Source organism: Streptococcus sp. CL9.43 (assembly GCF_049737935.1).
GTDB classification, from domain to species: Bacteria; Bacillota; Bacilli; order Lactobacillales; family Streptococcaceae; genus Streptococcus; species Streptococcus infantis_I.
This window is the reverse complement of record NZ_JBKOTS010000005.1, coordinates 1-111,772: the sequence shown is the minus strand read 5'-3', so window position 1 is coordinate 111,772 and position 111,772 is coordinate 1. Positions and strand designations below refer to the sequence as shown.

Annotated in this window: 104 protein-coding genes, 4 tRNA genes, 2 pseudogenes and 2 other annotated features; of the genes and pseudogenes, 19 read left to right on the top strand and 91 right to left on the bottom strand. The window is 41.5% G+C overall.

The genetic code is table 11. The features are described from left to right. The 3 genes from ACLNCS_RS08150 to ACLNCS_RS08140 form a co-directional block, all read right to left on the bottom strand. Nucleotides 1-228, bottom strand: a 228-nt coding sequence (locus ACLNCS_RS08150) for an ATP-binding cassette domain-containing protein (RefSeq protein WP_424846540.1), incomplete at its 3' end; no start/stop codon positions are given. A 326-nt stretch (nucleotides 229-554) separates the two neighbouring features. Next, the gene (locus ACLNCS_RS08145; RefSeq protein ID WP_424848212.1) at nucleotides 555-1,529 is read right to left on the bottom strand and encodes a sensor histidine kinase; all 975 of its coding nucleotides are present in this window, start codon (nucleotides 1,527-1,529) and stop codon (nucleotides 555-557) included. Beyond that, nucleotides 1,522-2,199 carry a response regulator transcription factor gene (locus ACLNCS_RS08140; RefSeq protein WP_424848210.1) on the bottom strand — a complete coding sequence of 226 codons (678 nt, stop codon included), beginning with the start codon at nucleotides 2,197-2,199 and terminating at the stop codon, nucleotides 1,522-1,524. The genes ACLNCS_RS08145 and ACLNCS_RS08140 overlap by 8 nt, the downstream gene beginning before the upstream one ends. A 95-nt stretch (nucleotides 2,200-2,294) precedes the next feature. Between ACLNCS_RS08140 and ACLNCS_RS08135 the strand changes: the two genes are divergently transcribed. Both ACLNCS_RS08135 and ACLNCS_RS08130 read left to right on the top strand, forming a co-directional pair. Further along, nucleotides 2,295-3,371: a DUF2974 domain-containing protein gene (locus ACLNCS_RS08135; protein WP_424848214.1), complete on the top strand. Its 1,077-nt coding sequence runs from the start codon at nucleotides 2,295-2,297 to the stop codon at nucleotides 3,369-3,371. 110 nt (nucleotides 3,372-3,481) lie between these two features. Next, nucleotides 3,482-4,111, top strand: a complete 630-nt coding sequence (locus tag ACLNCS_RS08130) for an MBL fold metallo-hydrolase (protein WP_424848208.1) — start codon at nucleotides 3,482-3,484, stop codon at nucleotides 4,109-4,111. A 105-nt stretch (nucleotides 4,112-4,216) separates the two neighbouring features. On the opposite strand, the gene ACLNCS_RS08125 is transcribed toward ACLNCS_RS08130, so the two are convergent. Beyond that, nucleotides 4,217-4,981, bottom strand: coding sequence for a hypothetical protein (locus ACLNCS_RS08125; RefSeq protein ID WP_424848205.1), 765 nt, complete (start codon nucleotides 4,979-4,981; stop codon nucleotides 4,217-4,219). Between the two features lie 87 nt (nucleotides 4,982-5,068). Further along, a complete protein-coding gene (locus tag ACLNCS_RS08120; protein WP_006148891.1) occupies nucleotides 5,069-6,961 on the bottom strand; it encodes a M13 family metallopeptidase in 1,893 nt (630 codons plus the stop codon). A 180-nt stretch (nucleotides 6,962-7,141) separates the two neighbouring features. Here ACLNCS_RS08120 and ACLNCS_RS08115 point away from each other — a divergent pair, with 180 nt between their 5' ends. The 5 genes from ACLNCS_RS08115 to ACLNCS_RS08095 all read left to right on the top strand — a co-directional run bounded on the left by ACLNCS_RS08115 (nucleotide 7,142) and on the right by ACLNCS_RS08095 (nucleotide 11,172). Beyond that, complete coding sequence (locus ACLNCS_RS08115) at nucleotides 7,142-7,864, top strand: metal ABC transporter ATP-binding protein (protein WP_006152594.1); 723 nt, start codon at nucleotides 7,142-7,144, stop codon at nucleotides 7,862-7,864. Beyond that, on the top strand, nucleotides 7,861-8,709 hold the full coding sequence (locus ACLNCS_RS08110; RefSeq protein ID WP_004251242.1) for a metal ABC transporter permease: 849 nt from the start codon (nucleotides 7,861-7,863) through the stop codon (nucleotides 8,707-8,709). The genes ACLNCS_RS08115 and ACLNCS_RS08110 overlap by 4 nt, the downstream gene beginning before the upstream one ends. A gap of 26 nt (nucleotides 8,710-8,735) precedes the next feature. Beyond that, nucleotides 8,736-9,668 (top strand): metal ABC transporter substrate-binding protein, encoded by a 933-nt coding sequence (locus tag ACLNCS_RS08105; protein WP_036754875.1) that lies wholly within the window; start codon nucleotides 8,736-8,738, stop codon nucleotides 9,666-9,668. 120 nt (nucleotides 9,669-9,788) lie between these two features. After that, the gene (gene tpx / locus ACLNCS_RS08100) at nucleotides 9,789-10,283 is read left to right on the top strand and encodes a thiol peroxidase (protein ID WP_049495462.1); all 495 of its coding nucleotides are present in this window, start codon (nucleotides 9,789-9,791) and stop codon (nucleotides 10,281-10,283) included. Nucleotides 10,284-10,521: 238 nt separating this feature from the next. Beyond that, nucleotides 10,522-11,172 carry a metal-dependent transcriptional regulator gene (locus tag ACLNCS_RS08095; RefSeq protein WP_070677619.1) on the top strand — a complete coding sequence of 217 codons (651 nt, stop codon included), beginning with the start codon at nucleotides 10,522-10,524 and terminating at the stop codon, nucleotides 11,170-11,172. Between the two features lie 40 nt (nucleotides 11,173-11,212). On the opposite strand, the gene dtd is transcribed toward ACLNCS_RS08095, so the two are convergent. The 15 genes from dtd to ACLNCS_RS08020 all read right to left on the bottom strand — a co-directional run bounded on the left by dtd (nucleotide 11,213) and on the right by ACLNCS_RS08020 (nucleotide 31,057). Further along, a complete protein-coding gene (dtd, locus tag ACLNCS_RS08090; protein ID WP_424848201.1) occupies nucleotides 11,213-11,656 on the bottom strand; it encodes a D-aminoacyl-tRNA deacylase in 444 nt (147 codons plus the stop codon). 30 nt (nucleotides 11,657-11,686) lie between these two features. Then, nucleotides 11,687-13,903, bottom strand: a complete 2,217-nt coding sequence (locus tag ACLNCS_RS08085) for a RelA/SpoT family protein (protein WP_004251252.1) — start codon at nucleotides 13,901-13,903, stop codon at nucleotides 11,687-11,689. A gap of 145 nt (nucleotides 13,904-14,048) precedes the next feature. Beyond that, complete coding sequence (locus ACLNCS_RS08080) at nucleotides 14,049-15,179, bottom strand: ABC transporter ATP-binding protein (protein WP_004251267.1); 1,131 nt, start codon at nucleotides 15,177-15,179, stop codon at nucleotides 14,049-14,051. A gap of 112 nt (nucleotides 15,180-15,291) precedes the next feature. Next, nucleotides 15,292-16,161, bottom strand: a complete 870-nt coding sequence (locus tag ACLNCS_RS08075) for a helix-turn-helix domain-containing protein (RefSeq protein WP_424848198.1) — start codon at nucleotides 16,159-16,161, stop codon at nucleotides 15,292-15,294. 3 nt (nucleotides 16,162-16,164) lie between these two features. After that, nucleotides 16,165-16,551, bottom strand: coding sequence for a Mini-ribonuclease 3 (locus ACLNCS_RS08070; protein WP_424848196.1), 387 nt, complete (start codon nucleotides 16,549-16,551; stop codon nucleotides 16,165-16,167). Then, complete coding sequence (gene cysS / locus ACLNCS_RS08065; protein ID WP_424848194.1) at nucleotides 16,544-17,887, bottom strand: cysteine--tRNA ligase; 1,344 nt, start codon at nucleotides 17,885-17,887, stop codon at nucleotides 16,544-16,546. Before cysS ends, ACLNCS_RS08070 begins: the two co-directional genes overlap by 8 nt. A 43-nt stretch (nucleotides 17,888-17,930) precedes the next feature. Continuing rightward, on the bottom strand, nucleotides 17,931-18,692 hold the full coding sequence (locus tag ACLNCS_RS08060) for a nucleoside phosphorylase (protein ID WP_424848192.1): 762 nt from the start codon (nucleotides 18,690-18,692) through the stop codon (nucleotides 17,931-17,933). Between the two features lie 34 nt (nucleotides 18,693-18,726). Next, complete coding sequence (cysE, locus tag ACLNCS_RS08055; protein WP_424848190.1) at nucleotides 18,727-19,344, bottom strand: serine O-acetyltransferase; 618 nt, start codon at nucleotides 19,342-19,344, stop codon at nucleotides 18,727-18,729. Nucleotides 19,345-19,358: 14 nt separating this feature from the next. Beyond that, nucleotides 19,359-21,581: a polyribonucleotide nucleotidyltransferase gene (pnp, locus tag ACLNCS_RS08050; RefSeq protein WP_424848188.1), complete on the bottom strand. Its 2,223-nt coding sequence runs from the start codon at nucleotides 21,579-21,581 to the stop codon at nucleotides 19,359-19,361. Nucleotides 21,582-21,920: 339 nt separating this feature from the next. Next, a complete protein-coding gene (gene metF / locus ACLNCS_RS08045) occupies nucleotides 21,921-22,781 on the bottom strand; it encodes a methylenetetrahydrofolate reductase [NAD(P)H] (RefSeq protein ID WP_320693958.1) in 861 nt (286 codons plus the stop codon). Nucleotides 22,782-22,843: 62 nt separating this feature from the next. Then, complete coding sequence (gene metE / locus ACLNCS_RS08040; protein ID WP_424848186.1) at nucleotides 22,844-25,093, bottom strand: 5-methyltetrahydropteroyltriglutamate--homocysteine S-methyltransferase; 2,250 nt, start codon at nucleotides 25,091-25,093, stop codon at nucleotides 22,844-22,846. Between the two features lie 243 nt (nucleotides 25,094-25,336). Continuing rightward, nucleotides 25,337-25,699, bottom strand: coding sequence for a TIGR02328 family protein (locus tag ACLNCS_RS08035; protein ID WP_424848184.1), 363 nt, complete (start codon nucleotides 25,697-25,699; stop codon nucleotides 25,337-25,339). Then, nucleotides 25,683-26,087, bottom strand: coding sequence for a YbgA family protein (locus ACLNCS_RS08030; protein ID WP_424848182.1), 405 nt, complete (start codon nucleotides 26,085-26,087; stop codon nucleotides 25,683-25,685). The genes ACLNCS_RS08035 and ACLNCS_RS08030 overlap by 17 nt, the downstream gene beginning before the upstream one ends. A gap of 210 nt (nucleotides 26,088-26,297) precedes the next feature. Next, the gene (locus ACLNCS_RS08025; RefSeq protein WP_424848180.1) at nucleotides 26,298-28,166 is read right to left on the bottom strand and encodes a P-loop NTPase fold protein; all 1,869 of its coding nucleotides are present in this window, start codon (nucleotides 28,164-28,166) and stop codon (nucleotides 26,298-26,300) included. A 245-nt stretch (nucleotides 28,167-28,411) separates the two neighbouring features. Continuing rightward, on the bottom strand, nucleotides 28,412-31,057 hold the full coding sequence (locus ACLNCS_RS08020; protein ID WP_424848178.1) for a DEAD/DEAH box helicase family protein: 2,646 nt from the start codon (nucleotides 31,055-31,057) through the stop codon (nucleotides 28,412-28,414). A 136-nt stretch (nucleotides 31,058-31,193) separates the two neighbouring features. Between ACLNCS_RS08020 and ACLNCS_RS08015 the strand changes: the two genes are divergently transcribed. Next, nucleotides 31,194-31,814 carry a TVP38/TMEM64 family protein gene (locus tag ACLNCS_RS08015; RefSeq protein WP_247912950.1) on the top strand — a complete coding sequence of 207 codons (621 nt, stop codon included), beginning with the start codon at nucleotides 31,194-31,196 and terminating at the stop codon, nucleotides 31,812-31,814. A gap of 41 nt (nucleotides 31,815-31,855) precedes the next feature. On the opposite strand, the gene ACLNCS_RS08010 is transcribed toward ACLNCS_RS08015, so the two are convergent. From ACLNCS_RS08010 to ACLNCS_RS07960, 11 genes are all read right to left on the bottom strand, one after another. Continuing rightward, nucleotides 31,856-33,010 (bottom strand): MFS transporter, encoded by a 1,155-nt coding sequence (locus tag ACLNCS_RS08010; RefSeq protein ID WP_424848176.1) that lies wholly within the window; start codon nucleotides 33,008-33,010, stop codon nucleotides 31,856-31,858. Between the two features lie 179 nt (nucleotides 33,011-33,189). After that, complete coding sequence (gene ftsX / locus ACLNCS_RS08005; RefSeq protein WP_414266057.1) at nucleotides 33,190-34,116, bottom strand: permease-like cell division protein FtsX; 927 nt, start codon at nucleotides 34,114-34,116, stop codon at nucleotides 33,190-33,192. Next, nucleotides 34,109-34,801: a cell division ATP-binding protein FtsE gene (gene ftsE, locus ACLNCS_RS08000; RefSeq protein ID WP_004251332.1), complete on the bottom strand. Its 693-nt coding sequence runs from the start codon at nucleotides 34,799-34,801 to the stop codon at nucleotides 34,109-34,111. The genes ftsX and ftsE overlap by 8 nt, the downstream gene beginning before the upstream one ends. Before the next feature lie 15 nt (nucleotides 34,802-34,816). After that, a protein-coding gene (gene prfB / locus ACLNCS_RS07995; protein ID WP_100249482.1) for a peptide chain release factor 2 occupies nucleotides 34,817-35,912 on the bottom strand; the annotation gives its coding sequence in 2 pieces (ribosomal slippage) (nucleotides 34,817-35,839 and nucleotides 35,841-35,912; 1,095 coding nt in all). Nucleotides 35,913-36,091: 179 nt separating this feature from the next. Next, nucleotides 36,092-37,351, bottom strand: coding sequence for a TRZ/ATZ family protein (locus ACLNCS_RS07990; protein WP_424848173.1), 1,260 nt, complete (start codon nucleotides 37,349-37,351; stop codon nucleotides 36,092-36,094). Between the two features lie 177 nt (nucleotides 37,352-37,528). After that, the gene (gene msrB, locus ACLNCS_RS07985) at nucleotides 37,529-38,467 is read right to left on the bottom strand and encodes a peptide-methionine (R)-S-oxide reductase MsrB (protein ID WP_074324829.1); all 939 of its coding nucleotides are present in this window, start codon (nucleotides 38,465-38,467) and stop codon (nucleotides 37,529-37,531) included. A gap of 124 nt (nucleotides 38,468-38,591) precedes the next feature. Beyond that, a complete protein-coding gene (thrB, locus tag ACLNCS_RS07980; RefSeq protein WP_074324828.1) occupies nucleotides 38,592-39,461 on the bottom strand; it encodes a homoserine kinase in 870 nt (289 codons plus the stop codon). A gap of 1 nt (nucleotide 39,462) precedes the next feature. Next, on the bottom strand, nucleotides 39,463-40,749 hold the full coding sequence (locus ACLNCS_RS07975; RefSeq protein ID WP_074324827.1) for a homoserine dehydrogenase: 1,287 nt from the start codon (nucleotides 40,747-40,749) through the stop codon (nucleotides 39,463-39,465). A gap of 286 nt (nucleotides 40,750-41,035) precedes the next feature. Then, on the bottom strand, nucleotides 41,036-41,758 hold the full coding sequence (yaaA, locus tag ACLNCS_RS07970) for a peroxide stress protein YaaA (RefSeq protein ID WP_074324826.1): 723 nt from the start codon (nucleotides 41,756-41,758) through the stop codon (nucleotides 41,036-41,038). Nucleotides 41,759-41,803: 45 nt separating this feature from the next. Next, entirely contained in the window at nucleotides 41,804-42,214 is a 411-nt protein-coding gene (locus ACLNCS_RS07965) for a peptide deformylase (protein ID WP_074324825.1), read from the bottom strand. Between the two features lie 110 nt (nucleotides 42,215-42,324). Continuing rightward, a complete protein-coding gene (locus ACLNCS_RS07960; protein WP_424848169.1) occupies nucleotides 42,325-45,009 on the bottom strand; it encodes a cation-translocating P-type ATPase in 2,685 nt (894 codons plus the stop codon). 270 nt (nucleotides 45,010-45,279) lie between these two features. On the opposite strand from ACLNCS_RS07960, the gene ACLNCS_RS07955 reads away from it, so the two are divergent. Then, complete coding sequence (locus ACLNCS_RS07955; RefSeq protein ID WP_036759221.1) at nucleotides 45,280-46,470, top strand: cation diffusion facilitator family transporter; 1,191 nt, start codon at nucleotides 45,280-45,282, stop codon at nucleotides 46,468-46,470. Nucleotides 46,471-46,512: 42 nt separating this feature from the next. Here the strand turns inward: ACLNCS_RS07955 and scrK are convergent, their stop codons facing one another. Continuing rightward, a complete protein-coding gene (gene scrK / locus ACLNCS_RS07950; RefSeq protein ID WP_006148929.1) occupies nucleotides 46,513-47,400 on the bottom strand; it encodes a fructokinase ScrK in 888 nt (295 codons plus the stop codon). A gap of 259 nt (nucleotides 47,401-47,659) precedes the next feature. Beyond that, a complete protein-coding gene (locus tag ACLNCS_RS07945) occupies nucleotides 47,660-49,555 on the bottom strand; it encodes a sucrose-specific PTS transporter subunit IIBC (RefSeq protein ID WP_424848166.1) in 1,896 nt (631 codons plus the stop codon). A gap of 364 nt (nucleotides 49,556-49,919) precedes the next feature. Here ACLNCS_RS07945 and ACLNCS_RS07940 point away from each other — a divergent pair, with 364 nt between their 5' ends. Both ACLNCS_RS07940 and ACLNCS_RS07935 read left to right on the top strand, forming a co-directional pair. Next, nucleotides 49,920-51,374, top strand: coding sequence for a sucrose-6-phosphate hydrolase (locus tag ACLNCS_RS07940; protein WP_424848164.1), 1,455 nt, complete (start codon nucleotides 49,920-49,922; stop codon nucleotides 51,372-51,374). After that, nucleotides 51,355-52,320, top strand: a complete 966-nt coding sequence (locus ACLNCS_RS07935) for a LacI family DNA-binding transcriptional regulator (RefSeq protein ID WP_004251363.1) — start codon at nucleotides 51,355-51,357, stop codon at nucleotides 52,318-52,320. The genes ACLNCS_RS07940 and ACLNCS_RS07935 overlap by 20 nt, the downstream gene beginning before the upstream one ends. 35 nt (nucleotides 52,321-52,355) lie before the next feature. Here ACLNCS_RS07935 and ACLNCS_RS07930 read toward each other — a convergent pair whose 3' ends face one another. The 22 genes from ACLNCS_RS07930 to ACLNCS_RS07825 form a co-directional block, all read right to left on the bottom strand. Continuing rightward, nucleotides 52,356-53,630: a hydroxymethylglutaryl-CoA reductase, degradative gene (locus ACLNCS_RS07930; protein ID WP_424848162.1), complete on the bottom strand. Its 1,275-nt coding sequence runs from the start codon at nucleotides 53,628-53,630 to the stop codon at nucleotides 52,356-52,358. Beyond that, nucleotides 53,630-54,802 (bottom strand): hydroxymethylglutaryl-CoA synthase, encoded by a 1,173-nt coding sequence (locus ACLNCS_RS07925; RefSeq protein ID WP_424848160.1) that lies wholly within the window; start codon nucleotides 54,800-54,802, stop codon nucleotides 53,630-53,632. Before ACLNCS_RS07925 ends, ACLNCS_RS07930 begins: the two co-directional genes overlap by 1 nt. A gap of 173 nt (nucleotides 54,803-54,975) precedes the next feature. After that, on the bottom strand, nucleotides 54,976-55,425 hold the full coding sequence (locus ACLNCS_RS07920; RefSeq protein WP_074324818.1) for a threonine/serine exporter family protein: 450 nt from the start codon (nucleotides 55,423-55,425) through the stop codon (nucleotides 54,976-54,978). A gap of 1 nt (nucleotide 55,426) precedes the next feature. Next, entirely contained in the window at nucleotides 55,427-56,185 is a 759-nt protein-coding gene (locus ACLNCS_RS07915) for a threonine/serine exporter family protein (RefSeq protein ID WP_424848158.1), read from the bottom strand. A gap of 86 nt (nucleotides 56,186-56,271) precedes the next feature. Beyond that, entirely contained in the window at nucleotides 56,272-58,137 is a 1,866-nt protein-coding gene (pknB, locus tag ACLNCS_RS07910; RefSeq protein WP_424848156.1) for a Stk1 family PASTA domain-containing Ser/Thr kinase, read from the bottom strand. Beyond that, nucleotides 58,134-58,871, bottom strand: a complete 738-nt coding sequence (locus ACLNCS_RS07905) for a Stp1/IreP family PP2C-type Ser/Thr phosphatase (protein WP_036759242.1) — start codon at nucleotides 58,869-58,871, stop codon at nucleotides 58,134-58,136. The genes pknB and ACLNCS_RS07905 overlap by 4 nt, the downstream gene beginning before the upstream one ends. Before the next feature lie 15 nt (nucleotides 58,872-58,886). Further along, nucleotides 58,887-60,200: a 16S rRNA (cytosine(967)-C(5))-methyltransferase RsmB gene (rsmB, locus tag ACLNCS_RS07900; protein WP_424848154.1), complete on the bottom strand. Its 1,314-nt coding sequence runs from the start codon at nucleotides 60,198-60,200 to the stop codon at nucleotides 58,887-58,889. Then, nucleotides 60,193-61,128: a methionyl-tRNA formyltransferase gene (fmt, locus tag ACLNCS_RS07895; protein WP_074324814.1), complete on the bottom strand. Its 936-nt coding sequence runs from the start codon at nucleotides 61,126-61,128 to the stop codon at nucleotides 60,193-60,195. The genes rsmB and fmt overlap by 8 nt, the downstream gene beginning before the upstream one ends. A gap of 11 nt (nucleotides 61,129-61,139) precedes the next feature. Then, the gene (locus ACLNCS_RS07890; RefSeq protein ID WP_424848151.1) at nucleotides 61,140-63,536 is read right to left on the bottom strand and encodes a primosomal protein N'; all 2,397 of its coding nucleotides are present in this window, start codon (nucleotides 63,534-63,536) and stop codon (nucleotides 61,140-61,142) included. Nucleotides 63,537-63,620: 84 nt separating this feature from the next. Continuing rightward, on the bottom strand, nucleotides 63,621-63,935 hold the full coding sequence (gene rpoZ / locus ACLNCS_RS07885; RefSeq protein WP_004251389.1) for a DNA-directed RNA polymerase subunit omega: 315 nt from the start codon (nucleotides 63,933-63,935) through the stop codon (nucleotides 63,621-63,623). A 24-nt stretch (nucleotides 63,936-63,959) separates the two neighbouring features. After that, nucleotides 63,960-64,586: a guanylate kinase gene (gene gmk / locus ACLNCS_RS07880; RefSeq protein ID WP_000775049.1), complete on the bottom strand. Its 627-nt coding sequence runs from the start codon at nucleotides 64,584-64,586 to the stop codon at nucleotides 63,960-63,962. Between the two features lie 136 nt (nucleotides 64,587-64,722). Next, on the bottom strand, nucleotides 64,723-66,336 hold the full coding sequence (locus ACLNCS_RS07875) for a ribonuclease Y (RefSeq protein ID WP_424848149.1): 1,614 nt from the start codon (nucleotides 66,334-66,336) through the stop codon (nucleotides 64,723-64,725). A gap of 217 nt (nucleotides 66,337-66,553) precedes the next feature. Next, nucleotides 66,554-67,651 carry a nucleotidyltransferase gene (locus ACLNCS_RS07870; protein ID WP_424848147.1) on the bottom strand — a complete coding sequence of 366 codons (1,098 nt, stop codon included), beginning with the start codon at nucleotides 67,649-67,651 and terminating at the stop codon, nucleotides 66,554-66,556. A gap of 9 nt (nucleotides 67,652-67,660) precedes the next feature. Then, on the bottom strand, nucleotides 67,661-68,401 hold the full coding sequence (locus tag ACLNCS_RS07865) for a class I SAM-dependent DNA methyltransferase (RefSeq protein WP_424848145.1): 741 nt from the start codon (nucleotides 68,399-68,401) through the stop codon (nucleotides 67,661-67,663). 207 nt (nucleotides 68,402-68,608) lie between these two features. Then, nucleotides 68,609-68,962 (bottom strand): ribosome silencing factor, encoded by a 354-nt coding sequence (gene rsfS, locus ACLNCS_RS07860; RefSeq protein WP_424848143.1) that lies wholly within the window; start codon nucleotides 68,960-68,962, stop codon nucleotides 68,609-68,611. Beyond that, on the bottom strand, nucleotides 68,963-69,556 hold the full coding sequence (gene yqeK, locus ACLNCS_RS07855) for a bis(5'-nucleosyl)-tetraphosphatase (symmetrical) YqeK (protein WP_424848141.1): 594 nt from the start codon (nucleotides 69,554-69,556) through the stop codon (nucleotides 68,963-68,965). Next, a complete protein-coding gene (locus tag ACLNCS_RS07850; protein ID WP_424848139.1) occupies nucleotides 69,556-70,185 on the bottom strand; it encodes a nicotinate-nucleotide adenylyltransferase in 630 nt (209 codons plus the stop codon). The genes yqeK and ACLNCS_RS07850 overlap by 1 nt, the downstream gene beginning before the upstream one ends. A gap of 52 nt (nucleotides 70,186-70,237) precedes the next feature. Continuing rightward, a complete protein-coding gene (gene yhbY / locus ACLNCS_RS07845; protein ID WP_000060171.1) occupies nucleotides 70,238-70,549 on the bottom strand; it encodes a ribosome assembly RNA-binding protein YhbY in 312 nt (103 codons plus the stop codon). A gap of 213 nt (nucleotides 70,550-70,762) precedes the next feature. Next, nucleotides 70,763-71,869, bottom strand: a complete 1,107-nt coding sequence (gene yqeH, locus ACLNCS_RS07840; protein ID WP_424848135.1) for a ribosome biogenesis GTPase YqeH — start codon at nucleotides 71,867-71,869, stop codon at nucleotides 70,763-70,765. 2 nt (nucleotides 71,870-71,871) lie between these two features. After that, the gene (locus tag ACLNCS_RS07835) at nucleotides 71,872-72,399 is read right to left on the bottom strand and encodes a YqeG family HAD IIIA-type phosphatase (protein ID WP_075568011.1); all 528 of its coding nucleotides are present in this window, start codon (nucleotides 72,397-72,399) and stop codon (nucleotides 71,872-71,874) included. Between the two features lie 16 nt (nucleotides 72,400-72,415). Then, nucleotides 72,416-73,321: a magnesium transporter CorA family protein gene (locus ACLNCS_RS07830; RefSeq protein WP_004251417.1), complete on the bottom strand. Its 906-nt coding sequence runs from the start codon at nucleotides 73,319-73,321 to the stop codon at nucleotides 72,416-72,418. A 51-nt stretch (nucleotides 73,322-73,372) separates the two neighbouring features. Then, complete coding sequence (locus ACLNCS_RS07825; protein WP_225750073.1) at nucleotides 73,373-73,939, bottom strand: mechanosensitive ion channel family protein; 567 nt, start codon at nucleotides 73,937-73,939, stop codon at nucleotides 73,373-73,375. A 229-nt stretch (nucleotides 73,940-74,168) separates the two neighbouring features. Here ACLNCS_RS07825 and ACLNCS_RS07820 point away from each other — a divergent pair, with 229 nt between their 5' ends. Further along, nucleotides 74,169-75,137 carry an aromatic acid exporter family protein gene (locus ACLNCS_RS07820; RefSeq protein ID WP_225750072.1) on the top strand — a complete coding sequence of 323 codons (969 nt, stop codon included), beginning with the start codon at nucleotides 74,169-74,171 and terminating at the stop codon, nucleotides 75,135-75,137. A gap of 53 nt (nucleotides 75,138-75,190) precedes the next feature. Here the strand turns inward: ACLNCS_RS07820 and ACLNCS_RS07815 are convergent, their stop codons facing one another. Together ACLNCS_RS07815 and typA are read right to left on the bottom strand one after the other, a co-directional pair. Continuing rightward, nucleotides 75,191-75,445 (bottom strand): DUF3165 family protein, encoded by a 255-nt coding sequence (locus ACLNCS_RS07815; RefSeq protein WP_004251425.1) that lies wholly within the window; start codon nucleotides 75,443-75,445, stop codon nucleotides 75,191-75,193. 19 nt (nucleotides 75,446-75,464) lie between these two features. Next, nucleotides 75,465-77,306: a translational GTPase TypA gene (typA, locus tag ACLNCS_RS07810; protein ID WP_006148957.1), complete on the bottom strand. Its 1,842-nt coding sequence runs from the start codon at nucleotides 77,304-77,306 to the stop codon at nucleotides 75,465-75,467. A gap of 161 nt (nucleotides 77,307-77,467) precedes the next feature. Between typA and ACLNCS_RS07805 the strand changes: the two genes are divergently transcribed. Continuing rightward, on the top strand, nucleotides 77,468-78,193 hold the full coding sequence (locus ACLNCS_RS07805) for a pseudouridine synthase (RefSeq protein ID WP_424848131.1): 726 nt from the start codon (nucleotides 77,468-77,470) through the stop codon (nucleotides 78,191-78,193). A gap of 220 nt (nucleotides 78,194-78,413) precedes the next feature. Beyond that, nucleotides 78,414-79,247, top strand: a pseudogene (locus tag ACLNCS_RS07800) (transposase); the annotation flags it as partial. 132 nt (nucleotides 79,248-79,379) lie between these two features. Here the strand turns inward: ACLNCS_RS07800 and ACLNCS_RS07795 are convergent. The 8 genes and pseudogenes from ACLNCS_RS07795 to ACLNCS_RS07760 form a co-directional block, all read right to left on the bottom strand. Next, a complete protein-coding gene (locus ACLNCS_RS07795) occupies nucleotides 79,380-79,649 on the bottom strand; it encodes a hypothetical protein (protein ID WP_424848129.1) in 270 nt (89 codons plus the stop codon). A gap of 98 nt (nucleotides 79,650-79,747) precedes the next feature. Further along, nucleotides 79,748-79,843 (bottom strand): annotated as a pseudogene (locus tag ACLNCS_RS07790) (DUF4190 domain-containing protein); the annotation flags it as partial. A gap of 88 nt (nucleotides 79,844-79,931) precedes the next feature. Then, the gene (locus ACLNCS_RS07785) at nucleotides 79,932-80,312 is read right to left on the bottom strand and encodes a rhodanese-like domain-containing protein (protein WP_004251440.1); all 381 of its coding nucleotides are present in this window, start codon (nucleotides 80,310-80,312) and stop codon (nucleotides 79,932-79,934) included. Between the two features lie 5 nt (nucleotides 80,313-80,317). After that, a complete protein-coding gene (locus ACLNCS_RS07780) occupies nucleotides 80,318-80,533 on the bottom strand; it encodes a YqgQ family protein (protein ID WP_142995341.1) in 216 nt (71 codons plus the stop codon). 61 nt (nucleotides 80,534-80,594) lie between these two features. After that, nucleotides 80,595-81,062, bottom strand: coding sequence for an ECF transporter S component (locus tag ACLNCS_RS07775; RefSeq protein WP_195183890.1), 468 nt, complete (start codon nucleotides 81,060-81,062; stop codon nucleotides 80,595-80,597). After that, nucleotides 81,040-81,813, bottom strand: coding sequence for a bifunctional hydroxymethylpyrimidine kinase/phosphomethylpyrimidine kinase (locus tag ACLNCS_RS07770; protein WP_424848126.1), 774 nt, complete (start codon nucleotides 81,811-81,813; stop codon nucleotides 81,040-81,042). The genes ACLNCS_RS07775 and ACLNCS_RS07770 overlap by 23 nt, the downstream gene beginning before the upstream one ends. Further along, the gene (gene truA / locus ACLNCS_RS07765; RefSeq protein ID WP_424848124.1) at nucleotides 81,803-82,552 is read right to left on the bottom strand and encodes a tRNA pseudouridine(38-40) synthase TruA; all 750 of its coding nucleotides are present in this window, start codon (nucleotides 82,550-82,552) and stop codon (nucleotides 81,803-81,805) included. Before truA ends, ACLNCS_RS07770 begins: the two co-directional genes overlap by 11 nt. An 85-nt stretch (nucleotides 82,553-82,637) precedes the next feature. Beyond that, on the bottom strand, nucleotides 82,638-83,093 hold the full coding sequence (locus ACLNCS_RS07760; protein WP_424848120.1) for a GNAT family N-acetyltransferase: 456 nt from the start codon (nucleotides 83,091-83,093) through the stop codon (nucleotides 82,638-82,640). Nucleotides 83,094-83,163: 70 nt separating this feature from the next. Here ACLNCS_RS07760 and ACLNCS_RS07755 point away from each other — a divergent pair, with 70 nt between their 5' ends. After that, nucleotides 83,164-83,826, top strand: a complete 663-nt coding sequence (locus ACLNCS_RS07755; protein ID WP_424848118.1) for a prepilin peptidase — start codon at nucleotides 83,164-83,166, stop codon at nucleotides 83,824-83,826. Here ACLNCS_RS07755 and trpA read toward each other — a convergent pair. The 12 genes from trpA to ACLNCS_RS07695 all read right to left on the bottom strand — a co-directional run bounded on the left by trpA (nucleotide 83,795) and on the right by ACLNCS_RS07695 (nucleotide 97,527). Further along, entirely contained in the window at nucleotides 83,795-84,577 is a 783-nt protein-coding gene (gene trpA, locus ACLNCS_RS07750; protein ID WP_424848116.1) for a tryptophan synthase subunit alpha, read from the bottom strand. The genes ACLNCS_RS07755 and trpA overlap by 32 nt on opposite strands. Further along, on the bottom strand, nucleotides 84,570-85,793 hold the full coding sequence (gene trpB / locus ACLNCS_RS07745; RefSeq protein WP_424848114.1) for a tryptophan synthase subunit beta: 1,224 nt from the start codon (nucleotides 85,791-85,793) through the stop codon (nucleotides 84,570-84,572). The genes trpA and trpB (ACLNCS_RS07745) overlap by 8 nt, the downstream gene beginning before the upstream one ends. Beyond that, nucleotides 85,771-86,370 carry a phosphoribosylanthranilate isomerase gene (locus ACLNCS_RS07740; protein ID WP_424848112.1) on the bottom strand — a complete coding sequence of 200 codons (600 nt, stop codon included), beginning with the start codon at nucleotides 86,368-86,370 and terminating at the stop codon, nucleotides 85,771-85,773. Before ACLNCS_RS07740 ends, trpB (ACLNCS_RS07745) begins: the two co-directional genes overlap by 23 nt. Beyond that, nucleotides 86,357-87,124: an indole-3-glycerol phosphate synthase TrpC gene (gene trpC / locus ACLNCS_RS07735; protein ID WP_424848110.1), complete on the bottom strand. Its 768-nt coding sequence runs from the start codon at nucleotides 87,122-87,124 to the stop codon at nucleotides 86,357-86,359. The genes ACLNCS_RS07740 and trpC overlap by 14 nt, the downstream gene beginning before the upstream one ends. Next, nucleotides 87,121-88,125, bottom strand: a complete 1,005-nt coding sequence (gene trpD / locus ACLNCS_RS07730) for an anthranilate phosphoribosyltransferase (protein ID WP_424848108.1) — start codon at nucleotides 88,123-88,125, stop codon at nucleotides 87,121-87,123. Before trpD ends, trpC begins: the two co-directional genes overlap by 4 nt. A 10-nt stretch (nucleotides 88,126-88,135) precedes the next feature. After that, entirely contained in the window at nucleotides 88,136-88,702 is a 567-nt protein-coding gene (locus ACLNCS_RS07725; RefSeq protein WP_424848106.1) for an aminodeoxychorismate/anthranilate synthase component II, read from the bottom strand. Then, nucleotides 88,699-90,060 carry an anthranilate synthase component I gene (trpE, locus tag ACLNCS_RS07720; protein WP_424848104.1) on the bottom strand — a complete coding sequence of 454 codons (1,362 nt, stop codon included), beginning with the start codon at nucleotides 90,058-90,060 and terminating at the stop codon, nucleotides 88,699-88,701. Before trpE ends, ACLNCS_RS07725 begins: the two co-directional genes overlap by 4 nt. Nucleotides 90,061-90,131: 71 nt before the next feature. Then, nucleotides 90,132-90,357, bottom strand: a binding site (T-box leader). Continuing rightward, a complete protein-coding gene (gene trpB / locus ACLNCS_RS07715) occupies nucleotides 90,354-91,532 on the bottom strand; it encodes a tryptophan synthase subunit beta (protein ID WP_424848103.1) in 1,179 nt (392 codons plus the stop codon). It overlaps the preceding feature by 4 nt. 160 nt (nucleotides 91,533-91,692) lie before the next feature. After that, nucleotides 91,693-91,924: a binding site (T-box leader), on the bottom strand. 60 nt (nucleotides 91,925-91,984) lie between these two features. Beyond that, a complete protein-coding gene (locus ACLNCS_RS07710) occupies nucleotides 91,985-93,211 on the bottom strand; it encodes a DegT/DnrJ/EryC1/StrS family aminotransferase (protein WP_424848101.1) in 1,227 nt (408 codons plus the stop codon). Between the two features lie 39 nt (nucleotides 93,212-93,250). Then, nucleotides 93,251-93,943 (bottom strand): sugar transferase, encoded by a 693-nt coding sequence (locus tag ACLNCS_RS07705; protein WP_004251491.1) that lies wholly within the window; start codon nucleotides 93,941-93,943, stop codon nucleotides 93,251-93,253. Nucleotides 93,944-94,049: 106 nt separating this feature from the next. After that, nucleotides 94,050-95,792: an ABC transporter ATP-binding protein gene (locus tag ACLNCS_RS07700; protein ID WP_424848098.1), complete on the bottom strand. Its 1,743-nt coding sequence runs from the start codon at nucleotides 95,790-95,792 to the stop codon at nucleotides 94,050-94,052. Further along, nucleotides 95,782-97,527, bottom strand: a complete 1,746-nt coding sequence (locus ACLNCS_RS07695) for an ABC transporter ATP-binding protein (protein WP_424848096.1) — start codon at nucleotides 97,525-97,527, stop codon at nucleotides 95,782-95,784. The genes ACLNCS_RS07700 and ACLNCS_RS07695 overlap by 11 nt, the downstream gene beginning before the upstream one ends. Nucleotides 97,528-97,789: 262 nt before the next feature. Here ACLNCS_RS07695 and ACLNCS_RS07690 point away from each other — a divergent pair, with 262 nt between their 5' ends. Both ACLNCS_RS07690 and ACLNCS_RS07685 read left to right on the top strand, forming a co-directional pair. Further along, nucleotides 97,790-98,617, top strand: a complete 828-nt coding sequence (locus ACLNCS_RS07690; protein WP_424848094.1) for an exodeoxyribonuclease III — start codon at nucleotides 97,790-97,792, stop codon at nucleotides 98,615-98,617. A 10-nt stretch (nucleotides 98,618-98,627) separates the two neighbouring features. After that, nucleotides 98,628-99,014: a bleomycin resistance protein gene (locus ACLNCS_RS07685; protein ID WP_424848092.1), complete on the top strand. Its 387-nt coding sequence runs from the start codon at nucleotides 98,628-98,630 to the stop codon at nucleotides 99,012-99,014. Nucleotides 99,015-99,076: 62 nt separating this feature from the next. On the opposite strand, the gene ACLNCS_RS07680 is transcribed toward ACLNCS_RS07685, so the two are convergent. The 4 genes from ACLNCS_RS07680 to ACLNCS_RS07665 all read right to left on the bottom strand — a co-directional run bounded on the left by ACLNCS_RS07680 (nucleotide 99,077) and on the right by ACLNCS_RS07665 (nucleotide 102,881). Further along, entirely contained in the window at nucleotides 99,077-99,481 is a 405-nt protein-coding gene (locus ACLNCS_RS07680; RefSeq protein ID WP_004251500.1) for a PaaI family thioesterase, read from the bottom strand. 69 nt (nucleotides 99,482-99,550) lie between these two features. Beyond that, nucleotides 99,551-101,032, bottom strand: a complete 1,482-nt coding sequence (locus tag ACLNCS_RS07675; protein WP_414266013.1) for a UDP-glucose--hexose-1-phosphate uridylyltransferase — start codon at nucleotides 101,030-101,032, stop codon at nucleotides 99,551-99,553. Then, on the bottom strand, nucleotides 101,032-101,691 hold the full coding sequence (locus ACLNCS_RS07670; RefSeq protein ID WP_424848089.1) for an HAD family hydrolase: 660 nt from the start codon (nucleotides 101,689-101,691) through the stop codon (nucleotides 101,032-101,034). Before ACLNCS_RS07670 ends, ACLNCS_RS07675 begins: the two co-directional genes overlap by 1 nt. 11 nt (nucleotides 101,692-101,702) lie before the next feature. Beyond that, on the bottom strand, nucleotides 101,703-102,881 hold the full coding sequence (locus tag ACLNCS_RS07665) for a galactokinase (protein ID WP_424848087.1): 1,179 nt from the start codon (nucleotides 102,879-102,881) through the stop codon (nucleotides 101,703-101,705). A 168-nt stretch (nucleotides 102,882-103,049) separates the two neighbouring features. On the opposite strand from ACLNCS_RS07665, the gene ACLNCS_RS07660 reads away from it, so the two are divergent. Continuing rightward, the gene (locus tag ACLNCS_RS07660; RefSeq protein WP_424848085.1) at nucleotides 103,050-104,051 is read left to right on the top strand and encodes a LacI family DNA-binding transcriptional regulator; all 1,002 of its coding nucleotides are present in this window, start codon (nucleotides 103,050-103,052) and stop codon (nucleotides 104,049-104,051) included. A gap of 221 nt (nucleotides 104,052-104,272) precedes the next feature. On the opposite strand, the gene ACLNCS_RS07655 is transcribed toward ACLNCS_RS07660, so the two are convergent. From ACLNCS_RS07655 to ACLNCS_RS07645, 3 genes are all read right to left on the bottom strand, one after another. Further along, a complete protein-coding gene (locus ACLNCS_RS07655; RefSeq protein ID WP_424848083.1) occupies nucleotides 104,273-105,310 on the bottom strand; it encodes a zinc-binding dehydrogenase in 1,038 nt (345 codons plus the stop codon). After that, entirely contained in the window at nucleotides 105,311-105,664 is a 354-nt protein-coding gene (nmlR, locus tag ACLNCS_RS07650; RefSeq protein ID WP_424848081.1) for a stress response transcriptional regulator NmlR, read from the bottom strand. It lies immediately after the preceding gene. A 223-nt stretch (nucleotides 105,665-105,887) separates the two neighbouring features. Then, the gene (locus ACLNCS_RS07645; protein WP_424848079.1) at nucleotides 105,888-106,778 is read right to left on the bottom strand and encodes a cation diffusion facilitator family transporter; all 891 of its coding nucleotides are present in this window, start codon (nucleotides 106,776-106,778) and stop codon (nucleotides 105,888-105,890) included. Between the two features lie 132 nt (nucleotides 106,779-106,910). On the opposite strand from ACLNCS_RS07645, the gene ACLNCS_RS07640 reads away from it, so the two are divergent. Next, nucleotides 106,911-107,456 carry a TetR/AcrR family transcriptional regulator gene (locus ACLNCS_RS07640; RefSeq protein ID WP_424848077.1) on the top strand — a complete coding sequence of 182 codons (546 nt, stop codon included), beginning with the start codon at nucleotides 106,911-106,913 and terminating at the stop codon, nucleotides 107,454-107,456. A 246-nt stretch (nucleotides 107,457-107,702) separates the two neighbouring features. Here the strand turns inward: ACLNCS_RS07640 and ACLNCS_RS07635 are convergent, their stop codons facing one another. From ACLNCS_RS07635 to ACLNCS_RS07605, 7 genes are all read right to left on the bottom strand, one after another. Next, a complete protein-coding gene (locus tag ACLNCS_RS07635; RefSeq protein ID WP_424848074.1) occupies nucleotides 107,703-109,223 on the bottom strand; it encodes an ABC transporter permease/substrate-binding protein in 1,521 nt (506 codons plus the stop codon). Next, nucleotides 109,216-109,944: an ATP-binding cassette domain-containing protein gene (locus ACLNCS_RS07630; RefSeq protein ID WP_424848072.1), complete on the bottom strand. Its 729-nt coding sequence runs from the start codon at nucleotides 109,942-109,944 to the stop codon at nucleotides 109,216-109,218. The genes ACLNCS_RS07635 and ACLNCS_RS07630 overlap by 8 nt, the downstream gene beginning before the upstream one ends. 170 nt (nucleotides 109,945-110,114) lie before the next feature. Further along, complete coding sequence (locus ACLNCS_RS07625; protein WP_424848070.1) at nucleotides 110,115-111,266, bottom strand: DUF4767 domain-containing protein; 1,152 nt, start codon at nucleotides 111,264-111,266, stop codon at nucleotides 110,115-110,117. Nucleotides 111,267-111,395: 129 nt separating this feature from the next. Then, a tRNA-Ser gene (locus ACLNCS_RS07620) sits at nucleotides 111,396-111,483 on the bottom strand. Between the two features lie 6 nt (nucleotides 111,484-111,489). Beyond that, nucleotides 111,490-111,563: transfer RNA gene (locus ACLNCS_RS07615), tRNA-Ile, on the bottom strand. Nucleotides 111,564-111,595: 32 nt separating this feature from the next. After that, a tRNA-Gly gene (locus tag ACLNCS_RS07610) sits at nucleotides 111,596-111,666 on the bottom strand. 19 nt (nucleotides 111,667-111,685) lie between these two features. Further along, nucleotides 111,686-111,758 (bottom strand) — tRNA-Phe (locus tag ACLNCS_RS07605). Between the last annotated feature and the right edge of the window lie 14 nt (nucleotides 111,759-111,772).

Here is a 111,772-nt window from a genome sequence, read left to right as displayed (position 1 = left end):
TATGGTAGCTGTATCAGTTCCGTTTAGGAAGACCTGCCCACGCGTTGGCTTGTCAAGCATAGCAAGAATATTGAGTAGAGTAGATTTACCAGACCCAGACTCACCCATGATAGCGACGTAGTCGCCTTTTTCAACGGTAAAGTGAATATCTTTCAGGGCTTCTACTTGGTTGCCTTGAAAGCGAGTTTTATAAATCTTTTGAACGTGTTTTACATCTAATAGTGTCATTTTAACTTCTCCTTTTTAATATCCCATTAATTGAAACTGAGCTTGCATCATTTCGATGCCGATTTGAACTCGCTCGATATCCTTTGAACTCGGCTTACTTGTTTGTTTCTTTTGTAAAATTGTTTTCATGGTTTCTCTCCTTTTTCTTTATGCTCTAAGTTTACTCCAAAAAAAGAGGGCTTGCCATAACATAACCTTACAAAAGAGGCCTTTAATCTTACATTTTTGTAAGATTACATTTTTATCTAATTGGAGCCTTTTTTCTCACCATATCAAGGTCTAAAGAAGAGCTTGAAAGGTTTCTTCCAAGCTCTTCACAATTCTTTTCATTCAATCAGTAAATTCACTTCAGAGAACTTAATCCTCACAGTTGTTCCTTGCCCAAGTTCGGATTCTATTTGAATCTGATGTCCTAATTCTTGGCTGATTTTCTGGGTTAGATAGAGCCCAAGTCCAGATGACTGCTGGGTCATTCGACCATTATATCCTGAAAATCCACGTTCAAAGACTCGCAACCGATCACTGTTTTTGATACCAATACCAGTATCTTTGATGCAAAGGTCTGAACCATCCATGTAGATTTCAATTCCACCTTCATTAGTATACTTGAGGCTATTTGAAAGGATTTGTTCAATGACTACCAACAGCCATTTTTTATCCGTCACAATGCTTCTATCCAAGTCATGCAGATCGACACTTAGACCTTTCTGGATAAAGAAAATGGCATATTTGCGAATGACTTCCTTGACCAGATCTTCTATATTTTCTTTCTTCAACACCAAATCATCATGGAAGCTTTCTAAGCGTAGATATTGGAGTACGAGATTGGTATATGAATCAATCTTAAAAATTTCCTGCTCCAACTGTTGTTTCAGTTGGCGATCTGCCACCTCGCTTACAAGGAGTTTACTAGCTGCAATTGGTGTTTTTATCTGATGAACCCAGAGTGTATAGTAGTCCACCAAATCATTATAGCGGTTTTCAGCATCTGATTTCTTTTGATAGAGTTCAGATTCGCTTTTCTCTAATTTTTCAGTTAGAAGGACTTCCATTGGTGACTTAGCTTTTCTTTCCCCATAGAGCAATTCCTTACGATAACGTTGCAATTCTATCAAGAAATCAAATACCAAAAACAAAAGTGTCAAAAATGTAGATAGAAAGAAGAAATAGTTAAAGTATGGCCCTTGCTTATCAAACAAGATTTCAAAGAGAAAAAGCAAACCTGTAAGCGATAGAATAAAAGCAAAAAAACGGCTACGCGAACGGATATAAGCTAGAAAAAAACTTTTAATATCAAGCATGTTTCAATCCATACCCTATCCCTTTCTTGGTTTCGATAAAACCAATCAAACCTTCTTCCTCCAGTTTCTTGCGCAAGCGAGCGACATTAACAGATAAGGTATTGTCATCGATAAAAAAGTCACTGTTCCAGAGTTCCCGCATCAAATCATCACGCGCTACGATATTTCCTGCATGCTCAAATAAAACCCGCAAAATCTGAAATTCATTCTTGGTTAGGCTGATAGCTTTTCCATTGACATGCACATCCATAGACTTGGTATTGAGGATAACTCCTGCATACTCCAAGAGACTCTCATCCCGCCCAAACTCATAAGAGCGTCGCAATAATCCCTGTACCTTGGCTAAAAGGACCTGCTGATCAAATGGCTTGGTCACAAAATCATCAGCCCCCATATTGATGGCCATCACGATATCCATAGCCTGGTCTCTAGAAGACAGAAACATAATGGGAACTTTTGAAATCTTACGGATTTCCTGGCACCAATGATAACCATTAAACAAGGGAAGACCAATATCCATAAGAACCAGATGAGGCTCAGACTGAGCAAATAGCGTGAGAACTTCCATAAAGTCTTCTACCATAACTACTTCAAAACCCCATTCGGAGAGCATTTTCCCAACTTGTTGACGGATTACTGGATCATCTTCTACTAGTAAAATCTTATGCATCTGCTCCTCCTTTTTCTATATTATAGCAAAATTCTCCTGACTACTAGCGAAATTGATGTAAATCTGATATGATAAAAGTTAAGAAAGGAATTCTCATAGCCAATATTTTTGACTACCTAACTGATGTTCAATACGATTCTTTTTACGATATTCCCTTGAATGAACTAGATATACTTGCTTTTACAGAGCTGACCTATCTTCCTTTTGATAACTTATTGGACCAGCCTGCCAATCGATTAAGCGATGTCGCAACCCGTGTTCCTCGAGAAAGCACCATGTTGACCAATAAAGAACGTCTCCAGCTCCTAGATCAGCTTGCCCAACACAAACGTTTTAGAAATTGTAAACTCTCAAACTTTATTAACGAGATTGATGTGGAACTTCAAAAGCAATTTGCTGCTATGACCTATCGCCTTAACTTAGATACTTATCTGATTGTCTTTCGTGGCACAGACGACAGTATTATTGGCTGGAAGGAAGATTTCCATATGACCTATATGAAGGAAATCCCGGCCCAAAAGCATGCTCTTGAGTATTTGGAAGATTTCTTTACCCAACATCCAAAACAGAAAGTGATTGTTGCTGGACATTCCAAAGGCGGGAATCTAGCCGTCTTTGCTGCTAGTCAAATCCAGCCTGAATTGCAAGAAAAAATATCTGCAGTTTATACCTACGATGCTCCTGGTTTGCAGGCTCATCTGACTGAGACCACTGGTTATCAAGATGTCATTCCAAAAATTCACCGTTTCGTCCCACAAGGTTCTGTCATTGGCATGATGCTGGAAGTTCCTGATACTCCTACAGTCGTCAAATCTACGGCTCTCGGTGGCATCGCTCAACACAATACTTTCAGCTGGCTAACTGAAGGACACCACTTTGTCCAACTAGAGGCAATCAGTAGCGAAAGTTTACAAATTAAAGACACTCTTAAAGAATGGGTGGATAGTGTTCCCGATGAGGAATTAGAGCTCTACTTTGATCTCTTCTTTGGAACCATCCTAGAGTCTGGAATTAGCTCCATTAATGAATTATCTTCTAAAAATGCCATCGAGCACATTCGTCAACTAGTTTCACAGGCACAAACTCTAGAGCCCGAGCAAGTTGAAATCTTAAAAAATCTGACACAACTCCTACTGGATGCCCGTTTCCAAGCCTGGAAAAATCATTTTTAATGTACTAAAAAGTCCCTTCTTTTATGAAGGGACTTTCTTGTTGATCGATTCCTTATTTTGTCCTTCTGTGTTATACTAGAAATTGTAAATTCTTTGAAAGAGGAAATCCTATGAAAATCCATAAAACCGTGAACCCTGTTGCCTATGAAAACACTTATTATCTCGAAGGAGACAAACACCTGATCGTGGTTGATCCTGGTAGCAACTGGGATGCTATTCACAAGACTATCGAGACCATCAACAAACCAGTCTGTGCGATTCTTCTGACCCACACTCACTACGACCATATTATGAGTCTTGACTTGGTCAGAGATACTTATGGAAATCCTCCAGTCTATGTGGCAGAAAGTGAAGCTTCTTGGCTCTATACTCCTGTTGACAACCTTTCAGGTCTCCCTCGACATGACGATATGGCAGATGTCATCTGCAAACCAGCTGAACACACATTTGTCTTTTATGAAGAATACCAGATTGAAGAATTCCGCTTTACAGTCTTACCAACGCCAGGCCACTCTATCGGTGGAGTTTCATTGGTTTTTCCAGATGGACACTTGGTCTTAACGGGAGATGCCCTTTTCCGAGAAACCATTGGTCGGACAGACTTGCCAACTGGTAGTATGGAACAACTTCTTCATAGTGTTCAAACCCAGCTCTTTACCCTTCCAAACTACGATGTCTATCCAGGACATGGTCCGGCTACGACCATCGCTCACGAAAAAACCTTCAATCCATTTTTCTAAAACATAAAAACCAAGGACAAACATCCTTGGTTTTTTGTGTAGCTTCAATTTTTACATCATTACTTGCTCAGAAGAATCAACATTGACTAGAAAAATAATTCAAAACTAATTAGCTGGATTCAATTCTTTCCAGTCAATGTTAGACAAATCAAGCTTTTCAGAAGAAATATCTAAAACTTGCTCTGCTTTTTCATTACCACCGATTTGAATAGTTGCTTCTTTAATCTTCTGCACTCCATTTTTATCAAACGAATATAGAGCCAGGTTCATTTCTGGACGAGTTGACTGCCAGTCTGCGTAAGAGACTAGACCATTTTCGTAAATAACAAAGCCTGAGCGAAAACCACCTGCAGAAGCTACATAAGCTGTGTGAAGTAAGTTTGGTTTTTGATTTTCCAAATAATAAATGGCTGAAACGAATTTTTCATCCCCAATAAGCAACTCATCTTGCCCATCTTTATTCAAATCAAGAAGGGCATATTTAAAGTCTGGTGCATTTTGATAATCCATACGAGAGAAAATCATGCCATATTCTTCTGAAGCAATCTTGTGTTGTTTATTTTCCTCGTATAAATCTTCTCTATTACCTTGTTTTAAAAGCTCTGTATAGTGATTATAACGTTCAATCACTTCTTTATACAAATCTGGTCCCGTTTCCTTCTTATTTTCAGCAGTTGATTGTGACACTTTGGTTGACGAGTCGCTTGTATTTTCAGTCTTTGCTTCTGTTGATGTACTAGACTTATCGTCTTTGGAAACAGATGATAGTGGAGATGAAGGTTCTGTATTGCTATTATTTTTATTGAGACCACAAGATGCCAAAACTGAAATCGAAAAAATAGCTGAAAGCATCATTAAAAATTTCTTCATATTAACCTCGATAGCATTGCATTTTCAGATGTATAAACTTCAAAAATGAATCATTCACGCCAAGTTATACTTGGTTAAGAAATCATTTTACCAAATAATCACGCGGTCTTCTGGTGAACGCCACATTCCGTCGCCTTCTTTGACATCATAGGTTGTAAAGAAGTCATCAAAGTTTGGCACTTGGACATTGACGCGGAGTTTTGCTGGCGCGTGTACGTCAACGCTGGCCATTAGTTTCATCAACTCTGGACGACCTTTCATACGCCAGATACGAGCAAAGTTATGGAAGAACTCTTCAGCTGAGAAGTCTGGTTCTCTCTTAGCTGCTTCAAGGGCAGCAGCGATTCCTCCAAGGTCGGCAACGTTTTCGGATACAGTTAATTTCCCATTGATTTTTGCACCATAAGATTCTTGACCATCAAACTGGTCGATAACCTTCTGTGTTTTTTCTTTAAAGGCTGCATAATCGCTCTCTGTCCACCAATCCTTGAGACTTCCATTTTCATCAAAGGAAGCTCCATTAGTATCAAAGGCGTGAGAAATTTCATGGGCAATAACCGCACCGATACCACCATAGTTGGCAGAAGATGACTGATGCAAGTCATAGAATGGTGCCTGTAAGATAGCAGCTGGGAAGACAATCAAGTTCTTTTGTGGATTGTAGTAGGCATTGACCATATGAGCAGGCATTCCCCACTCCTTGTAGTCAACCGGCTGATTCCACTTGCTCCAACTGTGCTTGATTTCTACACGCGCAAAGGCTAGGGCATTCTCAAAGAGGCTAGCAGATTCATCCACTACCTTATCCTTATAGCGAGCTGGCAGTTCTTCTGGATAACCGATATAAGGCTTGATGACATTGAGTTTGACGATGGCTTTTTCTCGAGTTTCAGGAGTCAGCCAGTCATTTTTAGCCAAACGTTCCTTATAAACGTCAATCATGGTCGCCACTTTTTTCTCTACGTCCGCCTTAGCTTCTGGAGAGAATTTTTCGTGGGCATACCAAAGGCCGAGGGCTTGTTTGAATGGTCCTTGAGCTAAATGGTAAGCTGCCTTGCGTTTGTCTTGAGCTTCTGGAACTCCTGAAAGAGCTCGGCCGTAGGCACCTGACAAGATACGAATCTCATCTGTCAAATAACTAGTTGAAAGATTGACCACACTCAAGATCAAGCTTGCCTTGAGTAAAGGCCAAGCTTCTTCACTATAGAATTGCTCTGCTGCTTGCCAGAAACGTTCTTCATCTACAATGACCTTATCAGGAACTTGACCAAGAATCGCTTGGAAAAAGTCATCCAATGGAAGGGCAGGCGCAAACTTTTTGAAATCTTCATAAGAATACGGATGGTAAAGTTTGGCGTATTCTGAACTCTCTTCGTTTGAAAGGACGACAGCTGCGATGCGACGATCCAATTCCAATCGTTTCTCTAGCAGATCTTCGATTTCTTCATCTGAGAAGTTATAGGCTTTGAGGAGATTAGAAGTACTTTCTTTCCAAAGGTTCAATAATTCCTCACGCTGAGGATGGTCTTCCGCATAGTAGGTTGTATCAGGCAAGATAGTTCCTGGAGCACTAGCCCAGAGAACATTGGTTCTAGCATCCATAAAGTCTGGTGATACTCCAAATGGAAGGAAGTTTGGTTTACCAGCTAATTCAAATGCTGCTAGTTTACTTGCGAAATCTGCAAAACTTTCTAAATTCTGGTATTCCTTCAATAAAGGAAGAACTGGCTCAATTCCATCAGCTTCTCGCTTATCGAAATCTCTGACCATACTATGGTACTTGACAAAATTTGCTAAGATGGCATCTTCTGGCACATCTTCTCCTGCCAACCACTTGTCTGTCGTCGTTAGCATCAACTCTTCAATTTCTTCGTCAAGGTCGATAAAACCACCTGTTCTCGATTTATCTGCTGGAATAACAGCAGTCTTTTCCCACTCACCATTTATGGCATCATAAAAATCATCTTGATAACGTGTCATCTTGTTCTCGCTTTCCTATTTTCACTTATTCTTAGCTTAGCAAAAATCCCTAGGGAATGCAATTAAAAATGCCGTCTCCTCCTATTTGATTTCATCATTAATATTTTAAATTTTTACCAAAATTAACTTGACTTAAAAATAAAATTAAGGTATATTAAAAATTAGGAGGAATACAATTGTATGATACGTATCGAAAACCTCAGTGTCTCCTACAAAGAAACGTTGGCACTTAAGGATATTTCACTAGTGCTCCAAGGACCAACGATTACCGGAATTATTGGTCCAAACGGCGCCGGGAAATCAACATTATTAAAAGGTATGCTGGGCATTATCCCACATGAAGGACATGCTTTTATCGAAGATAAAGAAATGAAAAAATCTCTTAAGAAAGTTGCCTATGTCGAGCAAAAAATTCATATCGACTACAACTTCCCTATCAAGGTAAAAGAATGTGTCTCTCTGGGACTCTATCCATCCATTCCACTCTTTCACACTTTAAAAGCAAACCACTGGCAAAAGGTGGCTGAAGCACTAGAAATTGTTGGACTTTCTGACTACGCAGATCGTCAGATTAGTCAACTCTCTGGTGGCCAATTCCAGCGTGTCTTGATTGCCCGTTGTCTAGTTCAAGATGCTGATTATATTCTCTTAGACGAGCCCTTTGTGGGGATTGACTCTGTCAGTGAAGAGATCATCATGAACACGCTGAGAGAACTTAAAAAAGCTGGCAAGACTGTCCTTATCGTTCACCATGACCTCGGCAAGGTTGCCCATTATTTTGACCAGGTACTCCTTCTCAACAAGGAGCTAATTGCCTTTGGTCCAACAAAGGAGACCTTCACCCAAGCCAATCTCAAACAAGCTTATGGTGACCGACTCTTTTTCAATGGAGGTGACCTATGATTGCAGAATTTATAGATGGATTGCAGAACTTCCACTTTCTCCAAAATGCCTTGATTACAGCTGTTGTGATTGGTATTGTTGCTGGAGCGGTCGGATGCTTTATCATTCTCCGTGGTATGTCCCTTATGGGAGATGCTATCTCGCACGCTGTCTTACCTGGTGTAGCTCTTTCTTTTATTTTAGGAATTGACTTCTTTATTGGTGCTATCATCTTTGGACTGCTTGCCTCTGTCATCATCACCTACATCAAGGGGAACTCTATTATCAAGAGTGACACTGCCATTGGGATTACCTTTTCATCTTTATTGGCTCTGGGCATTATCTTGATTAGTGTGGCTAAAAGCTCGACTGACCTCTTCCATATTCTCTTTGGGAATATCTTAGCTGTGCAAGACATAGACATGTATATTACCATCGGTATGGGAGCTCTCATTCTATTGATTATCGGGATTTTCTTCAAGCAACTCTTGATTACATCCTTTGATGAACTCCTAGCCAAAGCTATGGGCATGCCAGTTAATTTCTACCACTATCTACTCATGATACTCTTGACTTTGGTGTCAGTGACTGCTATGCAAAGTGTCGGAACCATCCTTATCGTAGCCATGCTGATTACTCCAGCCGCGACAGCTTATCTTTACGCCAATAGTCTAAAGACCATGATTTTTCTTTCATCAGGCTTGGGAGCTCTAGCTTCTGTCTTGGGACTTTTTATCGGTTATAGCTTTAACCTGGCTGCAGGTTCAAGTATCGTGCTGACATCTGCAAGTTTCTTTCTCATCAGTTTCTTTATCGCACCAAAACAACGTTATCTGAAGCTGAAAAATAAAAAAATCAAACAATAATGAGGGAGCCCCTCTGGAGGAATATAATGAAAAAATTAGGTACATTGCTTGTTCTTTTTCTTGCTATCATTGGATTAGCTGCCTGTGCTAGCGGAAAAAAAGACACAGCATCTACAAACCAAAAACTAAAGGTTGTAGCAACTAACTCTATCATCGCTGATATTACTAAAAATATCGCAGGAGACAAGATTGATCTTCATAGTATCGTGCCTGTAGGACAAGATCCACACGAGTACGAGCCACTACCAGAAGACGTCAAGAAAACTTCGCAAGCCGACTTAATCTTTTACAACGGTATCAACCTTGAAACAGGTGGAAATGCCTGGTTTACAAAATTAGTTGAGAATGCTAAGAAAACTGAAAACAAAGACTACTTTGCAGTTAGTGAAGGCGTTGATGTCATCTACCTAGAAGGGGAAAATGAAAAAGGGAAAGAAGACCCACACGCTTGGCTCAATCTTGAAAATGGGATCATCTATGCTCAAAATATTGCTAAGCAACTCATCGCCAAAGACCCTAGCAACAAGGAATTCTACGAAAAGAATCTCAAAGAATACACTGAAAAACTAGACAAGCTTGACAAGGAAGCCAAAGAGAAATTTAACGCTATTGATGCGGACAAGAAACTCATCGTAACCAGCGAAGGATGCTTCAAATACTTCTCTAAAGCTTACGGTGTCCCAAGTGCTTACATCTGGGAAATCAATACTGAAGAAGAAGGAACACCTGACCAAATCAAGACTTTGGTTGAAAAACTTCGCCAAATGAAAGTTCCATCACTATTTGTTGAATCCAGTGTCGATGATCGTCCAATGAAGACTGTTTCACAAGACACAAACATCCCAATCTATGCTCAAATCTTTACGGACTCAATCGCTGAAGAAGGTAAAGAAGGCGACAGCTACTACAACATGATGAAATACAACCTTGAAAAGATTGCTGAAGGATTGGCAAAATAAACATTTAAAAAACGTCATTCTCCTTGTATTGGCGTTTTTTGTCTAATCAATTTTCGGTCAAACTATTGGAAAAGTCTGAACGTTTAATGTAAAATGAAAGAAAAAAGATTGGAGTAGCTTATGACTACATTCCTCGGAAACCCTGTTACGTTTACAGGAAAACAACTACAAGTAGGAGACAAAGCACTTGATTTCTCTCTCACAACGACTGACCTCTCTAAAAAAACACTGGCTGACTTTGAAGGCAAGAAAAAGATTTTGAGTGTCATCCCTTCTATCGATACAGGCATCTGCTCGCTACAGACTCGTCGCTTTAACCAAGAATTGGCTAGCTTAGACAACACTGTTGTCCTAACGGTATCTATGGACCTCCCCTTCGCTCAAAAACGTTGGTGTGGTGCTGAAGGAATTGAGAATGCCATCATGCTTTCAGACTACTTCGACCACTCCTTTGGACGCGATTACGCCCTCTTAATCAATGAATGGCATCTGCTTGCACGCGCAGTTTTTGTTCTCGATGCCGATAATACCATCCGCTACGTCGAATACGTAGACAATATCAACAGCGAGCCAGACTTTGAAGCCGCTATTGCAGCTGCAAAAGAACTCAACTAAGTCCAGCTCTTGTAGCAATAGAGAGTGGGACAGAAATCGGTAATTCGTTAGAATTCGATTTCGTCGTCCCACCTCCGCACAGTTGAGTAGGGCTGTAAAAGCTGATGAAATCAGCGTAGTAGAGTCCACTCAACCACTGCGTTTTGCTCGACAATCCAAAGACAATTGAGAGGCTAAGACTTTTGTCCCAGCCTCTTTTTTGGTATACTAGATGGAGATAATAAACAAGGAAATGCGAATGACACCAAATAAAGAAGACTACTTAAAATGTATTTATGAGATTGGCATGGATGTTCCTAAGATTACCAATAAGGAAATTGCTGCTCGGATGCAGGTATCTCCTCCAGCTGTAACTGAAATGATTAAGCGCATGCAGTCTGAAAATCTCATCTTAAAAGATAAGAAAAAAGGATACTTGCTAACAAATATTGGGCTAACACTTGTATCAGAACTTTATCGTAAACATCGTCTGATTGAGGTTTTTCTGGTCCACCATCTAGACTATACCAGTGACCAAATTCATGAGGAAGCTGAAGTATTAGAACATACCGTTTCAGACTTTTTTGTAGAGAGATTAGAAAGTATGCTAGGTTTCCCAAAAACTTGCCCTCACGGTGGTACCATTCCTGCTAAAGGAGAGCTTTTGGTTGAAATCAACAACCTACCACTATCAGAAACTAAAGAAGCTGGAACCTATCTCCTGACTCGGGTTCACGATAGCTTTGATCTCCTAAAATATCTGGAAAAACATGCCATCAATATCGGAGACAAACTCCAAGTTCAACAGTTTGATGATTTCTCTAATACCTTTACTTTAATTCACAACAATGAAGAACTCTTGGTAAGTCTAGAAATCGCCAAACAGCTCTATGTTGAAAAGATGAACTAAATCCGTCACAAAAAAACCAAGCTAACAAGCTTGGTTTTTCTTATCTATTTTTTGTATCAAGGATAATGGTTACCGGCCCATCATTGACCAGTTCTACCTGCATATCTGCTCCGAAGACACCTGTTTCAACGGGAACCTCTTTGGCTAGTTCCTGGTTAAATTTTTGATAGAAGGCCTCAGCCATATCTGGTTTAGCGGCGCCTGTAAAGGCTGGACGATTGCCTTTTTTGGTATCAGCAAACAGAGTGAATTGAGAGATGGAGAGAATTTCTCCTTGGATATCCTTAACAGATAGGTTCATCTTGCCTTCGTCATCCGAAAAGATCCGCATATTGACCAGTTTTCTAACTGCATACTCCAAATCCTCTTTTTGATCCTCAGGTCCAACACCCACTAAGAGCAAAAGCCCCTGTTTGATCTGACCATGTACCTGCCCTTCAATAGAAACCTGAGCTTGCTTGACTCGCTGAACGATGATTTTCATAGAAATCCTTTCTAGATCTATCGAGCCAACTTAACCATTGGTCCGTTTAACTGAGTAGACTTCAGGTACACTCTTAATCTTATCAACCACAGTTGTCAACATTGAAAGGTTAGAAATTCCAAAGGATACATGGATATTGGCAAATTTCATATCCTTGGTCGGTTGGGCATTAACTGACGAGATATTCTTAGTTGTGTTTGATAGGACTTGCAAGATATCATTCAAAAGACCAGAACGGTTGAGTCCATAGATATCGATATGAGCCATATATTCCTTGGTTGAGAATTGGTCTTCCCATTCAACATCTAGCAGACGTTGCTCATAGTTTTCCTGTGAACGAAGGTTCATACAGTCCACACGGTGGATGGCAACTCCGCGACCCTTGGTAATATAACCAACGATATCATCACCTGGAACAGGGTTACAACATTTGGCAATCCGGACCAAGAGACCAGAAGCACCTTGGATGACAACTCCACCCTCATGCTTCACCTTAAGCGTGTCCTTATTCTCTACCTTGACTTCGCCACCCTTGACCAGTTCTTCTGCTTCTGCCTTAGCCTTAGCACGTTCTTCTTCACGACGTTCTTTTTCCGTCAAACGGTTAAAGACAGTGATGGCTCCGATTTCTCCAAAACCAATGGCTGCAAAGAGAGCTTCTTCTGTCTTGTAGCTAGTTTTTTGAAGGACTTCATCCATGTGGCGCTTGTCCATAAATTTATTGGCCACATAGCCGTTTTCTTGGAGCTGACTAATCAGCATTTCACGGCCTTTATTGATGGACAATTCTTTATCTTGGTTTTTAAAGAACTGACGAATTTTGTTGCGGGCCTTGCTGGTCTTAACCATATTGAGCCAGTCACGGCTTGGTCCAAATGAATTTGGATTGGTGATGATTTCAACCTGGTCACCCGTTTTCAGCTTGGTAGTCAACGGTACCATACGGCCATTGACCTTGGCACCAGTCGCTTTTTCCCCAATCTTGGTATGAATCTCATAGGCAAAGTCAATCGGTCCAGAATCCTTTGGAAGAGAACGAACCGCCCCATCTGGAGTAAAGACATAAATCTCTTCTGCCAGATAGTTTTCTTTGACCGTATCTACAAATTCCTTGGCATCATCCGCCTGGTCTTGGAGTTCCATCATCTCCTTGATCCAGTTCATCCCAATGGCAGATTCTTTACTATTAACTTGGCCTTTCATTCCTTTTTTGTAGGCCCAGTGAGCCGCAACCCCGTACTCAGCAACCTCGTGCATTTCCTTGGTACGGATCTGGAACTCAATCGGTCCTTTTGGTCCATAAACAGTCGTATGGATAGACTGGTAACCATTGGCCTTACGATTGGCAATATAATCCTTGAAACGTCCTGGCATTGGTTTCCATAGCTCATGAACGTAACCCAACATGGCATAGACATCACTCTGAGTATCTAGGATACAGCGAATAGCAATCAGGTCATAGATTTCCTCAAAGCGTTTTTTCTTGTCCTGCATCTTACGGTAAATAGAGTAGATATGCTTAGGACGACCATAGATTTTTCCTGTAAGATTGCGCTCAGATGAATACTCCTCGAGTTTCGTCACAACTTCATCGACCAAGGCTTCACGTTCTTGACGTTTCTCCTTCATCATGTGAGTTATCTTGTAAAACTCTGTCGGATTGAGATAACGGAAGGATAGATCTTCTAGTTCCCACTTAACACTTGAAATCCCCAGACGGTGAGCAAGTGGTGCGTAGATTTCCATGGTTTCTCGGGAAATACGTTCTTGCTTGTCCTTACGAAGATGTGTGAGGGTACGCATATTGTGCAGGCGGTCAGAGAGTTTGACCAAAATTACGCGGATATCCTCTGACATGGCCATAAGCATCTTGCGGTGATTCTCAGCCAACTGCTCTTCTATAGACTTGTATTCGACCTTACCAAGCTTGGTAACACCGTCTACAATCACTCGAACATCATGACCAAACTCGCGCTCTAAATCATCCAAAGTAGCATCTGTGTCTTCTACCACGTCATGCAAAAAACCACAGGCAACAGTGACGGCGTCCAGCTTGAGCTTAGCCAAGATACCTGCTACCTGGATAGGGTGGATAATGTAAGGCTCGCCTGATTTACGATATTGGCCACTGTGGCACTCTACAGCATAAACCAAGGCCTTATGGACAAAAGCCACATCTTCTTTCGATAAATATTTTTGCGTTAAAGCGACGACTTCATCGCCAGAATAAATTACTTCTTTTGGCATGCATACTCTCCAGTTCTTCCTACCATTTTAACACTTTTTAGTGAATAAGAAAACTAGTAAAGTCTCCTTCAATCCGAGTTTCTAAACTTTATAAAAAAACACTACTAGAAAAACTCTAGTAGTGTTGTTTTAGTTCAAATCTATCTTAGTAAACTGTCTTTTCAGTTTCTACGTCAAAGAAGTGAGCTTTGTTCAAGTCAAATCCAAGTTCCACAGTTGCACCAGCTTGCAAGTAGTCACGTGCGTCAACTTTAGCAACGAATTCATCTTTACCAACTTGGCAGTATAGGTGAGATTCTGAACCAAGCAATTCTGATACAGAGATAGTTGCTTTCACAACTGATTCTGGGAATGTTTCAAGGAAAGCAGGTTCTGCGTTCACGTCTTCTGGACGGATACCGAAGATCAATTCTTTACCTTCGTAACCTTTATCGCGAAGAACTTTCAAAGCACCTTCTGGAACTTTCAAGTTAAAGGCGTCACCAACGATGTGGTCACCAATCAATTTTACGTTGATGAAGTTCATAGCTGGGCTTCCGATGAATCCTGCTACGAATTTGTTAACTGGGTTTTTGTAAACTTCTTGAGGAGTACCGATTTGTTCAACACGTCCGATAGTACCAGTACCAGCAGGGTTTTTAGTAGCTGACATGATAACGATACGGTCTGCAAGTGTCATCGCTTCTGTTTGGTCGTGAGTTACGTAGATAGTTGTAGCTCCGATACGACGGTGGATTTTAGCGATTTCAGCACGCATAGATACACGAAGTTTTGCATCCAAGTTTGACAAAGGTTCGTCCATCAAGAATACCTTAGCATCACGGACAATCGCACGACCCATGGCAACACGTTGACGTTGACCACCTGAAAGGTCAGCTGGTTTACGATCCAAGAATTCTTTCAAACCAAGAATTTCTGCTGCTTCTTGTACACGTTTGTCGATGTCTTCTTTGCTGTATTTACGCAATTTCAAACCGAAAGCCATGTTATCGTATACAGTCATGTGTGGGTAAAGAGCGTAGTTTTGGAATACCATGGCGATGTCACGGTCTTTTGGAGCTACGTCATTGACAACAACGCCATCGATAGATGCAGTACCTTCTGTGATATCTTCAAGACCTGCAATCATACGGAGAGTAGTTGATTTACCACATCCTGAAGGTCCTACGAAAACGATAAATTCTTTGTCTTTGATGTCCAAGTTGAAGTCTTCAACTGAATAGTGCTCGCTGTTTGGATATTTTTTGTAAATGTTTTTAAGATTTAATTCTACCATTTCGGTGAACTCCTTTTATTTTTGATAGTTTTATTATAAATGAAAACGCTTTACATTTCTATGGCAAGGTGACCAAAAAAATAAAAAAGTTCTGTGCAACTTGCACAAAACTTTAAATAATATCTGGTAAAATCAATTGATAACACAAGGTCAAATCTGTCAATTCTTTCAACTGAAGTCCTGTCAATTCTTCCCATTTATCAATCTTGTATTGGAGAGAATTGCGGTGTAGATAGAGCTGCTGTGCTGTTTTAGTTAGGACCGCACTATTTTCCCATAAGGAGAGAATGATTTCCTGAATTTGATCCTGATCCAAAATCATCTGGTGGAGATAATCTTTTATCAAACCAAGATCCACCATTTTTTCACCCATACCCCAAAGGTAGAGCTGAGAAAATGTATGGAATCCTTGATGACCTTGACGCCACCAGTTTTTAAATAAGTCACGTTCTGCTTTGATGAGATCTGTCAAACTCTGATTTCCTGTTTGCGACCAGACCTGACCAAGCATGATGGATAAGCGAACCCCAAAGTCATACTCTACGGCTTCCAAGGTATCTGTTAAGATAGACCGAACAGAAGTGTATTTGTCCTGTTGGAGAACAAACAGGTAATCCTGAGCTCCCACCTGAAGCACTGTCTCGCAATTAGGAAAGAGGGTTCTCATCATATCCAACCAAGAAGTCAAGTTTTCCTGTTGGTAATAGGAAAGGTGACAATAGACAACTTGTAGCTTTTTAAAACTTTGCGGTGCTTGTCCCTTGCCCTCAATCAAATAACTATACCAAGGATTTAAAGAGATGGTTTGTTCCTGCTGGGTTAAGAGAGCCACCAACTGTTTCTCACGTTCACTTAGTCCAATTTCCTCCAGTAAAATCCACTGTTGCGAGGAAACTGGCAGCGTAAGAAAACCTTCCTTATCAATTGGCTGATCTACGATTTGAGCTTGTGGAAACCAGTCTAGTAATTCTTTTGCAATCATTTCCTAGCCCTCCACTTTTTGGATACACCAAGAAATCAAGGTTTCTAGGCGCTCCACATTTTCGGTCATATGAAGATAACCCATGACCGCTTCAAAACCTGTAGACATACGGTAGGTCACTACATTTGCGTTCTTTGCCTTGGTATGGCTATTGGTATTGCGACCCCGTTTATAGATTTCTTCTTCCTTTTCCGTTAGGACTTCTTCTTCCAGCATGAGGGAAATCAAGCGTGCCTGAGCCTTGGCCGATACATACTTGGTTGCCTCTTGGTGGAGTTTATTGGGCTTGGTCATGCCTTTGAGAATGAGATGGCGACGAATATACATAGAGTATACTGCATCTCCTTCAAAGGCTAGAGCAATCCCGTTAATGAGATTGACATCAATCACGTGTCCACCTCACTCCATCCTTGGTATCAAGCAATTTAATCCCTTGAGCAGCTAATTGGTCACGAATTTGGTCAGCTGTCGCAAAATCTCGGTTGGCACGCGCTTCTTGGCGTTTTTGAATCAAAACTTCGATCTCTTCATCCAAAACTTCCTCGACAAAGACAATACCAAAGACCTCTAACATAGCCGTAAGAGCTTCCTTAACCGCTGCATCATAGTTTCCTGAGTTGATCCACTTGGCCATTTCAAAGACGACTGTGATACCATTAGCCGTATTGAAATCCTCATCCATAGCAGCTACAAACTTATCTTTAAAAGCCTGTAACTCCCCCGCATCTACAGTTCCAGTAAATGGTTGCTCATAAGTGTTCTTCAGATACTTGAGATTGGTCTCGGCATCCCGCACTGCTTTTTCTGTAAAGTTGATTGGCTTACGGTAATGCTGAGTGGCAAAGAAGAATCGAAGAACTTGCCCATCGATGGTTTTGAGGGCATCATGGACAGTAATAAAGTTGCCCAAGGACTTGGACATCTTGACATTGTCGATATTGACAAAGCCGTTGTGCATCCAGTAGTTGGCAAAAGTCTTACCTGTTTTAGCTTCTGACTGGGCAATTTCGTTGGTATGATGCGGAAACTCTAGGTCAGCTCCACCACCGTGGATATCAATAGTATCACCTAAAATCTCTGTCGACATAACCGAACATTCGATGTGCCAGCCTGGACGACCAGGTCCCCAAGGGCTTTCCCAAGAAATCTCACCTGGTTTGGCAGCTTTCCAAAGGGCAAAATCGACTGGATTTTCCTTGCGAGTTGTTTCTTCGTCTGTCCGACCTGAAGCACCTAACTCCAAGTCTTCTAGGGTTTTATTGGCTAACTTAGCATAGTTGTGGGATTTTTCCACACGGAAATAGACATCCCCTTGACTCTCATAGGCATAGCCTTTTTCAATCAAGTCAGAGACAAAGCGGATGATATCCGCCATAAACTCCACTACACGCGGATGACGAGTCGCAGGCTTAACACCAAGAGCAGTCACGTCTTCACGGAAGGCAGCGATGTACTTATCCGCGACTTCTTGAGGTGTGATACCTTCCTCCTTAGCACGGTTGATAATCTTGTCATCCACATCCGTAAAGTTGGAAATGTAGGCTACTTCGTAGCCACGGTATTCAAAATAGCGACGAATGGTATCGAAGGCTACTGTCGAACGGGCATTCCCTACGTGAATGTAGTTGTATACAGTTGGCCCACAGACATACATCTTAACCTTGCCGTCCTCGATTGGGACAAAATCTCGCAAATCACGAGACATGGTGTCATAGATTTTAATCACTCACTGACTCCTTTCTGTGTCTTGTTTATCGTAAAGAGTTGTTTCAATCCAACTCTCTAGCAATTACTAATGCTATCTCAAAGAAAGTCATAGCATCTGATTTTCTTTCTTCGTATCTTGCATCCCACTCATGATTATGATGGTCAACATAATCAGCTGTATAAAAAAATTGATAAACTTTTGCTTGTCGAAATTGTGCCCAAGCCATGATTGCTGAGGCTTCCATATCTACAACAGTCGCACCTGCTGCAAGTCTACGTTTGACCTTATCAGCTGTTTCACGATAGAAAGCATCTGTGGTCCAAGCCTTTGTTCGAATGTGCTCAATATCAGATTTGTTTAAAGCTTCTTCTATGGTTAAGAGTAGAGTTTCATCATAAGCTATTTCATCACTTGCAGGAGCGTAATGGTAACTTGTACCTTCATCACGTAGAGCTGAACTTGGTAGGATAATCTTATCTGCCTGAATAGACTTATCTAGAACTCCGCAAGAACCCAAAACAATAAAGTTCTTAAATCCTCTTGCTTTGAGTTCTTCTAAGAGTCCAACAACCATCGGGGCTCCAATCGTAGCTATAGCAACTGCTACCTTACTCCCATCTTTTTCATAGATATACCATGGAAATCTACCATTTAGATTGGTTAGATAGCCACCTTCGTAAACATCTTCAAACTGCTTTACTCGTTCAACGATTTCTCCATTAAAAGATAAAATAATCGTATCACAGATTTCTCCACCACTAAGGAGGCTTCGATCAGTTGGCTCGATAACAGCAGGTACATTTTCAAATTCTTCTAATAGCATCGGCCTAACTTCCTAATTAAAGAGTCACTTCTCATTACAAACCAGACGACCTGTGACTGGCTTCTCTAGCATGCTCAAGTTTATTGACGTAATATTCACGTTTTTCTTCGACTTCGTGAATGGTTGGTTCATCCTTTTGCCCGTGAACACGAACAATCTTAGCAGGAATGCCGACAACCGTCACATCACTAGGAACATCTGCCACAACGACCGCAGCGGCACCGACTTTGGCATTTTCACCGATTTCTACAGGTCCGATGACTTGGGCATGAGCAGAAATGAGCGCTCCTTTACGAACAGTCGGATGGCGTTTGCCACTATCCTTACCTGTCCCACCAAGAGTAACCCCATGGTAGAGAAGAACACCTTTTTCAACGATAGCTGTCTCCCCAATCACAAGTCCTGCTCCATGGTCAATAAAGACACCTGATTCGATCTGAGCTCCAGGGTGAATCTCTATCTGCGTCCAAAAACGCCAAAACTGGCTGTGCATACGAGCTAAAAGCTTAAAGCCGTGTTTCCAGAGAAAATGAGAGAGACGGTGAGCAGCCAAGGCCTTCACACCAGGATAAGTCAGCAAGACTTCCAAGGTAGTGCGGGCCGCTGGATCATTTTCTTTTACGATATCAATGGTTTCTTGCCACCATCCCATACATTTCTCCTTTCTTATTCTGAGTCTTTTGGTGTTTCTGTAGTTTCTTTCTTAGGTTTGTGGTCCTTGTGGTGGTGACGAGGACGATCGCCATGACGAGGACCTTTTTCCCCTTTTTCTTCTGAACGTTCAGGTTTTGGTGGACGTGGCAAGAGTGCCTTCATAGAAGCATCTACACGACCTTTTTCATCGATCTTAATAACCTTCACATCTACAAAATCACCAATTTGAACTAAATCTTCTACATTATTAGTACGAGTCCAAGCCATTTCAGAGATGTGTACGAGGGCATCTGTCTTGTCAAAGAGGTTGACAAAGGCACCAAATTTCTCGATACGAACAACTTTGGCATGGTAGACTTCGTCCACTTTGGCTTCACGAACCAAACCAGCAATAATTTCTTTAGCACGGTTAATGGCAGCTTGGTCGCTAGAGTAGATAGATACATTTCCTTCTTCGTCGATGTCAATCTTAACACCTGTTTCAGCGATGATCTTATCGATGGTTTCTCCACCCTTACCGATGACAATCTTGATCTTATCCACATCAATCTTGATGGTATCAATTTTCGGAGCAGTTGGAGCCAATTCTGGACGCACTTCTGGAATAGTAGCTTCGATCACATCAAGGATTTCAAAACGAGCTTTCTTGGCTTGAGCAAGAGCTTCCGTCAAGATTTCTGCGGTGATCCCTTGGATCTTGATATCCATCTGAAGGGCTGTAATCCCGTCACGAGTCCCTGCAACCTTAAAGTCCATATCTCCAAAGTGGTCTTCCAAACCTTGGATATCTGTCAATACTGTATAGTTGTTACCATCTGAGATGAGACCCATAGCAATCCCTGCTACTGGCGCCTTAATTGGCACACCACCAGCCATAAGAGCAAGCGTTCCAGCACAGATAGAGGCTTGAGATGAAGAACCGTTTGATTCCAAGACTTCTGCTACTAGACGGATAGCGTATGGGAATTCTTCCAAGCTTGGCAATACTTGAGCAAGAGCACGCTCCCCAAGAGCACCGTGACCAATTTCACGACGACCAGGCGCACCGTAACGACCTGTTTCCCCTACAGAGTATTGAGGGAAGTTATAGTGGTGCATAAAGCGTTTCTTGTACTCTGGATCCAAACCATCGATGATTTGTGTTTCACCCATTGGTGCCAAAGTCAAGATAGAAAGAGCCTGAGTTTGTCCACGAGTAAAGAGACCTGAACCGTGTACGCGAGGAAGGAAGTCAACAACCGCATCCAAAGGACGGATTTCATCGACCTTACGACCGTCAGGACGAACCTTGTCTTCAGTGATCAAACGGCGCACTTCTGCGTGTTCCATTTGTTCCAAGATTTCAGCCACATCACGCATGATACGGTCAAATTCTTCGTGGTCTGCATATTTTTCTTCGTAAACTGCTGTGACTTGGTCTTTCACTGCTTGAGTTGCAGCTTCACGAGCCAATTTTTCTTCTACTTGGACCGCTTTTTGGAGGTCACTGTTGTAAGCTGCGATGATTTCAGCTTGCAAGTCAGTATCTACATGAAGCAATTCTACTTCTGCTTTTTCTTTACCAACTGCCGCTACGATTTCTTCTTGGAAGGCAATCAATTCTTTGACAGCTTCGTGTCCTTTGAGAAGGGCTTCCAACATGATTTCTTCTGACAATTCTTTTGCACCAGACTCTACCATGTTGATAGCGTGCTTAGTACCTGCTACTGTCAATTCAAGAAGCGATTGCTCTGCTTGTTCTTGAGTCGGGTTGATGATGATTTGGCCATCAACATAACCTACTTGTACCCCAGCGATTGGTCCGTCAAACGGAATATCTGAGATAGAAAGTGCCAATGATGAACCAAACATAGCTGCCATTGGTGCAGATGCATTTTCATCGTAAGAAAGAACAGTATTGATGACTTGCACTTCATTACGGAAACCTTCCGCAAACATTGGACGGATTGGACGGTCAATCAAACGTGCTGTCAAAGTAGCATCTGTTGAAGGACGTCCTTCACGTTTCATAAAGCCACCAGGAAACTTCCCAGCCGCATACATTTTTTCTTCGTAGTTGACTTGAAGCGGGAAGAAATCCCCAGTTGCCATCTTCTTAGACATAACGGCAGCAGTCAAGACAGTTGACTCACCATAACGCACGACAACAGAGCCATTTGCTTGCTTAGCAACCTGACCAGTCTCTACGATCAACTCACGACCCGCAAAAGTCGTTTGAAACACTTGTTTTGTCATTTTAATCCCCTTTGGATTGATAAAATTATACGCCTTGCCTACAAAGATCAAGATACCAAGGCCGTCAAAAGCAAAGTAAAAATAGGAAACTGACGAAGTCTTCGATGAAGACAAGACAGTTTATCTTTTTTACACAGCTTTTCGGCCGGGTTCAATTACTCAAGACATTTTGGATTTTTTGAGTTTCGTTTGCGCAACCTTTATAACCTAAATACCCTCATCTTTGTATCAAGTACGTACAGAGTCTATTTTATCATATTTTTCTTAAAAAGTACGGTCTTTTCTATAAAAAAGGAACCATTCTGCTATGAAAAGAAGAATGGTTTGCTTTTGATTATTTTAAGGTTGATGATTGAACAAGGCATGGGTTGCTTGGTGAATGTACTGAGCAGTGTCTGCGTTGTTCATAGTGTAGAGATGCACGCCTGCTACGTCTTGCGTTACCAAGTCCACGATTTGGTCTACGGCATAGGCAAGTCCTGCTGCTCTGAGTGACTCAGGGTCATTCTCATACTTGTCCAAGATAGCCTTAAATTTACGTGGGAGATGGATATTCTCACAAGTCTTCAAGAGACGAAGAGCTTGATTACGATTGAGGATTGGCATGATCCCTGCATGAATGGGAACATCAATCCCTGCCAAGGTACATTTGTCTTGGAAATCGTAGAAACGCTCATTGTCAAAGAATAGCTGAGTGACAAGACTTGAACAACCTGCATCTACTTTTCTCTTGAGATTTTGAATATCTGAGATTTGGTTTGGCGAATCAGGATGTCCCTCTGGATAACAAGCTCCGATGATATCAAAATGCGGTGCCTGTTCATTGATAAACTCAATCAAGTCTGTGGCGTAACGGAAATCCTTCTGTGGTTCAACACCTGGAATAATATCTCCACGCAAAGCCAAGATTTTCTGAACCCCAACCTTATCCAAATCCGCAATGGTCTCAGCCACCTTATCCTTAGTTAGGTAGATAGCTGGTAAGTGAGCAATGGTTGGGATCTCCAAGTCATTTTGGATATAGTCTGCCAAACGAACCGTCGTCTCTTTGATATTAAATTTATTATTACTAGCAGTCACACTGATGAAGTGTGGTGCCAAGCCCTGCATGTCTTTCAGGGCTGCGATAATTTTGTCATTGCCTACTTCTGGGTTTGGAGGGAAAACTTCAAATGAGAGGGACGGTGTTTGACGTGACATATGTATGAACCTTTTCTAGTTGATTTCTTACTGATCAACCGTGTAGAGAGAACTGTCTTTTCTTACAATTTCTCACGCGCAGCTTTCGCAGCGTCTACAAGGCGGATCAAGCTTTCTTTCGTTTCTGGAATACCACGTGTTTTCAAACCACAGTCAGGGTTGATCCATACTTTCTTGCTTGGTACTTTAGCAAGGATGGCTTCGATGGTGTGGTCGATTTCGCCTTCGTTAGGCACACGAGGAGAGTGGATATCGTAAACTCCAGGACCCACTTCTGTCTGGAAGTTTTGAGCTTTGAGTTCGTCCAAGATTTCAAGATTTGAACGGCTAGCTTCAAATGAGATAACGTCCGCATCCATGTTGTCGATAGCTGGGATGATATCTGTAAATTCTGAGTAACACATGTGAGTGTGGATTTGTGTATCTGGTGCTACTGTTGAGTGTACCAAGCGGAAGGCTGGAATAGCCCAGTCAAGGTAGTCTTCGTACCAGTCGCTACGACGGAGTGGCAATTTCTCACGAAGAGCAGCCTCGTCGATTTGGATGATTTTCACGCCTGCAGCTTCAAGGTCAAGAACTTCATCCTTGATAGCAAGAGCGATTTGAAGAGTAGAATCCTTGATAGAGATGTCTTCACGTGGGAATGACCAGTTAAGGATGGTAACAGGTCCAGTCAACATACCTTTAACAGGTTTGTCAGTACGGCTTTGTGCGTAGCTAGACCATTTCACAGTAATTGGGTTGAGACGAGTCACATCACCCCAGATGATTGGTGGTTTAACCCCACGCATACCGTATGATTGTACCCAACCATTCTTAGAGAAGAGGTAACCTGACAAGTTTTGACCGAAGTACTCAACCATGTCGTTACGCTCGAATTCACCGTGTACAAGCACGTCAAATCCAACTTCTTCTTGCCATTTGATCCATTCGTCGATGGTTTCAGCAAGGAAGGCATCGTATTCTTCTTGTGACAATTCACCCTTACGGAAGGCCAAACGTTTAGCACGAACTTCTTTTGTTTGAGGGAATGAACCAATGGTTGTTGTTGGAAGAGCTGGAAGTTTGAAGGCATCTTCTTGGATAGCTTCACGTTCAGCAAAGGCTGGCAAACGAGTGTAGTCTGCGTCTGTCAATCCAGCGATACGAGCACGAAGTTCCGCATTTTCACCAACACGTTCAGTCGCAAAGAGTTCTTTGTTAGCTGCAAGAGCTTCTGCACCTTGACCGTTGCGGATAGCATCCAAGTCACGGATCTCATCCAATTTTTCAACTGCAAATGCAAAGTGGTTCAAGATAGCTGGTTCAAATTCTTCATTAGCAGTTGTAAATGGCACATGAAGAAGTGAACATGAGCTTGTCAAAACGATGTTTTCAGCTGGAATTTGCTCAAGAACAGCCAAGCTCTTTTCGTAGTTGTTGCGCCAGATGTTCTTACCATTGACGATACCTGCATAAAGAGTCTTGTCAGCTGGGAAACCACCTTTAACGAGTTCAAGAGTTTTCTTACCTTCAACGAAGTCAAGACCGATAGCATCTACTGGCAATTTCACAAGGTCAGCGTAGACGTCACGAACGTCTCCAAAGTAAGTTTGAAGCAAGACTTCAAGACCTTTTTTGTCAGCCAAGAGTTTGTTGTAGATGTTCAAGAAGAGAGCTTTTTCTTCTTCTGTCAAGTCTTTGACAAGAGCAGCTTCGTCGAGTTGGATACGAGTTGCACCAAGTTCAGCCAATTTCGCAAAAACATCTTGGTAAGCAGCTACTAAGCTATCTACGAAGTCTTCTGCTTTCACGCCTTCTTCATAGTCTGACAATTGAAGGAAAGTGAATGGACCTACAAGGACAGGACGAGTGTTAAGACCAAGTTCTTTAGCTTCTTGGAACTCATCGAAAATCTTGTGACCAGCCAATTTTACTTGAGTGTCTTTTTCAAATTTAGGAACGATGTAGTGGTAGTTAGTGTTGAACCATTTCTTCATCGGAAGGGCACGAACATCCCCTTTTTCTCCTTGGTAACCACGTCCCAAAGCAAAGTAGCGTTCAAGATCAGACAATTCCAAGTTTTGTACTGAAGCAGGAACTACGTTGAAAAGGAAAGCAGCATCTAGGAAGTTGTCATAGTGAGAAAAGTCATTTGATGGGATTTCAGTGATGCCTTTTTCTTTGACGATGTTCCAGTGTTTTACACGCAATTCTTTAGCCGCAGCCAAGAGTTCTTCTTCTGAGATTTCTTTTCTAAAGTATTTTTCAGTTGTAAATTTTAATTCGCGGAATTCACCCAAACGAGGGAAACCGATAATTGTAGTTGACATGTTTTGTCCTCCAAAAATTGTTGTTGAAACTATCTTAACAGAAAAGAAACTGTCTGTATAATTGTAAAAAATTAGGCTTTGATATAGTTTGAAACTATATCTCGATTTAAAAGACAAAAAAGGATTTGGAGAAGATTCCCCAAATCCTTTGGTAAATATAGATTGATAGCCTTTAAAGGTTGCTATGTTCTTCGCAAAATAATAGTGAATTGAAAACTACCTATGGCTTGGTATTAGAAAAGACTATAGGTTTATCCCCTTGTCACGGAGATTTGCCAGACACTCCTCATAGTAGGCATGGTCATGCTCACTATAGATAGGACTTTTCAGTTTTTCCTCTGCTAAGTCTTGATAAGGAGGGCAGGTCTTGCCACGGTAGTTCTTGTTCAACCACTCTGGACTGACATTGTAGCCACGGTTAGCCATCTCCTCCATGATCAAACGATGATAGGCATAGAGACGATAGGGCGAGTGGGTAAAGACATAATCCACCGTCGCATGCTTTCTGCCCCAGCCATTGCCACGAAGAGCACAACATTCTCGATGTTGCCCCAATAGTTGCGGACGGGGAAGTTGTGAAATTAAAGCCTCATGCCAAAGTCTCATGGGAGTCTCCTTTCAGCAATGTAGAATGTTGCAGATAGCTATTTGGGTAACGTTCAAGCAACTCTCTGGTTTTAGCAATCAAGTCTTCCTTGGAAGCTTGACCAAATCGGTAACGATCCAGCAAGAGCATATAGTCTTTGCGCTCGTCAATGTTGGCTTGCTTTTTAAAATAGCCCCAAATATGCTGAAAGGCATTGCAAACCTGACCCCTATGTTCTGGAATCTGGCAGGCACGGTCAATCATCTCTTGAACCTGACTCACCTCCACCACTTCTTGCTTGAGATACTGGCGAATGTCCTTGTAAATATTGCTGGAATGGCTCAAAACAAGGTATTTATTTTCCGCCCAGAGTTGCTGACAAAGGGCACGTTGGTTGTTGTTTTCCATATTTCTCCTTACTTTTATCTATCTCCGAGAAATACGGAAACAAAATTGTATCTAAAACTCTTTCAAAAATGTATTATTACTCCTATTTTATCATAATTCTATAAAAACCACTCGACCTGAGTAGAGCAAGTAATTTTTATAGAAAATGCTAATTTAGTGTAACGGTAAGAAATAAGCAATAAACTAGAAAAATACCCAAATTTTAAAATCCTAATCCCTGCGTCTATGTTCTCCATCTATTTTCTCATCAAATGTGAATCCTTTTGATTCCAGCTGGTCAAGTTTCAGGCGAATCTTTTTAATAACATCCTCCCTATAATCTTCAAAATCATGTGGTGGTTCAAAAGTGTATTTACCTATCCAAAGAGTATAGATCATATTTTCTGGGATAATATCAAAATCAAAATAATTCTCATCAGTAGATAGAATCCCTTGAAATTTCCAAAATGATAAAAATTCCTTATCTCCAAAACAATCTATCGCATTCCATATACTACTATCCCATTTCTTAAATTGCCCAAATTTATTAACCGCACTTAGATAGGTTAATAGGAAGAAATCTTTCCGATTTAGCTTGGCAAAATTTTCATTATTAATCTCTAATTTTGTATAGTAAAGTCCCAAATCATGGAAGCTAAGTACTCTATGCTTTTCCATAAAATAAATGATTTCAGACTGGTCTAAACCTTCTTTCCTAAGAATAGTTTCCCAAAAATTTACAATCCTAGCTATTGTTTCCTTGCTTAAAGGAGTATTTCTCTCATATCTAGGGATTTCTTCATTCAATTTTTCTTCAACAATATAGTCCATTGCAGAGCTATTATAAGATTTCAGAGATTCCTGTATAGTAATACGTAGTAGTTTAGCTTTCTGAATTTCAGAAAAAGATTTATATTCGCTTGAGAGATATTGATAAAAATCTTTGTTATAGTTTGCCTCTCTTAGTTCTCTGGATAATTCATTACTGTCTGTTTCAAGTAATGTATTAAATTCCTCTTTTGTATGATTTAGAGGTTCTTCATAGAGAAAATAGGCTGGTTTATTCTTTTTATAGTTCGGCGGATATTGGTTATGGTCTGATTGCTGAATGTCAGATAATATTTCCTGTATGCTTCGCCCAAACTTGAAAATCTCTGTAAAACTTGTTTCTTCATCATCCTTAACTTTTATTTCTTCGTTCTTTAATAGTTGTTTATATAATTCAGGATAAAAAAGATAAGCGTAGATAATCCAAAGTTGCTGTTCTTCTTGAACATGTTCAAACTTCTTCCTTGAAAAGAATTCTTGATTGACATAGTCATTAAAATGATTACGATCTCGCAAATTTCTGTTTTCAAAGCTAAACCTTCTCCAAAAATCATCTGACAAACTCGTATTGAGTTTTTTACTTAACAACTCAAAATAATCTTGCCAAATATTTGATGGGTGAAGAACAAATGGGAGTTCTATCCGTCTATCAATAATTTTAGAGAGGAAATTATTGTCGTTAAGATGCACTTTTTCAATATCTCCAACAAAAACAATTGGAATCTTGCCATTAAGCAAGCTAAAAATTTTATAACTCTCCTCTTGTTGTTTGTTAGACATTCGATCAAAATCATCAATAACTAATACTTTTCGAGATAATGATAGACATTTAGAAGTTAGTAAACAACTGTAAAAACCATCTGATTTGATTTTAAAAAATTGATAGATTGCTACTAATAAAACAATACTCCCAATAATTAATTTAACACAAAAAGATTCAAAAAAAGAACTTAAACCCAAATCAACTACATTAGTCATTAAGATAGAAACTGCGACACATAAAACTATGAAAATTCTTAAAAGGCTATATACCAACGGGTGTAATTTTGAAAAAACAATCTCAATCGTTGAGCGGTTATCGCTTAATCTCCAAAAGTCTATCGTAACTAATTTTTTATTAGTATTCTTACCAACTTCAACTAGAAATTCTGTTTTTCCAGAACCCCAGTTCCCATTTAAGAAATAAGTTTTATTTTCTTCAAGTAATTTAGCAACATTTTTAGCTGCTACTGAAGTATCAATGTGCTTTAATGTAATAAATCTATCATCCATAGTATTTCTTTCTAAAAAACAAAATATTTCATAGCGCCTACTTTTATAAAAATTATACCACGAATCCACCAAAAAACGCCTTTAGATAATAATATATCTACAGACGTTTATTTTTATCCTGCCACTGTTCTCGCTTCTTCTACTTTTACTTTTTTCTCCTTCTTATTGGAACCAGTCAATCGTTTCTTACTGTCTCTATTTGTGTTTATCTTTTAAGAAAATTTATTTATATATTGTGATTTTTTCTATTTCAAAGCACTTTTGACCTTTTTCTTGGTGATGATGCGGTCGTGTTTGTTGGCTAGGGATTTGAGTCTGGCTTCGAGCAGGATTTTTCGGCCTGCTTCGTTGCGGGTGTAGACGAGTTGGTAGTTGCCTATGTGTGGTGCGACGGCATTTTGGAAGAGCTGGGCATCTTCCTTACGTTTTTCAAAGAGGCTAGGCACAACGAAATACTTGGACTGACCTGCTGGTGCTTTTTGAGCGACTAAGAGGTAGCGTTGATTGTCCACTGGGGCAAAGAATTCTCCTAAGGCCTTGGAAAAGAGTTCCTTGTCTCGCATGCTTCCACCTTTTAGATAGGCAAAGACATTAAAGCTTTCCTTGTCCTCATCGACTTGCACGCGCGACTGGTCATCAGACAAATGCCCGGCAGTCACCATGGCTTTGCGAATAGCTTCACCGATCTGGCGCAAGCGTTTATAAGGGCTCTTGTAGCTGTAATAGCGAAAGGCTGTGATAGCTAGGAAGAGGACACAAAGAGCTGTCAACCATGGCAAGGCAAATAAGGTTAGCCGAACGACATAAGATAGGAGACTAATGGCAAATATCATTAAAGCGTAGCGAAGCCACTTTTCAGCATCCGCTAGGGCAAGCAGAGGGATTCGTTTGCTGTCGGTCGCAACTTCATTGACAATCTCAATCTTGTCAGCAACAATGAGAGATTTCTGCCATTTTTTACGAAGGGAGGCACGATCTTTGGATAGTTCCATGATTTTCTCGTTATAGTCTTCGAGTTTCTTTTTCTTAAATGGGAACTCAGGAAAGTTCAAGCGATCCAGACCCGTTTCAATGGTATCTTCCTTATAGGACAAGCCAAGGAAATGATCCATACGACGGGCAAGGGTTTGTAAGTCTTGATATGGATTGAGATCTAGTTCTTCTTGATCCTCCTTAGAAAAGGCTGGATTTTTGTACGGTTTGATGGCTACTAAGTTCCAGATGTTGCTGGTCTTATCTGGATGTCCTGGCCAGATACGGATGGCACGGCCCCGCATTTGATTGCTGAGCATAAAGCTTCCGACAAAACTTCCGAGGATGAGAGAGTTGACGCAAGGGGCATCCCATCCTTCTCCCAAGAGAGACTTGGTTCCGACTAAGACCTGGATAGAACCACGTTGGAAGAGCTCGGTCACAGCTGCGACCATCCCCTTAAAGCTGGATGGAAAGCCTACCTGGAGATAAGCACCTTGATCGAGTTTTCCGATGGCAGAGAAGCTTAAGCTAGTGTTTGGTATGAGTGCTTGAAGTTCTGCCTTGACACTGGCAGGTATGATCACGACACTACCAGAAAGGACTGCTATTGGGACAGACAAGCCTTGCTTTTTTGCACTTCTGCGAATGGTTTCAAAATAAGGGAGGACACCTAATTGCGTGATTGGTGCTTGGTCATCTCCCAGATAACTGGCAAAGTCCTTACGAATGTAGTCTGCCAAGACCAACTGTCTCAAGTCCTGACCTAGACTAGCATACTCGGTCTCAAAAATAGATGCAATCCCAGCTAGTTTTCCTAGAGATTGGTTGAGGATTTGGTCATTGGCCTTGGATTTGACCAAGAAAACCTGACGTTTTTCAATCAACCCTCTTGATTTCAGTTCTGCTTCTATCTTTTTCTTTGTCTCCTGCGGATCCTCATACCAGTCAGGAGTCTGATATAGAAGGCCTTGCAAGAGAACTTCGAGCCAGTAGTAATTAAGAGCAGGCAAACCTTCAGCACCTAGTAAATCTCGTAGATACTTGGGGATTTCCAGCTTTTGAGCCTGTAGATAAATGAGGAGTGCTGAGAGATACTTGGGATCCTCGAGGAGCATATCCGCAGAAACTTCCCCTTTGAGAACCTTGGAGCTCCGAATCAACTCTTGGAAGTCAGGATCAACGACTAGTTGGCTGACATACTGCCACTTGGTATCCTCAAACTCTTCCAAGCGTTTGTCCTCTTCTTTAGTCGGAAAACAGATATAGACAAAGTCCTGATGAGGGCAAAGAGTGTCTTCCTTGACCAGTTCTGGCACTGTGATTTCTTGGTCAATCTCTCCACACATCTGGAGATAGCGATCCCAGAGTTCTGGTTCACTGTCATAAGGCGGTGTCGCAGTGAGAGAGATGACTTGCAGTTGTTGGTAGTTTTTACGGAAGTCTTCTAAGCTTTTCCACCATTCATTTCTCAAGTGATGGCATTCGTCCAGACAGAGGGTTTCAACTCCTTTTTCCTTGAGTCTGGCAAGCAGGTCAAAGCCTACAAAATCCTCAACCTCGCCGTTATCTTCTTGAGATTGCACCTGTTGCATAGCACTGTGAAAGGCTTGGTAGGTGGCGATAGTGATTTGCTTCATGTCCTTGAGATTTTGAGACACGAGACTTGTGACCTGGTTCTCATCCTCTAAAAAGGCCTGGCGAATCCTATCCACCCATTGTTCCCGGATGGTCACCGTCGGTACCAAAACGAGGGCAGGCTTATCAAAGCGAGCAATCAACTCGATTCCTATGGTTGTTTTCCCTGAACCTGGTGCTGCCACCAAGTGGACATGACCATCTGCTTGGTATTCTTGGAAATTGTCCAATACCTGTTTTTGGTAGTTGCGCCAAGTGCCATTAAACTTCAATCCTAACATGATTTTCCTCATTCTAAGCTGTCATTTTCTTATTCCCATTTTACCATACTTGAGGCAAAGTCACACGAAGTATCCCATGTAGTCTTTCTCCCTAAAATATGGTATAGTAGAATCATACTACACAAGAGGAGTTTACATGTCACACGAGAAAGAAATGAAAGCTGTTTCTCCCCTTCTACAGCAAGCGATTCATATTTCCTCCATCGTCGGTGGAGTTGGTACTATAATATTCTGTATCTGGGCCTATCAGGCCGGTATCTTGCATTCCAAGGAAACCCTATCTGCCTTTATCCAACAGGCGGGTATCTGGGGGCCACCACTCTTTATCTTTTTACAGATTTTGCAGACAGTTGTTCCTATCATTCCAGGTGCTCTTACTTCCGTTGCAGGCGTCTTTATCTATGGGCATATCATCGGGACCATCTACAACTATATCGGTATTGTCATTGGTTGTGCCATTATCTTTTACTTGGTTCGTCTCTACGGAGCACCCTTTGTTCAGTCCATGGTCAGCAAGCGCACCTATGACAAGTATATCGGTTGGTTAGATGAGGGCAATCGCTTTGACCGATTCTTTATCTTTATGATGATTTGGCCAGTTAGTCCAGCTGATTTTCTCTGCATGTTGGCTGCTTTGACCAAGATGAGCTTCAAGCGGTATATGACCATTATTATCCTGACCAAGCCCTTTACCCTGGTTGTTTACACTTATGGCTTGACCTACATCATCGATTACTTTTGGCAGATGTTTGGCTAATAGACAAAAAACTCAAGGATTCGTCCTTGAGTTTTTCTTTGTTAGGCTTCTTTTTTCAATAAAAGGGAAACAAGCACTGATGTAGCAATCATCCATGCTCCTAGAATGAAGAAGGTCATTCGACCATCTGTAGTCACCAAGCTAATCCCTGAAAGAACGAAGGGGGTTAATGATGCTCCAAAAGAACATCCCAAAACAGCATAGGAAGTTGCTTTGTTGAGGAGTTTTGCAGGAATTCGCTCAGATATCAACTGAAAGACTGTCGTCAGAGCGATGCTATAGGCAAATCCTCCCAGGATAGAACCTGCAACCACCACCCAGAGTGATGGGGAAAGAGCAATGATGATTTGCCCGATACCAAAAGTGACACCAGCGACCAATAGTAGTCTTTCCTTGAAGGTTGAGATAAGGAAAGAAAAGCTGATTCCAGCTAGAATCCCAATCAACTGCATGGCACTAAGTACCAGACTGGACAACTGAGCATCTCCAAACCCTGCCTCAATCATGAGACTTGGGATACGGAAGGTGATGGCCGTATTGGTACATACAATCACTGCGGCTGCAATAGCAAGGAAGAAAATCAATTGGAGCATGGAACGAGTCAGTTTCGTTGCTTCTTCTGTCTGATGCTTGGACTCGTGAATTTCTTCCTTGTTGTAAGGGACAAAGAGAAGGAAGAGTACGAGAACTACTAGACCAGCTGCATAGGCTAGGAAGGTTGCTGTCCAGCCAAAGGCCAAGAACTGACCGACTGCCAGCGTCAAGATAGAGGCTCCTACTACTTCGGCAGACCCACGAAAACCAAGCATTTGGATACGGGTCTTGCCGTGGTAACGTTCACTGATGATTGAAATAGCCTTGGCATTGAGCATTCCTACTCCAAGCCCAAATAGCAAGCGTGTCGCAAAGACAAAGTAATAGCCCTGATACCAGAAAGGTGCAGTTCCACTGATGGATAAAATCAAGAGTCCCAAGGTCAACTGGAGACGTTCAGGAAAAATACGCTCTAGAACTCCGTTCAATAAAAGCATGGCCATAATCCCAAAGGATGGGAGGCTGACCAAGAGTTCGACCTGACCAGTCGAATAGCCCTGATAATAGTCAAACATGGCAGGTAGGGCGCTCGAAATAGAAAACGATGTGATCAATACTAACGATAGGGAGAGTATGCTCACTTTTTCCAAAAATTGTTTCATCTTTTCCTCATTCATTGTTCATTTTTCATATTAGTAAAAAGGTCCTTTCCTATCATACACTCTTTAGCCAAAATTGGCAAGCGACTGAGCACCAAGACCAAAAGAAAAAGCGGGGCATCAAGAGCTGTGAAGTCTTGATGACATCCCACTTTTTTATGTGTTTTATCCAGTTATGTGACTTAGATTTTCAAGAATCGACGCATTGAGATTCCTGAACCTAGTGAACCGATACAGATTCCGATGAGGAACAAGAGACCGATCATCAATGGAATAAAGGTATTCGGTGTAATCAAAGATAGGTTTTGACCAACCAAGGATGGGTTGACAGATTGGAACACTCGGTTATAGATAAAGTAAACCAATGCTGATGGAAGAGCTGCTCCCAACAATCCGATAAAGGCACCTTCTAGCAAGAATGGCCCACGGATATAACCGTTCTTGGCACCAACCAAACGCATGATTTGGATTTCACGACTACGTGAAATAATAGTAATACGGATGGTATTTGAAATCAAGAAGACTGCGATAAAGATCAAGAGTCCTGCGATGACCAATCCCCATACACGGATGAAGGAAGCCAACTTGAAGAGACGTTCGGTATTGGCACCACCGTCTTGAACTTCAGAGACACCTTCGATTTTCTTAGCTTCTTCAGCTACTGGTTTTACATCACTTGGTGAATTGGTATCTACGATATAGGCATCATGAAGAGGGTTTGCATCTCCTTCAAATACCTTCCACTCATCACCCATAGTTTCAGTCAGCTTTTTGTACTGCTCTTCTTTACTTGAGAAGGTTACATTTTTAACAGCTGGCAAAGCTTTTAGGGCATCGTAGACCTTGTGGTAGTCATTGTTCGTGACTGTTTGGCCTTCTTTTACAATAGTTTCACTGTTGTCTTCAACGTCTTTACGAACATAAACCATGACGCGGACGTTGTTCTCAATATCAGTTGCTAATTTCGCAGTATTGAAGATAACTGAAGCAAAGATAGCAACCAAGGTCAAGGTAATCATTACTGAACTGACAGCAGCAATGGTCATCCATCCATTACGCTTTAAGCTTTTTAAAGCTTCGAACAGATGGCGGAAAAATCTACTAATCATCGTATCCGTACTCTCCTTTCGCTTCATCACGTACCACGCGACCATTCTCGATGGCAATAACGCGGTGGCGCAAGGTATTTACGATTTGGCTGTTGTGGGTCGCCATCAAAACAGTTGTCCCTTGAAGATTGATACGTTCCAAGAGGTTCATGATTTCCCATGAGTTATCTGGGTCCAAGTTTCCTGTTGGTTCGTCGGCAATCAAAACCTTAGGATTGTTTACAATAGCACGCGCGATGGCGATACGTTGTTGCTCACCACCTGAAAGTTCATTCGGGAATGAACGAACCTTGTGCTTCAAACCGACAAGGTCCAAGACTTCCATAACACGTTTTTTGATGTTACGGCGACTTTCACCAACAACCTCCATGGCGTAAGCAATGTTCTCATAAACGGTTTTCTTTGGCAAAAGTTTGTAATCCTGAAAGACTACTCCAACGTTTCTACGCAAGAACGGAATATCTTTCTTTTTAATCTTAACGAGGTTATAACCTGCAACTTGCAAGCTTCCTTTGTCGATTTTGACCTCACGATACAAGGCACGGATAAAAGTTGATTTACCAGCACCTGAAGGTCCTACGATGTAGGCAAATTCTCCTGCATCGATATTTACAGTGATGCCACGTAGGGCTGTTGTCCCGTTGTCGTATTTTTTGACAACATCTCTCATTTCAATGATTGACATGTGACTTCCTTTCTTTTAACTGATACGCCATTTCAGATAAGCATCGATGAAACCATCTAAATCTCCATCCATTACCTTATCTACTTGCGCTACTTCAAAGTTTGTACGATGGTCTTTTACCATTGTATAAGGCGTAAATACATAGGAGCGGATTTGGCTTCCCCATGTAATTTCCTTTTTCTCACCCTTGAGCGAGTCTACCTCAGCAGCTTTCTTTTCCTGCTCCATCTGGTAGAGTTTTGCCTGAAGCATCTTCATAGCACGGTCACGGTTTCCGTACTGAGTACGATCGACGGTTGATGCTACGACGATCCCTGTCGGAATGTGAGTCAAGCGGACACCTGTTGAAACCTTGTTGACGTTTTGTCCACCTGCTCCACCTGAACGGAAGGTATCCATCTTGATATCATCCTCACGGATGTCAACTTCGATGGTATCATCCAACTCTGGCATAACTTCTACAGAAGTAAATGAGGTGTGGCGACGTTTAGCAGAGTCAAATGGTGAGATACGGACCAAACGGTGAACTCCCATCTCTGACTTGAGAAGGCCATAAGCATTTGGTCCTTCAAAAGACAAGGTTACTGACTTGATTCCTGCCTCATCACCTGCTTGGTAGTCTAAGACCTCAACCTTGAAGCCTTTGGCATTTCCATAGCGAGTATACATACGAAGGAGCATATCGCCCCAGTCTTGAGCCTCTGTCCCCCCTGAACCAGGATGGATTTCAAGGATGGCATTGTTGTGATCGTAAGGTTCTGACAAGAGAAGGGTCATTTCGTAGCTGGTCATCATCTGATCTAACTCATCGAGTTTTTCAACCAACTCATCCTTAACGGATTCATCCTCTGCCAAAAAGTCCAGTAAAATCTCAACTTCATCCTGCAACTCATCCATCTTGTGGAAGGTATTATAGGTATTTTTGAGTTCGTTTAATTCTTGCGACGTTTTTTGGGCCGCAATATTATCGTTCCAAAAATCAGGTTCTGTCATTTTGTTTTCCAAAATGGCAATTTCTTCCTCTAAACCTTCGAGGTCAAAGAGACCCCCTGAAAGAAGCTAATTTTTCACGATTTGCGTCAATTTTTTGACGAATTTCTGAAATGTCCATACATACTCCTTTAATTGTATCGTTTTATTATACCATAATTTTTTTTATTTATCTAATCGGTGTTTTTCTAATTTAGTATCAATATATTTCTGCAAGACATCTACTGACCTGATTTCTAGCAAAATTTTAAAAACCTCACAAGAATTTTCCCGTGAGATTTAGAGAATTTATACTACTTTTTACAAGTTAACAGTCAGCACTTGACCGTCTTTTACGACTTGCTCACCACCAATATAGACGTCATTAACATCACTGGATCTAACAGCATATACTAGATGAGATAGCATGTTTTCTTGAGGCTGAAGATGGATTTTTCCTTGGGGTTGGATGACGAGGAAATCAGCTTGCTTGCCAACTTCTAGACTACCAATCTCATCTTCCATTCCTAACACCTTAGCACCCTCGATTGTCAAAGCCTTGAGGGCAGTTTCGATTGGAAATTGGCTGGCATCGCCACTCTTCATCTTCTGTAAGAGTGCTGCTGTCCGCCCTTCCTCAAACATATCCAGGTTATTGTTAGAAGCAACTGAGTCTGTCGCAATACCGACCGGTACTCCTGCCTGTTGAAGTTGGACGACTGGTGCAATCCCTGAGGCTAGTTTGAGGTTGCTGATAGGATTGTGAGCAATAGCGACTTGCGAATCTGCCAAGCGGATAATTTCTGCTTCATTTAGCTCCACACCATGGGCAAAGACAGCTTTATAATCTAAATAGCCGAGCTCATCTAGGAAGGCTAATGGGCGTTTGCCATAACGTTTCAGGATAATGCCTGACTCTTCCTGTGTTTCTGCAACATGGATATGAAGTGGAATGTTTTCTTCTTTTGCTAGCTCAAGACTTGCCTCCAGCAAATCTAGACTACAACTGTAGGGCGAATGAGGGGCCACCATAACCTTGAACTTGGGATCCTGATAGCCTTTGATTGTCTCGATGACAGCTCGAGTTCTAGCGATAGTCTCATTCGTAGTCTCAGCTTCTGAAGAAAAGAGGGTTGGAGAAAAATAGCAACGCATCTTGGAAACCTTGACTGCCTCATAAATCTCAGCTATATCCACTCCATTAGGATTGTACATATCATTGAAGATTGTTGTCCCTGATTGAAGCATCTCCGTTAGTGCCTCTTTGACGGCCTTTGTAGTCATCTCTGGTGTGAATTCTGCTTCTGCTGGCCAAATATAGTCCTCCAGCCATTCGTGGAGATTGCTATCATCACGAATGCCTCTCAAGCCTGTCATGGCAGAGTGAGTATGGCAGTTAACCAAACCAGGCATAATCCAGGCACCCTGATAGTCTATAATTTGATCTGCTTGTTTAAGAATCTCTTGATTTTCCTGACCGACATAGACGATTTGGGATTCTTTAACAGCCAAAATCCCATCTAGATAGACATGGAAATCTTGGTCACAAGTCACGATATTTACATGCTGAAAGACTTTCATCCCTAGGCTCCTTTTCTATATAAGTATTCATACTGGATAATTTTTCTAGCTATTGTAACAAAAAAGTCACCCGAAGGCAACTTTTCTTATTGTTTATGGGGTTTAAAGTAAGAAAGTAATTGTTTCATGTGTCCCTTCTATTTCCAAAATGAAGAAGGTGGAAAAACCACCATCTTTTTACTTATTCAAATATGGAAGCAGGTAGCCATAACCAGCCTCTTCCATTTCATCCTTAGCAATGAATCGTAAGGATGCAGAATTGATACAATAGCGTAAACCACCTAGTTCCTGAGGTCCGTCTGTAAAGACATGTCCCAAGTGAGCATTCCCTGAACGTGAACGGACTTCGATTCGCTCCATACCATGACTCAAGTCCTGGTAGTAATGAATGAGTTCCTTAGAAATAGGACGGCTAAAGCTTGGCCAACCACAGCCTGAGGCAAACTTATCCTTGGCAAAGAAGAGAGGCTCACCAGTCGTGATATCGACATAAATTCCTTCCTCAAAAGTTTGGTCATAAGCATTGCTAAAGGGAGCTTCCGTCGCAGCTTCTTGGGTAACTCTATAAGACTCTTCTGACAAATTTTCTCTTAAAACTGCCTGACTCGGTTTTTCGTAGTTAGCAGCGTCTATCAGTGGTTTCTCAGCATCCCTCACATCAATGTGGCAATAGCCTCCAGGATTTTTCTTGAGGTAGTCTTGGTGATAGTCTTCAGCCAAGATATAGTGACGTAGCTTCTCCACTTCTACTGCTATTTTACGACCGATGAGGAGTTCTTGTTCGCGAACTACTGTATTGATAGTCGGTAAATCCTCTTCATCTTTGTAATAAATCCCTGTGCGGTATTGACGACCACGGTCATTGCCTTGTTGGTTGACAGAAAGGGGATCGATAACTCGGAAATAATAGAGTAAAATCTCACGGAGCGAGACCGCCTTTTCGTCGTAGACGACTTGCACAGTCTCGGCATGATCTGTTTCTTTAATCAATTGATAATTGGTGGTTTCTACTTGACCATTAGCATAACCAACACTTGTTTGCAGCACTCCAGAAATACGTGAAAAGTACTCTTCTAAGCCCCAAAAACAACCACCTGCTAAATATATTTCTGCCATTTCAAATCCTCCTTGACCATCCAGCGGTCGACAAAACTGGGAAACATTTCATATCCCATGTTTCATTTTCAAAAAAAGGACAGGAAGCCCTCTAATAGAGAGTTTCCCCATCCCATTGTTCTGTTTATTTTTCTTCGACGCGAACGCCTTGTGTATCTACTTGCAACTCATGAAGCTTGCCTTTGAACGGTTGCTTTTCAAGCTCAGCCTTAATCTTAGGCATCTTGTCAGGCTCAGCTAGAACCATGACCGTAGGCCCAGCACCAGAGAGGTAGGTCGCATAAGCACCATTTCTCTTGGCAACTTTCTTGATGGTCGCAAATTCTCTCACCAGTTCTTGACGGTAACGTTCATGGAAAAGGTCACTCTCAATAGCCTGGCCTGCTTTGACCATATCTCCAGTCAGTAGGGCTGCAATAGCCACATTGGCGATAGAACTTGCCGCAACGGCTTCCTTGTAAGAGAGTTTCTTAGGCAAGACACCACGACTATCGCGAGTTCGCAATTCATAGTTTGGAATATAAGCTAGGAAAGCACACTCTGGGAAAGGCGCCACAACAGCAGAAACCTGGCCTTCTACCGAACTGGCAATAACGAGGTTTCCATAGATAGCTGGCGCAACATTATCAGGATGTCCTTCAATCTTAGTCGCCAATTGTAATTTTTCATGTTTGCTTAGTTTCAAGTTTCCGAGTTGATTTGCCAGTTCAATTCCAGCAACAATGACCGAGCTCGATGAACCTAGTCCACGCGCAAGAGGAATATCACTGACCATCTTCAGACGTCTAGGTTGGAGGTCTGGAACAATTTGTAGAGCAATCTTCAGCAAAAGATTACGTTCATCACGTGGAATCCATTTGCCTAATTGATGCTCAATCATCCATTCTTCACGTTCCTCACAAACCTGAATTTCTAGATACTTAGTTACAGCTACACCAACAGAGTCAAAGCCAGGACCCACATTGGCACTTGTAGCAGGTACAATAATCTTCATCTTAGTCTCCTAAAACCTTGAAGGTGTTGAGAAGTTCAAACTCGGCTACACCCTTCAAAGCTGCCGTAATATTTTCAAGTTGCGCCTTGTTGATTTTATGAGTGATGATGACAACACGAGCCTTGCCTTCTTGCTTACCATCTTGAAGGATTTGCTTGAAGGAAATATCTTCTGCGTTAAAGAGCTCAGCCAATTTCAAGACTTGACCTTTTGAGTCTGGAGCCAAGATTGAGAAATAGTAGTTGGCTTTGACGTCTTCTGGCTTAGCCAAGACTACTGGACGGCTGTATTCATTAAAGGCTTTTCCAATTGTTCCATCATTCAAACGACGAACGATGCGGGCAATATCAGCCACAACACTTGTTGCAGTTGGTTTTTGACCAGCACCTGGTCCATAATACATAGACTCGCCAATACCGATAGACTCCACAAAGACAGCATTCATAACACCATTAACACTTGCAAGCGGGTGAGTTTTAGGAAGGAAGGTTGGCGTAACCTCAGCAGCAATACCAGAAGCTGTTTCTTCGATAGAACCAACTAATTTCACAACATAACCAAGCTCTTGAGCTACTGCTACATCTTCTGGAGTAATGTTGCGAATTCCTTGGTGGCCTACATCTTCAAACTTAACATTCATTCCAAAGGCGAACTGACTGAGGATGACCATCTTGTAGGCCGCATCAATCCCGTCAACATCATTGGTAGGGTCGCTTTCAGCAAAGCCAAGTCGTTGGGCTTCTGCCAGAGCATCTTCATAAGACCAGCCTTCTGTTACCATTTTGGTCATCATGAAGTTAGATGTTCCATTCACAACACCAAGAACACGTGTGATTTTATCTGATGCTAGTGAGTTGACCAAGGTACGAAGGATTGGGATTCCTCCTGCAACAGCTGCTTCATAGTATAGGGCAACATTGTGAGCTTTGGCTACCTCAAGCAATTCTGCACCATGGACTGCTAAAAGGTCCTTGTTAGCTGTCACGACGTGTTTCCCTGCTTCTAAAGCACGAGTGATAAAGGTTTTAGCAGGTTCGATACGTCCCATCAACTCAACAACGATAGTAATGTCTTTGTCTGACAAGATTTCATCGATGTTTGTTACAAAATTAAAATCATTTCCTGCTTCAAGCAAGCGGGCTTTCTCTTGATCGTCTTTGACCAAAACTTTAGCTACTTCAATTTCTGACTGGGCTGCTTGAACAATTTTCTCTTTATTTTCCTTTAGCAAGAATGGCACACCACTGGCTACTGTACCAAATCCAAGTAAAGCAATCTTAACTGACATGTTTGTCTCCTCGAAATTTTCTAATAGTCCTATTATACCAAAATTGTGAGAAAATTCCTACCATTCTAAACTAAAAATAGGAGCACCAAATCACAAAAAGAGGCTGGGACAAAAGTCCTAGCCTCTCAATTGCCTTTGGATTGTCGAGCAAGACGCAGTGGTTGAGTGGGCTCTAACTACGCTGATTTCATCAGCTTTTACAGCCCTACTCAACTGTGCGGAGGTGGGACGACGAAATCGAATTCTAACGAATTACCGATTTCTGTCCCACTCTCTCTATTTTCATCTATTTTACAAAAGCCAATTCCTTATCACTAGACAAGTCTTCTCGATAATTGAAACCTGCAAAGCTGAGCTTTTTTATCTCTTCAATCGAGGTTACCTGATTTTCCATCAAGGCTGTTAAGAAAGCCCCTCTAGCTTTTTTAGAAATGGTTGAGTGGATTTTTAGTTTTCCATCTCTTTCTTCCATAAACTTAAAGGTCACCATTTTCTCACGGATTTCTTTAGGAAAGACAGTTTCAAACTCAGAAGACAAGAGAGAAAAGATTAGTTCTTCACCCTTCATTGACTCCTCATAGGCTGCCTGCCAGTGATTTTTTAGGCTTTTCCTAGCAACTTTAAGCTTCATCAAAAAGTCCAGTCTGTGAGGCGCAATCGGTTCAAAGGCTGGAATCACACCATAGAGAGCTGACGTTATCATGAGGTGTTTCTCCAGATAGGTTTGATCCTCCTTGGTGAGATTGTCCCGTTTGATGTTGCGATACATGAGTCCATCAAAGAGGTGCAAGGCTGGATAGTTTGTCGCAGTTCCATTTTTCAAGGCCTGGATATGGTCATACTCCTCTTGCGCTTTTTCGGCAGATATTTTGTAAAAACTCTCCAGCTCTTGGGCAGAATATCTGGCCAATTCATCCAGCACTGCCTGACTTTCAGGACGCAATGGTTTAGCCTCTAAACTAGGGATTTCGGTGTTCATTTCTTTTGCAGTTGGGATTAGAATTTTCATAGTGTTAGTGTAGCATATTTTTTTAGGACTACCAAGGATTTGAACCTAAATAATACGACCTTCTAAATGATCCAATTCATGCTGACAAATCTGAGCAGGAAATCCTGTCAGGGTAACGGTTTGCTCTTGCCAATGGATATCTCTGTAGCTTACTGTAATCTTCTCATACCTAGTTGTCGGTCTTACACCTGTCAAAGACAAACAACCTTCCTCTGTCTCGTATGACCCTTCAAAAGATTGGAGAACTGGATTAAACATAACCATGGGAATCATTCCGATATTAAAAATAATGACGCGTTTTTGTACCCCAATCATATTGGCCGCTAGTCCAACACAGCTTTCTCGATTAGCCAATAGGGTATCCTGCAAATCCTTTGCTAGCGCTAAATCTTCCTGACTAGCAGTCTGGGATACCTGCGACAAAAACAAGATATCTTTTACAATTTTCTTTTCCAAGATTCATTCCTCCATACGATATCAGTCTACTTGATTATAGCACAAAATCTTTGGCAGTTTATCTTTATATATAAACAAAAAGCCATCCGAAGATGACTTTTCATGATTGTTTAAATAGCGTTTTTATCTTTTCCAAGCGCTCGTTGGACTGCTTTAACAATCTCAACAAGGACCACGATCATAAGTGCTCCTACGGCAACAACCATCCATTGAGTCAAGCTCAAGTTTGAAACGTGGAAGAGATTATTAAATCCAGGAACCAAAATTGTCACCACAAAGAGTACAAAGGCAACTGGGATAGACCAGTTAAAGGTCTTGTTGGTAAAGAGTCCCACTTTAAAGATTGATTGGTAAACCGACTTAACGTTAAAGGCATGGAGCAATTGGATCAAACCAAGAGTTGCAAAGGCCATTGTAAGGGCATCTGCGTGGATTTCACTTTGAACTTGGTGCTCTGGGAAAAGAAGAGCCCAACCATAAACACCTAGAACTAGCATGGTTTGGAAGATTCCTTGATAAATGATTGCTCCGAAGACACCACCATCAAAGAAGTTAGACTTACGGCCACGAGGTTTGTGGGTCATGACACCCGGCTCAGCTGGTTCCACACCAAGAGCGATGGCTGGTAGCGTATCTGTTACCAGGTTAATCCAGAGAAGATGCACTGGTTGCAACACATCCCAACCAAAGAGAGTTGCAAAGAAGATGGTGAAGACTTCAGCCATATTAGCAGACAAGAGGTATTGGATTGATTTTTGGATATTTGAGAAGACTTTACGTCCTTCTTCTACCGCTACGATAATGGTTGCAAAGTTATCATCAGCAAGGACCATATCCGAAGCTCCCTTAGAAACTTCTGTACCTGTAATCCCCATACCGATACCAATATCCGCTGTCTTAAGTGATGGCGCATCGTTGACCCCGTCACCTGTCATGGCAACAACCTTACCTTCGTTTTGCCATGCTTTCACGATACGAACCTTGTGTTCAGGAGATACACGCGCGTAGACAGAGTATTGCTTGAAGACTTTTTGGAATTCTTCATCCGTGAGTTCATTCAACTCAGCACCAGTGAAGACATGGTCTTCTGTATCATTTGGATCGATGATACCGAGACGTTTAGCAATAGCTTCAGCAGTATCTTGGTGGTCACCCGTGATCATAATCGGACGGATACCCGCTTCCTTAGCAACACGAACAGCTTCTGCAGCTTCTGGGCGCTCAGGGTCAATCATTCCGACCAAACCAGAGAAGATGAGGTCAGATTCAACAATTTCAGATTCCAAGGTTGGAATTTCGTTACTTGTCTTGTAAGCCATCATCAAGACACGAAGGGCTTGTTTAGCCAAGTCTTTGTTGGTTGCAAGGATAGCATTTTTATCTTCTTCTGTGATTGGGCGAACTTCCCCATTGACTTCAATACGACTCACGCGCTTGAGCAATTGGTCAGGTGCACCCTTGACAGCGATAAAGTAAGAACCGTCTGCTTCCTTATGAATGGTAGACATGAGTTTACGGTCTGAGTCAAATGGCAATTCAGCCACACGTGGCTCATCCTTCAAGACTTCACGAACATCAAAGTTGTGGTCCAAACCAAACTGTACAAGAGCTGTCTCCGTTGGATCCCCAATCAGCTTGCCAGATGGGTCCACCTTAGTGTCATTGGCAAAGTTCATGATACGTAGCGTATTGTTGTTAGCAGCAATTTCAGATGCCGAGCTTTGCAATTGACCGTTGGTATAAACCTTTTCAACAGTCATTTGGTTCATAGTCAAAGTACCTGTTTTATCAGATGCGATGATTTCTGTTGAACCGAGAGTCTCAACCGCTGGCAATTTACGGACGATTGAATTCCGTTTTGCAAGGGTTGTAGTTCCCAAAGATAGAACGATGGTTACAATAGCAGGGAGACCTTCTGGAATAGCCGCAACCGCAAGAGCAACTGCCACCATCAAGCCTTCTAATGGATGTTCACCACGAACGAATACACCAACCAAGAAAGTAATAACGGCAATCACAACAATCAAGTAAGTCAAGGCCTTAGATAATTGTTCCAAGCTTTGCTTCAACGGTGTTTCAGTCTCGTCAGCATTAGCCAACATATCTGCAATCTTACCAACTTCTGTATACATACCAGTATTGGTTACGACACCAATACCACGACCGTATGTTACGTTTGAGTTTTGGTAACCCATATTGACACGATCCCCGATACCAGCATCTGCTTCAACAAGTCCTGTCACATCTTTTTCAACTGGGACAGACTCCCCTGTAAGTGCTGCTTCTTCTATTTTAAGAGAAGCTGCTTCAAACAAACGCATATCTGCAGGCACGACATCTCCCGCTTCTAGCAAGACGATATCTCCAGGTACCAATTCTTTTGAGTCAATCTCAATCACATGACCATCACGACGAACACGGGCCATCGGGCTAGACATATTTTTCAACGCTTCAATAGCTGCTTCTGCTTGCCCTTCTTGGTAAACCCCAAAGGCAGCATTCAAGACAACAACGGCCAAGATGATAATGGCATCCGTTAGACCGTCCATTCCTTCTGTAATCACAGAAAGTGCCGCTGCCGCAAGCAAGATGATAATCATCAAATCCTTAAATTGATCAAGGAATTTAGCTAGTAGGCTACGTTTCTCACCCTCTTCCAACTCATTACGACCATAAGTCGCTAAGCGTTCTTGAGCTTGAGCAGTTGACAAACCTTCGATAGATGAGTCCAAGTTCTTTAGGACTTCTTCTGAGGTCTGTGTGTAAAACAAGTCTTTATTTTGTTCTTTTGACAAAACAGTCTCCTCCTTTTTGGCCTCTTTTTACAAAAAAAGAGACCTGTTTTTTAAAAAAACAAGTCTCGCTGTTTAATATAGTGCCGGAAATAATTCGTAATGACGACACTATCGCGGTTAACCGCCAGCTACTCCCTTGAGTAGTTCTATTATATCAAAATTTCAAAAGTTTTCAAGTTTTGAGGTGTATTTAACTTACTTCCCACATTTGAATTTTCCTTGGAAAACCAGTATAATGAAAGAATACTAAAATGCTAGAAGGGGAGTTAGATGAATCAATCGGTTTCAAACTTAAAATTAGCTGAGCGTGGTGCCATTATCAGCATCTTGACTTATCTATTCTTGTCTGCAGCTAAGCTAGCGACCGGACACTTGCTCCATTCATCCAGTTTGGTAGCAGATGGTTTTAACAACGTTTCAGATATCGTTGGAAATGTAGCCCTTCTCATCGGGATTCGCTTGGCTCGCCAACCGGCTGATAGAGATCATCGCTTCGGCCACTGGAAAATAGAGGATTTGGCAAGTCTCATCACTTCCATCATCATGTTTTACGTTGGCTTTGATGTTCTACGTGATACCATCCAAAAAATACTCAGCCGAGAGCAAACGGTCATTGACCCACTTGGTGCGACTCTGGGAGTCGTCTCTGCCATCATCATGTTTGCCGTTTATCTCTACAATACCCATCTGAGTAAGCAAGCTAAATCAAAGGCCCTCAAGGCTGCAGCTAAGGACAATCTGTCAGATGCCGTGACATCTCTTGGAACTTCTATTGCTATCCTGGCTAGTAGCTTCAACTATCCAATCGTGGATAAGTTGGTCGCTATTATCATTACTTTCTTTATTCTAAAAACAGCTTATGATATCTTCATCGAGTCATCCTTCAGCCTTTCTGATGGTTTTGATGAACACTTGCTAGAAGATTATCAAAAAGCTATCATGGAAATTCCTAAGATTAGCAAGGTCAAATCACAACGGGGGCGTACCTACGGAAGCAATATTTATCTGGACATCACACTTGAGATGAACCCAGATCTGTCTGTTTTTGAAAGTCACGAAATTGCGGACCAGGTCGAATCCATGTTATCAGAACGATTTGGTGTCTTTGATACAGACATTCATATCGAACCAGCACCAATCCCTGAGGATGAAATCCTAGATAATGTATATAAAAAATTGCTCATGAGAGAGCAACTGATTGACCAAGGAAATCAACTGGAAGAATTACTTGCAGAAGACTTCGTTTATATCCGCCAGGACGGACAAGAACTTGACAAGGGAGCCTATAAGGCTGAAAAAGAACTAACCTCTGCTATCAAGGAGCTTCATTTAACTTCTATCAGTCAAAAGACTAAACTCATCCGCTACCAAGTCGGTGATACCATTCATACCAGCATCTGGCGTCGCCACGAAACTTGGCAAAATATTTTCCATCAGGAAACCAAAATAGAAAAAGACTAAAGCAAAACTCCCAACTTTCTCAGTTGGGAGTTTTTTATATTCTTATTTTGCAACGCTCTTAGCAAGAACGAAGTTTCCTAGTGTAGCTGAACCATTGCCAGCAACAGCTGGAGTCACGATATAGTCACGTACATCTGGAACTGGTAGGTAGCCATTGAGTAGGGCTGTGAATTTCTCACGTACGCGGTCAAGCATATGTTGTTGAGCCATAACCCCACCACCAAAGACGATGACATCTGGACGGAAAGTTACAGTCGCATTCACTGCAGCTTGAGCAATGTAGTAGGCTTGAACATCCCAGACAGAGTTGTTGAGTTCAATGTTTTCCCCACGAACACCTGTACGAGCTTCCAAACTTGGACCAGCTGCATAACCTTCCAAACATCCATTATGGAAAGGACAAACACCTTTAAATTCTTTTTCAATATCCATTGGGTGTCTAGCCACATAATAATGACCCATCTCAGGGTGACCAACACCGCCAATAAACTCGCCACGTTGGATAACACCTGCACCGATACCTGTACCGATTGTGTAATAAACCAAGTTTTCGATACGACCACCGGCATTATTACGAGCAACCACTTCACCGTATGCAGAACTGTTTACGTCTGTCGTAAAATACATAGGCACGTTTAGAGCGCGACGAAGAGCACCAAGCAAGTCGACATTTGCCCAGTTAGGTTTTGGAGTTGTTGTGATAAATCCGTAAGTTTTTGAGTTTTTATCGATATCGATTGGACCAAATGAACCAATGGCAAGTCCTGCAAGATTGTCGAATTTTGAGAAGAACTCGATGGTTTTATCGATTGTTTCAATAGGTGTTGTTGTAGGAAATTGTACCTTTTCTACAACGTTATAGTTTTCATCTCCGACAGCACAGACAAATTTTGTACCGCCCGCTTCCAAGCTTCCGTATAGTTTTGTCATGATTAACCTCTTGTATTTATTTTCTCTATTATAGCATATTTCCATGCTGAAAATTGCTCAATATTTTAGATTTTCCTCTGTAAATTTTACCATTCAATCAAAAACGAACAAACATGACATTTGTTCGTTTTTTGATCTATTAAATCGAAAGTAGTGTACTCAATGAAAATCAAAGAACAAACTAGGAATCGAGCTGCGGACAGTACTTGAGTACGGCAAAGCGAGTATGACGCAGTTTGAATTTGATTTTCGAAGAGTATTAAGCTTTAACTTCGATGATTGCATCCCCCTTAGCAACTGATCCAGAAGCTACTGGATTTACTGAAGCAAAGTCTGCAGTGTTTGTTACGATAACCATAGTAGTGTTATCAAGTCCTGCAGCAGCAATCTTAGCTGAGTCAAATGTTCCAAGAACATCTCCAGCTTTAACCTTGTCACCTTGGGCAACTTTATGGTTGAATCCTTCACCGTTCATTGAAACAGTGTCGATACCAACGTGGATCAAGATTTCAGCTCCGTTAGCTGTTCTTAGGCCATAAGCATGTCCTGTTGGGAAGACAATTGTCACTTCAGCATCAGCTGGTGCGTAAACAACATCTTCACTTGGTTTTACAGCGATACCTTGTCCCATAGCTCCACTTGAGAAGACTGGATCATTCACATTTGAAAGAGCAACGACATCACCAACGATTGGTGTTTGGATAACACCTTCGCTAGGTGAAACCACAGTACCAGTTACTGCTTCTTCTGTTAAACGGTCAGTTTCAGCTTCAGAAATTGCTCCTGAAACTTCTTCTACTTCATCTTCGTAACCAAACATGTAAGTAAGAGCAAAACCAAGTACAAATGATACAGCTACCATAAGAAGGTATTGTAGAAGTTGTCCGTTACCAATGTAAAGCATTGTACCAGGGATGATTGTGATACCATTACCAGTACCAGCAAGTCCAAGGATAGATGCCAATCCACCACCGATTGCACCAGCAATCAATGAAAGGAAGAATGGTTTACGGAAACGCAAGTTAACCCCGAAGATAGCAGGCTCAGTAATACCTAGGAAGGCAGAAAGAGCAGCTGGGAAAGCAAGTGTTTTAAGTTTAGGATTTTTAGTTTTCACACCAACGGCTACTGTCGCAGCACCTTGAGCAGTCATGGCAGCTGTGATGATAGCGTTGAATGGGTTAGCATGGTCAGCAGCAAGCAATTGAACTTCAAGCAAGTTGAAGATGTGATGAACACCTGATACGACGATTAATTGGTGAACTCCACCAATCAAGAAACCACCAAGTCCGAATGGCAAGTTAAGAATAGCTTTTGTTCCAATGAGGATGTAACTTTCAACAACGTGGAAGACTGGTCCGATAATAAACAAACCAAGAATTGACATGACCAAAAGTGTTACGAATGGTGTTACCAAGAGGTCAAGAACGTCTGGAACAACCTTACGAACAGCTTTTTCAAATTTAGCTCCGACAACCCCGATAATGAAGGCCGGAAGAACTGAACCTTGCAAACCTACAACTGGGATAAATCCGAAGAACTGCATTGCAGTTACTTCACCACCAGAAGCAACAGCCCAGGCATTTGGAAGGGAGCCAGATACGAGCATCATACCAAGAACGATACCAACGGCTGGATTACCACCGAATACACGGAAGGTTGACCAAACGACCAAACCTGGCAAGATAATAAAGGCTGTGTCAGTCAAGATTTGAGTGTAAGTTGTCACATCTTCTGGAAGTGTCATTCCAAGAGCAGTCAAGAGACCACGAACACCCATGAAGAGACCAGTTGCTACGATAACTGGAATGATTGGAACGAAGACGTCACCGAAAGTACGGATGGCACGTTGGAACCAATTTCCTTGTTTTGCAGCTTCTGCTTTCATTTCAGATTTTGTAGAAGTTGGCAAACCAAGAGCTACGACTTCATCGTACATCTTGTTTACTGTACCAGTACCAAAGATGATTTGGTATTGACCTGAGTTAAAGAAAGCACCTTGAACTTTTTCCAAGCTCTCGATAGCATCTTTGTTAATTTTCGCTTCATCTTTCACCATCACACGGAGGCGAGTCGCACAGTGCGCAACACTGTTAACGTTCTCACGTCCACCTAAGGCTTCGATGACTTTTTTTGCAATTTCTGTATTCGTCATTTGCAAAAATCTCCTTATAAAAAATTTGTAAAATGTTTGAAAGCGATTTTATCCGCCCTACGCATATAATTCTATCATGTTTTTAAAATATGTCAAGCGTTTTGCAGAAAAAAATTTAGCATTTTGAATTTTTTGATTGTTTTTGATGTTTTTTAAATAAAAAAAGCAATATTTTACCTATTATTGTGAGGTTTTTAAATATTTTTTTGCAAATTCTTTCATTTTTTCATTCATTTTCATAAAATCATTCAATCTGTTTCTGTCAATCGTTTGACATTTTTTTCTTAATTTTATGATAAAAGACTTGCTTTTTTAAAAGGAAACGTTTACTATAAAGATAGTAGAATTTATGGAGGGAATATAAATGGAATGGACTACCGAACGTCGTTACAGACGTTATGAAGATTGGACACAAGAAGAAAGAAAAGAAATCCAAGAAAAGATGGCACAATCCCCATGGCATGTCAGCTATCACATTGAACCAAAGGAAGGACTCCTTAACGACCCGAACGGTTTTTCTTACTTTGATGGCAAGTGGGTTGTCTTTTACCAAAACTTCCCCTTTGGTGCAGCTCATGGATTGAAGTCTTGGGTTCAGCTTGAAAGCGACGACTTGGTTCACTTTACTGAAACAGGTGTAAAAATCTTACCTGATACTCCACTTGATAGCCACGGCGCATACTCTGGATCTGCTATGCAGTTTGGTGATCAATTGTTCCTATTCTATACAGGAAATGTCCGTGATGAAAACTGGGTGCGTCACCCTTATCAGATTGGTGCCTTAATGGATAAGGACGGCAAGATTGAAAAAATTGATAAAGTCTTGATTGATCAACCAGCTGATGCAACCGACCACTTCCGTGATCCACAGATTTTCAACTTTAAAGGACAATACTACGCAATCGTTGGTGGACAAGACTTGGAGAAAAAAGGATTTGTCCGTCTCTACAAAGCAGTCGATAACGATTATACAAACTGGCAAGAAGTTGGTGATTTGGACTTCAATAACGACCGTACCGCTTATATGATGGAGTGCCCAAATCTTGTCTTTGTCGGAGAACAACCTGTCCTTCTCTACTGCCCACAAGGTTTGGATAAAAAGGTTCTTGACTATGACAATATCTATCCAAATATGTATAAAATCGGTGCTTCCTTCGATCCTGAAAATGCACGTATGGTAGATGTGTCTGAACTACACAATCTTGACTATGGTTTCGAAGCATATGCTACTCAGGCCTTCAACGCTCCTGATGGACGTGCCTTAGCAGTAAGTTGGCTTGGCTTACCAGATGTTTCTTATCCATCTGATCGCTTTGATCACCAAGGAACTTTCTCATTGGTCAAAGAATTAACCATTAAAGATGGCAAACTCTATCAGTATCCTGTAGCAGCCATCAAGGAACTCCGTGCTTCAAAAGAGGAATTTTCAAATCGTTCTGAAACTAAGAGCACCTACGAACTTGAGTTGAACTTAGAGGCTAATAGCCAAAGTGAAATCATCCTTCTTGCTGATAAAGACGGCAAGGGACTCTCTATCAATTTCGATCTTGTCAATGGCCAAGTAACCGTTGACCGCAGTCAAGCAGGTGAGCAATATGCCCAAGAATTTGGAACTACTCGCTCATGTCCAATTGATAACCAAGCCACTACTGTAAATATCTTCATCGATAATTCAGTCTTTGAAATTTTCATTAATAAAGGAGAAAAAGTATTTTCTGGTCGTGTCTTCCCACATGAGAACCAAAATGGAATCGTGATTAAATCTGGAAACCCAACTGGAACTTACTACGAATTAGAATATGGTCGCAAAACTAACTGATGTCGCAAAATTAGCTGGCGTCAGCCCTACTACCGTTTCACGTGTCATCAATAAAAAGGGTTATCTGTCTGAAAAAACCATCCAAAAGGTCAACGAAGCTATGCGTGAGCTGGGCTATAAACCTAACAACCTTGCTCGTAGCCTCCAAGGGAAATCAGCCAAGTTAATCGGTTTGATTTTCCCAAAAATCAGCCATGTTTTCTATGCAGAGTTAATTGACAAATTGGAACACGAACTCTTCAAAAAAGGCTACAAGACGATCATCTGCAACAGTGAGCACGATTCGGAAAAAGAACGTGAATACATAGAAATGTTGGAAGCCAACCAGGTGGACGGCATCATTTCGGGAAGTCATAACCTTGGGATTGAGGATTACAATCGCGTAACTGCTCCAATCATTTCATTTGACCGTAACCTATCACCAGACATACCTGTCGTTTCTTCTGACAACTATGCTGGTGGTGTCCTAGCCGCTCAGACTCTGGCTAAAACTGGAGCCAAATCTATTATCATGATTACAGGAAATGACAACTCCAATTCACCAACTGGACTTCGTCATGCTGGTTTTGCTTCTATCTTACCAAAGGCTCCTATTATCAATGTTTCCAGTGACTTTTCACCCCTTCGTAAGGAAATGGAAATTAAAAATATCCTGACCAAACAAAAACCAGATGCGATTTTCGCCTCTGATGATTTGACTGCTATTTTGGTTATTAAAATTGCTCAGGAGCTTGGTCTCTCTGTTCCTGAACAACTCAAGGTGATTGGCTATGACGGGACTTATTTCATTGAGAATTTCTACCCTCACCTCACTACCATTAAACAACCCTTGGAAGAGATTGCTCGCCTAACAGTTGATTTGCTCTTACAAAAGATTAAAGGCAAAGAGGTTGCTACTACTGGTTATTTCTTGCCGGTTAGTCTCTTGCCAGGTAAAAGTATTTAAACAAAAAACTCAGACTGAATCAGTCTGAGTTTTTCTTATAATCTTAATTTTTTCAAAAGAGTTTGTGCTTTTTCTAAATTAAAGGTTTTTTCAGCAATCAAGCTTTCTACCAACTTAGGCACTTCTGCCTCTGTGGCTCCTGCAAGGAGGGCTAGTGACTTCGCTTGAAGTTTCATGTGTCCATGCTGAATTCCTGTGCTGACAAGAGCTTTAAGAGCTGCAAAGTTTTGTGCAAGACCAATTGACACGATAATTTGAGCCAATTCCTTAGCTGATGGATGACCTAGCAACTCATGGCTCAAAACTACACGAGGATTAAGACCAATTGATCCACCCTTGGTAGCAACTGGCATCGGCATAGTAAGCTCTCCTATTAGCTCTTCTGTTTCCAAATCCATCGTCCAACAACTGAGACCTCGATAAGCACCATCATGACTGGCATAGGCATGAGCTCCTGCTTCGATAGCACGCCAATCATTTCCTGTCGCAATCAAGAGAGCATCGATTCCATTAAATATTCCCTTATTGTGAGTAGCCGCTCGATAAGGATCTGCTTGAGCAAACTGGCTGGCTAAAACCATTTTTTCAGCTAGTTCATGCGCTTCATCTTTTTGACGACTCAAATAACGAAAGGCAATCCGACAAGTTGCAGTTACTAGAGAATCTGTTGCGTAGTTGGATAGAATTCCCATTAAACTTTGCCCTTGACTTAGAGCCTCTAAGCTAGGTTTTAAAGCTTCAAGCATGGTATTGAGCATATTAGCTCCCATGGCTTCCTGAGTATCCACATGGAGATAAACCACTAAAAAGTCAACCTCACCAGAAATTTTCTCAACTGTTAGCTCTCTAACTCCACCACCACGTTTGACAATAGATGGATAGGCTTGGTTTGCTTGTTCGAGTAGCTCTGCTTTCTGACTCAAAATAGCCTGACATGCTTTATCCCTATCTGGAACCTGATAAAGAGCTACTTGACCAATCATTTGACGTTGATGAACCTGAGCAGTAAAACCACCCGCACGTTTGATAATCTTACTAGCAAAACTAGCTGCAGCAACGACAGATGGCTCTTCGGTCACATAAGGAACTGTGTATTCTTGACCGTTTACCAGTACTTCTGGCACTACTGAGTAGGGTAGTGAGAAGGTCCCCACTACATTTTCACTCAGTTGGTCCGCAACTGCTATACTAAGATTTTCATTTTGCTTAAGACTTTCTTGGGCTTCCATAGAAGTAAGCGCCTGAGACTTAACGAACTCAAGGCGCTCTTGAATTGATTTTTTAGCAAATCCATTCCAATTTTTTTTCATTATTTTTCAACCTTGCTGTAGCGACGTTGGTGTTCTACAATCTCAACCAGAGCATAGTCCTGTCCTTCATAGCTTGACATGGTTGCAGAACCTGACTCATCCAAGTTTGCTTCCTCAAAGAAGATTCGTTCATAATCAGCTACGCTCAATGCTTGACGCTGGTCTAGCAATTCTAAGCGATTTTTCTGCAATTGCTTTTCAAAGCCTTCAACCAATTCCACACTGAAGAACTCAGATACAGCACCACTTCCGTAGCTATAGAGAGCTAGCTTGTCCCCTGCTTTGAGACTATCAGAATTTTCAAGAAGAGACAAGAGACCTAAAAAGAGTGAACCTGTATAGATGTTTCCAACCTTTTGGCTGTAAATAATGGACTCATCAAAGTGTTTTTGAAGTAAATCCTTTTTCTCTTGAGGTAGAGATTTATCAAGAATTTTTTTCAATCCCTTGAGAGCTAGCTTTGGATATGGCAAGTGGAAACAAATAGCTTTAAAATCATCCAAAGTACAATCATAACGCTTTTGGTACTCTTCCCAAGTCGTTTTCAAGCTATCCAAATACTGCTGTGTTGAGTAGACTCCATTTACAAATGGTGTCGTTGAATAATTTGGACGCCAAAAGTCCATGATATCACGAGTCTGCGCAACGTTATCGTTGTTGAAGACCATAACACGTGGATTTTGACTAATCAACATGGCAACACATCCTGCTCCTTGGGTTGGTTCCCCAGGAGTTTCGACACCATATTTTGCAATATCACTAGCTAGTACCAAAACTTTTGATTTAGGAGAATTTTCTACGTGTAACTTAGCATAGTGAAGGGCCGCAGTTGCACCATAGCAAGCTTCTTTGATTTCAAAACTACGAGCAAAAGGTTGAATTCCAAGCAAACCGTGTACAAAAACCGCAGCCGCCTTACTTTGATCGACTCCAGATTCTGTCGCTACGATAACCATATCAATCTCTTGCTTCTCTTCTTCAGTCAGGATAGAATTTCCTGCACTGGCAGCCAAGGTAACAATATCCTCCGTTAAAGGAGCAATACTCAATTCTTTTAAAAGGAGTCCTTTACTCAATTTTTCAGGATCAGTCCCTCGAGCCTCTGCTAAATCTTGTAATTTCAAAACGTATTGACTGGTCGCAAAACCAATCTTATCAATACCGATTTTCATATTTACCTCTATTTTTATCATTCATTGTAAAAATTCGTTCACCTCTATTTTATCATAATTGAGGTCAAATGAGCGAAAAAAGACTTGATTCACCAAATCAAGTTTTTTAATAACCTTATCTCATTTTTCTATCCAAAATCTTTAAAAACGAATAGCCACGAAAAAATCGAGTCTCAGCTAGCTCGATTCTTTTTGAGATAATAATACAATTTCAACACAACTGTTCCACTTGCCATTCCTATAGAAATAACGAGAGCTAACATCATAACTAGCATGGCACTTGAAATAGCATGACCGTAGTCACCTGTAACGAAGAAGGATGTCGTTCGATAGGACAGATAACCTGGTACTAGTGGTGCCAATATGGCCAGAGCAAAAACAACAGCTGGAGTCTTGTAGAGAATACTCATAATCTGGCTGACACAAGAACCAATCACCGCAGCAATAAAGGTTGCCAAAATAACATTGGTTGGTTCTTTGAGTAGCAGATAGAGTAGCCAGATAGACATTCCCAAAACACCACCAGGGATGAGCATAGAACGCTGGACATTTAAAACGATTAAAAAGGTGATAATGGCAAGCAAACTTGCCAGAGCTTGCAATAAAAATGTTGATAGTGTCATATTAGTTCATGAGTACGAGGGCGACTGATGTTCCAGCCCCTAAGGCAAGGGTAATTAGCAAGGATTCAAACATCTTGCTCATACCAGAGTTAATGTGATTGGTCATAATATCTCGAACAGCATTGGTCAAGGCAATTCCAGGTACAAAAGGCATAACCGCACCTGCAATGACCAAATCGGCTGTCGAAGGAAAGCCAGAATAGCGAGCCCAAAATTGTGCAATCAAACCAAAAACAAGAGCACCTGCAAAAGCTGTCATAAAGGGAATACGAATAAATTTTTCTACGTAAAGAGAAAAGGTGAAAGCAAATATGGTTGCTACTCCTGCACCAATGGCATCGTAGACATTACCCCCGAACATGATAGAGAAGAAGGGAGCACTAAGGGTCGCTGCAGCAGTTAGCTGAACATTGGTGTAGGGAGATGCCTTGGCATTCAATTCCTTTAGTTGGATAAAGGCTGTCTCCAAATCAAGCTGTCCCGATACAAGTTGCCGTGAAATCTGGTTGACATCACACACCTTCTCAATATTATAGGCAGAGGAGGTTACTCGTTTCATTCGAGAGATATTTGTATTTTCAATGGAGAAAAAAATAGCTGCCGGCATGGCCAAAACATTACAATCCATGATGCCTTGTGAATGAGCAATTCGAATCATGGTGTCTTCGACACGATAGATTTCAGAACCATTGCGAAGCAGAATTGTACCTGCTAACATAATGACATCAATGACTGCATTCAGTTTTTTTGATTCGTCCATGTTCCCCTCCTTTTTAAACTCCTTTTATTTTATCATAAATTTTAAGGAAAAAAAATCTTTGTCACAAAAACTGTGACAAAGATTGATTAGTTGTCCCCACGATGTAAATCTGACGTTGTAGTGTTTTGATTAGTCTGTGGTTCTCTAATTTGTGGAGATGTTTCTGCACGACTAGGATTGCTTGTTGTAGGATTTGTTGTTGTAGTTGTTTTCGGTTTATAGATAGAAATCTTGATACGAGTTGTATTTAAATCTACACTTTCACCTGGTTTTGGACTTTGACTAACAACTGTATCCTCAGCAGTTCCTTCTGGAGCTGTAGAAACCTCTACTACTTCTATATTGGCTTCTTTAACGCCGACTATCTGAATCAAGTTATTCTTGGTAAATTCAAGACTAGAACCAAAATAACTTGGCATTAAAACACTGGTTACCTTTTTAGCTACAGTCAAGACTATTTCTGTTGCCTTACTAAGATCATATGTAGTTCCCTCTGGCAAGCTTTGTTTCATAACGAGACCTGCCTCTGTTTCACTTGATTCTTCTTCAACAACCTTGATGAGATTTTCAGGAACCTTTTTACCTTTCAATTCTGCTATAACATCTGTTGATTTACGACCAACATAATTTCCAAGCTTGAAGGATTGTTGACCTGAAGAGATAATAAGATTAACTTTTATTCCTTCTTTACGAGACGAACCAGCATCTGGATCTGTTCGGATAACTCGACCTTCTTCTACCGTATCACTAGCTTCGGTCTTCTCCTCACCAATCTCAAAATTCGCTTTTTTCAGGTTTTCCTTAGCTTCAGCTACAGTTTGACCTGCAACTTTTGGAACCTCAACAGTAGCTGGTGTTTTCGATACAATCCAGAAAAGGGAAGCCAAAACAAGTATAAAGCTAGCTAAAAGCACAAAATACCTTGCTTTGAAACGACGTTTCTTGACTGGTTTTGCAACAGTTCCTTTACTAGTTGCCTTTTGAGTCGGCTTTTGGCTCTGAGGACTTTCTTCCTTTGGTTGCACTTTAGGAATCGCTGTTAAAGTAGATTGTGAAATTTTCGGTAAGGTTTTTGTGTCAACTTTACTTGTATCTTCAAATACCAGCTTTGGTTCATTTCGACGGTTATAAGAAAGACTACTCAATAAGTCAACATACATCTCTGAGACAGTTTGATAACGGTCTGTCAACTTTTTAGCTGTCGCTTTTATAACTACGTTTTCCAAGGATTGTGGTACTGATGGGTTTTCTGCAATGACCGAAGGAAGCGGTTTTTGGAAATGCTGAAGTGCAATGGTAACAGCACTATCTCCATCATAAGGAATATGGCCTGTCAACATTTCGAAAAAGATAATTCCCATTGCATAAATATCACTCTGTATGGTCGCCTTAGAACCACGTGCCTGCTCAGGCGATAGATAGTGAACAGAACCCAACATGGAGTTGGTCTGTGTCAAACTGGTTTCTGCAAAGGCCACTGCAATCCCAAAGTCAGTAACTTTTGCGGTTCCATCAGGAGTCAAGAGTATATTTTGAGGTTTTAAATCACGGTGAATAATCCCCTTTGCATGCGCCAAACGCATAGCCAAGAGAATTTGACCCATGATACGAACAGCTTCCTCGTTTGATAGAGGGTAGTGTTCTTTGATATAACGTTTGAGGTCAAGCCCAGCTACATATTCCATAGCTAGATATTGTTGACCGTCTTCTTCACCGATATCCGTAATTCGAACGATATGAGGATGATCTAGGTCTGCCATTGCACGTGCTTCACGCTGAAAACGTGCAACTGCGATTGGATCCGTTTGGTAGTTGGTCCTCAGGACCTTCACCGCTACCTCTTCCCCATCCAGAATCAAATCTTTGGCCAGGTAGACATCTGCCATCCCTCCTCGGCCAATTTGTTTGATAATCCGATATCGTCCGGCAAATATCTTGCCGATCTGGATCATTTTGATTCCTCCTCAATCGCAATCAAGGCAACAGTAATGTTATCAAGCCCTCCGGCATTGTTTGCAAAACGTACTAAGGTTGCCGCCTTGTCTTCAAGTGAAATATCACTTGTCACGATGTCATAGATTTCACTTCCTGAAATCATATTCGTTAGACCATCACTGTTCATAACGATATAGTCACCAGGTTCCAAGCTTACAATCCCTAAATCAGGTTGAATCTCATCTTTTTGTCCAATAGACTGGGTGATGATATTTTTTTGCGGATGCGCTTCAGCTTCTTCAGGTGTTAATTGACCTGCCTTGAGCAACTCATTGACTAATGAATGATCACTCGTTAATTGGTGGTACTCTTCTCCACGAACCAAGCCGATACGAGAATCACCAATATGAGCATAGATGGCTTGGTTATCAATGATTGCAAGGGCTTCTAGAGTTGTACCCATTCCTTTATATGCTTCATCACGCCCCAATTGATAAATCTTTTGATTTTCAATTTCTAGGTGTTCTGCAAACCATTCACGAACTTCATTCACGGTATCAATCTGAGTATCTACCCAGGCAACACCTAAGTCCGTAACCGCCATCTCACTGGCAATATTACCTGCTCGGTGTCCTCCCATCCCGTCAGCCAAGATAATCATCGTACGACCGGCACGGTTGACAAAAAGATTGACATAGTCTTGATTATTTGTTCGCTTCTGACCCACATCTGTTAATAATGAAATCTCCATTGTGTCAGTTCCTTCCTAATTGGATATCTTACGAAATTGGCTAATAAAGAATCCATCACTTCCGTACAATTCTGGAGTAATGAGGATGCAGCCATCTTTTAGGATATCCTTGCATTCGTGTTCTAGTTTAACCTGCTCGAACTCTGGATGACTTTCTAAAAATGCTTGAACCACTTGAAAGTTCTCCTCAGAGACAATAGTGCAGGTACTATAAGTTATTATACCACCTTTACGTAGCGTTTGACAAACACTACCTAATATTTCCAACTGAATTTCCTGTAATGACGCGAAATCAGCAGTGTCTTTGTTGTATTTGATATCTGGTTTCCGACGCAATAGACCAATCCCTGAGCAAGGGGCATCAACAAGAATCTTATCAAATTGATCCTTACCAAAAAACTCGTGGACCTTTCGGGCATCCAATTTTTGTGTTTGAACACGGTCTGCTACTCCTAGTCGCTGGGCATTCTCTTGAATCAAATTAAGTTTATGGTCGTAGAGATCCAATGCCGTTACCTGACCTGTCGTTAGATAAGAGGCCATATGGGCTGTTTTCCCACCTGGAGCTGCACAAGCATCCAAAACCTGCTCCTCTCCTTGTAAATGAAGAGTTGGTGCAACCAGTTGACTAGACTCGTCCTGGATAGTAATAAGTCCTTCCGAAAATAAGTCATGGCCTGCAAAGTGCCCCTGCTCCTTGACCAGACCAGAAGCTGATAAGGCAGAATCACTTGCATCAAGCAAAGCTTTAATTTCCTCTTTTCGACTCAAATCAGTCACCCGGATACTAGCTTTATTGCGTTGCAAAAGACTCTCAAAAATCGCTTGCGCTCGCTCTTCTCCATACTCTTCCTTGAGCCTAGAAACTAACCACACTGGCAAAGAGTAGGCGATAGAATCACGCTTGTTCTTACGCTTGATACTGGCAATATCTGGCAAACCTTCTCGCAAGATACGGCGAAGGACTGCATTGACCAATTTTTCGCTACCCTTTTTACGAAGTTTTGCAATTTCTACCGCTTCATTGACCACTGCATGATCAGGAAGCTTATCCAAGTATTGGAGTTGATAGACGCTCATGAGAAGCAAAACATAGAGCCAGCTGTCTAGCTTGTCTCTATCCTCAATAAAGTGAGACAAATACCATTCTAAAGTTAGTTTACGAGCTACAGTCCCGTATACAAGCTCTGTCACCAAACCTTTGTCAGTTGCTGACAGTTGACTTCCCTTGAGGTGTTTATTCAAGGCGATATTGGAGTAGGCTTGATTGACAAGAACGTCCTCCAATACCTCTAAAGCTAAACTTCTACCTGTTTCTACTTTAATCACCAAATCGTTCTCCTACTGTCAACGTTCGTCCCACACCATTAAGGAAGGAAGCAATGTCCATTTTAGGTTTTCCTGCTGGTTGAACTTGTTTAAGAGACAGAGCTCCTTCTGCTGTTGCGACGATCAATTCTTTCTTACTGATGGAAATAATCTCACCCGGATTCCCCTGACCTTCTACAGGCAGAGCTTCATAGATTTTGAAACGATCTCCCTTGAAGAAGGTGTGGGCAACTGGCCATGGATTCATTCCACGGATTTGATTAAAGAGTTGACGGTTGGTCTTGTTCCAGTCCAGTTTTTCCTCCTCAGGTTTGATATTTGGTGAGAAAGTTACTTGGCTTGGGTCTTGCGGTTGAGGCTGAATTTCACCAGCTATATAAGCAGGAAGAGTATCCAAAAGCAAATCACGCCCAACAATGGCCAATTTTTCAAACAATGTTCCAACATTGTCCTCATCAGTAATGGGAATACTGCGACGGGAAATCATGTCCCCTGCATCCATTTCCTTGACCATTTCCATAATGGTTACTCCTGCTTCTTCATCACCTTGAATCAAGGCATAATGGATAGGAGCTCCACCACGGTGCTTTGGAAGAAGGGAAGCGTGAACGTTGACCGCAAAATCCATGCTATCAAGGAGTTTACTTGGGAGAAATTGCCCAAAAGCTGCCGTTACAATCCCGTCAGCACCCAAATTCATGATAGCTTCCATTTCTGGACTACCTGATAATTTTTCAGGTTGGTAGATAGGTAGACCTGCCTCTTTGGTAGCTTGTTTCACTGGGGTTTCCTGGATAACTTTTTTACGTCCAACCGCACGATCTGGCTGAGTTACAACCGCTACAATCTCGTAGCGGTCATCTGACAAAAGTCCCTTTAAAACAGTTGCTGAAAAATTGGGAGTTCCCATAAAGATTAGTTTTGTCATCTTTTCTCCTTCTATAAAAATTGTTGCGGTTCGTGGTCAATACTGAGACGAAGTTCGCTATTTTCACGTTCTTGAGTCAGGGCTAAGACCTGATTAAGGGTAGAAGCCAACTCATCTTCTAAACGGTATTTAATCAAAATTTGGTAATGATAGAGGTTATGAGTACGAGCGATAGGTTTTGGCGTCGGACCTAGAATTACACAAGCATCCGATAAACCTGACCGCAAAATATCCATGACTTGATAAGCACGTCTAAGAACCTCTTCTTCTTTTTTATGAGATAAGGTGATTCCAATAGTGAAATAATAAGGTGGATAACTCAACTGACGTCTGATGCCCATTTCATAGGCATAAAAACCTTCGTAATCCTGATCCTTGGCGAATCGAATGGCATAATGCTGAGGATTATAAGATTGAATCAAGACCTGACCTGCCTTTTCAGCACGACCGGCGCGACCTGCCACCTGGGTCAAGAGTTGGAAGGTTCTCTCAGAAGAACGAAAATCAGGCAGGTTCAAAGCCGTATCCGCATTGAGAACACCAACCAAGGTCACATTTGGAAAATCCAAGCCCTTGGCAATCATCTGGGTTCCTAGCAATATGTCCGCCTCACCATTGCCAAATTGTTCAAGTAAAGCTTGGTGACTTCCCTTTTTACGAGTTGTATCCACATCCATGCGTAGAATGCGTGTCTCTGGAAAGAGTTCAGCCAGCTCATCATAAGCCTTCTGGGTCCCCGTTCCATAATAACGAATGCTACGACTCTGACAGTTTGGACAGACATGGGGGATTTCCTTAGAAAAACCACAATAATGGCAGTTCATAGTCTTAGTATCCATATGCAGCGTCAAGGAAATATCGCAGTTTGGACAGGTATCAACTGTCCCACATTCCCGACACATGACAAAACTTGAATAACCACGGCGATTGAGCATGAGAACAACCTGCTCTTTTTTATCCAGTCGATCTTGAATTGCCTCAATCAGTGGTGGTGTAAAGTTTGATGTTTCATTCTGCCCGATGTAATCACGGAAGTCAATCAGTTGAACTTCAGGAATACTTGCTAAAGGATTGGCCCGTTGTGTCAGACGTAGATGTTGATAAACACCCTTACCAGCACGCGCACGGCTTTCTAGACTCGGTGTTGCAGAACCAAGGACTAGGGCAGCTTGATTGTACTGGGCACGTAAAAGAGCCACATCTCTAGCATGATAACGCGGATTACTATCTTGCTTGTAGCTAGCCTCATGCTCTTCATCGATAATGATAACACCTAGATTTTTCAAAGGTGCAAAAATAGCAGACCTAGCCCCAACAACTACCTGAGCATCTCCACGCTCCACCTTGCGCCACTCATCATACTTTTCACCGTTGGATAAGCCAGAGTGGAGGATGGCAACTTGCTCACCAAACCGAGCAATAAATCGCTCGGTCATTTGAGGTGTCAGAGAGATTTCCGGAACTAGAACAATCGCTGTTTTCCCCATATCCAAGGCACCTTGGATAATCTGCAGGTAAACCTCGGTTTTCCCACTTCCAGTGATTCCTTGTAGAAGAAAGGGAGGATGTTGCTTTCCAATCGCTCCAACAACCGCCTCACAGGCTTGTTTTTGCTCTGGGTTTAACTCTAAGGCTTGATTTGACTCGATTCCTTCAAAGTAGGCAGCTGAACGTTGAACTTCCTTTTGAAGAATCGTCAAAGCACCCTGTTCCACAAAGAAGTTAACTTGTTCCCGAGAGTAATGTTCTAACAAAGTAGCCAAAGGAGTACTTTCTGGATGTGCTAATAAATAATCTCGCAGTTCCAATTTCTTCTTGGCACGGTTTGAGATTTCTAGCTTTTCTAATTTGTCAAGATTCACTTGAATCCAAGACTGTGTTTTGACCTTCTTCTGATCTATAGCCTGATACTCTAACTTCAAAAGTCCTTTGCGAGTCAATCGCATCATCTCGGCCTGCTTTTCTAAGTCTAGAGATGAAAATGCTAAGGACTCTTGTGATCCAAACAAACGGTCTCTGTCCTCCTGACTCAAGCCTTCCAGAGGATAGAGGATTTTATCATAGCTAGAATTCAAAAATCCTGGAAGCATAGCTTTTAGAATAGAAATCTTGTATGAAAAAACTGACTTACGTAGTTCTTCGGCCAGCCAGAGTTGTTCCTCCGTTAAGACAGGAGAAAAGTCCAGCACCTCAGCAATTTCTTTCAAGTCCTCATCTGCCACATCTACATCAGATTCTTGTTCCATTCCAAGAACAATTCCCTGAATCAAGCGATTGGCCTTCCCAAAAGGCACATGAACCCGCATACCAATTTCCAGCATGTCTACAAATTCCTCAGGGACCTTATAACTGTATGGTTGGTCCGTCTGCATCAAGGGAACATCCACAATGATTTTTGCAATAGCCATATCCTCACCTCCTTCTTTACTTAAATCGTTTCAATTGATTGAGTATTCTTGCAATAGAAAAAATAAGATTGAGTCCCCCCAACCTTAAATTTTTTCACCTTCTTCTTTTTCTTTCGCAATTTGCTCTTTGATTTTCTTTTCTTCTTCTTCTCTCAATCGTCTTTCTTCTTCGATACGTCGACGAACAGCCTCTCGTTTCCCTTCTGGATCTGGGTGGATGGTTACATTCCCTGATTCAATTTCTTCCAAGGCACGAAGTGTAGATTTTTCAGATTTGAATTCTTGTGTTGGAGTTGCTCCAGCTTCTAATTCGTGAGCACGTTTTGCTTCCAAGATTACGAGTGAATATTTTGATGGTACCTTGTCAAGCAAGGTATCAATAGAGGGTTTAAGCATCATTTGTTTGTACCTGTTTTCTATAGTTTATCGAATAGTTGGAGACTTTGGTAGCATATCCTGGTAGTGACCGATGACACGATCGACGCGGAAATGTTCTGCTTCAATCACACGTTTGACACGTTCTGCGGCAAGAGGAACATGATCATTGACAATAGCATAGTCATATTCACGCATCAAAGCAATTTCTTCTTTGGCTTTTTCGATACGTTGGGCAATCACTTCTGCGCTATCGGTACCACGGCCTACGAGACGATCTTGCAATTCTTCCAAATCTGGTGGAGTCAAAAAGATAAAGACTGCATCTGGAACTTTTTTCTTGACCTGAAGAGCTCCCTGCACTTCAATTTCAAGGAAGACGTCAATCCCCTTATCAAGGGTTTCATTGACATAGGTCAGAGGAGTTCCGTAGTAGTTGCCTACATACTCTGCATACTCTAACATCTGTCCTTGACGGATCAATTCTTCAAATTCTTCACGCGTGCGGAAGAAATAGTCAACTCCGTCTACTTCACCTGGACGTTGCGCCCGCGTTGTCATAGATACAGAATATTGGAATTGGTTTTCAGAACTCTCAAAAATTTCTCGTCTAACCGTTCCCTTTCCAACTCCTGAAGGACCTGAAAAAACGATTAGTAAGCCACGGTCTGCCATGATGTCTCCTTTGGATAGTTTGTGAAATGCCTTGAAAATTCTTTCAGAATTCTCTTTGTGAAGGCATTTCTGCTTACTACAATCTTTCTATCTAGTGTAACAAAAAAGCAGTAATTTTTCAACTGCTCTTTCTTATTTATTTTGCATAATCAACTGCACGAAGTTCACGAATCACGGTTACCTTGATATTTCCTGGGTAATCGAGGTTGCTTTCGATTTTCTCACGAACTTTGTGAGCTAAGATTGTGACCTTGTCGTCCTTGATTTGACCTGGGTTCACCATGATTCGGATTTCACGACCTGCTTGAAGGGCAAAGCTATTTTGAACTCCTTCAAAACTATTAGCGATTTCCTCTAAATCATGGAGACGTTTGATGTAGCTTTCAAGTGACTCACTACGAGCTCCTGGACGGGCTGCACTTAAGGCATCCGCTGCAGCAACAATAACTGCAATCACACTCTCAGGTTCTACATCTCCGTGGTGACTAGCAATGGTATTGATCACAACTGGGTGTTCCTTGTACTTGCGAGCCAACTCCGTACCAATCTCAACGTGGCTGCCTTCTACTTCTCGGTCAATGGCTTTACCAATATCGTGAAGGAACCCTGCACGACGGGCAAGAGCTGCATTTTCACCAAGTTCGCTAGCCATGATACCAGCTAACTTAGCCACTTCGATTGAGTGACGCAAGACATTTTGTCCGTATGAAGTACGGAACTGTAAGCGACCCATGATCTTCATCAAGTCTGGGTGAAGATTTGGTGCACCGATTTCATAGGCTGCAGCTTCACCATATTCACGAATTCTGTTATCAATTTCTTGACGGTTTTTCTCAACCAACTCTTCGATACGAGCTGGGTGAATTCGTCCATCCTTAAGTAAGGTTTCCATCGTCATACGGGCAATCTCACGTCGGATAGGATCGAAACCTGACAAGGTTACCACTTCTGGCGTATCATCAATGATGACATCAACCCCTGTCAAACTTTCAAAGGTACGGATATTTCGCCCTTCACGACCAATGATACGACCTTTCATAGTATCATCAGGCAGATGAACGGTTGAGTTTGTAGACTCAGCTACATACTCACCAGCAATTCTCTGCATGGCTTGGGACAAGATATCCTTAGCAAGCTTATCTGAACGTTCCTTGACTTCTTGCTCCGCCTCACGAATGCGGCTAGCAATTTCCTTGGTCAAGTTTTCTTCTGTCTGGGCTAAGATAATATCTTTTGCCTCTGACTGTGTCAGACTTCCGACACGCTCTAGTTCTGCTTGCTTTTGCTTTTCAATTTCCTCTAGTTGCTCTTCACGTGCATCAAGGTTTTTTGCTCTATCAGAAATACTTTGTTCTTTTTGTTCAAGTGTTTTTTCTTTGTTCGTCAAATTATCGTCTTTACGGTCAAGGCTCGTAGCTCTCTCCGTCAAACGACTTTCGATTTGCTTGAGTTCTTGACGCTCCGACTTAAATTCAGCGTCCACTTCTTCGCGGTATTTTCTGGCTTCTTCTTTAGCCTCCAATAGTGCTTCTTTTTTAAGGGATTTGCTTTCGCTTTTAGCTTCATTAAGTAATAAATCTGCTTCGCGCTCAGCTTGTCCTCGTAAATTAGTTGCTTCTTGTTCAGCATTTAAAAGCATCAACTCTGCAGCCTCTTGTGATGATTTCATCTTGACTGAGATGCTGACATATCCAATGACTAAACCAATGATGACGGCAAAAACAACTATAACAATTGTCATAATTTCCATGTTTTTACCTCAATTTATTTGTTTATCCGAATGACATGCATTCATATACATTCTACCACAAAAAACTATTTTTAACAAACCTTAAATGGAAGATATTTTGGTCATTTTTTGAGTTGAAATTGTTATTTTCCCTAGTAAAATAGGCTTCTTTAACGAACCCAATTTTTTATAGAATTTTTTACAAAAAAATAAGTAAAAAGCCTACCTTTCAGTAGGCTTAGTTTGTTTCGATTCTGATTGGCACTCTGCCAAAATTTTGTTCTGCGATACTTGGGTGTCCTAGTTGGTAAATCTGGTCTGCCTTTTGAGTCATGGCATCCCAGGGCTCTTTGCCGATTCGACTGACTAGATGGACCTGCTCTTTCAGAGGCTTGAGATGTTGCCTGCCTTTTTCGGTGAAACCAAGGACGTGAATGCCTTCTGACAAGGCATTTTCTCTGGCTTGTACCAAGATATAAGTCAAGAGTCGTCTAACTCGTGCTTTTGTGTACCGTTTAGTGGCAACTATCTCGACCAATTCGTCAACAGACTTAGCTGTCTTTATGGCATCCTTGATACGCACTGCCATTTCTTGATTAACCTGATAAATAGTAGTTAGGTCAGGATTTGATAAGATTTGGTAGCGAAGCAAAGGATAATAATCTTCCCAGTTTACCTTGCTAGCATTTTCAAAAAGAGCAATCGAAGGCATAAAGCGTTCTAAAAAATTTTGATCATTTTGATGCTGACGAAGAGCTGTCGCCGAGGCAAAGTCCACATCCTTGTCCACAGAATGGTATCCCGCTCCCTGACGTTGAATTGGATGAAGTTTGATCTTTCGCCCTGCTACCGCCTTGGCATAGGCAAGAGCAAGGACATGATTGGGCGTATCACCTGAAAAATCAAGGTCTGCAAATTCCTTCCACATGGCTTGGGTTTTCTGTGGGTAAGATAGAGAATTAGGTAAGTTTTCCATGAAAAGTTCCATCTCTTGACCACGCTCTGTATATAGGTTAGCAATTTGCTGGTAATCCAGAACTTCTTCTGTCCCAAAGGCTAGGGTATCCATCCCCAAACGAGCCAAGATAGCAACTGCACCTTGACCAAAAAAGTCCGCCGCCTGAACACTGACTAAAAAGGGCAATTCCACTACCAAGTCTGCTCCATTCTCCAGTGCCATTTGAGCCCTTGTCCACTTGTCCACGATAGCAGGCTCTCCACGCTGCATGAAATTCCCAGACATGGCAACAATTTTCAGCCCATCCGCCTGTTCTAGCAGGTATTTGTGGCCATTATGAAAAGGATTGAACTCTGCGATAATACCTGTAATGGTCATGATATTCTCCTACTTCTGCGCGACAAAAAACCAACGGGTGCTGGTTTCTGTAGGCTCCTTATCCTCAAAGTCAGCATAAAGCTTGAAGGATTTGAAACCAGCTTGTTCTAGCAGAATATCATAGGTCAAGACCTCATAAGTCCGCTCCTCATGAACTTCGTCGTGACGACTAAAGGAACCATCCGCTTCCTTGATAAAAAAGGTCAACTCATGCACGATAGAATGTGGCGCTGCATCCTCGTAGGTATCCCAAAGCATGGCAAAGTCTTCTGCATTTTCATGGTAAGAATAGCCTGGAAAAACCTCATCTGTCTGGTAGGTCGAATGCACATCAAAGATGAAGAGCCCATCTTCATTAAGGGCATTATAGACTTCTTTAAAGACATCCCCTACTTCCACCTCATCCTGCATGTAGCAGATAGAATCAGAATAGCAGGTCACAAAGTCGTATTTACCAGCCTTGGATAAATCCAGCATATTGCCTTCCATAAAACCAATCTTTTGCTTGGCTGAAGTAGCTCTCTTCTCAGCAATCTTCAACATGTCCGCGCTCAAGTCCAGTCCAGTCACTTCAAAACCAGCCTGAGAAAAGCGCACTGACTGGATGCCTGTCCCACAAGCCAATTCCAAGAGTTTCTTTCTCTCCTTAGTCTTTGGCAAATGACGGAGGGAAAAATCCGTCCATTTATCGTATAAACTATCATCCATGACTGCATCGTAAACAGCCGCAAAAGTTTCATAAGTAGCCATAATTAAGATACAAAGAGCGTTAAAAGCAAGGAGAAAATAGGAAACTTTCTGCTGTATCGTCAGATACAAAGGAAGTTTATCTTTTTCTCGTAGCTTTTAGCTCGTGTTCAATTAAGAGACCAACTAAACACAAGGCCCTATCCTTTCTTTCCATAGAATTTCAATTTAATCAACAAAACTCAGTTGCTGCCAACTGAGTTTACCTGCTTAAGCTAGGGCTGTTGAAAGATCGACAGCACTTGCCTCATGCCATAGTTTTTCTAGGTTATAGTGGGCACGCATTTCTTCTGAGAAGATATGCACTACGACACCACCAAGGTCAAGTAGGACCCAACCACCAGCTGCATCTCCTTCAACATGGCTACCTTTAAAGCCTGCTTCAGCAACTTTTTCACGGATATTTTCAGCGATAGCGTCCAATTGACGGCTATTCATGGAGCTCGTGATGACAAAGTAATCTGTCACACTGGTCAGTTCTTGTACATCAAGTGCGAGAATATCCTCTGCACGTTTCTCATCAGCCGCTTTCACGACTAGTTCTAATAATTCTTTTTCGTTCATTTAGTCCTCTTTCAAATAGTGCACATAAGCGTTATAGGTTTCAAGGGTTTGGGGATAAATAGGCAATCCTTGGCGAGCCAAATGCTCCACAGTGCGAGCTGTTTCATAAGCTACTGCCTTATTGAGTGACAAACTTGCAATCTCACGCGCCTGGTCCACCCCTGGAAAGGCACGATTGTGCTCGATGTAGTCTGCGACATAGATAACCTTGTCAAGGTCTGTCATCTGACTCGCTCCGACTGTATGAATTTCTATTGCACGCAGAATTTCAGAGTCTTGCATGTTCAAATCTTCCTGAATCTTGTAAATGCCGACCATACCATGCCAGACATTATTACCCCATTTTTTAAGATCAGAGTCAAGTTGATATCGATCAATCAAGTCTAAAAACTCTTGATCTGATAGCTTTTTAGCATAGTCATGAAGGAGACCTGCCAAACCAGCTTTCTCAACATCCACACCAAAACGCTGAGCCAATTCTATGGCTGCACGCTCTACACCCAGACAATGAGTTAGACGTTTTTCAGGTAGGAGCTCTGCCATTTTTTCCAACAATTCTTCACGCGAACAGTTGATATAGTCTTGGTATGCCATCAGTAAAGCCCTTCTTTCTCAATATAGTCTAGCACTGGTTTTGGCAAGAGAAAGTTAGGTGTGCGACCTTGAGCAATGAAATCACGCACCATGCTGGAAGAAATATCCATGAGAGGCACATCCACCCAGATGACTGGATAAGAAGTCCCTGCCTTGTAACGTGGACGTTGAACCCCTACAAACTGAACTAGTTCCACCAACTCATCAATTCGGTACCATTTAGGCAGATAGTCTACCATATCTGCACCGATAATGAAATAGTAATCTGTATCTGGATTCTTCTCTGTTAGAAGCTTCATGGTGTCGTAGGTGTAGGAAATACCTTTACGCTCCAGCTCGATGGTCTCAATAGCTAAACCTTCGATTCCATCGATAGCCAATTCAAGCATCTTGAGGCGGTGGTGTTCAGAAATGGTTTCCTTTTTGTCTACGTGAGGCGGTTGATACTCAGCCATGAGCAGAACTTGATCCAATCCCAACTGCTGGCGCACTTGGTCTGCCACGATAAGATGAGCATTGTGAACAGGGTTAAAATTTCCCCCTAAGATTCCAACTTGCTTGCGTTTTTTATCCTTGATTTCTGGCTCTAACTCCACTTTTGTAAAGGGAGTTAATAATTCGATTGCCATAGGCTAATCTCCTTTAGTCTTCTGTAAAATACAGTTTTTGGGAGTATTGTGTTTAGATTTCTTTAACTTTTTTAGAAATCTTACGATTTTCTTTCTTGCTTGATTGCTTATACAAAATCAAGATACGGCCAATCTTTTGTACTGTATCCACACCGATCTCTTCTTCTAAGATTTCAGCTACTTCGTGGATGTTTTCATCTGTGTTTTGCAAGAGAGTAACCTTGATCAATTCACGAGCATCAAGTGCCTGACGAACGCTAGTTTTGATTTGGTCATTGAGGCCATTCTTCCCGATTTGGATGATAGGTTTGAGTGTGTGTGCCTGGCTGTTGAGGAAGGCACGTTGTTTTGATGTTAGTGACATAATTCATTTAAAAGAGTTTCTTTTTATACTTTTCTGAAGTGGTGACAGACGTCAGCAAAGTCCTCTGGACTTTCATGACTAAAATTTGAGCCTAAGGTCTCAAATTTTCCGCATTTGGTACAATCACTTGTACCAACTAACACCACGGCGAAAAGTATCTTCTAGGGGCTCGCAGTGCTCGCCTTTATAAAGATAACTCTTTCCTTTCTGTGTTTAAATAATTGCTTTTCGTGTGACGACTGCGACGCCTTCTGGTGCCCAGACGGCTACTTTCGCAGTTCCTGTTATACGGATCCAGCCTAGTCCTGAGATAACGAGGTCTGTTTTATCCTTGATAGTAAAGACATGTTGGACCAGTTTTGGAAAGTCTTCTTTTTCCTTGCTATTCGGTGGCGTAAGGAGGGTTCCAAGATGCTTGTCGTAAAAGGCACTAGCGCCTTCAAGCTTGGTACGATGAAGTTTGAGTTCATTATCAAAGAAGGCTGTGAAACCTTGCTTTTCTCCTGCAATGAAATCAAATCGTCCCAAACCTCCTAAAAAGAGAGTTTGCTCAGGATTGAGCTGGTAGGTTTTAGGTTTGATTTCCTTTTTAGGACTGACATACTTAAGGTTTTTAGCCGTCAAGTAGTGGGCCATCTGATGACGATGGATAATTCCCGGCGTATCATAGATATAAGAACCATCATCAAGTGGGATCTCAATCTTATCTAAGGTTGTCCCTGGGAAACGTGATGTTGTGATGACGTTCTGGTCACCCGTAATTTCCTGGATAATAGCATTGATAAGAGTTGATTTACCGACATTAGTCACCCCAACTACATAGACATCGCGTCCTTTACGGTAATGCTCGATTTTTTCAATGACTTCCTTGATAGCATGCTTGTTTTGGGCTGAAGTCAGGACGACATCGACTGGACGAAGACCCTCCTCATGGGCACGTTCCATAAGCCATTGACTAATCTTGCCTGGTTTAACTGACTTAGGGAGGATGTCTTTTTTATTTCCAACCAAGAGCACATCATTACCTGATACAAAACGAGGCAATCCTGGGATAACAGAGCCATTAAAGTCAAAGATATCGATGACGTTCACTACTAAGGCATCACTGTCTCCCACCTCGTGCAAGAGTTTTAGGAAATCATCATCCGTCAACTGCACATCTGTGATTTCATTGTAATGACGAAGACGGAAACAGCGTTGGCAATAAACTTCACCAGTCTCCAAACCTTTTTCGAGTGCTGACTGAGGCGTAAACCCTAGACCAGTCTTATCTGTCGTCTGAATGGTTGCTCCACAACCAATACAGAGAATTTCTTCCATAGTTAGATTCCTTTTTTATATGTGATAGGCCCGTACTTTTCAGTGATTTGTTTCATGACACGGCGCTCACGAGCGCGGTTAATCTTCGTTTTGATAGAGTCATGCTGAACTAAGGGTTTGACCAAAATCGAACGAATCCCAGCACGGTGAGCCGCTCGAATATCCGTCATGAGCTGATCCCCAACCATGACCACTTCGTTTTTATCATAGTGGAATTCCTTCATGGCGCGGTCAATCCCGAAAGTAAAGGGCTTCAAAGCCCAATAAACATAGTCAATCCCAAATTTTTCAACCGCACGTTGAACTCGTTTTTTAGAGTTGTTGGACACTACGATAATGCGAATACCAGCATCACGAAGGTCATGTAACCATTGCTTCATCTCTGAAGTCCCATCAGGGTTATTCCAAGCAATCAGAGTGTTGTCCAAATCCACCAAAACAGCTTTGATCCCTTGGTTTTTCAGGCTTTGGACTGTCAAATCATAAACTGCTTCTACAGCAAAGTCTGGCATGTAGTTTTCAATAGCCATTTTGGCTCCTTTTCTTTTATTTTCTAGTAATTTTCTTCAGCCATTGAGATAAGGCTGCCCATAAAATCAAGCTAGCCATTAAGATATAAATCCAAGCATTTGGCTCTTCTGTAAATGGTAGAGGAACATTCATTCCGAAGAAACCTGTAATAACCGCAAGTACTGCTAGTAAGACGGAGATAATAGTCAAAACTGTCAAACTATCATTCAGGTTATTGTTTAGGATGTTGTTGTAAGAAGATGAGAGTTGTTGCAAGACTTGAGAAATCAAGTCTGTCATAGACACCAACTGATGGGCTTCAATCATTGCATCATCAAACTGCTCTCGTTCGACTTCATTAAATCTCCGATAAAGAGCATGGCCCTGGATATGTTCTAAGAGGAGTCGATTTTGTTTTGCCGCTGCTGTTAAGTAAACCATACCAGTCTCCAAGTCAGAGAGGGCGAAGAGATTTTTCTTTGTTGTTCTCTGACGAAGTAAGCTGTTGACTTCATCTTTACTCTTATCCATCTTTTCAATGATTGGATAATAGGCGTTACTAATGATTTCTAGACTAGCAAAAAGAAATTTGTAAATAGAAAGCAACTCATGGCTATCCAGATAAGCTAACATCTGATCAATGACATAAGCATTCTTATGGTTGCTGATGGTAATCATTCGTTTGTTTTCAACGATAAAGGTCATGGGAATCGCTTCATAGTAATCCTTGTCCTTTTCTAAGTCCAGAACATTGTAGATAAAGGTCACAGTCCCATTCTCACGGTTGTAATCCATATGGGCACGTTCATTTTTATCCAGCGCATATTCGATGGTTTCCTTATCCAATCCGTAGATTTCAGATAAATCTTCAAGATTTTTAATTTTTTCTACATCTAGATTGATCCAAACACAACCATTTCCTAATTGCTCATCTAAAAACATCGTTTCTCCTTTACCAAACTCTTTCTATTGTACCATAAAAGAGGTAAAATTTCAGTTCTCTTCTTTCCTTGAAAAATTGCTGACAACCGTGATACTTCTATTGGGAACAAAGTGAAGGACTCCATCCTCACTGCGCAGTTGAGTCGTACGAATACCGACACTCACAACCTTACCAGAGATTGTAATCGGACCATTCGTAAACTCAACTTGATCTCCAACATCTAACTGGCGCTCAAAGAGGATGAAAAAGCCATTGACCACGTCTGACAAGAAGCCTTGAGCACCCATCCCTATTGCCACCCCAGCAATCCCAGCACCTGCCAGTAGACTTGATACAGGTAAGCCTAGAGTAGATAAAACAAAGTAGAGTAAAAAGAAATAGAGGGTGTAGTTCAAAATATTTTCTATCAATCTAGAAATTGTCTTTTGGCGCGCCTCATCTTTCTGGGAAAATTTTAAGGATGGTTTAACGACTCTTTTCACAACTTGATGGAGAATTATTTTAACGATATAAAAGACAATAAAAAGAAGGACTAGAGAGACTGATTTTGAAAACAACTCTTCTAGAATACTGTTGATATTTAACTTATCGATATAATTTTGAATAAATGTTGGCATAGTAAGCTCCTTTCCTAACATTATACCATAAAACGATATCTGAACCAGTTTGGTAAATATTCATTCTTCCTAAACTATTATTAGATTCACTTGATTTCAAAACATATTTATACTATAATCAAACCACTACATGGAGAACAAATTACTTTCTCAATAACTCTCTTAGAATAGACCTTTCTACCTCACCTACTACTAAAACTTTAAAGTATTTATCTCAAGGAAGTATTCTATGTCTATCACACAACGCACTCTTAAACTAGTCTTGGCAACCTGTTTTGCTTGTTTACTAGCCTACTTTTTTGATTTGTCATCCGCTGTATCAGCTGGTATCATTGCTATCTTGAGTCTTTCTGATACTCGAAGAAGCACGATCAAGCTAGCCCGCAATCGTCTTTTTTCAACCTTGCTGGCGTTAATGATCGGTGTTATAGCTTTCAAACTAACTGGTTATCATATCTGGAGCTTTGGACTCTACTTAGCAATCTATGTTCCCCTTGCCTATAAACTCGGTTGGGAAATTGGAATCACTCCTAGTAGCGTTCTGGTCAGCCATCTCTTAATCCAACAATCAACAGCACCAGCACTTTTACTGAATGAGCTCTTACTCTTCCTAATCGGTACTGGATTTGCGCTTCTGGTCAATCTCTATATGCCTTCACGTGAAAAAGAAATTCAACATTATCATACTCTTGTTGAAGAAAAACTCAGAGATGTTCTTCTACGACTTTCTTACTATCTGAAAAGAGGAGATGGCCGTAATCAGGCTCAACTTGTAAATGAACTTGATCAACTACTTGAGGATGCTCTTAAGTTAGTTTACCTCGATCATTCTGACCATCTCTTTCACCAGACAGATTATCATATCCACTACTTTGAGATGCGACAAAGACAAACGCGTATCTTAAGAAATATGGCTCAACAGATTAACACATGCCAACTAGCCGCTAGTGAGAGTTTGATTGTCGCTCAGCTCTTTTCAAAAACAGCTAGTCAATTGAGTCAAACAAATCCAGCCTACGACTTATTGAATGATATTGAAAGCTACCTAGAGGTGTTTCGCAATCGATCTCTCCCTAAAACTAGAGAAGAGTTTGAGACACGGGCTACGCTTCTACAACTCTTTCGTGAATTAGAACATTTTATCCAGATAAAAGTAGATTTCTACAACCGTTATTCTGACAAAAACAGTAACAAATAAAAACTTCTATCGGCAACTGAGTTGCTGATAGAAGTTTTTTGTTATGAATAGATTTAATTTTCGCGCTTCTTTCGAATCGACATGAGACTGATGTCTCTCAAACTAAAGTAAGTAAGAGCCAGCATTCCCAATGTAATAAAGATTTCTGCTGGAAGTTGGAAAATCTGTAGGGCAGACAAGAGCAACAAGATTACGAGGGCAACAAGTCCAAAGACTAATATTACAACATTGACCGTCCCCTTGATACTTTGAGGTGTCGCAAATACATAGAGTAATAATAAGAGTATCCCTATGATTAAATAGACCATCTTTATCTCTTTCTAGCTCTTATTCAGCTGATTTTTTCTTTTTGTTTGCTTTCTCACGCTCTGCCTTGTTGAGGATTTGCTTACGCAAACGAATCGATTCAGGCGTTACTTCCATGTACTCATCGTCATTCAAGAACTCAAGTGATTCTTCAAGTGTCAAGATACGAGGAGTTTTGATAACCGCTGTTTGGTCCTTAGTAGCAGAACGAACGTTAGTCATTTGTTTTGCTTTCGTGATATTAACAGTCAAGTCATTTTCACGAGAGTTTTCACCGATGATCATTCCTTCGTAAACCTCAGTACCTGGGTTAACAAAGATAGTACCACGTTCTTCGATCGACATGATTGAGTAGGTTGTTGCTTTACCAGCATCGATGGAAACGAGGGCACCACGGTGACGTCCACCAATTTCGCCTGGAATCAATGGCAAGTATTGGTCGAAGGTATGGTTCATGATCCCGTAACCACGAGTCATTGACAAGAACTCAGTTGAGTATCCAATCAAACCACGCGCAGGAACAAGGAAGACCAAACGAGTTTGACCGTTTCCAGTTGCAATCATATCCAACATTTCACCCTTACGTTCAGAAAGACTTTGGATAACAGAACCTTGGTATTCTTCTGGTGTGTCGATTTGCACGCGCTCAAACGGCTCGCACTTCACACCGTCAATTTCTTTGACGATAACTTCTGGACGAGATACTTGAAGCTCATAACCTTCACGACGCATAGTCTCGATGAGGATTGACAAGTGCAATTCCCCACGTCCTGAAACTGTCCATTTATCTGGTGAGTCTGTTGGATCTACACGAAGAGATACGTCTGTTTGCAATTCTGCTTGCAAACGTTCTTCAACCTTACGAGAAGTCACCCATTTACCTTCACGACCAGCAAATGGTGAGTTGTTAACCAAGAAGGTCATTTGAAGAGTAGGTTCGTCGATGTGAAGAACTGGAAGAGCTTCAACTGCATCTGTTGGAGTGATTGTTTCCCCAACGAAGATGTCTTCCATACCTGATACGGCAATCAAGTCACCAGCCTTAGCTTCTTGGATTTCACGACGTTCCAAACCAAAGAAACCAAAGAGTTTTGTAACACGGAAGTTCTTGGTTGTACCATCAAGTTTAGAAAGAGTAACTTGGTCTCCGACCTTAACAGTACCACGGAAGACACGTCCGATACCGATACGACCAACGAAGTCATTGTAGTCAAGAAGAGACACTTGGAATTGAAGTGGCTCATCTGAGTTATCGATTGGAGCTGGAATGTGGTCAATAATGGTATCAAAGATTGGCGCCATAGTCTTTTCTTGGTCGGCTGGATCATCTGACAATGAAGATGTTCCGTTGATTGCTGAAGCATAGACTACTGGGAAGTCAAGCTGATCATCATCTGCACCAAGTTCGATGAAAAGTTCTAAAACTTCATCCACTACTTCTGCTGGACGAGCTGATGGTTTGTCAATTTTATTGATAACAACGATTGGGACAAGGTCTTGTTCCAATGCTTTTTTCAATACGAAACGAGTTTGAGGCATAGTACCTTCGTAGGAATCCACTACCAAGACTACACCGTCAACCATTTTCATGATACGTTCAACTTCTCCACCGAAGTCCGCGTGTCCTGGTGTGTCCATGATATTGATACGAGTTCCGTTATAGGCAACGGCTGTATTTTTCGCAAGAATCGTGATTCCACGCTCTTTTTCAATATCATTTGAGTCCATTGCACGCTCAGCTAATTCTGTACGTGCGTCAAGAGTTTCAGATTGTTTCAACAATTCGTCAACGAGGGTTGTTTTACCGTGGTCGACGTGGGCGATAATCGCGATATTACGGATATCTTCTCTTAATTTTGTCATGATTTCCTCTATTATATTCAAAAATTTATTTTCTAACTGAACGATTATACCACAATTTTCAGCAAATGACTTAACTCAAGTAAGTGTAAATGTTTTCAAAAGAAAATTCATTCCTTCTCTTTTCTTTTCAAAAATATCGACTTGTGATAAGATAGGCTGGTATGCGTTTAGATAATTTATTAGCCCAGGAAAAAATCAGTCGAAAAGCTATGAAACAGGCTCTCCTAAAAAAAGAAATCTTAGTAGATGGAGTCCCTGCTACTTCCCTTTCACAGAATGTTGATACGGGATTACAAGAGTTGATTTTTCAGGACAGAAAAATCCAAGGATATGAGCACATCTATCTCATGCTTCACAAACCAAATGGTGTCGTGACAGCAAGCAAGGACAAGAAGCTCCCAACGGTTATGGACTTACTACCTCAACACCTCCAATCAGACCAACTCTATGCTATCGGTCGGCTAGATCGAGATACGACAGGGCTCCTCCTCTTAACAAACAATGGCCCTCTAGGTTTTCAACTTCTCCACCCTCAATATCATGTCGATAAAACTTATCAAGTTGAGGTGAACGGCTTGCTCACACCAGATCACATCCAGCAGTTCAAAAACGGGATTGTCTTTCTTGATGGAACTATTTGTAAACCTGCTCAGCTTGAGATTCTATCTTCAAACCCTAGTCTCAGCCTAGCCACCATCACCATCTCTGAAGGGAAATTTCATCAGGTCAAGAAAATGTTCCTCTCAGTTGGTGTCAAGGTCACTGCCCTCAAACGAGTTCAGTTCGGGGATTTTACATTAGACGCAGAACTGGCAGAAGGTGACTACCGCCCTTTAAACCAGAAAGAGTTACAAATTATTAAAATCTATTTAGAGATGAGTCGATAAAACAAAAAAAGCTTTATGTTTAAAGCTCAGATCGAAGACAAAGTCCTCAGAACAGAAGTTTCTATGGGCTTTTCTTTGTGTAAAGTCGTATAATAGAGGTAAGAAAAGTTGTGAGGTACTCCCTATGTTTCACAAAGAAAAACCTGATTATCATCGCTGCCAATATGGCTTCTATACGATAGACGAATTGGTCCCAGAAGATCACTTTCTTCGCCAATAGGAAGTTGAGATTGATTTAGATAGGAGAAAACACGAAAAAAAGTCCTTAAAGCCCGCAAAAGGAAGCGAGGCTAAAGAAAAGAAAATCTCAAGGACAGAGCCCGAGAGTGGTTGGTTCCACAAGGGGGAACACAAGGAAGTATTTGCCTATTCTGCCCAAGTAGCGTGTGATAAGCATGGTTGGGCCTTGGCTTATACGGTTGAAGCAGGAAATGTTCATGATAGTCAGGCTTTCCCTACCCTCTTTGCCAAGATTGAGCCTTTTCATCTGTCTTCCCCTATACCCGCCCCAAGGGAGTAAGGGGGAACTTAAGACCCAGTGATTTTGTTTAAGATGCCTTCTATGACTGTTACCTCTGTCCAGAGAATCAAGTATTAGCCTATCGCACGACGACTAGAGCAGGATACCGTGAGTATAAGAGTGATCCAACAGTATGTGTCGCCTGTCCTCTATTATCTGTCTGTACCCAGAGCCAGAATCAGCAGAAAGTCATCACAAGGCATGTATGGAAAGATGCGCTTGAATATTGTGAAGAGATTCGACATCAAAGAGGGATGAAGGAGCTCTATAAGAAGCGCAAAGAAACCATTGAGAGGCTCTTTGGGACCGCCAAAGAATACCACAAACTCCGTTATACAAGAGAGAAAGGCAAGTCCAAGATGGAAGATAAGGTTGGGCTTACTTTAGCGTGTTTGAATCTCAAAAAACTAGTAAAAATGAGGGTGGGGAAAACTTTTTATTTTGTTCAAATGACCATTATTCTAGCAAAAGATGGCATTTTAGCCTGACAAACAGAAAAAGACAAACACCATTTGGAATGTTTGTCTTCGGTCTGAGAGGCTAGGACTTTTGTCCCAGCCTCTTTCAATAAACTATTCTCCTAACTGTTTCTTCAACCAGGACTCCGCCTCTTCTAAAGACTGGTCTGTTAGAACATCGGGCTGAATTGCCTCATTCTCATAAATCTTATTTCCATTTCCCACTCTTGGAAAATGCAATCATGAGACCCGAACCAGCTAGAACTGCCAAAATAACAAGACAGATATTCTTCAGAGGATAGAGCCATTCTTTATTTTCCTCATGCCACCTTGACTTCCAAAGGCCAACATAGTCAGCGCTCATATGTTCGGGTTGATTCAGCTGGATATTGATCACAATGGCTAGTAAGATCAGGGCAAGTAAAGCAAGCGCAATCAGCCAAACTTTCTTTTTTTTCGTTAGATTAACACTCTTCATTCTTTTCTCCTTCTACTTTCTGTTTTAAAAAAAACTTTTTTACACTACTTTTCTTTCACTTCTATTTCCGAATGACGATAGCCATAGCCAAAGTAAATCAAAATTCCCAAAATCAGACGTACAATTGGAGATAGCAAACCGAGCACAATAGATAGGATACCTAAATTACGTGCAGTTTTTTTCTTTTCTTGCATATTGAAAAACTTCTTAAAATTTAATACAAATTAATTATACTATAAAATAATAGCTCCATCCTATCATTCGACAGCTTTTTACATAAGATTAGCTGGTCTTGACCTTCCCTGTCCAAGAATCCAATCCGTAAGAAAGGATATAAATTTCTGAGAAACCTTGTTTTTTCAAGAAAAGCGCTGCATTGGTTACACGTTGCGCACGTTGGTTTTCATATAGAAGGACAGGTTTATCCTTGCGAAGAGCTGCAAGACTTGTCTTCAATTGATTTGAAGGAATATTACGAGCTCCGAGGATATGTTTTCTGTGGAAGTCAGCTGGCTCACGCAAGTCAATTAGCTGACCAGTACGAATCAAAGATTCAAACTCTGCATTGTCTACAATTTTTGCTGCACGGCGAATACGAAGATAGTTATATCCCATCCATGCCAACATCGCCACTACAAGTCCCCATAATACCCAAGTTACCATAATATCTAATCTCCATTTTTTTCTAAATAGTCTAATTCTAGTTTGTGCTCTCTGCGAAGAACAGCCTCCGCTTCTAGATAATCCAGCTTATCCATCAAACCAGCATCATAGATTCGAGATAGTTCAATCTTCATTAATTCAATGTCATAAAGACGTTTCCCCATATAGACAAGAATGCCGAACTGTTTGAGAAATTGTTGCACATCGTAGAGTGTTTTCATAGCTTTTATTTTAGCAAAAAATCAGAGTTTTTTCAATAGTTCCCTTGGAGGATTGCTCTTTTTACTGCTTACTAATTTTCTTAATACTCTGATAGAGAAGATACCCAACAATCATTCCAACAAAATTCTGCAACAAATTGTGAGGAATATCTGTCAGAGCTACACCCCAACCTTTCATCCAAGAAGTTGCACATGCATATCCAGCTACCATGAGAAAAGTTGCTAAAACTAATCCAAGCCACTTCCATTTTCCTTTAAAACCTGCAAAGTAACCCTGCAAACCATGGAAAAGCAAGCTGAAGAACATCCAATGAGGATAGCCTGAAATCAGGTCAATAATGAAACCTCCTAGACCTCCCACAATAGCTCCTTCTCGTTTTCCATAATAAAAAGCAGTGAAAAAGATACCAGCATCTAAAAGAGTTAAGATTCCTGTTTGGGTTGGGATTTTGACAATATAACCTAAAACTACCGATAGGGCAGTCAGTATTGATAATAGGGCGATTTTACTTGTTTTGGTTTGCTTCATACTGTCTTACTCCATATTGATCTGCTTGTGCAATGGCACGGTAAACAAAGGCTTTGGAACTTTCGATTGCTAGTAATAGCTCCTCTCCCTTGACTAACTGACTAGCAATGCTTGAGGCAAAGGTACAACCAGCACCAGCATTTTGTCCTTCAATAACAGGATTTTCCAAAACTGTAAAGTTCTTTCCATCATAAAATACATCTAATGCCTTATCTTGACTGAGACGATTTCCACCCTTAATAATCACTGCTGGCGCACCCAAGTCATGTAATTTCTGCGCTGCAGCCTTCATATCATCCAAGGTTTCAATCTTTTGGCCTGCTAGCAATTCTGCCTCAGGTAGATTGGGTGTAATGACAGTCACATAAGGGAAAAAGCGAATCAACTCTTGACAAAGCTCGCTGACAGCAACATCATGCGTTTCCTTACAAACGAGAACTGGATCCAATACCACTGGAACTCCTGTGCGTTCCTTGATAAAGTTAAGGGCTTTTTCAGCAACACCAACAGTCGGTAAGAGACCAACCTTAATCCCTCCAAAGTCTACGCTCTTGAGGCTATCCAGCTGTTGTTGGAAAATAGTCTCATCTGTTGGTAAGACCTCAAAACCATTTTCTGTCAAAGCAGTTAAGCAGGTCATAGCCACAAAACCATGTAAACCATTCAAAGTATAGGTCGCAAGGTCAGCAGCTAGTCCACCACCACTAAAAATATCATTTCCTGAAAGTGCTAAAATACGATTATTCTTCATAACGAATCTCCTTCAAATACAAACCATTGGGTGCTGCAGTTGGACCTGCCAACTGTCTGTCTTTTTTCTCCAAGATAAGGTCAATCTGTTCAATGGGCATCCGATTGTTGCCAATTTTCAGCAAGGTCCCAACCATATTTCGAATCTGCTTATAGAGGAAACCATTGCCTGAGAAGGTAAAGGTCAAAAATTGACCGGTCTCGTCAACCCTAAGACTGGCTTCCATAATCGTTCTTACCTTGTCCTCCACACTGGTTCCGGCAGCAGTAAATCCGGTGAAATCATGGGTTCCTTCTAATTTCTTCACAGCCTTTTGCATGCGTTCCACATCTAGTGGGTAGGGATAGTGGGTGGCATAATGACGTCTCATAGGATTTTTAGGACGTCCTCTATCCACGATAAACTCATAGGTTTTGCTATGCTTGGCATAACGGCAATGAAAATCATCAGCCACTACCTCAATCGAAATGACATCGATGTCTTCAGGACTTTGAGTATCGAGAGCAAAGCGAAGCTTCTCCTCATCCATCTGATAGGGAAGATCAAAGTGGATAACCTGCCCTAGCGCATGAACACCACTATCCGTTCGCCCTGCACCATGGATGGTAATGGCCTGCCCTTTATTTAATTTGGTTAAAGTTTTTTCAATTTCCTCTTGGACACTACGCGCGTGTGGTTGCCGCTGAAAACCAGCAAAGGCGTAGCCATCATAGGAAATGATTGCTTTATATCTAGTCATGTATCTATTTTATCAAGAAAATTTCTCTGCAACAAGTTTGAAAACCAAAAATTGTACGGGTGCAGTTTTAGATATCAACTAGTCCTTACCTCGATTTTCTCATTATATATTTTCGTACAGGTACTTCAACCACTTGAACGATTTCAAATCCTTCTTTTTGGTAAAGATTGTAAGCTGTTTGATTTGCCTCGTAGACATTTAGAGAAATAGTATCTATGTCTTCATTTTCAAAGGCCAAACTAACAAATTTCCTTAAAGCCTGGCTACCTAATCCCTGCCCCTGTTTCTGAGGATTGATAAAGAATCTCCCGATATGAAGATTCCTGTCTTCTAGCCTGATTTTCTGGATAAGCCCCACAAACTCTTGTCCATCAAATATTGAAAAAATTCCTTCCAAATCTTGCAAGACTTGAATTGTCAAGGGAAAAGGAATCATTGGTCCCATCCATTGCTTCTGAAAACTTTCTCCCAAAGCATTAGACCAGCGACAAATGAGTTGGGCATTTTCTATCTGAAGTCCTTTTTCAAAGTGAATTTTCATATTTGCTCCTAAAATTTCTCCTTTATCCAACTATTATACTCTTTCTCTTATTTTTTCCGAATTAATAAGTATGATTCACCTTTACTTTTTTCTTGTTGGAGCTATTCTTGCTTCCTTTCTAGGCTTAGTCATTGATCGCTTCCCTGAACAATCCATCGTCTCCCCTACTAGTCACTGTGATTCTTGTCAGACTCGTTTGAGACCACTGGATTTGATTCCTATTCTTTCTCAAATCTTCAATCGTTTTCGTTGCCGCTATTGCAAGTCAAGCTATCCTGTCTGGTATGCTTTCTTTGAGTTTGGATTGGGGCTTCTCTTTTTAACTTTTTCTTGGGGATTTCTAACTTTGGGGCAAGTTATCTTGATAACTGCCGGCTTGACTTTGGGCATCTACGACTTTCGTCATCAGGAATATCCCTTGCTCGTCTGGCTGACCTTTCACCTAATTCTCATGGTTTCCTGTGGTTGGAATCTAGTTATGATTTTCTTTCTTATCTTGGGAATTTTGGCTCACTTTATCGATATCCGCATAGGTGCAGGTGATTTTCTCTTTCTGGCCTCTTGTGGACTTATTTTTAGCCTAACTGAAATGCTGATTTTAATTCAATTTTCTTCCACAACTGGCATTCTAGCCTTTCTCCTACTAAAGAAAAAGGAAAGACTTCCTTTTGTGCCCTTCCTCTTGCTTGCTGCTTGTATGATTATTTTTGGTAAGCTACTGCTTCTCGGATAAAGTCAGCGATTTCCGCTACTTGTCCTTCATGTAGAGCCTTAACAATCTTGGAACCGACGATAACGCCATCTGATACTGAATTAAAGCGTTCTACATCAGCCTGTGTGGATACACCAAATCCTGTCAAGACTGGAATATCTGCCACTTGATGCAGTTGAGCCAAGTATTTGTCCAAGTCATCTCGGTAATTACCTGCTTTCCCTGTCACCCCGTTAATAGCAACAGCATAGACAAAACCTTCAGCCCCTTCAATGAGTTCTTTTTGACGCTCCATTCCTGTCGTCAAGCTGACAAGTGGAATCAAAGCAATGTCTGTATTCACCAAAAAGGGCTCTACAAAGTTAGCGTGCTCATGAGGCAGGTCTGGAATAATCAATCCCTTGACCGCTGTATCAGCAAGATTTCTGACAAATTTCTCCACACCGTACTGAAAGAGGGGGTTAAAGTAGGTCATGATAACAAGTGGAACTTCTGTTTCAATAGTCTTCAAAGTTTCAACTAGAGCCTGTGTAGAAGTACCACTAGCTAGACTGCGCAAGCCTGCTTCTTCGATAACTGGACCATCTGCAACTGGGTCTGAGAAAGGAACTCCCACTTCAATAGCAGACACTCCCAAATCTTCTAAAAAGTGGATTGTTTCAGCAAGTCCATCCAAACCTTTTTCATGGTCTCCAGCCATGATATAGGGAACAAAAATTCCTTTTCCAGTCGCTTTTATAGCGTTCAACTTTTCTGTTAGTGTCTTATACATGAGCTTCTCCCTTCTTTGCTACTTCTGCTTCCAAGCGGTCTTTAACTTGAACCACATCCTTGTCTCCACGACCTGATAGACAGACAATCATAGACTTATCTGGTCCAAGTTCTTTGGCTAATTTCACCGCAAAGGCGATGGCATGGCTAGATTCCAAAGCTGGGATAATTCCTTCTACACGAGACAAGAGTTGGAATCCTTCCAAGGCTTCCTCGTCTGTCACTGGTACATAGGTCGCGCGTTTGATATCGTGGTAATGAGAATGTTCTGGACCGATACCAGGATAGTCCAAACCTGCTGAGATTGAGAAAGCTTCTAAGATTTGACCATGGGCATCTTGGAGCACATCCATAAGCGAACCGTGAAGAACACCTGGACGACCCTTGGTCAAGGTAGCAGCGTGGTGCTCTGTATCCACACCGAGTCCTGCTGCTTCAGCACCATACATAGCTACTGTCTCATCTTCCACAAATGGATGGAAGAGCCCGATGGCATTCGAACCACCACCAACACAGGCTACTAGGGCATCTGGTAAATCTCGACCTGTCAATTCACGGTACTGTTGTTTGGCTTCTCGACCGATAACACTCTGGAAATCACGAACAATTTCTGGGAAAGGATGGGGCCCCAAGGCAGAACCTAGGATATAGTGGGTATCATCGATATTTGCAACCCAAGAACGAAGGGCTGCATTGACTGCATCCTTGAGCACGCGCGAACCATCTGTCACAGCCTCTACCTTAGCTCCTAAAAGCTCCATGCGGAAAACATTGAGGGCTTGACGTTTAATATCCTCTTCACCCATGTAGATGGTACATTCCATGTTAAAGAGGGCTGCAGCAGTTGCAGTTGCCACACCGTGCTGACCGGCTCCTGTTTCAGCGATAATTTTCTTTTTACCCATGCGTTTGGCAAGCAAAACTTGTCCCAAGGCATTGTTAATCTTGTGGGCACCTGTATGGTTAAGGTCTTCACGTTTGAGGTAAATCTTGGCTCCGCCGATATGTTGGGTCAAGTTTTTTGCGTAGTAAAGGGGAGTTTCACGACCTACATACTGGCGCAAAAGTTGGTTTAACTCTTCTTGAAAACTTGGATCTGCCTGACTTTCACGATAGGCCTTCTCCAACTCCAAAACTGCTGTCATCAATGTTTCTGGGACAAATCGTCCACCGAATTTTCCGTAAAATCCATCTTTATTTGGTTCTTGATATGCCATGCTTAACCCTCTCTATAAATCTTCTAATCTTTTCATGATCTTTTTGTCCATCTGTCTCCACTCCGCTTGATACATCTACTGCATAGGGAGTAAAGTGTTGAATAGCTTCTTCTACATTGTCTTCATTAAGCCCACCTGCGATAAAGAAAGGCTGAGCTAGTCCAGTCGTATCCAGTTGGCCCCAGTCAAAGGTCTGACCACTCCCTGCTACAGGGGCATCAAAGAGTAGATAGTTTGCCCGAGAATTGGGGACATGACCATCTCCATCCACCTGCACCGCCTGAATGCTGGCACAAGGCAAATCCTCAAACAAATCATCCGCCACCTGACCGTGAACTTGAATCAAGTCCAAGCCAACCTTTTCAATTGCTTCTAACAGTTCTGCTCGACTGGGTGAAACAAATACTCCAACTTTTTGAATATGCCTAGGAATAAACTTAGCCAGATCTATGGCTTGTTCTACGGTCACCTGTCTTTTGCTAGGAGCAAAGACAAAACCGATATAGTCTGCTCCAGCTGACACAGCTGTTTTTACGGCTTCTTTGGTCGATAGTCCACAAATCTTAACCTTTGTCAATCTGCAACTCCTTGATTCTCTGGGCTACATTTTCTGCCTGCATGAGGGCTGTTCCTACTAAAATTCCGTTAAAGTATGGTGCTACTCGTTTTGCATCCTCCTCTGTAAAAATAGCAGATTCGGAAATGTAGAAGCAATCATCCTTAAAGTGTTTGGCCAAGTCTACGCTTGTCTGCAAGTCGACTTCAAAGGTTGTTAAATTGCGATTGTTGACACCAATAATTTGAGCTCCAAGTCTATGAGCCACTTCCAGTTCAACAAGATTATGAATTTCCACCAAAACTTCTAGACCCAGTTCTGTCGCGTAGTCATAAAGCTCCTTCAGTCGTTTTTCAGATAAGGCCGCTACGATGAGCAAGATGACGGTCGCACCTGCATTGCGAGCACGGATGATTTGCTTTTCATCGATAATAAAATCCTTATTCAGTGTCGGAATCTCTACCTGACTAGAAATCTCTTGCAAATAATCCAAATGCCCTTTAAAGAAAACCTCATCTGTCAGAACAGAAATCATAACCGCGCCGTTAGCCTCGTAAGTCTGGGCCTGTTGTACGATATCCACATCGAGATTGATATCACCTAGACTTGGACTTGCCTTTTTGACCTCCGCAATGATTTGCAAACGGTCTTGGTGATTTTTTAAATATTCACTCAACCGATAAGTTTGACGCAAGGATTGAAGCTCCTCTCGCTCCATCTTTTCAACTTCGCGCGCCTTTTGCTCTAGGATACGTGATAAAAATTCCTGACTCATCTTTGATACTCCTGTAATAGTCTGAGTTTTTCAAGGGCCTTACCACTGGCAATTACTTGACGTGCCAATTCAACTCCGTCCTTGATACTTTCTGCTTTACCATTGGCATAGAATCCGAGACCTGCATTTAAGACTGTTGTTTCCAAGAATGGACTTGGTTCGTTATTAAGAACACTGACAAGAATTGCTGCATTTTCATGAGCATTTCCTCCACGAATGTCTTCAATAGCAATGCGTTCCATTCCCAAATCTTCTGGAGTAAAGGTTGATAAAGTAATTTCACCATTTTCAAGAAGGGCAATGCTGGTAGTTCCATTCAAACCAGCTTCATCCAATCCTTCTGGACCAGCTACTACAATGGCACGTTTGCGACCCATGTTTTTCAAAACCTGAGCAGTACTTTCCAGAAGTTCAGGACGACTGATTCCTAGAAGCTGTGTTTCCAAAACCATTGGATGGATGAGCGGTCCTGTCAAATTCATGATGGTTGGAATTCCCAATTCCAAGCGAGCTGGCATAATGTATTTCATAGCTGGGTGCATGTTTTTGGCAAAGAGAAAGACGATTCCTGTTTGGTCAAATACCTTACCCAATTGTGATGGTTTGAGATCAATATTGATTCCCAAAGCTTGCAAGACATCTGCTGACCCAGATTTAGAAGAGATAGAACGATTGCCATGTTTAGCCATATGGATTCCTCCACCTGCCAAGACAAAAGCTGCAGTTGTAGAGATGTTGAAACTAAATGACTTATCTCCACCTGTACCACAGTTATCCATAGCATCTTGAATATTTGTTGGAATGTGTTGAGCATGTCCTCTCATAACTTGAGCGAGGGCTGTTCTTTCTTCAGGTGTCTCTCCCTTCATCTTGAGGGCTAACAGTAGTGAAGCGATTTGTGCTTCTGTTACTCGCCCTGTCACGATGCGTTCGATCACATCTGTCATTTCAACACTTGATAAGTCTTTAAAGTTTGCTAATTTTTCAATAATTTCTTTCATTTTGTGTTCCTCATTTTACAACTTTCTCGATAAAATTCTGAATAGAAGATAGACCATCTGGCGTTCCAATACTTTCTGGATGATACTGCAAGCCATAAATCGGCAAGTTTTTGTGTTGAATCCCCATAATAGCCTGGTCATCTTTCGAACGAGCTGTCACTTCAAACTCTTTTGGCATCTCTTCAATTAAAATACTGTGGTAACGCATGACTGGACGATTGTCCTCAATCCCTTGATAGAGAACTGATGGAGTCTCAAATCGAATATGGCTTTGTTTACCGTGCATAACTTTAGGAGCCAAGCCCAACTTACCACCAAAAACTTCTGCGATGGCTTGGTGCCCCAAACAAATCCCCAGAATAGGTTTCTTACCTGCAAAATCACGAATCATTTCTTCCATTTTCCCAGCATCAGCTGGCCAACCTGGGCCAGGAGAGAAAACTAATCCATCTGCCTTTTCAGCATGTTCATAAAGATGTGGATCATCATTTCTCAAAACCTGAACTTCTGCGAAATTCCCGATATATTGAGCTAGGTTATAGGTAAATGAATCATAGTTGTCAATCAATAAGATCATGGTCTTAGTTCTCCCATTCTTGTCATAGATTTAGCTTTGTTAATCGTTTCTTGGTATTCGTTCTGAGCGATGGAATCATAAACAATTCCTGCACCAGCCTGCACGTAGGCTCTTTTATTTTTAAGAATCATGGTTCGAATAGCAATGGCAAAATCCATGTCTCCAGTTGCTGATAAGTAACCGATAGCTCCTGCGTATACGCCTCGCTTCTCTGTTTCTAGTTCATAGATGCGTTTCATGGCCCGAATCTTTGGTGCCCCCGATACTGTTCCTGCCGGAAGTGTCGCCTTCAAGGCATCCATGGCAGTCAGTTCTGGTAATAAATGTCCTTTAACCACGCTGGTCAAATGCATGACATAGCGGAAAAGTTCGACTTCCATATACTTGGTTACTTGGACGCTTGCTGTTTCAGCAATTCTACCGATATCATTTCGTCCCAAGTCCACCAACATTCGGTGTTCTGCCGTTTCCTTTTCATCAGAAAGTAGATCATTTGCAAGTGCTGCATCTTCCTCGTCATTGGCACCTCTAGGTCGCGTACCTGCAATTGGATTGGTTGTCACGATACCATTCTTGACGGAAACCAAGCTCTCTGGACTGGCACCGATAATTTGATAATTTCCAAAATCATAAAAGTAAAGATAATTTGATGGATTGGTCACTCGGAGATTTCTGTAGAAGTCAAAAGGATTTCCAGTTACCTCTGCGGAGAAGCGCTGACTGAGCACACATTGGAACATATCTCCGTTGCGAATCAAGTCGCGAGCTGTTTCTACCATTTCTTCAAATTTCTGAGGTGCAATGTGTGGTCTAAACTGAAGTGAAGAAACGTCCAAATCTTCAAATTCATTTGGAGCAGGGATTTTCAACTCTTCTAAAACCTGATCTAAAGCCACTTCTAGTTCTTCATTACTACGTTCACTATAGAGAGCATCCTCTATGATATGAATTTTTTCTTTCTTATGGTCAAAAACTATATAACTCTCATAAACGAAGAAATGCATATCTGGTGTCCCAATCGTATCCTCAGGGAGCTGGCCAATTTCTTCATAGAGAGAAATCATATCGTAGCCAACAAAGCCAATAGCTCCACCACCAAAAGGTAGATCTGGATGGTGCTGACTCTTATGAGTCACCTCATAAAGGAAATCCAAGGGATCCCGATCAATCACTTGGCCATTTTGATAAAGGACTCCATTTTCGAACTTAATTTCAAAAACTGGATTATAGGCCAAGATAGAAAAACGAGCATTTTCCTTTTCTCTTGGGATACTTTCAAGTATGACCTTGTGTTGTCCGTTCAAACGCATATAAGACAAGATTGGTGATAAAACATCTCCATGAATGATTCGTTCCATTGTAATTTCCCTTTCAGTTCTTCTTAAATCCCGTGTTTCTTCTACAAAAAATCCCCACGCAAAATAACTTGCGTGAGGACGAAATTCGCGGTGCCACCTCAATTATAGGATTTCTCCTATCTCTCATCCCTGTCTCAGATAGCTCCTGTAACAGGTTGTGCGATAAAGGGCACTCCCTTGAGAATTATGTTTTCTTCTCTCATTTCAGATGGACCCAACCTTACAGCTTTCTCTGCTTGTTTTCAGCAACCACAAGCTCTCTGTGAGAGAAATCTCTGTATCTTTTCCATCTTTTATTTTTTAGCTTCAAGGTAGTCTGCAATGGCAGCTACGTCCTTGTCTCCACGACCAGAGACATTGATGATGATAATCTCATCTTTACTTAGTTTTGGTGCGCGTTTGGCTGCTTCAGCGATAGCATGTGAGCTTTCAATTGCAGGAATGATTCCTTCTGTTTTGCTTAATAAAAGCAAGGCTTGGACAGCTTCTTCGTCTGTCGCTGCTACATATTCTACTCGACCAGAGTCTTTAAAGAAGGCATGTTCTGGACCAACCCCTGGATAGTCCAAACCTGCTGAGATAGAGTAAACTGGCGCGAGCTCTCCATCTTCCTTAAAAACTGCATAAGTCTTCATTCCATCGACAATTCCGACACTACCCTTGGTCATTGTTGCTGCGTGTTTGTCGGTATCTAAACCGTGACCAGCAGCTTCTACTCCAACCAATTTTACTTCTTCATCAGCTACATACTGTGAAAAAGCACCGATGGCATTAGAACCACCGCCCACACAGGCAATCACGTAGTCTGGCAGTCGTCCTTCTTTTTCCAAGATTTGACGACGAGATTCTTCACTAATAACTTTCTGGAATTCATGAACAATCGTTGGGTAAGGATGAGGTCCAACAGCAGAACCTAAAACGTAGAAGGCTTCAAGGTCATTCATCCATGCTCCAAAGGCTGCATCAACCGCATCCTTCAGGGTACGAGTCCCAGTTTCAACTGCGTGAACAGTTGCTCCCATCATCTCCATGCGGAAGACATTGAGACGTTGACGCTCCACATCTTCTGCCCCCATATAGACATCACATGCCATACCAAACTTAGCTGCAGCAGCCGCAGTCGCAACACCGTGCTGGCCAGCTCCTGTCTCAGCAATGACACGCTTTTTACCCATGCGTTTAGCAAGAAGAATTTGTCCCAAAACATTGTTAAGTTTGTGTGAACCAAGGTGATTCAGATCTTCACGTTTGAGATAAATCTTAGCTCCACCTAGATGCTCTGTCAAACTTTCAGCAAAATAGAGCGGTGTTTCACGACCTGAATAATCCTTCAAGTAATGGCGAAACTCAGCTAAAAACTCTGGATCATCCTTGTATTTTTCAAAAGTCACTTCCAATTCATCTAGTAAAACCTGAATTGGTTCTGGTACAAAACTACCACCAAATTGTCCAAAATATCCTTTAGTTGTCATAAAATTTTCCTCCATCTATATGAATCCGGCTTTTTATTTGCTTTTAGTAGTAGGCAAGGAGCTGTAGATAGAACTCAAGTTCATCAAAGCGACTTAACGCCCTAATAAAAGATAAACAAAATGACGGATAGAAAAAGCCCACACACGGAATCTACTTCCATGTGAGGGCGTTCGTAACGCGGTACCACCTCAATTGTAAAGAGAATATCCCCTTTACATCTCTGCCTTGTCTAACAACAAGTTGCACTGTAAGGTGTGCACACCGAATTTTCATTGTTTCAAATTCATTTTTTCAAATCAGCCCAATTTCACTATTTTCAACCACCTGTTCGCAGCAACCACAGGCTCCCTGAAGATCTAAAATAATTACTTTTCTGATTTGTTGAGTTAATTATATGTTATTGCTTTTTCTTTGTCAACCGTTTTCATTCATTTTTTTCTAATTTTTTTTATTAGTTTTTTGAAGAAGCAAGAACTTCTTCAGAAACTCTGACAAAAGTCTCAATGATATAGTCTACTTCTTCATCTGTTAATTTCGTGTGAAGTGGCAGTGTAATTTCGTTTACAAAGAAGGCATAAGCCTTTGGATAATCTGCCATATCGAAACCAAGATTCTTATAGGCTGTCAAAAGCGGAAGCGGTTTGTAATGAACATTACTTGCGATTCCTGCCTTGGCCAATTCTTGAATAATTTGGTTGCGTTGTTCGAGATTTGCTCCATCTACATGGGTGATGTAGAGGTGACGACAAGATTCAACTGCATCTGTCTCATGAGCCAATGGGTGAATCCGAGTTCCTGCAAATCCACGGTCATAGCGATCCACGATATCCTTACGACGTTGTAGTAAGCCAGGATAACGATCTAGCTGAACTAGACCAAGTGAAGCCATAATATCCGTCATGTTGCACTTGTAGGCTGGTGTTACGATATCGTATTCCCAAGAACCCAGTTGCATCTTAGCAAGCGCATCTTTGGTTTGACCATGAAGAGATAGGATTTGGAATTCCTTATACATTTCTTCATCATCAATCGCTGGATTTGCTTTCCAAGTCGCACTTCCTCCCTCAGCAGTTGTAAAATTCTTAACCGCGTGGAAAGAGAATGATGTGAAGTCTGCAATTGAACCGGCTGGTTGTCCCTTGTAGGTTGAACCCAAAGCGTGGGCACTATCAGAGACAATCACAATACGGTTAAAGGCCTTTTGCCACTTGCTAGCCGCTGTAAAGAGGTCGCGTTTCTTTTCTACAACTTGGAACAAACGGTCATAGTCACAGATAATCCCTGCAAGTTCAACTGGAATAATAACCTTAGTCTTCTCAGTAATTGCTTGCTCAAGCTTGTCATAGTCCATTTCAAAGGTATCATCTTGGATATCAACCATAACTGGTGTCGCACCTACGTGAGTAATAACACTACATGATGCTGTATAGGTCATAGCTGGAACGATGACTTCGTCACCAGGCCCTACTTCAAGTACGCGCAAGATCAATTCAAGAGCTGCTGTTGCAGAGTTGAGGCAGACTGTCTTAGGCGTTTGAGTATAGACGGACAGACGACGCTCTAGTTCTTTTGTCTTTGGACCTGTTGTGATCCAACCAGAACGAAGGGTATCGGCTACTTCAGCAATTTCAGCTTCGGTAATATCGGGTGGTGAAAATGGAATATTATACTTTGTCATTGATTTACTCCTTTTACTGTATTCACTCTTGTGACTACTTTATTTTAAAACTTCAACTACAGTCTGGAACATGATCTTGATATCTCCGAAGAAATTAAAATCACGTAGGTAGGCTAGGTTAAAGTGCATTTTCTCTGGAAGGACTCTTTCCACATAAGCCTGGTCAACTGTCATACCTTTTGCAGTCATTTGACTGATGATGGCATCCTCGTCCTTATAGTTAATGCTAGCAAGCGATGTAATCCCTGCTGGCAAAAGCAAGGTAGCCATCATTTCAGGGCTATACTGCTCTGTGTAGCGTGGTACTTCTGGGCGTGTTCCTACAAAAGACATCTCCCCTTTGAGGACATTGACCAATTGCGGCAATTCATCCAAACGAACACGTCGAATGAAATTTCCAACTTTAGTGATGCGACTGTCATTTGCAGAAGTTACTAAACTTCCTTTCTTGTCCGCATCGGTTACCATAGTCCGGAATTTCCAAATTTTGAAATGACGGTTGTACTGGGTTACCCGCACTTGCTTGTAAATAACTGGACCCTTGCTATCTAGCTTGATCCAGATGCTTAGAATCAGAAATAAGGGGGAGGTCAAGATTAACAAGACTACGGCTAGAAACAAATCTAGACAACGCTTGAAAATCAGTGAGCCTTTTCTTCTAGACACAAGCTGGTAGTATGGTTTTACCTCGCTCAATTGCATTTCTTGAGGTAGTTCATCCCATTTCAGCATGCACATTCTCCTCTGTTTTTTATATATAATCTTTATTAACATTCTACATTATACCACAAAATGAAAGAGGCAGTGCAAGAAATCTGTGTTTTAAAGGAATTCTTCCTTAGGAAAGAGCCCCTGCCTGCAAACTATACATCTTGTGATAGGTTCCACCCAATGCTAGGAGTTCTTCGTGGGTTCCACTTTCGATAATACGTCCCTTGTCAAGGACATAGATACAATTAGCATCTTGAATGGTAGAAAGGCGATGGGCGATGGCAATGGTTGTCCGACCTTGTCTCATCTTAGCTAGGGAATTTTGAACCAGAGCTTCTGTTTCAGAGTCGATATTGGCTGTCGCTTCATCCAAAATCAAGATTTTAGGTTGACTGGCAACAGTTCTAGCAAAGGCAAGAAGTTGACGTTGACCGGTTGAAAAACTCGAACCACGCTCGGATACAGGAGCATCATAACCTAAAGGAAGATCCTGAATGAAGGAATCTGCGTCGACAAATTCTGCTGCAGCCTTGACTTGGTCATCGCTGATATCTTGGTACATGGCGATATTGGACTTAATGGTCCCATGATAGAGGAAGGGGTCCTGTAGAACCAAACCGATGTTTTTTCTCAACTCCTCTTGACTATACTCTCGAATATCCACACCATCTAGGAGAACCCGACCTGACTGGAATTCATAAAAGCGCATCAGAACATTGATGATAGAAGATTTTCCCGATCCTGTATGTCCAACAAAGGCAATGGTTTCACCTTTATTGACAGTAAAGGAAATATCATCGAGAATTTGGTGTTTTCCATCATAGGAGAAGGACACATGTTCAAAGCGGATATTCCCTTCTTGAATCTCGGCTTGTCCATTTTCTTGGACCGGTTCATAGTTGGTCTCATCGATGAGTGCAAAAACACGACCTGCTGACACCATGGATGTCTGAAGAGTAGAAAAGTTTTGCGTTACCTCGATGAGCGGATCAAAGAGACGGTTGATGTACTGGATAAAGGCATACATAGTTCCTGCCGTTATTCCTAGATAAAGTCCACGATAGCCAAAGTAAGCCATCAAAACCGCATATCCCAACAGCTTCAACAAACTCATAGCTGGACGTAAAAAGAGAGAATCCAAGGCTACTGAACGGTTAGCGTAGACTAAGTGTTCCTGGTTTATCTCATCAAACTCTTCTTGCAGGCGTTTTTCTTGGTTAAAGGCTTGAATAATACGAATTCCTTCTATATTTTCTGCCAGCTTACTGTTAATATCTGACAGTAGACTTCTGGTTTTTTCAATGACCTTGACCGATTTTTTACGGTAGAGATTAACCAAAAGGAAAATCAAAGGCAGAAAGAGCAAGACTAAAGCAGTCAGACGATAGTCCAAAACTAACATGGTATAAAGGGTCGTCACGAATATAAAGACTGCCGAGATAAAGCTAGATAAGATTCCCGAAAACATATCACTGATAGTCTCGGTGTCATTTGTCAAACGAGAGACAATAGAACCTGCAGGCGTTTTATCAAAGTAAGACATGCCTAGCTTCTCCATATTGGCAAAGGCATCACGTCGAATATCTCTAACGATACTGTAGGACACGCGCGCAAAAAGGAGATTCCCCACATATTGGACAATGGTTTGAAGAATGTAGAGACCATAGTAAACTAGCAAAACTGTAACAGCAAGCTGATTAAGGTTGTTTAGATACTGGTCGATAAAGTGAGAAGCTACCAGGGGGATAATACTCTTAACAACAGTTGTCGCAAGGAGAAAAGCTAAGGCTAAAAAGGTGAGGAGCCCATAAGGCTTAAGATAAGACAACAAACGCTTTAATACAGCCCATTGTTCTTGTTTATTCCGCATCTTCTTCTCCTTTCATTTCTAACTGTTGAGACTGGTAGGTTTGGGCATACCAACCATCCAAGGCTAGTAAGTCCTCATGAGTCCCACGTTCGATAATCTGTCCATTTTGCATAACCAAGATCAAATCAGCATGAACAACTGCACTGAGACGATGGGCAGTGATGATAGTCGTTTTATCTTTGCGAGTTTCCTTGAGATTATCGATGATCGCGAACTCTGTCTTAGCATCCACAGCTGACAAGGAATCATCTAAAATCAAGATATCAGGATTTAAAATCATAGCCCGACTCATAGCCAGACGTTGCTTTTGTCCACCAGATAGACTGACACCTTTTTCCCCGATAACTGTATCAAATCCCTCAGGCATGGCTTGAATGTCTTGATAGACTTGAGCCAACTGAGTCGCTTCTTCTACTGCAGAGAAAGGTAGGTCAGGATTTCCAAAACAAATATTCTCTAAGATAGAACTAGCAAAGAGAAATTGGTCCTGTGGGACGTATCCCATCAAACTTCGCAAGTCAGCTAGTCGATAGTCACGAATGTCATGACCATTTAGATAAATAACTCCTTGGTCAACGTCATACTCACGTAGGAGCAATTTAATCAAAGCAGTTTTCCCTGAACCAGTTTGCCCAACCAAGCCCAAGGTTTGCCCTTTTTCGAGACTAAAATGTATATCTCTCAGCGTCTCTTCGTCTTCAAAGGCAAAACGATCAATAGCATATTCCAAGCGCCCATTTTCAATCCCTTCAAGTGGAGATTCTGGGTCTTTGACAGGTGACTCTTGAGACAAGAGGTTCTCAATTCGTTGATAAGAAACCTTCCCTCTTTGAGTAATATTAAAGAGGAAACCAATAGCCATCAAGGGCCAGACCAACATATCCAAGTAAGAGATAAAGGTGACAAGGTTCCCGACAGTTACCTGTCCTGCTTGCACCATAAAGGCACCGACTAAGAGAGTTAAGGCATAGGAAGAACCAACAAAGAGCAAAACCATCGGGTCAAAGAGACTATCATATTTCATGGTTTGCAGATTTTTTTGGAAGGTCAAATCATTAACTTCCTGGAAAGATGCCAATTCATCAGACTGATAGCCAAAGGACTTGGTTACCTTAATACCTGATACAGACTCTTGAACCTTATTGTTGAGTTCAGAAAAGGCTGCTTGTGATTCTCCGAAAGCCTTATGGGTCTTTCTCCCCAGACGACTAGTCGCATAGGCCATAAATGGCAAGGGCAGAATGGCAACCAAGGTCATTTGCCAAGAAATGCTAAAGAGCATAGTCAGCAGAGTCACCAAGGCCGTGATAGAGGCATCCACCGCAGACATGACACCACCACCTGCTAAACGAGTCAGAGCATTGATATCATTGGTTGCGTGAGCCATCAAATCCCCTGTCCGATAATTCTGATAAAAAGCAGGCGACATTTTTGTAAAATGCTCAAATAGTCTTGAACGCATGATTTGTCCAAGTCGGTAGGAGGTCCCTAGGATATACATGCGCCAAACGTAACGCAGATAGTACATCCCGAAAGCTGCCAGCAGGAGATAAAAGAGATGAAGCAGGAGCTCATCTTGTGTTAATCGTCCCAAAGTGATGGCATCAATCACGCGCCCCATGACCATAGGTGGGATAAGGTTTAGTACAGAAACCAAAACCAAAGCTACAATTCCAACTAGGTAACGGCGTTTTTCTAATTTAAAAAACCACCAGAGTTTTTGGATGATGGACATAAAATTCCTTTCTAATAACAAATGGAAACCTGAGGCGACTGCCTCAGGTTTTTCCTATTCATAGGTGATGACACTAACTTAAACTTTGTCATATTCAGAGATAAAGATACTCAAAGGAGTAACATTTCATTTATTTTCAATCTTTTACATAAATCATTCTTTATTATAAAGGAATGACCTGGATTTTTCAAACTATACGCTGGGGAAATACTTCTTTTTCTGGTATAATATTGTCTATAATCTGAATGAAAAGGTAAACATTATGAAATTGATCTCATGGAACATTGATTCCCTCAATGCAGCGTTGACGAGTGATTCTGCGCGTGCGAAATTATCACAAGACGTCCTCCAAACCTTGGTAGCCGAAGACGCTGATATCATCGCCATCCAAGAAACCAAGCTTTCAGCTACAGGGCCTACTAAAAAACACCTCGAGGTGTTAGAAGAACTCTTCCCTGGATATGAAAATACTTGGCGTTCCTCTCAAGAACCTGCTCGTAAAGGCTATGCTGGAACTATGTTCCTCTATAAGAAAGAACTGACTCCAACTATCAGCTTCCCGGAAATCGGTGCCCCTTCTACTATGGATTCTGAAGGACGCATCATTACCCTAGAATTTGATACATTTTTCGTGACTCAAGTTTACACACCAAACGCTGGTGATGGACTCAAACGCTTGGAAGAACGTCAAGTCTGGGATGTCAAATATGCAGAGTACTTAGCTCAGCTAGACAAGCAAAAGCCTGTCCTTGCTACAGGTGACTATAACGTTGCCCACAAGGAAATTGACCTTGCCAACCCAGCCAGCAACCGCCGTTCACCAGGATTTACAGACGAAGAACGTGAAGGATTTACAAACCTTTTAGCCAAAGGATTTACAGATACCTTCCGCCATATCCATGGCGATGTGCCAGAACGCTATACTTGGTGGGCACAACGCAGCAAGACTTCAAAAATCAACAACACAGGCTGGAGAATCGACTACTGGCTTACAAGTAACCGTGTAGCAGACAAGGTTAGCAAGTCAGACATGATTGACTCAGGCGCACGCCAAGACCATACACCGATTGTCATGGAGATTGATTTCTAAGGAGAAAACAATGGACTATCAAGCTGTCATCCCTGAATTTGTCGTATCGGATATCGAGAAATCGCGTCACTTCTACTGCGACTTATTGGGATTCTCTGTCGAATACGAGCGTCCAGAGGAAAAATTTCTCTTCCTTTCGCTTGAAGACTGCCAGCTCATGCTAGAGGAGGGAACAAAGGATGAATTAGCTGAACTAACCTACCCATTTGGTCGTGGAGTCAATATCTCCTTTGGTATAGAGGATGTCCCTAGGCTCTATCAGAAAGTAATCGAGTCTAACTATCCTATTCATCGTCCATTGACCAAAAGAGAATTTCGAGTTGGCGAACAATATATCTACCCTCATGAATTTGCAATTCTAGACCCAGATGGCTATTTTTTAAGATTTAGTGAATAGAATAATAAAGCATTAGAGTGGGAAAGTAATAAAAAAAGAGGCGTTTGCCTCTTTTTTGTTTCCTATATCCTCACCTGTCTATCTTCAGATCGATGTCCTGTGACAAACATGGTGAAGGTTGCCTTGCAGACATTTCGGCCATCTTGGTTGATAATGTCAACATCGACGACACAAGTGGTGCGTCCTTGATGGACACATTCTCCTTTGATAGTGAGAACATCTCCTAGATTTCCGGCTTTCAGATAGTTGATGGAAGACTGGAGTGTCACCCCGTCTAATCCTAGCGAAATCACCACAAGACCACTAATTTGATCACATAGGGTAAATAGATAGCCTCCATGGGCATTTCCATAGTAGTTGAGTGAAGAGTCCACTACTTTTGTTGTCACCACCACGTGACCGTCTCTCATTTTTTCAATTTCGTAATTTTCAAAGGCAGATATAGCGTCAAAGTGAAAATCTTTCATACGTTCCTCCTGATATTTCAAACGACACTATGATACTACTTTTCAAGACTCTACGCAAGAGACAAGCATTTATTCGGGCAAAATACCAACCTGCTCCACAAAGCGCATAAAGGCTGCTTGTCCTTCTTCTGTTTGCTTGTAAACTCCTGCATCTTCCAAAACTCGAGCAAAGATTTTTCCAACAGATTCTTGGACGATTTCAAGAGCTTGTACTTTGTCAGTCAATCCAGGATGGGATTCTTTCAACTCATCTGCCCATTCTTGGTGATAATCTGCTACAGAAACATCCTCTCCGACTAGATAAGCTGCTACTTGCTCCACTTCTTCCTTCAAGCGTGGTGGCAAAATTGCCAGACCCATGACCTCTATCAAGCCGATATTTTCCTTCTTGATATGTTGGACATCCTTGTGGGGATGATAGATACCATCTGGATGCTCTGGAGATGTTTGATTGTCCCGCAAGACCAAATCCAACTCAAACTGCCCATCTCGCTTACGGGCTATCGGTGTGATAGTGTGATGCGGTGTTCCATTACTTTCTGCCAAGACCTGTACACTTGGATCTGAGTATTGACGCCAAGCCAGCAAGATTTTATCCGCTAGCTCTGTCAAATCATCTTTAGAATCTGAAGTTAGTCGAATGACGGACATAGGCCACTGAACAATCCCTGCTTTGACAGTTTCAAAACCTTCAAAGGTAAAGTTTTTCTGAATAGGAGCCACTTCCATTGGGAATACATGGCGACCACCTTGGTAATGATCATGGGTCAGGATGGAGCCACCCACGATTGGTAAGTCTGCATTCGAACCTGCAAAATAACCCGGAAACTGCTCCACAATTGCTAACAAACGTTCAAAACTTTGGCGACTAATAGCCATGGGACGATGATTGCTATCTAGGAAAATACAGTGCTCATTAAAGTAAGCGTAAGGCGAATACTGGAAGCCCCACTCCTGCCCAGAAATATCAAAACGTATAATACGATGATTGCTTCTAGCTGGATGGTTGACACGACCGTGGTAGCCCTCATTTTCCATACAAAGCTGACATTGAGGATAGTTGCTAGACTTGACTAACTTGGCTGCCGCAATCTCTTTTGGATCCTTTTCAGGCTTAGAAAGATTGATGGTAATCTCTAGTTCACCGTAGTCAGACGGAACACGATAAGCAATATTCTTTGCGATAGCCTTTAGTTTGATGTAGTCATTTTTCTGACTGAGTTGGTAGAAGTCTGCAATTGCCTGCTCTGGTGACTGGGCATAGGTTGTCCAAAAGTCACGATTAACCTGGCTCGGACACGGCGTTACCAAGTCCATTAGGTCAGCACCGAGAATCTCACGCGAGGCCAGACTATCTTCAATCGTTTCCAAGCGAACCGCTTCTTCAACAAGCTGATCTTTAAGGTCAATCAAGTTAACCTGGTCAGTCTTAACTTCCAGAGCACCATCTCCCACCAGTGCCAAGACGCGATTGGTCAGATAGATACGATCCAACTCTTCAAAGGTGCTTTCTGCAATGACTTTGGTAACAAATTTTTCTACTACGGTCACTAGAAAACCTCCTTCTTACTTTCTAAATAATCTCTAACAGCATCCAAATCCTGAAAAACTTGTTCTGTTTTATTTAAGAAAGACTGTGCTGGTATTTTTAAATCTGGAATACAAATAACTGGAATTCCAGCTCTAGATGCCGCTTCAATCCCTGCTTCACTATCCTCTAGTACCAAGCAATTCTCTGGTAAAACGTTCAAATCACTACAGGCCTTTAAAAATATATCAGGGTATGGTTTGCTTCGCTTTACATCCTTTGCAAAAACTAGATGGTCAAATAGGGACAGTATACCATTGCTATCCAAGATCATTCTAGCTCGAGATTCAACACTTGAAGTTGCTAAAGCGATTGGAATGCCTTCTCTTTGCAAATAAGTAAGCAAATTTTTAGCACCTTTTTTTAAATTTACACCTTGAGCTAAGATTTGAGCTTCCAGTTCATAAACTTTTGCCAAGGTTTGGTCAAAGTTCCAGGGTAAATCATAGGTATCCAAAAATCGTTGAACATTCTCCTCTTCCCTATGTCCACTGTAGTCTCTAGAATAAGTTTCTTCTGTGAAAGGAATTCCAAAATCTCTAAGCAATTCTTGATAAACTTTTAGAGAAATGATTTCGGTATCGGCTAATAAGCCATCTAAATCAAATATTACAGCTTCCATATCCTTCTCTCCTAGTCTAAAACGCGAGTCCCACCTGCAACTTCAGCGATATAGAAACTTGGAGCGTAACCAACGATTTCTTCATAGTGCTTGCCTACAGCTTCTTTAAAGGACTCAACAGCATCCTTTTGAACCAAGGCAATCGCACAGCCACCAAAACCTGCTCCTGTCATACGAGCACCGAGAACACCTTCTTGAGCCCAAGCTGTATGAACAAGGGTATCTAATTCCAAGCCAGTTACTTCGTAATCGTGCTCAAGTGAAACATGAGAAGCATTCATCAAACGACCAAACTTGTCTAAATCTCCTGCTTGAAGAGCCGCTTGCGCTTTAAGGGTACGTTGGTTTTCAAGAACTGCATGACGCGCACGTTTCAAGCGATTTTCGTCTTTGATCAGGTAGCTATATTCATCAAAAGCCCATTCATCCAATTCACCCAAGGTTTGAATGTCCAAGGCCACTTGGAGTTCTTCTACTGCTTTTTCACATTCAGCACGACGTTCATTGTACTTAGAATCTGCTAGTTCACGGCGTTTATTAGTATTCATGATAACAACAACATTGTCCTTCAAATCAAGGGGAACCAAGTCATATTCTAAACTATTTGTATCCAGATAAATGGCACGTTGGTCTGCCCCCATACCGATAGCAAATTGGTCCATGATACCAGAGTTAACCCCAATAAAGTTGTTCTCTGTCAATTTCCCGATTTTTACTAAATCTAGACGATCCAATTTTAGGTCAAAGAGGTATTCTGCCACGACACCTGTCAATAGCTCCAAAGAAGCTGAAGATGACAAACCAGCACCATTTGGGATATTCCCATAGACATAGAAATCAAATCCTTTATCAATCACATGTCCAGCTTCTTGCAAGAAATGAAGGACACCTTTTGGATAGTTGGTCCAGTTGTGCTCTTTCTCAAACTTAAGGTCAGCCAGAGGAACTTCGATAATGCCTTTGTCCTCAAAGTTTGCTGAGTAGAAACGCAAAACTTGGTCATCACGCTTGCGTGCAGCTCCGTAAGTTCCTAATGAAATAGCCGCTGGGAAAACATGCCCACCGTTGTAGTCAGTATGTTCCCCAATCAAGTTGATACGGCCTGGTGAGAAGAAGGTTTGATCTGCTTCTTGACCAAAAACAGCAAGAAAGTCCTTGCGAAGTGCATCAGCAGTAAGATGTTGTGCCATATGAATTCTCCTTTGACAATTTGTTAGGTAAAAAAGTTTACCTTGTAATCGTTTTCTTCTATTGTACCCAAGGGTTTTGCTTTGGTCAACATTTTTACCGATATTTTACTAAACTATGAGTAAAAAGATAGAAAAATATGATATAATAACCTAAAAAGGAGGGGAATTATGGCTACACTCAAAGATATTGCTCAGTTAGCCTCTGTCTCAATCGCAACTGTATCCCGTGTCCTCAATCGCGATCAGAGTCTATCTGTCACAGAAGAAACCCGACATCGTATTTTAACTGTCGCTGAAGAACTAGGTTATACCAAACATCTTAAAACAGGCGAAAGTCACAAACTGAAACAAAAGATTGCTATTATCCAGTGGGTCAGCGAACAAGGTGAGTTGGAAGACCTCTACTACTACCAGATTCGACTAGGAATCGAAAATAGAGCACAAGAATTAGATTACGAAATCTTACGCTATTTCAATGATCAACCTTTTACGCTTAGCGAAGAAGTCATTGGAATTCTTTGTATTGGAAAATTTAGCCAAGCACAGATTGCATCATTTGAAGAATATCAAAAACCTCTAGTTTTTCTAGATAGTGACACCATAGCCTTGGGACACACCTGTGTCATTACAGATTTTAATAATGCTGTTAGACAGGTAGTCGATTACTTTACAGACCACGGGATTAAGAAGATTGGTATCTTATCCGGTCTTGAAACGACTACTGACCAAGAAGAAGTCATCGCAGACAAACGCTTAGGTTACTTTAAATCCTATACACAAGAAAAAGGAATTTATAACGAGAAATTCATTTTCCAAGGTCTATTTACTGCCCAATCTGGATACGACTTAATGAAAGAGGCTATCGAAAAATTAGGAGAGAAACTTCCACAAGCCTTTTTTGCAGCTAGTGATAGTTTGGCAATCGGTGCTCTTCGCGCCCTTCAAGAAGCCAGCATCAGCATACCAGAGCGCGTCAGCATTATTTCCTTTAATGATACTATTCTAACCAAGCAAGTGTTCCCACCCCTTTCCAGTATCTCAGTCTACACCGAAGAAATGGGACGTACAGGAATGGATATTCTTAACAGAGAAGTTCTTCATGGGCGTAAAATTCCAAGCCTCACTATGCTTGGAACCAAACTGACGTTAAGAGAAAGCACCTTGCATTAAGTACAACACTTGAACATAAAAAAACCTAATAGAGATTCTCAAATCCTATTAGGTTTTTCTTTTTATACTCAATGAAAATCAAAGAGCAAACTAGGAAGCTAGCCGCAGGTTGCTCAAAGCACTGCTTTGAGGTTGTGGATAAGACTGACGAAGTCAGCTCAAAACACTGTTTTGAGGTTGCAGATAGAGTTGACGTGGTTTGAAGAGATTTTCGAAGAGTATTAATCCATCACAATCATAGACTTGATAGTCTTGCGTTCATCCATAGCCTTATAAGCTTGGTCGATATCTTTCAGTTTATAGCTTGAAGTAAAGACACGACCTGGATTGATATCACCATCAAGAACAGCTTTGAGCAAGAATTGCTTATCGTATGTTGTTGCAGAAGCCGCTCCACCTGCAACAGATATATTTTGCATAAATGTTGAACCAAGAGCACGATTCTTATAATGTGGAACTCCTACAAATCCCATGCGACCGCCATTATGAAGGACACCCAGTGCTTGCTCAACAGCCGCCTCAGTGCCAACACACTCAAGTGCTGCATCTGCTCCACCACCGAGGATTTCACGCACCTTGGCAATGCCTTCTTCACCACGTTCGGCCACAACAGCTGTCGCTCCTGACTCCAAGGCCATTTGTTGTCGATCTTCGTGACGACTCATAAGGATAATTTGCGACGCACCACGCATCTTAGCTGCAATAACAGCACATTGACCAACAGCCCCATCGCCAATGACCACAACCTTATCCCCTTTTTGAACATTTGCAACACGCGCCGCATGATATCCTGTCGGCATGACATCAGCAAGAGTCAAGAGGGACTTTAGCATACCTTCTGTATAATCAGAAGGTTGTCCAGGGATTTTAATCAGCGCCCAGTTGGCATGGTGGAAACGGATATACTCAGCCTGAACACCACCTGACCAGTTAGTTCCAATATGGCGATCACAAGTCCCATCATAGCCAGCACGACAGGCGTCACATTCCCCACAGCCATGGGTGAAAGGCGCAATGACAAAATCTCCTGGTTTGACCGTTGTAATAGCATCTCCGATTTCTTCGACGATGCCAATAGCCTTGTGACCGCTATTTTGATGCCCCTTTTCAATGTCTGGATTGCGGTAGCTCCAGAGATCTGAGCCACAAACGCAAGTGCGGACAATACGGATAATAGCATCGTCTGCTTCTATAATTTGCGGACGTTCAATTGTAGCAAGTCCAACCTGACCTGCCTTTGTATATACTGCTGATTTCATTTAAAATTTTCCTTCCTTATAAAGTTTAATCTTGAGATTTAAGCGATTTAAAGCCGTCTGTAACTGAGACAAGCGCTCTTCTAATTTTTGCTTTTCCTCTTCTAAAATACCAAGCCTCTCCTCTCTCGTTTCATCCCCCTTTTGGAAGAGCGACATATAGTCAACTAAACTGTCTACAGAGACACCAGCCGAACGAAAACACTTAATAAATTCCAGAGCTTCTATATCCTGGTCTTGAAAATCACGAATCCCAGTCGAGGTACGAGTAATCGGTGGTACAAGACCAACTCGTTCATAATACCGAATCGTATCCGCTGAAATTCCTAATAAGTCACTGGCAGATTTAATATTCATAGGCTAACCTCCTTTCATTCACTGAGTTTAAATTACTCTAACTCACTTATCTAATTATATAACTTTGAGTTGACTCTAAGTCAAGCATTTTGTATCTAAACGAAAAAAATTTTTCATTATCAGTTCTCTTATTAGCATACCTTTTCATCAATCAAATAAAAAGGTTGGGAAAAGCGTCTTTCAAATCAGATATCAAAAAGCCCTCAACAAAAGGTTGCTTTTTCTAGTGTTGATGCCCATGGGGTTGCTCTAAGGCTGTTACCTTCCGTTTATGTTGCGCATGATTGCTTTGACTGGTGTCCACTTCGATGGTAATATTCTGCACACCTCTTTCTTCTAAGAGCTGACGTACTTGATTCTTTGTTTCCATCATCTGATCCCAATCCTCTAAACAAAGATGGATAATGGCATTATTTTCCAAACCATCCATGGACCAAATGCTAAGTTGATTGACACTTTTGACATTTATCAGAGCCCCCAAATCCTTCTCCAAATCCCCTGTCTCTACTCCTTCTGGCACAGCATCTAAGAAAATCTTGAGAGTCGACCAAAAACGTGGAATGGCTTTTGACAAGATAAAGAAGGAAATGACAAGCGACAAGAGAGGATCTAAGATATACCAATCCGTAAATCGGAGAATAATGGCCATCAGGATGACTGCTATCCAACCAAGGGTATCTTCCAAAAAATGCAGGCTAAGAATAGACTCATTCTTTGTTTTTCCTTTACGAACCACTAGACTAGCTAGCAGATTGATACTTACTGCAATGATTCCTAACCAGAGGATGCCCTCATCATTGACAGGTTTGGGATGAAATAGTTTCGTTAGATTTTCCAAAATAACCAAAACGGACCCTGTCATGAGAATCACAGCCGTTACCAAGGCTCCTAAGAGACTAAACCGTTTGTAACCCAAGGTGTAACGACTATCCTCTTCACGATTGGAGATTGTTTCTAGAAAGGCTGATAGCCCAATTGCGATTGCATCTCCCAAATCATGGACAGAATCAGCAAGAACAGCACTCGAACCAAAGATTCCTCCAGCGATAAACTCAACAATAGCATAGCTTAAATTTAAGAAAAAAGCTACCCAAACAGTATATTTTGCCTTCATCTTTCTCATTCCTTTGTTATAATAGATTTATGAACACTTTGTTCATTATCATTATCCACTAAAACTCAAAGAAAGGATAGAAGCAAACCGTTCGCTTTGTACGTTACTGAATAGTTTGTTCAAATTGTCCATATGCCAGCTCAAGATCGTCGCATCACCAAAACTCGGAAAGCTATTTATAATGCTTTTTTACAATTACTCAACCAAAAAGACTATGAAACCATCACGGTTCAAGAAATCATTGATCTCGCAGATGTGGGACGTTCCACCTTTTATAGCCATTATGAAAGTAAAGAAATACTCCTAGACGAGCTCTGCCGTTATCTCTTTCATCATCTTTTTGAACGCGAGAAAAATATATCTACAGAAGCTTATTTGTCCCATATCTTTTCACATTTTAAGAAAAACCAGGACCACGTCACCAGCCTCCTTTTCTCAAAAAATGACTACTTCCTCCGTCAATTACAGAAAGAGCTAGAACATCATGTTTACCCCATGGTAGCAGAGGACTTACAAGTTGCCTATCCTAATATTCCTGCTTCCTACCTCAAGCACTTTGTTGTAACTAACTTTATCGAAACACTAACCTGGTGGCTCAAAAAAGGGAAATCTTATAAGGAAGACCAAGTAGTGAGATTTTACTTAGACGTCATGGAAATGAACTCTAAAAAACTATAGATTCAAATACTAAATGAAAGGAAGAATCCTATGTACACCTTTATCTTTCTTGCACTCATCATTCTTATACTAACTCTGCCCTTCTCCCTCTATCACCTGATAGTGGCAGGTTTAAAAAGTCTCATCACATCATAAGGATTTCACTAGCTGTCTTGTTAACACTTATACTACTTTTAATCTAATAGAAAAACCCTATCTTGTCTTAAACAAGATGGGGTTTTTGTTAGTATAAAGTCTTTTCTACGTTTATTTTTGAAGTATTCCTTCTTGAAGGAGAAAGTCCCGCGCTACTTCTTCAGCCGAATGACCTTCCACACCGACCTGATAGTTCATCTGACTCATCTGGCTCTCGGTGATTTTACCAGCTAGTTTATTGAGGACTGCTTCCAATTCTGGATGTTTTTTCAATAATTCTTCCTTCATCAACGGTGCCCCCTGATAAGGAGGGAAGAGTTGTTTATCATCCTCCAAAACCACTAAATCATAGCGAGCAATTTCAGCATCTGTTGAGTAAGCATCTGTAATTTGAATGTCCCCTGACTGGATGGCTTGGTAGCGAAGAGCTGGCTCCATGGTTGCCACATTGAGATTCAATCCATAAACAGACTGCAAGCCCTTGTTTCCATCCTCACGATCATTAAACTCCAGAGTGAATCCCGCCTTGAGCTGTCCTTCTACTTTTTTCAAGTCTGAAATCGTCTTAAGCCCATATTCTTGCGCAATTTTTTTAGGAACTGCTATAGCATAAGTATTTTGATAAGCCATGGGTTTAAGAAAGGCTAGTTGATCCTGTTTGGCAATACCATCACGAGCCACCTCGTAAACCTTTTCTGGGTCATGCCCAATTTGTGGAGATGATTGGAGGAGACTCTCTGTCACTGTTCCAGAAAATTCTGGATAGATATCAATGTCCCCTTTTTTCAGTGCTTGGTAAAGAAAGTCTGTCTTTCCAAAGTTAGGTTTAACCGTCACCGTCATATCCGTATTTTCCTCGATGAGAAGTTTGTACATATTCATGAGAATTTCAGGTTCAGGCCCCAATTTCCCAGCTATGACTAGATTTTCTTTTTCTTTCTGAGGAATCATGCTTGGAGCGTAACTCGCTCCCAAACCAAGGAGCATCACCGCAAAGGCTGCAACAATCGTACGCAACTTAGCCTTTTCCAACCATTTGAGAATAACATTAAATAGAATGGCCAAAATGGCTGATGAGATTGCGCCGATTAAAATGAGACTAGCATTCCGACGATCAATCCCCAAAAGGATAAAGGAGCCTAGTCCTCCAGCTCCCACAAGAGCAGCTAGAGTTGCTGTCCCAATGATCATAACGGTTGCTGTACGAACCCCCGATACAATGACAGGCATGGCCAGTGGAATTTCAAACTTTTTGAGTCGCTCCCACTTGGTCATTCCAAAAGCAATCCCTGCCTCCTCAAGACTAGGATCAATGCCGTTCAGGGCTGTAATCGTATTTTCTAAAATCGGGAAAATAGCGTAAATAACAAGGGCTGTGAGGGCTGGTAAGGTTCCAATTCCCATGAAAGGAATAAAGAGACCCAACAAAGCCATTGAGGGAATGGTCTGGAAGATACCTGCAACTTGTAGCACCCAGGTCGCTGCTTTTTTGTGACCATTTAGATAAACCGCAAGTGGGATGGTCAGAAAAATAGCGACCAATAAGGTCAAAAGAGATAATTGCAGGTGTTGTCCCAGAGCTGTTACCCATTCACTAAATCGCTCCTGAAAGGTTGAAATGAAATTAGACATGAAGGCCACCTCCAAACAAGTTTGCTACAAAGTCTGTCGCAGGTGCTTGTAGAATTGTTTCAGGGTCAGCGACCTGGCGAATCTCTCCATCCTGTAAAACAGCAATCCGATCGCCTAATTTTAAGGCCTCGTCCGTATCATGAGTCACGAAAATGGTCGTCATACCGAACTCCTTGTGCAAATCTTTGGTGAGAGCTTGCAACTGCTTGCGGGAGATAGCATCGAGAGCAGAGAAGGGCTCATCCATCAGCAAGATTTTTGGTTCCCCAATGATGGCCCGCACAATGCCAATCCGTTGTTGCTCCCCACCCGATAACTCGCTCGGTAAACGATGAGCATAATCTACAGCAGGTAGACCAACCTTATCCAAGAGTTCTTCTGTTTTAGAGGCGATTTGTTCCTTACTCCAGCCCTTCATTTCAGGAATCAATGCTATATTTTCAGCAACAGTTAAGTTAGGAAATAGAGCAATGGCCTGCAAAACATAACCAGTAGAAAGACGTAACTCCCGTTCATCATAGTCCTTGATCCGTTTTCCATCCATGTATATATTGCCATCAGTCGGCTCCAAGAGACGGTTCACCATCTTGATCATGGTGGTCTTTCCAGATCCTGAAGGACCCACTAGCACCATGAATTCTCCATTTTCAATGCGGAGATTGACATCTTTTAAAATGTCCTTATCCGTGTAGCGCAGGACTACATTTTTATATTCAATCATATTCTTCCTCACTATCTCCTTAAAAGCTAAGATCCTTATCTCACTTTTTATAAGAGTGTAATCATTATTATAACATTGTAATACTAGAAATTACATCTGTCAACAATTTTGATTTGAAATCATATATAAAAAAAAAGTTTGGCTAAGGCCAAACTCTCCATTATGATTGATTATTCTTCTTCCACCAAACGTTTAAACTCCGCTTGAATTTCTGTATTTTCTGTTGGTTTTAAGTACATGACTCCGCCATTAGTTGTTGGTGAATGAAAGACGATAGCTTCTCCTGTGTTGGTTATAGCAAAGTAATAGCTATGAACATCTGGAAATTTATCCCAATTACTATAACGCTCTACAATTCGGTACTGGGCATTTCCTAGACCTGTCTCCGTATACTCAGCGTTCATTTTCTCACCTGGTCCATCATCCCTAAGTGTATAGAGGTGGTCAGCCCCCACATCTCCTCCTGCGATTCCCTTTTGGTAATTGGGTTGTCCTAGTCTTTCTCCCCACCCTTTTATGAAGGCTTCTAATTTAGCAGACTTGCTAGCATTCCAAGGCGCCTTTTGTTCTTCACTCGAAATAGTCTTGCTGCTAGTAGAGCTTTCAAATTTCTGCCAATCTAGTTGCTTGAAGTTCATTAATTCGGCTTCTGTCTTACCAAAGACAGAGTGCAAACTTTTATTCCCAGGAACTCGAATATCCTGTTCTTGTAGTTTACTTGCAGCTTGCTGGTTTAAATTCAGATGATAGAGTACGCCTCTACCTTCTCCTGTTCCAGAGGACCAACTTAATTCCAGAATATCACCACCCTTATAGATATTCATAGAATTTCTAGCACCACCATGGCCGGCTACAAAACCTTCTGCTAAAAGTATCGGTTTCTCATTTACAAGATAATAAAGACCCGAAATAAAATAATCACCATTAGATTGCTCGACGCCTATTAATAATTCCTCTACACCATCTTGATTAAGATCCGTATAGGCATAACGCATCTTATCTGATTGAAAAACCGCATTTTCAAGAGACCAACTATTGATAGGGCGTTCAGTGCCTTGTAAACTCTTATAGAGACCAGAGATTGCATTTACATCCTTCGGTGTAGAAAGTATTTTTTGGTAATTATCAAAAACTGGCTTGTAGAATTCTTTAAAATTTTTCTTAGACTCTACGGAAGTTTGTTCATTAGTATTAGATTGACTAACAGTTGTTGATAAACTAAGCCCATGATTAGAATTTTCGGAACTATGATTACTACAGCCAAACATAAAAAGACTCACGAATAGAACTAGTAAGACTCCTAAAATACCCTTTTCTTCCATAACAAACTCCTTTATAGTTATCTAATTATTGTAGTGACTTCACTTACATTATATCAAATATTTAAAAGTTATAAAAAGAATAATATAAGACTAAGACAATAAAAAAAGAGCTATAAAGCTCTTTAATTACGGAGAATAAGGGATTCGAACCCTTGCGCCAGTTACCCGACCTAACGATTTAGCAAACCGTCCTCTTCAGCCTCTTGAGTAATTCTCCTATTAATGGGCACGAGTGGACTCGAACCACCGACCTCACGCTTATCAGGCGTGCGCTCTAACCACCTGAGCTACGCGCCCAAGTAAAAACTTGGTACTTGAACAAAGTTCAAAGCGGGTGACGAGAATCGAACTCGCGACAACAGCTTGGAAGGCTGTAGTTTTACCACTAAACTACACCCGCATAGTATCATATTAAAAAATGGCGCGAGACGGAATCGAACCGCCGACACATGGAGCTTCAATCCATTGCTCTACCAACTGAGCTACCGAGCCAAAATTGCGGGAGC

Excerpts from the sequence above, each read along its gene's own strand:
- rpoZ (WP_004251389.1), bottom strand. The coding sequence starts at position 63,935 with ATGATGCTTAAACCCTCTATTGATACCTTGCTTGACAAGGTACCATCA.
- ACLNCS_RS07770 (WP_424848126.1), bottom strand. The coding sequence starts at position 81,813 with ATGAAGAATAATCGTATTTTAGCACTTTCAGGAAATGATATTTTTAGT.
- ACLNCS_RS07655 (WP_424848083.1), bottom strand. The coding sequence starts at position 105,310 with ATGAAATCAGCAGTATATACAAAGGCAGGTCAGGTTGGACTTGCTACA.
- ACLNCS_RS07850 (WP_424848139.1), bottom strand. The coding sequence starts at position 70,185 with ATGGCAATCGAATTATTAACTCCCTTTACAAAAGTGGAGTTAGAGCCA.
- scrK (WP_006148929.1), bottom strand. The coding sequence starts at position 47,400 with ATGACAAAACTATACGGAAGCTTGGAAGCGGGCGGTACAAAATTTGTC.
- ACLNCS_RS07830 (WP_004251417.1), bottom strand. The coding sequence starts at position 73,321 with ATGTTTTTAGATGAGCAATTAGGAAATGGTTGTGTTTGGATCAATCTA.
- truA (WP_424848124.1), bottom strand. The coding sequence starts at position 82,552 with ATGACTAGATATAAAGCAATCATTTCCTATGATGGCTACGCCTTTGCT.
- ACLNCS_RS07975 (WP_074324827.1), bottom strand. The coding sequence starts at position 40,749 with ATGTCAGTTAAGATTGCTTTACTTGGATTTGGTACAGTAGCCAGTGGT.
- ftsX (WP_414266057.1), bottom strand. The coding sequence starts at position 34,116 with ATGATTAGTAGATTTTTCCGCCATCTGTTCGAAGCTTTAAAAAGCTTA.
- ACLNCS_RS08095 (WP_070677619.1), top strand. The coding sequence starts at position 10,522 with ATGACACCAAATAAAGAAGACTACTTAAAATGTATTTATGAGATTGGC.
- trpA (WP_424848116.1), bottom strand. The coding sequence starts at position 84,577 with ATGTATAAGACACTAACAGAAAAGTTGAACGCTATAAAAGCGACTGGA.
- ACLNCS_RS08010 (WP_424848176.1), bottom strand. The coding sequence starts at position 33,010 with ATGAAACAATTTTTGGAAAAAGTGAGCATACTCTCCCTATCGTTAGTA.
- trpD (WP_424848108.1), bottom strand. The coding sequence starts at position 88,125 with ATGAAAGAAATTATTGAAAAATTAGCAAACTTTAAAGACTTATCAAGT.
- ACLNCS_RS08030 (WP_424848182.1), bottom strand. The coding sequence starts at position 26,087 with ATGGAAAACAACAACCAACGTGCCCTTTGTCAGCAACTCTGGGCGGAA.
- ACLNCS_RS07705 (WP_004251491.1), bottom strand. The coding sequence starts at position 93,943 with ATGCTGAAATGGGATGAACTACCTCAAGAAATGCAATTGAGCGAGGTA.
- ACLNCS_RS07930 (WP_424848162.1), bottom strand. The coding sequence starts at position 53,630 with ATGAAAAAAAATTGGAATGGATTTGCTAAAAAATCAATTCAAGAGCGC.
- trpC (WP_424848110.1), bottom strand. The coding sequence starts at position 87,124 with ATGAGTCAGGAATTTTTATCACGTATCCTAGAGCAAAAGGCGCGCGAA.
- ACLNCS_RS07955 (WP_036759221.1), top strand. The coding sequence starts at position 45,280 with ATGAATCAATCGGTTTCAAACTTAAAATTAGCTGAGCGTGGTGCCATT.
- ACLNCS_RS07625 (WP_424848070.1), bottom strand. The coding sequence starts at position 111,266 with ATGGAAGAAAAGGGTATTTTAGGAGTCTTACTAGTTCTATTCGTGAGT.
- ACLNCS_RS07710 (WP_424848101.1), bottom strand. The coding sequence starts at position 93,211 with ATGACAAAGTATAATATTCCATTTTCACCACCCGATATTACCGAAGCT.
- ACLNCS_RS07785 (WP_004251440.1), bottom strand. The coding sequence starts at position 80,312 with ATGGTAACTTGGGTATTATGGGGACTTGTAGTGGCGATGTTGGCATGG.
- ACLNCS_RS08060 (WP_424848192.1), bottom strand. The coding sequence starts at position 18,692 with ATGCTATTAGAAGAATTTGAAAATGTACCTGCTGTTATCGAGCCAACT.
- metF (WP_320693958.1), bottom strand. The coding sequence starts at position 22,781 with ATGTCACGTCAAACACCGTCCCTCTCATTTGAAGTTTTCCCTCCAAAC.
- trpB (WP_424848103.1), bottom strand. The coding sequence starts at position 91,532 with ATGACAACTAAAGGATATTTTGGACAATTTGGTGGTAGTTTTGTACCA.
- pknB (WP_424848156.1), bottom strand. The coding sequence starts at position 58,137 with ATGATCCAGATCGGCAAGATATTTGCCGGACGATATCGGATTATCAAA.
- ACLNCS_RS08075 (WP_424848198.1), bottom strand. The coding sequence starts at position 16,161 with ATGATTGCAAAAGAATTACTAGACTGGTTTCCACAAGCTCAAATCGTA.
- ACLNCS_RS07635 (WP_424848074.1), bottom strand. The coding sequence starts at position 109,223 with ATGTCTAATTTCATTTCAACCTTTCAGGAGCGATTTAGTGAATGGGTA.
- metE (WP_424848186.1), bottom strand. The coding sequence starts at position 25,093 with ATGTCAACTACAATTATCGGTTTCCCTCGTTTGGGTGAATTCCGCGAA.
- yqeK (WP_424848141.1), bottom strand. The coding sequence starts at position 69,556 with ATGGCATACCAAGACTATATCAACTGTTCGCGTGAAGAATTGTTGGAA.
- ACLNCS_RS07795 (WP_424848129.1), bottom strand. The coding sequence starts at position 79,649 with ATGAAGAGTGTTAATCTAACGAAAAAAAAGAAAGTTTGGCTGATTGCG.
- ACLNCS_RS08145 (WP_424848212.1), bottom strand. The coding sequence starts at position 1,529 with ATGCTTGATATTAAAAGTTTTTTTCTAGCTTATATCCGTTCGCGTAGC.
- ACLNCS_RS07690 (WP_424848094.1), top strand. The coding sequence starts at position 97,790 with ATGAAATTGATCTCATGGAACATTGATTCCCTCAATGCAGCGTTGACG.
- ACLNCS_RS07915 (WP_424848158.1), bottom strand. The coding sequence starts at position 56,185 with ATGGACGAATCAAAAAAACTGAATGCAGTCATTGATGTCATTATGTTA.
- ACLNCS_RS07990 (WP_424848173.1), bottom strand. The coding sequence starts at position 37,351 with ATGAAAGTCTTTCAGCATGTAAATATCGTGACTTGTGACCAAGATTTC.
- ACLNCS_RS07825 (WP_225750073.1), bottom strand. The coding sequence starts at position 73,939 with ATGCCAACATTTATTCAAAATTATATCGATAAGTTAAATATCAACAGT.
- ACLNCS_RS07945 (WP_424848166.1), bottom strand. The coding sequence starts at position 49,555 with ATGACGAATACAGAAATTGCAAAAAAAGTCATCGAAGCCTTAGGTGGA.
- ACLNCS_RS07660 (WP_424848085.1), top strand. The coding sequence starts at position 103,050 with ATGGCTACACTCAAAGATATTGCTCAGTTAGCCTCTGTCTCAATCGCA.
- trpB (WP_424848114.1), bottom strand. The coding sequence starts at position 85,793 with ATGGCATATCAAGAACCAAATAAAGATGGATTTTACGGAAAATTCGGT.
- ACLNCS_RS07630 (WP_424848072.1), bottom strand. The coding sequence starts at position 109,944 with ATGATTGAATATAAAAATGTAGTCCTGCGCTACACGGATAAGGACATT.
- ACLNCS_RS08140 (WP_424848210.1), bottom strand. The coding sequence starts at position 2,199 with ATGCATAAGATTTTACTAGTAGAAGATGATCCAGTAATCCGTCAACAA.
- gmk (WP_000775049.1), bottom strand. The coding sequence starts at position 64,586 with ATGGCAGACCGTGGCTTACTAATCGTTTTTTCAGGTCCTTCAGGAGTT.
- thrB (WP_074324828.1), bottom strand. The coding sequence starts at position 39,461 with ATGAAGATTATTGTACCTGCTACAAGTGCCAATGTGGGTCCTGGCTTT.
- ACLNCS_RS07685 (WP_424848092.1), top strand. The coding sequence starts at position 98,628 with ATGGACTATCAAGCTGTCATCCCTGAATTTGTCGTATCGGATATCGAG.
- ACLNCS_RS07940 (WP_424848164.1), top strand. The coding sequence starts at position 49,920 with ATGGAATGGACTACCGAACGTCGTTACAGACGTTATGAAGATTGGACA.
- rsfS (WP_424848143.1), bottom strand. The coding sequence starts at position 68,962 with ATGAACGAAAAAGAATTATTAGAACTAGTCGTGAAAGCGGCTGATGAG.
- ACLNCS_RS07775 (WP_195183890.1), bottom strand. The coding sequence starts at position 81,062 with ATGAAGCAAACCAAAACAAGTAAAATCGCCCTATTATCAATACTGACT.
- tpx (WP_049495462.1), top strand. The coding sequence starts at position 9,789 with ATGACTACATTCCTCGGAAACCCTGTTACGTTTACAGGAAAACAACTA.
- ACLNCS_RS08025 (WP_424848180.1), bottom strand. The coding sequence starts at position 28,166 with ATGGATGATAGATTTATTACATTAAAGCACATTGATACTTCAGTAGCA.
- ACLNCS_RS07680 (WP_004251500.1), bottom strand. The coding sequence starts at position 99,481 with ATGAAAGATTTTCACTTTGACGCTATATCTGCCTTTGAAAATTACGAA.
- ACLNCS_RS07780 (WP_142995341.1), bottom strand. The coding sequence starts at position 80,533 with ATGAAAACACTCTACGATGTGCAACAATTTCTCAAACAGTTCGGCATT.
- ACLNCS_RS08085 (WP_004251252.1), bottom strand. The coding sequence starts at position 13,903 with ATGCCAAAAGAAGTAATTTATTCTGGCGATGAAGTCGTCGCTTTAACG.
- ACLNCS_RS07760 (WP_424848120.1), bottom strand. The coding sequence starts at position 83,093 with ATGAAAATTCACTTTGAAAAAGGACTTCAGATAGAAAATGCCCAACTC.
- ACLNCS_RS08115 (WP_006152594.1), top strand. The coding sequence starts at position 7,142 with ATGATACGTATCGAAAACCTCAGTGTCTCCTACAAAGAAACGTTGGCA.
- ACLNCS_RS08080 (WP_004251267.1), bottom strand. The coding sequence starts at position 15,179 with ATGGTAGAATTAAATCTTAAAAACATTTACAAAAAATATCCAAACAGC.
- msrB (WP_074324829.1), bottom strand. The coding sequence starts at position 38,467 with ATGGCAGAAATATATTTAGCAGGTGGTTGTTTTTGGGGCTTAGAAGAG.
- ACLNCS_RS07905 (WP_036759242.1), bottom strand. The coding sequence starts at position 58,871 with ATGGAGATTTCATTATTAACAGATGTGGGTCAGAAGCGAACAAATAAT.
- trpE (WP_424848104.1), bottom strand. The coding sequence starts at position 90,060 with ATGGAACGAATCATTCATGGAGATGTTTTATCACCAATCTTGTCTTAT.
- ACLNCS_RS07665 (WP_424848087.1), bottom strand. The coding sequence starts at position 102,881 with ATGGCACAACATCTTACTGCTGATGCACTTCGCAAGGACTTTCTTGCT.
- ACLNCS_RS07645 (WP_424848079.1), bottom strand. The coding sequence starts at position 106,778 with ATGAAGGCAAAATATACTGTTTGGGTAGCTTTTTTCTTAAATTTAAGC.
- yaaA (WP_074324826.1), bottom strand. The coding sequence starts at position 41,758 with ATGAAAATTCTAATCCCAACTGCAAAAGAAATGAACACCGAAATCCCT.
- ACLNCS_RS07670 (WP_424848089.1), bottom strand. The coding sequence starts at position 101,691 with ATGGAAGCTGTAATATTTGATTTAGATGGCTTATTAGCCGATACCGAA.
- ACLNCS_RS07865 (WP_424848145.1), bottom strand. The coding sequence starts at position 68,401 with ATGGCTACTTATGAAACTTTTGCGGCTGTTTACGATGCAGTCATGGAT.
- ACLNCS_RS07935 (WP_004251363.1), top strand. The coding sequence starts at position 51,355 with ATGGTCGCAAAACTAACTGATGTCGCAAAATTAGCTGGCGTCAGCCCT.
- ACLNCS_RS07725 (WP_424848106.1), bottom strand. The coding sequence starts at position 88,702 with ATGATCTTATTGATTGACAACTATGATTCATTTACCTATAACCTAGCT.
- ACLNCS_RS07815 (WP_004251425.1), bottom strand. The coding sequence starts at position 75,445 with ATGGTCTATTTAATCATAGGGATACTCTTATTATTACTCTATGTATTT.
- ACLNCS_RS08125 (WP_424848205.1), bottom strand. The coding sequence starts at position 4,981 with ATGAAGAAATTTTTAATGATGCTTTCAGCTATTTTTTCGATTTCAGTT.
- ACLNCS_RS08015 (WP_247912950.1), top strand. The coding sequence starts at position 31,194 with ATGTCACACGAGAAAGAAATGAAAGCTGTTTCTCCCCTTCTACAGCAA.
- ftsE (WP_004251332.1), bottom strand. The coding sequence starts at position 34,801 with ATGTCAATCATTGAAATGAGAGATGTTGTCAAAAAATACGACAACGGG.
- ACLNCS_RS07835 (WP_075568011.1), bottom strand. The coding sequence starts at position 72,399 with ATGGCTATTGAAAACTACATGCCAGACTTTGCTGTAGAAGCAGTTTAT.
- ACLNCS_RS07700 (WP_424848098.1), bottom strand. The coding sequence starts at position 95,792 with ATGCGGAATAAACAAGAACAATGGGCTGTATTAAAGCGTTTGTTGTCT.
- ACLNCS_RS08110 (WP_004251242.1), top strand. The coding sequence starts at position 7,861 with ATGATTGCAGAATTTATAGATGGATTGCAGAACTTCCACTTTCTCCAA.
- ACLNCS_RS07920 (WP_074324818.1), bottom strand. The coding sequence starts at position 55,425 with ATGACACTATCAACATTTTTATTGCAAGCTCTGGCAAGTTTGCTTGCC.
- pnp (WP_424848188.1), bottom strand. The coding sequence starts at position 21,581 with ATGACAAAACAAGTGTTTCAAACGACTTTTGCGGGTCGTGAGTTGATC.
- yqeH (WP_424848135.1), bottom strand. The coding sequence starts at position 71,869 with ATGGAAGAAATTCTCTGTATTGGTTGTGGAGCAACCATTCAGACGACA.
- ACLNCS_RS07875 (WP_424848149.1), bottom strand. The coding sequence starts at position 66,336 with ATGGAAATTATGACAATTGTTATAGTTGTTTTTGCCGTCATCATTGGT.
- ACLNCS_RS07870 (WP_424848147.1), bottom strand. The coding sequence starts at position 67,651 with ATGACCATTACAGGTATTATCGCAGAGTTCAATCCTTTTCATAATGGC.
- ACLNCS_RS08020 (WP_424848178.1), bottom strand. The coding sequence starts at position 31,057 with ATGTTAGGATTGAAGTTTAATGGCACTTGGCGCAACTACCAAAAACAG.
- ACLNCS_RS08130 (WP_424848208.1), top strand. The coding sequence starts at position 3,482 with ATGAAAATCCATAAAACCGTGAACCCTGTTGCCTATGAAAACACTTAT.
- ACLNCS_RS07820 (WP_225750072.1), top strand. The coding sequence starts at position 74,169 with ATGTCTATCACACAACGCACTCTTAAACTAGTCTTGGCAACCTGTTTT.
- cysE (WP_424848190.1), bottom strand. The coding sequence starts at position 19,344 with ATGGGATGGTGGCAAGAAACCATTGATATCGTAAAAGAAAATGATCCA.
- ACLNCS_RS07640 (WP_424848077.1), top strand. The coding sequence starts at position 106,911 with ATGCCAGCTCAAGATCGTCGCATCACCAAAACTCGGAAAGCTATTTAT.
- ACLNCS_RS07695 (WP_424848096.1), bottom strand. The coding sequence starts at position 97,527 with ATGTCCATCATCCAAAAACTCTGGTGGTTTTTTAAATTAGAAAAACGC.
- ACLNCS_RS08120 (WP_006148891.1), bottom strand. The coding sequence starts at position 6,961 with ATGACACGTTATCAAGATGATTTTTATGATGCCATAAATGGTGAGTGG.
- ACLNCS_RS07755 (WP_424848118.1), top strand. The coding sequence starts at position 83,164 with ATGATTCACCTTTACTTTTTTCTTGTTGGAGCTATTCTTGCTTCCTTT.
- fmt (WP_074324814.1), bottom strand. The coding sequence starts at position 61,128 with ATGACAAAACTAATCTTTATGGGAACTCCCAATTTTTCAGCAACTGTT.
- ACLNCS_RS07890 (WP_424848151.1), bottom strand. The coding sequence starts at position 63,536 with ATGGCTATTGCAAAAATCATTGTGGATGTTCCCTTGATGCAGACGGAC.
- ACLNCS_RS07925 (WP_424848160.1), bottom strand. The coding sequence starts at position 54,802 with ATGAAAATCGGTATTGATAAGATTGGTTTTGCGACCAGTCAATACGTT.
- ACLNCS_RS08035 (WP_424848184.1), bottom strand. The coding sequence starts at position 25,699 with ATGAGACTTTGGCATGAGGCTTTAATTTCACAACTTCCCCGTCCGCAA.
- yhbY (WP_000060171.1), bottom strand. The coding sequence starts at position 70,549 with ATGTCACTAACATCAAAACAACGTGCCTTCCTCAACAGCCAGGCACAC.
- ACLNCS_RS08105 (WP_036754875.1), top strand. The coding sequence starts at position 8,736 with ATGAAAAAATTAGGTACATTGCTTGTTCTTTTTCTTGCTATCATTGGA.
- nmlR (WP_424848081.1), bottom strand. The coding sequence starts at position 105,664 with ATGAATATTAAATCTGCCAGTGACTTATTAGGAATTTCAGCGGATACG.
- ACLNCS_RS07805 (WP_424848131.1), top strand. The coding sequence starts at position 77,468 with ATGCGTTTAGATAATTTATTAGCCCAGGAAAAAATCAGTCGAAAAGCT.
- typA (WP_006148957.1), bottom strand. The coding sequence starts at position 77,306 with ATGACAAAATTAAGAGAAGATATCCGTAATATCGCGATTATCGCCCAC.
- dtd (WP_424848201.1), bottom strand. The coding sequence starts at position 11,656 with ATGAAAATCATCGTTCAGCGAGTCAAGCAAGCTCAGGTTTCTATTGAA.